The 115,343-nt window shown below is 40.8% G+C and carries 102 protein-coding genes and 4 pseudogenes (2 of these 106 cut by a window edge); 33 read left to right on the top strand and 73 right to left on the bottom strand.

The window, feature by feature from the left end:
- On the top strand, positions 1-759 hold the 3' portion of the coding sequence (gene dapE, locus FTU29_RS04020; protein ID WP_111884925.1) for a succinyl-diaminopimelate desuccinylase. It extends 375 nt beyond the left edge of the window; 759 of the gene's 1,134 nt are visible here — the last part of the coding sequence; the start codon falls outside the window, past its left edge; the stop codon is at positions 757-759.
- 68 nt (positions 760-827) lie between these two features.
- Here the strand turns inward: dapE and FTU29_RS04015 are convergent, their stop codons facing one another.
- The 7 genes and pseudogenes from FTU29_RS04015 to pilG form a co-directional block, all read right to left on the bottom strand.
- Entirely contained in the window at positions 828-1,295 is a 468-nt protein-coding gene (locus FTU29_RS04015; protein ID WP_180078162.1) for a hypothetical protein, read from the bottom strand.
- Positions 1,296-1,298: 3 nt separating this feature from the next.
- Positions 1,299-3,638: pseudogene (locus FTU29_RS17640) on the bottom strand (response regulator); the annotation flags it as partial.
- A 218-nt stretch (positions 3,639-3,856) separates the two neighbouring features.
- Positions 3,857-5,813 (bottom strand): annotated as a pseudogene (locus tag FTU29_RS17635) (Hpt domain-containing protein); the annotation flags it as partial.
- Between the two features lie 162 nt (positions 5,814-5,975).
- Positions 5,976-8,051: a methyl-accepting chemotaxis protein gene (locus FTU29_RS04005; protein WP_078192256.1), complete on the bottom strand. Its 2,076-nt coding sequence runs from the start codon at positions 8,049-8,051 to the stop codon at positions 5,976-5,978.
- A 44-nt stretch (positions 8,052-8,095) separates the two neighbouring features.
- Positions 8,096-8,632, bottom strand: a complete 537-nt coding sequence (locus FTU29_RS04000) for a chemotaxis protein CheW (RefSeq protein WP_078191058.1) — start codon at positions 8,630-8,632, stop codon at positions 8,096-8,098.
- Between the two features lie 6 nt (positions 8,633-8,638).
- Positions 8,639-9,007 carry a response regulator gene (locus FTU29_RS03995; protein WP_078191059.1) on the bottom strand — a complete coding sequence of 123 codons (369 nt, stop codon included), beginning with the start codon at positions 9,005-9,007 and terminating at the stop codon, positions 8,639-8,641.
- A gap of 29 nt (positions 9,008-9,036) precedes the next feature.
- Positions 9,037-9,420: a twitching motility response regulator PilG gene (pilG, locus tag FTU29_RS03990; protein ID WP_078191060.1), complete on the bottom strand. Its 384-nt coding sequence runs from the start codon at positions 9,418-9,420 to the stop codon at positions 9,037-9,039.
- 361 nt (positions 9,421-9,781) lie between these two features.
- Here pilG and FTU29_RS03985 point away from each other — a divergent pair, with 361 nt between their 5' ends.
- The 4 genes from FTU29_RS03985 (at position 9,782) to FTU29_RS03970 (ending at position 16,447) form a co-directional block, all read left to right on the top strand.
- Positions 9,782-10,357 carry a hypothetical protein gene (locus tag FTU29_RS03985; protein ID WP_228144750.1) on the top strand — a complete coding sequence of 192 codons (576 nt, stop codon included), beginning with the start codon at positions 9,782-9,784 and terminating at the stop codon, positions 10,355-10,357.
- 46 nt (positions 10,358-10,403) lie between these two features.
- Positions 10,404-11,507 carry an efflux RND transporter periplasmic adaptor subunit gene (locus tag FTU29_RS03980; RefSeq protein WP_180120539.1) on the top strand — a complete coding sequence of 368 codons (1,104 nt, stop codon included), beginning with the start codon at positions 10,404-10,406 and terminating at the stop codon, positions 11,505-11,507.
- A gap of 23 nt (positions 11,508-11,530) precedes the next feature.
- Entirely contained in the window at positions 11,531-14,635 is a 3,105-nt protein-coding gene (locus FTU29_RS03975; protein ID WP_180120537.1) for an efflux RND transporter permease subunit, read from the top strand.
- 96 nt (positions 14,636-14,731) lie between these two features.
- Positions 14,732-16,447, top strand: a complete 1,716-nt coding sequence (locus tag FTU29_RS03970; RefSeq protein WP_180120535.1) for a proline--tRNA ligase — start codon at positions 14,732-14,734, stop codon at positions 16,445-16,447.
- 62 nt (positions 16,448-16,509) lie between these two features.
- Here FTU29_RS03970 and FTU29_RS03965 read toward each other — a convergent pair whose 3' ends face one another.
- The 8 genes from FTU29_RS03965 to apbC all read right to left on the bottom strand — a co-directional run bounded on the left by FTU29_RS03965 (position 16,510) and on the right by apbC (position 26,389).
- Positions 16,510-17,811, bottom strand: a complete 1,302-nt coding sequence (locus FTU29_RS03965; RefSeq protein ID WP_180078176.1) for a hypothetical protein — start codon at positions 17,809-17,811, stop codon at positions 16,510-16,512.
- A 50-nt stretch (positions 17,812-17,861) separates the two neighbouring features.
- On the bottom strand, positions 17,862-20,042 hold the full coding sequence (locus FTU29_RS03960; RefSeq protein WP_180120533.1) for a DUF6160 family protein: 2,181 nt from the start codon (positions 20,040-20,042) through the stop codon (positions 17,862-17,864).
- Between the two features lie 30 nt (positions 20,043-20,072).
- Positions 20,073-20,762, bottom strand: a complete 690-nt coding sequence (locus tag FTU29_RS03955; RefSeq protein WP_180120531.1) for a hypothetical protein — start codon at positions 20,760-20,762, stop codon at positions 20,073-20,075.
- Positions 20,763-20,772: 10 nt separating this feature from the next.
- Entirely contained in the window at positions 20,773-22,833 is a 2,061-nt protein-coding gene (locus FTU29_RS03950) for a hypothetical protein (protein WP_180120529.1), read from the bottom strand.
- Between the two features lie 244 nt (positions 22,834-23,077).
- Positions 23,078-23,647, bottom strand: a complete 570-nt coding sequence (gene dcd / locus FTU29_RS03945) for a dCTP deaminase (protein WP_005008040.1) — start codon at positions 23,645-23,647, stop codon at positions 23,078-23,080.
- Between the two features lie 112 nt (positions 23,648-23,759).
- A complete protein-coding gene (locus FTU29_RS03940; protein WP_180078183.1) occupies positions 23,760-24,353 on the bottom strand; it encodes a LysE family translocator in 594 nt (197 codons plus the stop codon).
- Between the two features lie 264 nt (positions 24,354-24,617).
- A complete protein-coding gene (locus FTU29_RS03935) occupies positions 24,618-24,920 on the bottom strand; it encodes a hypothetical protein (RefSeq protein ID WP_180120528.1) in 303 nt (100 codons plus the stop codon).
- A gap of 200 nt (positions 24,921-25,120) precedes the next feature.
- A complete protein-coding gene (apbC, locus tag FTU29_RS03930; RefSeq protein ID WP_180120526.1) occupies positions 25,121-26,389 on the bottom strand; it encodes an iron-sulfur cluster carrier protein ApbC in 1,269 nt (422 codons plus the stop codon).
- Positions 26,390-26,736: 347 nt separating this feature from the next.
- Between apbC and FTU29_RS03925 the strand changes: the two genes are divergently transcribed.
- Positions 26,737-27,075, top strand: coding sequence for a hypothetical protein (locus FTU29_RS03925; protein ID WP_180120524.1), 339 nt, complete (start codon positions 26,737-26,739; stop codon positions 27,073-27,075).
- Positions 27,076-27,124: 49 nt separating this feature from the next.
- Here the strand turns inward: FTU29_RS03925 and FTU29_RS03920 are convergent, their stop codons facing one another.
- Together FTU29_RS03920 and FTU29_RS03915 are read right to left on the bottom strand one after the other, a co-directional pair.
- On the bottom strand, positions 27,125-27,523 hold the full coding sequence (locus FTU29_RS03920) for a hypothetical protein (protein ID WP_078192269.1): 399 nt from the start codon (positions 27,521-27,523) through the stop codon (positions 27,125-27,127).
- Between the two features lie 278 nt (positions 27,524-27,801).
- Positions 27,802-28,596, bottom strand: a complete 795-nt coding sequence (locus FTU29_RS03915) for a hypothetical protein (RefSeq protein ID WP_180120651.1) — start codon at positions 28,594-28,596, stop codon at positions 27,802-27,804.
- A gap of 171 nt (positions 28,597-28,767) precedes the next feature.
- Between FTU29_RS03915 and metG the strand changes: the two genes are divergently transcribed.
- On the top strand, positions 28,768-30,825 hold the full coding sequence (gene metG / locus FTU29_RS03910) for a methionine--tRNA ligase (protein ID WP_180120522.1): 2,058 nt from the start codon (positions 28,768-28,770) through the stop codon (positions 30,823-30,825).
- A gap of 79 nt (positions 30,826-30,904) precedes the next feature.
- Here the strand turns inward: metG and FTU29_RS03905 are convergent, their stop codons facing one another.
- The 3 genes from FTU29_RS03905 to FTU29_RS03895 form a co-directional block, all read right to left on the bottom strand.
- On the bottom strand, positions 30,905-31,402 hold the full coding sequence (locus FTU29_RS03905; protein WP_180120515.1) for a hypothetical protein: 498 nt from the start codon (positions 31,400-31,402) through the stop codon (positions 30,905-30,907).
- 149 nt (positions 31,403-31,551) lie between these two features.
- Entirely contained in the window at positions 31,552-32,112 is a 561-nt protein-coding gene (locus FTU29_RS03900; protein WP_180120513.1) for a hypothetical protein, read from the bottom strand.
- A gap of 217 nt (positions 32,113-32,329) precedes the next feature.
- Positions 32,330-32,953 (bottom strand): LysE family translocator, encoded by a 624-nt coding sequence (locus FTU29_RS03895; protein WP_078192408.1) that lies wholly within the window; start codon positions 32,951-32,953, stop codon positions 32,330-32,332.
- A 171-nt stretch (positions 32,954-33,124) separates the two neighbouring features.
- Between FTU29_RS03895 and FTU29_RS03890 the strand changes: the two genes are divergently transcribed.
- Complete coding sequence (locus FTU29_RS03890; protein WP_180120511.1) at positions 33,125-33,583, top strand: DIP1984 family protein; 459 nt, start codon at positions 33,125-33,127, stop codon at positions 33,581-33,583.
- Between the two features lie 237 nt (positions 33,584-33,820).
- Here the strand turns inward: FTU29_RS03890 and FTU29_RS03885 are convergent, their stop codons facing one another.
- On the bottom strand, positions 33,821-34,024 hold the full coding sequence (locus FTU29_RS03885) for an NF038215 family lipoprotein (protein ID WP_180064033.1): 204 nt from the start codon (positions 34,022-34,024) through the stop codon (positions 33,821-33,823).
- Between the two features lie 306 nt (positions 34,025-34,330).
- On the opposite strand from FTU29_RS03885, the gene FTU29_RS03880 reads away from it, so the two are divergent.
- From FTU29_RS03880 to FTU29_RS03860, 5 genes and pseudogenes are all read left to right on the top strand, one after another.
- Positions 34,331-34,879, top strand: a complete 549-nt coding sequence (locus tag FTU29_RS03880; RefSeq protein ID WP_111884906.1) for a TetR/AcrR family transcriptional regulator — start codon at positions 34,331-34,333, stop codon at positions 34,877-34,879.
- A gap of 6 nt (positions 34,880-34,885) precedes the next feature.
- Positions 34,886-36,536: pseudogene (locus tag FTU29_RS03875) on the top strand (MFS transporter).
- A gap of 61 nt (positions 36,537-36,597) precedes the next feature.
- Positions 36,598-37,716 (top strand): HlyD family secretion protein, encoded by a 1,119-nt coding sequence (locus FTU29_RS03870; RefSeq protein ID WP_180120509.1) that lies wholly within the window; start codon positions 36,598-36,600, stop codon positions 37,714-37,716.
- Between the two features lie 130 nt (positions 37,717-37,846).
- On the top strand, positions 37,847-38,737 hold the full coding sequence (locus tag FTU29_RS03865; RefSeq protein WP_180120507.1) for a 1-aminocyclopropane-1-carboxylate deaminase/D-cysteine desulfhydrase: 891 nt from the start codon (positions 37,847-37,849) through the stop codon (positions 38,735-38,737).
- A 33-nt stretch (positions 38,738-38,770) separates the two neighbouring features.
- A complete protein-coding gene (locus FTU29_RS03860) occupies positions 38,771-39,970 on the top strand; it encodes an NAD(P)/FAD-dependent oxidoreductase (protein ID WP_180120505.1) in 1,200 nt (399 codons plus the stop codon).
- Between the two features lie 91 nt (positions 39,971-40,061).
- Here FTU29_RS03860 and FTU29_RS03855 read toward each other — a convergent pair whose 3' ends face one another.
- The 4 genes from FTU29_RS03855 to FTU29_RS03840 all read right to left on the bottom strand — a co-directional run bounded on the left by FTU29_RS03855 (position 40,062) and on the right by FTU29_RS03840 (position 42,940).
- Positions 40,062-40,223, bottom strand: a complete 162-nt coding sequence (locus tag FTU29_RS03855; protein WP_162689753.1) for a hypothetical protein — start codon at positions 40,221-40,223, stop codon at positions 40,062-40,064.
- 124 nt (positions 40,224-40,347) lie between these two features.
- A complete protein-coding gene (locus FTU29_RS03850) occupies positions 40,348-40,530 on the bottom strand; it encodes a hypothetical protein (RefSeq protein ID WP_180120503.1) in 183 nt (60 codons plus the stop codon).
- A gap of 70 nt (positions 40,531-40,600) precedes the next feature.
- Positions 40,601-42,379, bottom strand: coding sequence for a mechanosensitive ion channel (locus FTU29_RS03845; protein WP_180120501.1), 1,779 nt, complete (start codon positions 42,377-42,379; stop codon positions 40,601-40,603).
- A 282-nt stretch (positions 42,380-42,661) separates the two neighbouring features.
- Entirely contained in the window at positions 42,662-42,940 is a 279-nt protein-coding gene (locus tag FTU29_RS03840) for a hypothetical protein (RefSeq protein ID WP_180120499.1), read from the bottom strand.
- 345 nt (positions 42,941-43,285) lie between these two features.
- Here FTU29_RS03840 and FTU29_RS03835 point away from each other — a divergent pair, with 345 nt between their 5' ends.
- The 5 genes from FTU29_RS03835 to FTU29_RS03815 all read left to right on the top strand — a co-directional run bounded on the left by FTU29_RS03835 (position 43,286) and on the right by FTU29_RS03815 (position 47,230).
- Positions 43,286-43,708: a hypothetical protein gene (locus FTU29_RS03835; protein ID WP_078192409.1), complete on the top strand. Its 423-nt coding sequence runs from the start codon at positions 43,286-43,288 to the stop codon at positions 43,706-43,708.
- Between the two features lie 337 nt (positions 43,709-44,045).
- Entirely contained in the window at positions 44,046-44,993 is a 948-nt protein-coding gene (locus tag FTU29_RS03830; RefSeq protein ID WP_180120498.1) for a transporter substrate-binding domain-containing protein, read from the top strand.
- 70 nt (positions 44,994-45,063) lie between these two features.
- Complete coding sequence (locus FTU29_RS03825; protein WP_180120496.1) at positions 45,064-45,807, top strand: amino acid ABC transporter permease; 744 nt, start codon at positions 45,064-45,066, stop codon at positions 45,805-45,807.
- Entirely contained in the window at positions 45,807-46,490 is a 684-nt protein-coding gene (locus tag FTU29_RS03820; protein WP_180083550.1) for an ABC transporter permease subunit, read from the top strand. The genes FTU29_RS03825 and FTU29_RS03820 overlap by 1 nt, the downstream gene beginning before the upstream one ends.
- The gene (locus FTU29_RS03815; protein ID WP_078191089.1) at positions 46,487-47,230 is read left to right on the top strand and encodes an amino acid ABC transporter ATP-binding protein; all 744 of its coding nucleotides are present in this window, start codon (positions 46,487-46,489) and stop codon (positions 47,228-47,230) included. The genes FTU29_RS03820 and FTU29_RS03815 overlap by 4 nt, the downstream gene beginning before the upstream one ends.
- Positions 47,231-47,660: 430 nt before the next feature.
- Here the strand turns inward: FTU29_RS03815 and FTU29_RS03810 are convergent, their stop codons facing one another.
- Complete coding sequence (locus tag FTU29_RS03810) at positions 47,661-48,422, bottom strand: ferredoxin--NADP reductase (protein ID WP_180120494.1); 762 nt, start codon at positions 48,420-48,422, stop codon at positions 47,661-47,663.
- Positions 48,423-48,507: 85 nt separating this feature from the next.
- On the opposite strand from FTU29_RS03810, the gene gigC reads away from it, so the two are divergent.
- Positions 48,508-49,392, top strand: a complete 885-nt coding sequence (gigC, locus tag FTU29_RS03805; RefSeq protein ID WP_180120493.1) for a LysR family transcriptional regulator GigC — start codon at positions 48,508-48,510, stop codon at positions 49,390-49,392.
- A gap of 28 nt (positions 49,393-49,420) precedes the next feature.
- Here gigC and FTU29_RS03800 read toward each other — a convergent pair whose 3' ends face one another.
- The 16 genes from FTU29_RS03800 to ndhC all read right to left on the bottom strand — a co-directional run bounded on the left by FTU29_RS03800 (position 49,421) and on the right by ndhC (position 66,528).
- Positions 49,421-50,173: a cold shock domain-containing protein gene (locus FTU29_RS03800; RefSeq protein WP_180120491.1), complete on the bottom strand. Its 753-nt coding sequence runs from the start codon at positions 50,171-50,173 to the stop codon at positions 49,421-49,423.
- Between the two features lie 108 nt (positions 50,174-50,281).
- Positions 50,282-50,575, bottom strand: coding sequence for a cold shock domain-containing protein (locus tag FTU29_RS03795; protein WP_078192288.1), 294 nt, complete (start codon positions 50,573-50,575; stop codon positions 50,282-50,284).
- A gap of 85 nt (positions 50,576-50,660) precedes the next feature.
- The gene (gene upp, locus FTU29_RS03790; protein WP_078192289.1) at positions 50,661-51,296 is read right to left on the bottom strand and encodes a uracil phosphoribosyltransferase; all 636 of its coding nucleotides are present in this window, start codon (positions 51,294-51,296) and stop codon (positions 50,661-50,663) included.
- A gap of 126 nt (positions 51,297-51,422) precedes the next feature.
- The gene (gene nuoN, locus FTU29_RS03785) at positions 51,423-52,967 is read right to left on the bottom strand and encodes an NADH-quinone oxidoreductase subunit NuoN (RefSeq protein WP_078191095.1); all 1,545 of its coding nucleotides are present in this window, start codon (positions 52,965-52,967) and stop codon (positions 51,423-51,425) included.
- A 3-nt stretch (positions 52,968-52,970) separates the two neighbouring features.
- Positions 52,971-54,584: an NADH-quinone oxidoreductase subunit M gene (nuoM, locus tag FTU29_RS03780; protein ID WP_078192291.1), complete on the bottom strand. Its 1,614-nt coding sequence runs from the start codon at positions 54,582-54,584 to the stop codon at positions 52,971-52,973.
- A gap of 1 nt (position 54,585) precedes the next feature.
- Positions 54,586-56,475 (bottom strand): NADH-quinone oxidoreductase subunit L, encoded by a 1,890-nt coding sequence (gene nuoL / locus FTU29_RS03775; protein ID WP_180120489.1) that lies wholly within the window; start codon positions 56,473-56,475, stop codon positions 54,586-54,588.
- Positions 56,472-56,780: an NADH-quinone oxidoreductase subunit NuoK gene (gene nuoK, locus FTU29_RS03770; RefSeq protein ID WP_067665227.1), complete on the bottom strand. Its 309-nt coding sequence runs from the start codon at positions 56,778-56,780 to the stop codon at positions 56,472-56,474. The genes nuoL and nuoK overlap by 4 nt, the downstream gene beginning before the upstream one ends.
- A complete protein-coding gene (gene nuoJ / locus FTU29_RS03765; RefSeq protein WP_171262661.1) occupies positions 56,780-57,298 on the bottom strand; it encodes an NADH-quinone oxidoreductase subunit J in 519 nt (172 codons plus the stop codon). The genes nuoK and nuoJ overlap by 1 nt, the downstream gene beginning before the upstream one ends.
- On the bottom strand, positions 57,298-57,840 hold the full coding sequence (nuoI, locus tag FTU29_RS03760; protein ID WP_078191099.1) for an NADH-quinone oxidoreductase subunit NuoI: 543 nt from the start codon (positions 57,838-57,840) through the stop codon (positions 57,298-57,300). The genes nuoJ and nuoI overlap by 1 nt, the downstream gene beginning before the upstream one ends.
- 18 nt (positions 57,841-57,858) lie before the next feature.
- The gene (gene nuoH / locus FTU29_RS03755) at positions 57,859-58,875 is read right to left on the bottom strand and encodes an NADH-quinone oxidoreductase subunit NuoH (RefSeq protein ID WP_078191100.1); all 1,017 of its coding nucleotides are present in this window, start codon (positions 58,873-58,875) and stop codon (positions 57,859-57,861) included.
- A 3-nt stretch (positions 58,876-58,878) separates the two neighbouring features.
- Positions 58,879-61,557, bottom strand: a complete 2,679-nt coding sequence (gene nuoG, locus FTU29_RS03750; protein ID WP_111884891.1) for an NADH-quinone oxidoreductase subunit NuoG — start codon at positions 61,555-61,557, stop codon at positions 58,879-58,881.
- Between the two features lie 11 nt (positions 61,558-61,568).
- Positions 61,569-62,900 carry an NADH-quinone oxidoreductase subunit NuoF gene (nuoF, locus tag FTU29_RS03745; protein WP_111884890.1) on the bottom strand — a complete coding sequence of 444 codons (1,332 nt, stop codon included), beginning with the start codon at positions 62,898-62,900 and terminating at the stop codon, positions 61,569-61,571.
- On the bottom strand, positions 62,897-63,406 hold the full coding sequence (nuoE, locus tag FTU29_RS03740; RefSeq protein ID WP_078191103.1) for an NADH-quinone oxidoreductase subunit NuoE: 510 nt from the start codon (positions 63,404-63,406) through the stop codon (positions 62,897-62,899). The genes nuoF and nuoE overlap by 4 nt, the downstream gene beginning before the upstream one ends.
- A 14-nt stretch (positions 63,407-63,420) precedes the next feature.
- Positions 63,421-65,208, bottom strand: a complete 1,788-nt coding sequence (gene nuoC / locus FTU29_RS03735) for an NADH-quinone oxidoreductase subunit C/D (protein WP_078192294.1) — start codon at positions 65,206-65,208, stop codon at positions 63,421-63,423.
- 87 nt (positions 65,209-65,295) lie between these two features.
- On the bottom strand, positions 65,296-65,973 hold the full coding sequence (locus FTU29_RS03730) for an NADH-quinone oxidoreductase subunit B family protein (protein ID WP_078191105.1): 678 nt from the start codon (positions 65,971-65,973) through the stop codon (positions 65,296-65,298).
- Positions 65,974-65,979: 6 nt separating this feature from the next.
- Entirely contained in the window at positions 65,980-66,528 is a 549-nt protein-coding gene (gene ndhC / locus FTU29_RS03725; protein ID WP_078192295.1) for an NADH-quinone oxidoreductase subunit A, read from the bottom strand.
- A 557-nt stretch (positions 66,529-67,085) separates the two neighbouring features.
- On the opposite strand from ndhC, the gene FTU29_RS03720 reads away from it, so the two are divergent.
- Positions 67,086-67,442, top strand: a complete 357-nt coding sequence (locus FTU29_RS03720) for a hypothetical protein (protein WP_078192296.1) — start codon at positions 67,086-67,088, stop codon at positions 67,440-67,442.
- Positions 67,443-67,534: 92 nt separating this feature from the next.
- On the opposite strand, the gene bfmS is transcribed toward FTU29_RS03720, so the two are convergent.
- Together bfmS and bfmR are read right to left on the bottom strand one after the other, a co-directional pair.
- Positions 67,535-69,196: a sensor histidine kinase BfmS gene (gene bfmS / locus FTU29_RS03715; RefSeq protein WP_180034533.1), complete on the bottom strand. Its 1,662-nt coding sequence runs from the start codon at positions 69,194-69,196 to the stop codon at positions 67,535-67,537.
- Between the two features lie 44 nt (positions 69,197-69,240).
- Positions 69,241-69,957 (bottom strand): response regulator transcription factor BfmR, encoded by a 717-nt coding sequence (gene bfmR, locus FTU29_RS03710; protein WP_067764711.1) that lies wholly within the window; start codon positions 69,955-69,957, stop codon positions 69,241-69,243.
- A gap of 588 nt (positions 69,958-70,545) precedes the next feature.
- On the opposite strand from bfmR, the gene FTU29_RS03705 reads away from it, so the two are divergent.
- The 4 genes from FTU29_RS03705 (at position 70,546) to FTU29_RS03690 (ending at position 76,542) form a co-directional block, all read left to right on the top strand.
- On the top strand, positions 70,546-73,377 hold the full coding sequence (locus FTU29_RS03705) for a ribonucleoside-diphosphate reductase subunit alpha (RefSeq protein ID WP_180101836.1): 2,832 nt from the start codon (positions 70,546-70,548) through the stop codon (positions 73,375-73,377).
- A 439-nt stretch (positions 73,378-73,816) separates the two neighbouring features.
- Positions 73,817-75,100, top strand: a complete 1,284-nt coding sequence (locus FTU29_RS03700) for a ribonucleotide-diphosphate reductase subunit beta (protein WP_078191110.1) — start codon at positions 73,817-73,819, stop codon at positions 75,098-75,100.
- A gap of 169 nt (positions 75,101-75,269) precedes the next feature.
- The gene (locus FTU29_RS03695; RefSeq protein WP_078192309.1) at positions 75,270-75,878 is read left to right on the top strand and encodes a DUF805 domain-containing protein; all 609 of its coding nucleotides are present in this window, start codon (positions 75,270-75,272) and stop codon (positions 75,876-75,878) included.
- Between the two features lie 64 nt (positions 75,879-75,942).
- The gene (locus FTU29_RS03690; RefSeq protein WP_078192310.1) at positions 75,943-76,542 is read left to right on the top strand and encodes a DUF805 domain-containing protein; all 600 of its coding nucleotides are present in this window, start codon (positions 75,943-75,945) and stop codon (positions 76,540-76,542) included.
- 40 nt (positions 76,543-76,582) lie between these two features.
- Here the strand turns inward: FTU29_RS03690 and FTU29_RS17320 are convergent, their stop codons facing one another.
- Complete coding sequence (locus tag FTU29_RS17320) at positions 76,583-76,996, bottom strand: TM2 domain-containing protein (protein ID WP_218954854.1); 414 nt, start codon at positions 76,994-76,996, stop codon at positions 76,583-76,585.
- 93 nt (positions 76,997-77,089) lie between these two features.
- On the bottom strand, positions 77,090-78,259 hold the full coding sequence (locus FTU29_RS03680) for a low temperature requirement protein A (RefSeq protein ID WP_180064948.1): 1,170 nt from the start codon (positions 78,257-78,259) through the stop codon (positions 77,090-77,092).
- Positions 78,260-78,555: 296 nt separating this feature from the next.
- On the opposite strand from FTU29_RS03680, the gene FTU29_RS03675 reads away from it, so the two are divergent.
- On the top strand, positions 78,556-79,008 hold the full coding sequence (locus tag FTU29_RS03675) for a hypothetical protein (protein WP_180120487.1): 453 nt from the start codon (positions 78,556-78,558) through the stop codon (positions 79,006-79,008).
- Positions 79,009-79,036: 28 nt separating this feature from the next.
- On the opposite strand, the gene FTU29_RS03670 is transcribed toward FTU29_RS03675, so the two are convergent.
- Positions 79,037-79,708, bottom strand: coding sequence for an HAD-IA family hydrolase (locus FTU29_RS03670; RefSeq protein WP_180120649.1), 672 nt, complete (start codon positions 79,706-79,708; stop codon positions 79,037-79,039).
- A 98-nt stretch (positions 79,709-79,806) separates the two neighbouring features.
- Here FTU29_RS03670 and FTU29_RS03665 point away from each other — a divergent pair, with 98 nt between their 5' ends.
- Entirely contained in the window at positions 79,807-80,574 is a 768-nt protein-coding gene (locus FTU29_RS03665) for a hydroxymethylpyrimidine/phosphomethylpyrimidine kinase (protein WP_078192312.1), read from the top strand.
- A 79-nt stretch (positions 80,575-80,653) separates the two neighbouring features.
- Here FTU29_RS03665 and FTU29_RS03660 read toward each other — a convergent pair whose 3' ends face one another.
- From FTU29_RS03660 to acnD, 20 genes and pseudogenes are all read right to left on the bottom strand, one after another.
- Positions 80,654-81,706, bottom strand: coding sequence for a DUF1176 domain-containing protein (locus FTU29_RS03660; protein WP_180078223.1), 1,053 nt, complete (start codon positions 81,704-81,706; stop codon positions 80,654-80,656).
- An 89-nt stretch (positions 81,707-81,795) separates the two neighbouring features.
- Positions 81,796-84,231, bottom strand: coding sequence for an AI-2E family transporter (locus tag FTU29_RS03655; RefSeq protein WP_257226893.1), 2,436 nt, complete (start codon positions 84,229-84,231; stop codon positions 81,796-81,798).
- A 137-nt stretch (positions 84,232-84,368) separates the two neighbouring features.
- Positions 84,369-84,815, bottom strand: a complete 447-nt coding sequence (locus FTU29_RS03650; RefSeq protein ID WP_218954852.1) for a nuclear transport factor 2 family protein — start codon at positions 84,813-84,815, stop codon at positions 84,369-84,371.
- A gap of 25 nt (positions 84,816-84,840) precedes the next feature.
- Positions 84,841-85,524, bottom strand: coding sequence for a DUF2939 domain-containing protein (locus tag FTU29_RS03645; RefSeq protein ID WP_180120485.1), 684 nt, complete (start codon positions 85,522-85,524; stop codon positions 84,841-84,843).
- Between the two features lie 238 nt (positions 85,525-85,762).
- Positions 85,763-86,029 (bottom strand): annotated as a pseudogene (locus tag FTU29_RS03640) (YegP family protein).
- Positions 86,030-86,319: 290 nt separating this feature from the next.
- The gene (locus tag FTU29_RS03635; protein WP_180120483.1) at positions 86,320-86,682 is read right to left on the bottom strand and encodes a 5-carboxymethyl-2-hydroxymuconate Delta-isomerase; all 363 of its coding nucleotides are present in this window, start codon (positions 86,680-86,682) and stop codon (positions 86,320-86,322) included.
- Between the two features lie 162 nt (positions 86,683-86,844).
- A complete protein-coding gene (locus FTU29_RS03630; RefSeq protein ID WP_111884823.1) occupies positions 86,845-87,186 on the bottom strand; it encodes a zinc ribbon domain-containing protein YjdM in 342 nt (113 codons plus the stop codon).
- Positions 87,187-87,343: 157 nt separating this feature from the next.
- Positions 87,344-87,712, bottom strand: a complete 369-nt coding sequence (locus FTU29_RS03625; protein WP_180055549.1) for a DUF488 domain-containing protein — start codon at positions 87,710-87,712, stop codon at positions 87,344-87,346.
- 45 nt (positions 87,713-87,757) lie between these two features.
- Positions 87,758-88,204, bottom strand: a complete 447-nt coding sequence (locus FTU29_RS03620; protein ID WP_078191122.1) for an SRPBCC family protein — start codon at positions 88,202-88,204, stop codon at positions 87,758-87,760.
- Between the two features lie 331 nt (positions 88,205-88,535).
- On the bottom strand, positions 88,536-88,922 hold the full coding sequence (locus tag FTU29_RS03615; protein WP_111884820.1) for a ribonuclease E inhibitor RraB: 387 nt from the start codon (positions 88,920-88,922) through the stop codon (positions 88,536-88,538).
- A 133-nt stretch (positions 88,923-89,055) separates the two neighbouring features.
- Entirely contained in the window at positions 89,056-89,991 is a 936-nt protein-coding gene (locus FTU29_RS03610) for a hypothetical protein (protein ID WP_180101842.1), read from the bottom strand.
- A gap of 496 nt (positions 89,992-90,487) precedes the next feature.
- Positions 90,488-91,153: a pseudouridine synthase gene (locus FTU29_RS03605; RefSeq protein ID WP_180101843.1), complete on the bottom strand. Its 666-nt coding sequence runs from the start codon at positions 91,151-91,153 to the stop codon at positions 90,488-90,490.
- 85 nt (positions 91,154-91,238) lie between these two features.
- A complete protein-coding gene (locus tag FTU29_RS03600; RefSeq protein WP_180034547.1) occupies positions 91,239-91,697 on the bottom strand; it encodes a GIY-YIG nuclease family protein in 459 nt (152 codons plus the stop codon).
- Positions 91,698-93,120: 1,423 nt separating this feature from the next.
- On the bottom strand, positions 93,121-93,378 hold the full coding sequence (locus tag FTU29_RS03595; RefSeq protein WP_180021364.1) for a hypothetical protein: 258 nt from the start codon (positions 93,376-93,378) through the stop codon (positions 93,121-93,123).
- Between the two features lie 105 nt (positions 93,379-93,483).
- Entirely contained in the window at positions 93,484-93,693 is a 210-nt protein-coding gene (locus FTU29_RS03590) for a hypothetical protein (RefSeq protein ID WP_180107296.1), read from the bottom strand.
- Between the two features lie 216 nt (positions 93,694-93,909).
- Positions 93,910-94,401 (bottom strand): DUF2569 domain-containing protein, encoded by a 492-nt coding sequence (locus FTU29_RS03585; RefSeq protein WP_078192325.1) that lies wholly within the window; start codon positions 94,399-94,401, stop codon positions 93,910-93,912.
- A 148-nt stretch (positions 94,402-94,549) separates the two neighbouring features.
- Positions 94,550-95,125 (bottom strand): DUF4126 domain-containing protein, encoded by a 576-nt coding sequence (locus tag FTU29_RS03580; protein ID WP_111884815.1) that lies wholly within the window; start codon positions 95,123-95,125, stop codon positions 94,550-94,552.
- Positions 95,126-95,252: 127 nt separating this feature from the next.
- The gene (locus FTU29_RS03575; protein ID WP_111884814.1) at positions 95,253-95,468 is read right to left on the bottom strand and encodes a hypothetical protein; all 216 of its coding nucleotides are present in this window, start codon (positions 95,466-95,468) and stop codon (positions 95,253-95,255) included.
- A gap of 118 nt (positions 95,469-95,586) precedes the next feature.
- The gene (locus tag FTU29_RS03570) at positions 95,587-97,383 is read right to left on the bottom strand and encodes a hypothetical protein (protein ID WP_180120481.1); all 1,797 of its coding nucleotides are present in this window, start codon (positions 97,381-97,383) and stop codon (positions 95,587-95,589) included.
- Positions 97,384-97,467: 84 nt separating this feature from the next.
- Positions 97,468-100,086, bottom strand: coding sequence for a Fe/S-dependent 2-methylisocitrate dehydratase AcnD (acnD, locus tag FTU29_RS03565; RefSeq protein ID WP_180120479.1), 2,619 nt, complete (start codon positions 100,084-100,086; stop codon positions 97,468-97,470).
- A 591-nt stretch (positions 100,087-100,677) separates the two neighbouring features.
- Here acnD and FTU29_RS03560 point away from each other — a divergent pair.
- The 3 genes from FTU29_RS03560 to FTU29_RS03550 all read left to right on the top strand — a co-directional run bounded on the left by FTU29_RS03560 (position 100,678) and on the right by FTU29_RS03550 (position 105,021).
- Entirely contained in the window at positions 100,678-102,777 is a 2,100-nt protein-coding gene (locus tag FTU29_RS03560) for a multicopper oxidase family protein (RefSeq protein ID WP_180120477.1), read from the top strand.
- A gap of 117 nt (positions 102,778-102,894) precedes the next feature.
- Positions 102,895-103,620 (top strand): folate-binding protein YgfZ, encoded by a 726-nt coding sequence (locus FTU29_RS03555; RefSeq protein WP_257226892.1) that lies wholly within the window; start codon positions 102,895-102,897, stop codon positions 103,618-103,620.
- A 201-nt stretch (positions 103,621-103,821) separates the two neighbouring features.
- On the top strand, positions 103,822-105,021 hold the full coding sequence (locus tag FTU29_RS03550) for a YgcG family protein (RefSeq protein WP_180120469.1): 1,200 nt from the start codon (positions 103,822-103,824) through the stop codon (positions 105,019-105,021).
- Between the two features lie 79 nt (positions 105,022-105,100).
- On the opposite strand, the gene FTU29_RS03545 is transcribed toward FTU29_RS03550, so the two are convergent.
- Positions 105,101-106,285, bottom strand: a complete 1,185-nt coding sequence (locus tag FTU29_RS03545; protein WP_180120467.1) for a sorbosone dehydrogenase family protein — start codon at positions 106,283-106,285, stop codon at positions 105,101-105,103.
- Between the two features lie 206 nt (positions 106,286-106,491).
- A complete protein-coding gene (locus FTU29_RS03540) occupies positions 106,492-106,737 on the bottom strand; it encodes a hypothetical protein (protein WP_078191141.1) in 246 nt (81 codons plus the stop codon).
- Positions 106,738-106,986: 249 nt separating this feature from the next.
- On the opposite strand from FTU29_RS03540, the gene FTU29_RS03535 reads away from it, so the two are divergent.
- Positions 106,987-107,793 carry a tetratricopeptide repeat protein gene (locus FTU29_RS03535; protein WP_180120465.1) on the top strand — a complete coding sequence of 269 codons (807 nt, stop codon included), beginning with the start codon at positions 106,987-106,989 and terminating at the stop codon, positions 107,791-107,793.
- A 72-nt stretch (positions 107,794-107,865) separates the two neighbouring features.
- On the opposite strand, the gene FTU29_RS03530 is transcribed toward FTU29_RS03535, so the two are convergent.
- From FTU29_RS03530 to FTU29_RS03515, 4 genes are all read right to left on the bottom strand, one after another.
- Positions 107,866-108,795 carry an AEC family transporter gene (locus tag FTU29_RS03530; RefSeq protein WP_180027265.1) on the bottom strand — a complete coding sequence of 310 codons (930 nt, stop codon included), beginning with the start codon at positions 108,793-108,795 and terminating at the stop codon, positions 107,866-107,868.
- Positions 108,796-108,872: 77 nt separating this feature from the next.
- Complete coding sequence (locus FTU29_RS03525; RefSeq protein WP_180120464.1) at positions 108,873-109,988, bottom strand: NADH:flavin oxidoreductase/NADH oxidase; 1,116 nt, start codon at positions 109,986-109,988, stop codon at positions 108,873-108,875.
- Between the two features lie 12 nt (positions 109,989-110,000).
- Complete coding sequence (locus FTU29_RS03520) at positions 110,001-112,106, bottom strand: TonB-dependent receptor (RefSeq protein ID WP_180120462.1); 2,106 nt, start codon at positions 112,104-112,106, stop codon at positions 110,001-110,003.
- Positions 112,107-112,124: 18 nt separating this feature from the next.
- Positions 112,125-113,387, bottom strand: coding sequence for a carbohydrate porin (locus FTU29_RS03515; RefSeq protein WP_180120460.1), 1,263 nt, complete (start codon positions 113,385-113,387; stop codon positions 112,125-112,127).
- 389 nt (positions 113,388-113,776) lie between these two features.
- Here FTU29_RS03515 and mutM point away from each other — a divergent pair, with 389 nt between their 5' ends.
- The 3 genes from mutM to FTU29_RS03500 form a co-directional block, all read left to right on the top strand.
- Positions 113,777-114,631, top strand: a complete 855-nt coding sequence (gene mutM, locus FTU29_RS03510; RefSeq protein WP_180078257.1) for a bifunctional DNA-formamidopyrimidine glycosylase/DNA-(apurinic or apyrimidinic site) lyase — start codon at positions 113,777-113,779, stop codon at positions 114,629-114,631.
- Positions 114,628-114,906: a peptidylprolyl isomerase gene (locus FTU29_RS03505; protein WP_180120458.1), complete on the top strand. Its 279-nt coding sequence runs from the start codon at positions 114,628-114,630 to the stop codon at positions 114,904-114,906. Before mutM ends, FTU29_RS03505 begins: the two co-directional genes overlap by 4 nt.
- A gap of 197 nt (positions 114,907-115,103) precedes the next feature.
- Positions 115,104-115,343 carry the 5' portion of a hypothetical protein gene (locus FTU29_RS03500; protein WP_005007840.1) on the top strand. The gene runs 135 nt beyond the window's last position, so the window shows 240 of its 375 coding nt (coding positions 1-240); it begins with the start codon at positions 115,104-115,106; the stop codon falls past the right edge of the window.

Below are 115,343 nucleotides of genomic sequence, written 5' to 3'. Positions count from 1 at the left end.
TCGATTGCCTTTCTCATTACTTCTGACGAAGAAGGCCCTTCGATCAACGGGACAGTCAAAGTTGTTGAAACTTTAGAAGCGCGTAATGAAAAAATGACGTGGTGTTTGGTGGGTGAGCCATCTAGCACCAACACACTCGGCGATATTGTTAAAAATGGTCGTCGTGGTTCGCTAAATGCCAATTTAACGGTTAAAGGTAAACAAGGGCATGTTGCTTACCCACATCTAGCAATAAACCCAATCCATACTGCGTCAAAAGCACTGGCTGAACTTTGCGATACCGTGTGGGACAATGGTAACGAATACTTCCCTGCAACGTCGTTCCAAATTTCCAATATCAATGCCGGTACAGGTGCAACCAACGTTGTTCCGGGCACGATGAATCTACTGTTTAACTTCCGTTATTCAACTGAAGTAACGGCAGATGAACTCAAAGCACGTACCTTGGAAATTCTAGATCGTCATGGCGTTGAATATGACATCTCATGGACGTTATCTGGTTTGCCATTCCTAACCCCTGTAGGTGAGTTAGTGAATGCCGCACGTGATGCCATTCGAGAAGTTACTGGGACTGAAACTGAACTTTCGACCAGTGGTGGTACTTCTGATGGTCGATTCATTGCGCCTACAGGTGCGCAGGTGCTTGAACTGGGTGTTTTAAATGCCACGATTCACCAAATCAATGAACACGTCAATGTGGCAGAGCTAGAACCACTTTCTGAAATTTACGAAAAGATTTTAGAAAACCTGTTGGCTTAAGTATTCCCTGCATAGTCAAAAAAGGAACTCCATTGAGTTCCTTTTTTTATATCTCGTTTTTGCAAATATTAAGCCGATTGAAGCCCAATGCTGTTTTGAATATTGGCTAAATTTGGAATATGAAATACCTGATCGGCCATGCGTACATATTGGAAAATATTGGCATCTTTCACGACTTTTTCTTCATCAACCACTTCAGAAATACGCAGACGAATGGTTTTCGGCATTTCATTACACATCAGTGCAAAACGCTGTCCAACATCATCGCCTTCAATCACCAAAGCCACGCCCTGATTTTTTGCAGGATCATTGACCGAGAAAACAGGCAATTTCAATTCATGCCATTCAACAAAAGGAACCTTGGTTGCACTATCGAGCGCTGATAGCACAATATTTTGTGGCAACAACATTGGCTCTTTACCATGACAATCAATGATATATGCATCGATAAACCCGGTAGATACCGTAATGAGATGTTGCAGTTCCTGTTGATCAATTTTATCGCTGACAATCTGAGAAACAGTATTTTGGCTCATAGATTACCCCTGCTTTTCTGCAATTAAAGCTTCAATATTGGCAAGCAATTCAGCTTCTTGGAATGGTTTACCCATATAGTGAGTCACACCTAAGCTAAATGCACGCTCACGATGTTTTTCACCTGTACGTGATGTAATCATAATGATTGGCAGCTCACGGTGAATGTCATGGTGACGGACTAAGTTAGTCACTTCGAAACCATCCATACGTGGCATTTCAATATCGAGTAGCATCAAGTCTGGACGGACATTTTCAAGCTGTTCAATTGCATCCACACCATCTTTCGCTGTCACAATGTCATAACCTTGACGTTCAAGTAAGCGTGAAGTCACTTTACGTACAGTTACCGAGTCATCGACAATCATCACTAAACGACGCGCATTGGCTTGACGGCCCAAATCACGCTGCTCAGCTGAATGTTTAACACGCTGCGTAGTTTGAATCTGACGTGCAATATTTTGTCCATCCAAAATCAAACATACATGACCATCACCAAGAATTGTGGCACCTGCAATCGCGGCCACACTGGTAAATTGTTGACCAATTGGTTTCACCACGATTTGAGAACGCGAACCCACCAGCTGATCGACCAATAAAGCAATGGTTTGACCACTGTTGCCTTTAATTAGTAGTACAGGCAATGAATGGCCGACATTATTTAAACGTGGAATTGGCTGATTACCCACAAACTCTGATAGATAACGTAGTTTGTAATTGGTATTGTCAATTTTAAACACGTCATCGTTACTATTGAAGTAAGTTTCAAGTGCCGTAGGTGCAATACGGACAATACGCTCAATTTGCGCTAATGAAATCGCATATTGCTGATCGCCAGCTTTCACCATCAAGGCATCGCTGACCGCTACCGTCGTTGGTACACGAATGGTAAAGGTTGTCCCTTTACCTAACTCAGACTCTACGGAAACATGACCACCCAAGGCTTTAATTTCACTTTGCACCACATCCAGACCAACACCACGACCCGAAATTTGCGTTACCGCTTGTGCCGTTGAGAAACCTGGATGGAAGATCAATTGCAAGATTTCTTGTTTATCGAGGAACTGATCCGCTTTGATTAAACCAAGTTTTAAGGCTTTGTCTTTAATCTTGGCTTCATCAATCCCTTTACCATCATCACTGAAAGACACCAGTACATCGGTACCCTGACGACTGATGTTCAAGACGATGCTACCCACTTCTGGCTTTTTCAAAGCCAAACGGTCAGCAGTATCTTCTAAACCATGGTCGACCGCATTACGCAGCATATGTTCAAATGGTGTCACCAAACGCTCTAAGATCGTACGGTCCAGTTCACCTTCTGTATTTTGAACAATCAATTCTGCAGGACGGTTCAAGGTCGAAGAGGTTTGACGCACAATACGTTGTAAACGTGGTAACAAACGATCAAATGGCACCAAACGGGTACGCATCAGACTCTCTTGAATTTCTGACTGAATACGTGATTGTTGTAATAACAAACCTTCCGCATCACGGATTTTTTCTGCCAAAGTACTCTTGAAGTCAACCAAATCCGACGCAGATTCGGCTAGAGATTTTGACAATTGGTTAATCGATGAATATTGGTCCATCTCCAATGGGTCGAAATCCGCATAGCGTGAATTTTCAGAACCATGTTTGGCAATAATTTGTGACTCAAGCTCACCATCCATTCGACGTAACTGGTCAGCAAGTCGCTTAATTGCTAACTCCATTTCATTCAAGGTATTGCCTAGCTGACCTAAGTCCATCTCAATACGTGAACGGTTAATCGAATTCTCGCCTGATAAGTCAATCATCTTCTCGACGAGATCAGCCGAGATACGAATCATCTCATTGCTGTTATCAGAAGAATTGGCTTCAGTCCACTCACCCAACATCGATGGCGGTTCAACACCATCACCCTGAATAAATTCAAAGCCTTTGCTGACGATACCTTGTTCCAATTCTGCAACACGGTTTGGCAGTTGAACCGTAACATCCACATATTGAATGGACTCTAAGCTCAATTTGATGCTGTCAAAATTACTATAGTCGTGGTTGAAGATCGCTTCTTTTAACCATGCCAACGTCGTTTTGAGTAAGCCGTCATATGCATTTGAGTTGAAATGATGAACTGCGAAATGCTCAAACGTCGTCTCAAGTTGATACGCAATTGCGGCAACAGGTTCATTTTCAACCATACGCGCACCACCCTTAATACTGTGGGCAGCACGTTGTAATTGAAGCAATACGTTACGGTCACTACGTTGTTCAGTCCATTGATTTAATAATTGAACGGCTTGTTCAAGAATTTCCTCAGACTCTTCAAGGAAGGTTTCTTCCATGACAGAACGTAGATCGTCATCTGGATGCTCAACATGTTCAGCAACCGCATGTTCAAGATGTTCAACAGCAGACTCAGTTTGAGCAGTCGTTTGAGCTTCAACCACTGCTTCTGCTGTGTCTACAGCAACATCCATCGGCTCTGACACCGACACATCTGGCTCTACTGTAGCTTGTAGAGTTTCAGCTGAAATAGGAGCCGAAGCCAATGCAACAGGTTCTGAACGCTCTCCTGCCACAATTGACTGAATATTCCTTAGAATATCGATCACATTATTCGCTGGGTAGTCGATCCCTTGGTCACGAATGGTTTGAATACGATCTGAAATATCATCCTGCACCAAGCGAATAATTTGAATTAACGCAGGAGTAATCGAAATTTGCTGACGAATAATACGCTCATAAATCGATTCCAATTCATGCGAAATTAAACCCACATGAGACGCGGCAATCATATTTGCACCACCTTTTAGGGTATGCAAATAGCGCATTAAATTATTCAAAGCTGAAGTATTGGTCTGATCACGTGTCCAAGTACTAAGGTCTTGGTCAATCCCCACCAATAACTCTTCTGCCTCTTCAATAAAGATCCCTAAAAGATCTTCATCAAAGTCATTATTCGCATCCACCGCTTGCATCTGTTGATGATCAAGTTGAATACGCTGACTTAATTGTGCAAAGTCTACTGCTGTTGTATTTGCAACAGCGGCTTTATCTTCTACTGTGGCAACAGGTTCAGCAACTACATGGGCTTCTGGTGTTGTCGTCGCTGCAACTGCTTCAATATCTTGTTGTACAAATGCAGTCAGCTCATTTAAGAAACGCTGAACATCTTCACTTAACACCACACGCTGACCCGCAGCTAAGGTGTCAAATAAGTGAATAAACTCTTGATGTGCTTGTGCAAATAACTCATAGCCATAATCAGCATGGAGTAATTCAGGCTTTTCAATTAAAGACTGATATGCTGCACGCAGTTGAGTTGTGAAATCATGGATTCCAACAGACGCACGATTATCCGTATGTTTGATCAACTCTAAAGCTTGTTGACTGAGCTGTTGAATATAGTCTGGGAATTCAGCAAGGGCACGTTTATCAAACTCAAATTCAGCATCCAATAACTGATCAATATTTAATTCGATTAGTTTAGAAACCAAACCTTGTGGATTATCTTCAGGCGCCAATTGATCTTGGCTAGCAAAACCATAATCATCCCAAGCAGCTTTGAAAGTTTCATAAATAGATGCAAGATTTTCCTTATCTCCTGAACGCAGCACGTGTAAATAATCACGAACAAATTCAGCATATTGAATCAATAAAGCAGTTTCTTTCGAGCTCGATACGATTTCGTCTTGTAATAAGGTTTTGAATAAGTTTTCAACTTTTGAACTGGCTTCAAAAATCTCTTCGATTTGCGCCATCGACGAACTACCACGCAAGGTGTGTAGCGCGCGAATCAAACCATTATAATCTTGTGATTTGCTGTCATCTGATTGGAGGAACTGATCAATCGTTTGTAGATGTTCTTCAGCTTCTTCAATAAAAATGCTCACTGTCTCTTCGACCAGTGATGCATCTGCATCCACTTGTTCAGGAGCAGGTTCTGATTCAACAACCGCATCAATTGTGCTTTCAAGCACTTCTACAGACGCTGTAGCTTCAACATCAGTCAGTTCTAAACCAGTGACACCATCTTCAGATTTTAATTGATCTGCCAGTTTTAATAATTCTTCGAGTGCAGGCTCAAGGCTAATATTTTGTTGTAATTGTTGCCCCATTAAAACCAATGGACGTAAGTCAACATCCAATTCGGCAACATTTTTAAACCGTGGATAGAGCTTATATTGATAAACATTTAAAACTGTTTGTGCAAACTTTTGAACGGTCGGCGTTAACTGTACTGAACCCGCAATGACACGGTTCAGCGTATCTTCAACTGCCCATGCAGTTTCACCCGCCGATTTTGCCCCAACCATACGACCTGAACCTTTCAGTGTATGGAAATGACGACGAATCGTCGTTAAAGTGTCTTTATCTTGTGGATTTTCCAACCAAGTTGTAAATAAACCCGCCAGTTCTTCAAAGATTTCTTCTATTTCTTCAACAAAAATCTCTAAAATTTCTGCATCTTGATCAAGATAACTATCTTCAGGAAGCGTAGTTGTTTCAACTAAATTTTTTAATATTTCTTTCATAGCTAAGGCTTCTTATGTTTTGCCACCAAGAAGGTTGCTCAAACTTAATTGTAACCATCACCTAAGACTTAACTGTGACGTTAAGTTCACCTTATCGATGTGTTATCTGTAATCGGTGCAGTACCCTAGCCGTAGCTAAGGTACTGCAGGTTTGCGCCTGACTTACTCTGGGAGTTTAAAGTCAGATACAGATTCACGTAATGATTCAGCCATGTTCGCCAATTCAGATACCGAACGTGCAGTATCAAATGTTGCACTGGTGGTTTGCGAGGTAATTTCTTGTACAACGTTCATCGTTGTCGCAATATGACCAGCTGAAGCAGACTGAAGTTTTGCGGCATCCGAAATGTTTGCAATCAGTTTCGCCAAGTTACCCGATACAGACTGAATTTCATCTAGTGCTACGCCGGCATCCTTAGACAAGTTCGCACCACGTACAACTTCCGAAGTCGTTTGTTCCATTGAAATTACGGCTTCGTTAGTATCCGTTTGAATGGTTTTTACCAAGCCTTCAATCTGTTTGGTTGCAGACGCTGAACGTTCCGCAAGACGCTGTACCTCATCCGCTACCACGGCGAAACCACGACCTGCTTCACCCGCCATCGACGCCTGAATTGCTGCGTTTAATGCCAAGATGTTTGTTTGGTCGGCAATATCGTTAATCAGTGCGACAATATTACCAATCTCTTGAGAAGACTCACCCAAACGTTTAATACGTTTAGACGTTTCTTGAATCTGCTCACGAATCGTGTCCATACCTTCAATTGAACGGTTTACGACATCTGCACCGTTTGCAGCAATTTGTACTGAACGTTCTGCTACGACAGCTGATTCTTCAGCGTTCGACGATACTTGGTCAATCGACATTGCCATTTCGTTAATCGCGGCAGATGCACCAGCAATCTCTTGCGCCTGATGTTCAGATGCTTCTGCAAGCTGGTTGGTAATACCCTGCGTATTGGCGGTATATTGCGCAACTTCTTGAGAAGTTTCTGTAATACGCGATACAAGGTCACGTAATTGGTCGATTGCGAAGTTAATCGAGTCGGCAATCGCACCAGTAAAGTCTTCAGATACCGTCGCATACGAACGTAAGTCACCGTCTGCAAGATCGGCAATTTCATCGAGTAAACGTAAAATCGCGTTCTGGTTACGGTCATATTCTTCTTGAAGACGGGTTACACGGAATTTATCCGATTGACCACGTAAAGAAAGAAGTTTGAACACACAGATCAAGAAGGCTGTTAAAGCAAGAATCAACAGTACCGCAGGTAAAATGGTTTTCAAGCCTGTGCTAGAAGACAATTGATTTAAGTTGTCCAACAATTTGTCTGACTCAGCAAAAATTTGTGAAGATGCTTTACGTACGTTCACAATTTGCGTTGAGTTTTTCAAAATTGTCGCAGCCGCTGATTTTAATACATCGTCATATTCAGCTTTAATGCCTTCAAGTGACTCACGTAATTCAGGGCTTTCAATACGTTGTACACCAAGCTCTGTACTACCATCCAATTGGGCATTTAAGTACAAACCGAAGGTTTCAGTATCGGCACTAAAGTCATCTGCAGACTCACGTGAGCTATCAGAACCTGAAAGCACCGAACTGATCGAACGTAAAATACGTTCTGCAATGAATACTTGGTTTTTCGCAATCACCACCTGGTTCGAAGGCATGTCTTGACGTGCCATTTGGTCGACCATCAAGTTATATTCCGCCTGAATCCCCGGAATGGTTTCACCAATCGCGATGTTCGTGTCATATAATTTATTAATGATTTTTTGTTGCGAAGTAATCAAGTCAATACTTTTTGAAACCTCAGCCCACTGCGTATCTACAGATTTCAGCGCATCTGTATTTGCATGAATGTCTTTTACAGTTTCTAAGTTTTCTTTGAACGAATCTTGAGAGGCAATTAATTTTTTCATTGCATCTTCAGTACCTGATGCAGTTGCCTCAGTTGCTTGACGCGAAATTGTTTGCGAAAGAAGACGGAGCTCACCCAAACTTTGCGTTAATTGGTTACCGCGAGGAACGCTATAGAATAGGTATAATAAAATAATCGTTGCCAGTACTAATGAACCAATCGCACCATAAATAAATGGTTTGGATTTTTCACTATCACCAAAAACTCGAGATAATTGATCTGTCTGTGATTGCAGTTTTGCCAGAAAAGCATTACCGCCTTTACGACCACTGGTGCTTTCACCCGTATTTTTCTTTTTAAGTTTAAAGCCCATTCAGCTTCTCCCCGATTACGCCTTCTTTCGTTCGTGCGCGACAATTAATTTATAAATTTTATAGATGCGTTCATGTATTTTGGATTTTGCAGTAAACGACTGAAGAGAAATACATTCCACTGCTGGTTATGCTGGTGGAAATACCCCTGACAATATTCCTGCAAATTTCGATCCAACTCATTATGTTTAGAAAAATAACTTTTCTTATTAAAGTGTTGAATACCCAAAACTTGATCGACTACCAAACCGACATAATGGTCATTATGACTAATACATAAAACTTTTTGAGTGGGTGAAAAACTACTTCGATGACCGGTTATATATTGTGCTAGGTCAGACAAAGAAAGTAAGCGTCCCCGAATATTGGCTAATCCCATCACCCAAGGTTGGGTATTGGGAACTGGCGTATATTTTGGTGGGTAGATCACTTCAGCTACTTCACCTAAAGGAGCAACGTAATATTGCCCCATCATCTCAAAAGCAATGCCTGACCATCGGTTTACTTCATTTTCAGTGGAAACGTAGTTTTTGTTTCCTCGTTTTGCGATTCGAAGTAATTCGATAAATCCATTTGCTGCCATAGAGCTTTATCCTGCATTGAGGTGTTGCTTAATCACATCAATTAATTGTTTTTCGTCTACAGGTTTAGTCAGATAATCAGAAGCACCTTGGCGTTTACCCCAAACACGGTCAGTTGCCTGATCTTTGGTACTTACAATGACAATTGGGATATGTTTGGTGGTCGCACCACGTGCAATTTGACGTGTTGCTTGGAATCCATTCACACCCGGCATTACCACATCCATTAAGACCAAATCAGGTAACTCAGCTTGAGCCATTGTCACACCATCTGCCCCATTTGAAGCTTCAATCACTTCAAAACCGTGTTTACCTAAAATTTCTTTAAAACGGAATGTTTCTGTTGGTGAATCATCAACGATTAGGATACGTGCCATGCTTTTTCCCCAAAAAATAAAAAATCTAATTAAGCTGTAACGTGATTACGGATTGCATTCAGCAATTCATCTTTACTGAATGGCTTAGTTAAGTATTCATCCGAACCTACAACACGACCCTTCGCCTGATCAAACAAACCATCTTTACTTGAAAGCATAATCACAGGAATATTTTGATAATTTTGAGAGTTTTTAATCAGGGCACAAGTTTGATAGCCATCTAGACGTGGCATCATAATATCGACAAATACGATATCTGGATTCGCATCTGCAATTTTTGAAAGTGCTTCAAAACCATCTACAGCAGTGACTACTTCACATCCTTCACGCTGAAGCAGCGTTTCGGCCGTACGACGAATGGTTTTTGAATCATCAATTACCATGACTTTTAGATTTTGGAATTTATCGTCCATTTATTGACCCTACCCATTGAGGATGTACAAACAATTAAGTTAGCAGCATTATTATTTACAAGTTATGAACATTTTTAACATATCTTTACTTGCGTTTTCAATGAACATTTTCTGCGCAAACACACAAGATTTCTTGTTTTTATTAACTGCTTCACACTTTCCGATGACCAACGATTTTTTTTTAACTTGGAATAGTATTTAATTGTCTTAATTAAGCATATTATAGCAAGATTATTACTTTAAAATAAGTAATTTAGTCAACTTTAAACTGGGGAGTACAAGGTTGAGTCCGCTTACAAAAAAAATTCACTTGATTGGCCTTAAACATTTCTCAAAAAAAATCATTCTGACGACTTGTTTACTGGCTTATACCCCGCTTTTATTTGCTGCACCAAACAATATGCAGCAACCACAAAAGGCGACTTGGTATCGCTACTATGACAGTAAAGGCGTAGCAAACATCAGTACCAATGTGACACCAAATCACATCCGCTATGGTTATGAAGCACTTGATCAAAATATGCAAGTGATTAAACGTAACCGCCCCTACAATGCTGAAGCTGACATTAGACAAGCTCCTCAGCGTGCTGCCCAAGCACGTCAGCAAGCATCAGATATCAAACTTAAAAAAGCCTATACCAATAGCCGAACTGCAGCCATTAAAAAGCGTGATGCACTGACTGGTATACGTAAACAGATCGTGTTTGAACAAGAACAATTAAAACAATTACAAAATGATCGTGTATTATTTGTTCGCCAAGAACGTGAACATTTTCGAAAAGGTGAAACCGTTCCGGCAAAATTAAAAACAATGTTGGATAATAATCAAAAAAATATGGTAGCGAAAAAAGAATACATTCAATCGTTACAAACTCGCTATCGAAATACAGAAGCTGAATACGACAGAATTATTACGCGTTTAAAAGCGATGGAATAAACTTGTTATTCAATTGCTTTTGTAGACCGCTGATATAAGGACCATTATGCACTCTGCACAGCAATCATCCCCATTTTTAAAGCTTAGCCTGCTTTGCATAAGCCTGACTTTGGCTGCATGTCAAAAAGAAGATCCGCAGCAAAGTGTTAAACCAGAAAATAAGATTGAATTAATTCAACAAGATCTGGTGACGATCGAACAAGGCAACGCCATTTCAAAAACGGCCTTTACTGGTACCATTCGGGCGGTCAATCAGAGCAATATTCAAGCCCAAGTCACTGCGACTGCAACCAATGTTAATGCAGAGGTCGGACAACGTGTCAGCAAAGGCCAAGTGTTGGTGCGTTTAAATAATCAAGACAATGCCGCACGTCTTGCTCAATCACAAGCAAACCTTGCATCCACACAAGCTCAAGCCAATCAAGCTAAACTGATGATGGACCGTAAACAGCGTTTGCTGAATCAAGGCTTTATTTCCAAAGTAGAGTTTGAACAAAGTCGTGTCGATTACCAAGCTCAAATGGAAAATGTTCGCGCTCAACAAGCCAATGTCGATATTGCACGTAAAGCCAATCAAGACGGCACCATTTATAGCCCTATCCAAGGCGTGATTACCAAACGTGATGTTGAACCGGGACAAACGGTTGCTGCCGGACAAACCCTTTTTGAAATCGTCAATCCAGACCAATTAGAAATTCAAGCCAAATTACCAAGTGATCAGCAAGCTGCACTGAAAATTGGACAAAAGATTGAATATAGCATCCAAGGTAATAGCAATTTACTCACAGCACAAATCAGCCGGATTTCACCGATTGCCGATCAAGCCAGTCGTCAAATTGCATTTTTTGCAGCCCCAAATGAAACTATTACTTCATTAAGTATTGGTGCTTTTGTCGAAGGTCACATCTTAGGCACGGATAATATTTCAGGCCAAAAAATTCCACTCGATACCATTCAAAGTTTAAAAGACCAACCTTATGTCTGGGTCATTCGTCAAAATAAAATTGCCAAAGTGCCTGTACAAATTTTGAATCAGAGTTATAGCAATAACACCGCGATTGTTCAGGGCTTACAAAATAGTGATCTGATCAGCCGAATTAAATTTAATGATTCAGATATCAAACAAGATGTAAGTATCAGCCAAAATTAAAAGAATAAGGCAGGACAGTTGTTATGTGGTTAACCCGAATTAGTGTGAAATATCCTGTTTTCACCATCATGATGATGTTCTGTCTGATGGTACTAGGACTCGCATCTTGGCAACGTATGGGCGTTGAAGAGTTTCCTGATGTCGACTTCCCTTTTGTAGTTGTCTACACCAACTATCCGGGTGCTTCTCCTGAGTCTGTCGAATCTGAAATCACCAAGAAACTTGAAGATCAGATCAATACCATTTCAGGCCTCAAGCAAGTCATTTCTCAATCCAGTGAAGGTTTATCCACGGTTATTGTCGAATTTAATCTAGATGTCTCGTCTTCTGTAGCTGCACAGGATATTCGAGATAAAATTGCACCAGTAACCGCACAATTTCGTGATGAAATTGATGACCCCATCGTAGAACGTTATGACCCTACTGCCAGTGCAATTATGTCGATTGTTTTTGAATCGAAGGACATGTCTTTACGTGATTTGAGTTCCTATCTGAATCAACGGATTGTGCCCCAGCTTAGAACGGTTCCCGGTGTCGGTACGGTCAATTTATTGGGTGATGCACAGCGTCAAATTCGTATTCAAGTAAATCCGCAAAAATTACAAAGTTTCGGGATTGGGATAGACCAAGTTATAAACACCCTAAAATCTGAAAATATTGAAGTTCCGGGGGGGACTTTAAAACAAAAGAACTCAGAATTGGTGGTCGAAATTAAATCTCGGGTTATTCACCCAAACTCATTCGGTGATTTAGTGGTTGCCAATAAAAATGGCGCGCCGATTTATCTCAAACAAATTGCCGAAATAGAAGATAGCCAAGCTGAAATGGAGTCGAGTGCCTATCTGAATGGTAAAACTGCTGTTGCTGTCGACATTCTAAGAAGTTCAGACTCTAATGTGATTGAGGTGGTTGATAATACCCGTAAAACCTTAAGTAAAATTCAACAGCAATTGCCGCAAGGCACGACCGCAGAAATTGTGGTTGATTCTTCAAAAGGTATTCGTGGCAGCATTAAAGACGTGGTACGTACGATTATTGAAGGTGCAGTACTTGCGGTACTCATTGTATTGTTATTTCTCGGCTCATTTCGTTCGACAGCCATTACAGGTTTAACCCTACCGATTTCGCTACTAGGTACCCTCACCTTTGTTTGGATTTTTGGTTTTACCATCAATATGATGACCCTATTGGCTCTCTCACTGAGTATCGGTCTACTCATTGATGATGCCATTGTGGTTCGTGAAAACATTGTCCGCCATGCCGATATGGGCAAGGACCACGTCACCGCTGCACTCGACGGCACGAAAGAAATTGGTTTAGCCGTATTGGCCACAACATTGACCATTGTCGCGGTATTTTTACCTGTGGCATTTATGGGCGGCATTATTGGGCGTTTCTTCTATCAATTTGGTGTAACCGTCAGTACCGCTGTACTGATTTCAATGTTTGTGAGTTTCACCCTTGACCCCATGTTGTCTGCTCACTGGGCAGAGCGCCAAGATCCAAATAAAAAGCCGGGTAAAATCAAACGTTTTTTTAACTGGATTTCGCGCAAGCTCGACAACCTAAGCCATCATTATGAAAAATTACTCAAGCTTGCTTTAAAATTTAGGCTCATTACCCTTTTAATCGCCGTCGCGTCTTTATTTGGTGCATTAGGTTTATCCAAAATGATCGGAACTGAATTTGTACCCGTACCAGACAAAGGTGAAATTCGGATCAAATTTGAAACACCAGTTGATGCAACCCTTGAATATTCGCAGGCTAAGCTTAAGCAAGTAGATCGTATCATTCGCCAACATCCAGAAGTCAAAGCCACTTATGGTGCAATTAATAGTGCCACTGATCGGGGTAAAAACCATGCCAGCATTCGTGTCACTGTTTCACCACGTACGGAGCGTAGTCAAACATTAACGGATCTCAACAATGAATTCCGTACCCGCTTAAAACATATAGCAGGTATTACTATTACCTCGATTGCCTCAGCTGATGAAACAGTATCGGGCGGCCAAAAGCCGGTTATGATTTCGATTAAAGGACCAGACTTAGATGAGTTACAACGCATTTCTGACCGCTTCATGAAAGAAATTTCGAAAGTCGACGGTATTGTCGACTTAGAAAGCTCACTCAAAGAACCTAAACCGACCTTAGGTGTACATATCAATCGCGTTTTAGCCAGTGATTTAGGTTTATCCGTCAATCAAATCGCCAATGTATTACGCCCTCTTCTTGCGGGTGATAATGTAACAACGTGGAAGGATGATAAAGGCGAAACCTATGATGTAAATTTAAGACTCACTGAAGATCAGCGTCGACTGCCAACTGACATTCAAAGCATGTACATCACATCACAAAAAACCGATGCTGCAGGCTTACCTATTTTAGTTCCATTGGCAAGTGTGGCAAGCTTTGAAGAAACACTTGGTGCTTCACAAATTAACCGTCGTGATCTGGCACGTGAAGTGATGGTTGAAGCCAACACAGCAGGACGTCCTGCGGGTGATATTGGTGCCGAAATCAATGAGATAGAGAAAAACTTCGACTTGCCACCAGGTTATAGTTTTGTCACGCAAGGTGCCAATAAAGATATGGCTGAGTCTGCGGGTTATGCAATGACAGCGATTACCCTCTCTATTGTATTTATTTATATTGTTTTGGGTTCACAATTTAATAGCTTCATTCACCCTGCAGCCATTATGGCTTCATTACCCTTATCATTGATTGGGGTTTTCTTAGCCCTATTCTTATTTAATTCAACCATGAACCTCTTTTCCATTATCGGGATTATTATGCTCATGGGCTTGGTGACAAAGAACGCAATTCTACTCATCGACTTTATTAAAAAAGCCATGGATCATGGTGTAGATCGTTATGAAGCGATTATTGAAGCAGGTAAAACCCGTTTACGTCCCATTTTAATGACCACTAGTGCAATGGTGATGGGTATGGTTCCGCTTGCACTTGGTTTAGGTGAAGGCGGTGAACAAAGCGCGCCAATGGCACATGCCGTGATTGGCGGGGTGATTACCTCTACCCTACTAACACTTGTGGTTGTGCCGGTGATTTTTACCTATTTGGATGATTTCCGAAACTTCCTTGCACGTCAGGCCAAAAAAATCATGTCATAATGACAAAATCTAAAATGAGGTGACTTTGGAAAATGTTCACCTCATTTTTTATTGTATACTCTCCACTTTAACGCTTAATTTTTTAGGACAGTTTCCATGCGCGCGAGTCGCTTTTTATTTGCAACGTTAAGAGAAACCCCAAACGATGCTGAAGTTATTTCACATCAGCTTATGCTTCGTGCCGGGATGATTCGTAAATTGGCTTCAGGTTTATACACTTGGCTGCCGATGGGCGTTCGCGTATTAAATAAAGTTGAAGCGATTATCCGCGAAGAGATGGATCGTGCTGGTTCACTTCAAGTCCTGATGCCTGTCACTCAACCCGCATCTTTATGGGAAGAATCAGGTCGTTTCGTACAATATGGTCCAGAACTTTTACGTTTTAAAGACCGTCATAACAATGACTTTGTACTTGGCCCTACACATGAAGAAGTGATTACTGATCTTGCTCGCAATGAGTTGAAAAGCTATAAGCAATTGCCTGCAAACTTCTACCAAATACAAACCAAATTCCGTGACGAAATCCGCCCTCGTTTCGGTGTGATGCGTTCACGTGAATTCATCATGAAAGATGCCTATTCTTTCCATATTGACCAAGCTTCTTTACAAGAAACCTATGACAAGATGTATGCAGCTTATTGCAAAATTTTCACTCGTTTAGGTTTAAATTTCCGTCCAGTTCAAGCGGATACAGGTTCAATTGGTGGTTCGGGTTCACACGAATTCCACGTCCTTGCGTCTAGCGGCGAAGATGACATCGCATTCTCTACAGAGTCAGATTATGCTGCTAACGTAGAAATGGCGGAAGCAGTATTAGTAGGTGAACGTGCTGCTCCGACTAAAGCACTTGAGATTGTTGATACACCAAATCAGAAAACCATTGCTGAGGTTTCTGAATTCCTTAAATCAGACCCTACTCAATCTGTCAAAGCATTATTGGTTCAAGGTGTTGCTGAAGAAGGTAAAGCTGCACCAGTGGTTGCCTTATTCCTACGTGGTGACCATGAACTGAATGAAATTAAAGCAGAAAAACACCCATTAATTGCTGCTCCTTTAACTTTTGCAACTGAAGCACAATTAGCTGACTTAGGCTTAACTGCTGGTTTCTGTGGCCCTCAAGGCTTAACCGAAAAAGGCATTACCGTTATTGTTGACCGTGCAGCGTCTGTACTTTCAGACTTTGTTGCTGGTGCAAACCAAGTCGATAAACATGCTGTAGGTGTAAACTGGGAACGTGATGCACAATACACCGAAGTTTATGACCTTCGTAATGTTGTTGAAGGTGACCCTTCTCCAGACGGTCAAGGTACAATCTTGATTAAACGTGGTATCGAAGTTGGTCATATCTTCCAGTTGGGTCAAAAATACTCTGAAGCGCTTGGCTGCAAAGTTTTAGGTGAAGATGGCAAACCTCTCGTTGTGACTATGGGTTGCTACGGTATTGGTGTAACTCGTGTTGTTGCTTCTGCGATTGAACAAAACTTCGATGACAAAGGTATTATTTGGCCGTCTGCAATTGCTCCTTTCGAAGTTGCTATTGTGCCAATGAATGCGCATAAGTCACCACGTACAATGGAAGCAGCTGAAGCACTGTATGCAGAATTAACTGCTGCTGGTTATGATGTTCTTCTTGATGATCGTAATGAGCGTCCTGGTGTTAAATTCTCTGATATCGAGTTAACAGGTATTCCACACCGTATTGTCATTGGCGAGAAAGGTTTGGATGCTGGTACATTTGAGTACAAAGGTCGCCGTGATGAAGAATCAAGCAACCTCAGTAAAGAAGACCTTTTAGCGAAAATTGCAAAATAATTTGCGCTAAACATAAAAAATCCCGCTACGTGCGGGATTTTTTATGTCAAATATTTTAAGCCTTAACAGAATTTCAGCCCCCCGAAGCAGTTAGAACGAAACTCCTGTCCAGAAAGTTTCAAATTGGTTAATGGGAAATCAATTAATGACGGGTTTTTAATCTCTTTAACATCTAAAGCCGAACCTGCAACACAACCAAAGAGTAAATCTCCACAGTTACGAACATTGGTACTTAGGTCATGGTTAATTCCGGCGATCGTTTGTTTCAATACTTCATCTGTAATCGCCACTTTATCTGATGGTGTAATACTGCCCAAATCAACTTCATCTTCCATCGCCAACCACCACCCTCTTTCTGCTGCGACTGCAGCACCAGGCCAGAGTATTTTTTGAGCTTGCAAAGAAAGCGAAGCAGGGTTATTTAAATATAGTGCGTGAATCAAACCTAAACTTTGATTTACCGTAATATCGGTTTTTAGCCCAGTAAGATACCCCGTCACATCTTTATCCAAATTAATGTTTAAACCGAGTAGAGAGATTTGAGCTACTAATGGACCACTAAAATCTAGACGATCAACAGTTCCTGTACCCTTTAACTGTACATCTGTCATTCGATTCCCACTTACAACAGTGGCTGGAATCGTAAAAGGAGCTGTGGTTGATTTTAAATTAAAGGAATAATTATCTGATTTGTAGTGAAGCGGTAGATCAACTTCAGCACCAAATAATGTCCCCTTAACTGCTCCTTCAATATATTGCTGCGTAGAAGCATAGTCCATCACACGCTCGGCAGTTGTTGCAACACCCGCAGACGCTTTTGTTTTCATATAACCACTAAAGGTATTGATACCATTGGGTGTATTGCTATTTTCTGTACCTAACGTCATTAATCCAGAAATTTTTTCAGCGCTCAAACGAAAGCCCATCACTTCACGTGTTGCAGCTGATTTCGGATCTTTAATTGCAATTTCGATAAAAGGATTGGTCAGCAAAGCAGAAGTTGCCGCACGTTCATCCGACGTATAATTGCTATTTGCAGGCAATCCACTCAGTGAAATATGATCAATATCAATATCACAAGCACCTGAGCCATTTGCACCACCACAACCCAATTGGAGCTTTTTAATATTGGCATTGAGCTCCATTTCAGCTTCCAAACCAAGTTTATAAAAGCCAACTTTGGATTGGTCAACGGCTTGTCCACTCTCATCCACAGAATTATACCCCTGCGTATATTCCATGGAGAGTAAAGCTTGACCATCAACTTTTGATAAGCTTTCATCATCTAAAGCCATCATTGCATGAGATAAGCTACTCATCGCAAATGTCGAGAATATCAAACCTCTGATTAACTTCTTTTTCATAACAAATTCCCTGTTCGTTATTTTATTTATTTGTTATTGATTTAATTTTACTAGCGTGGAGTAATCCCCATCGTACTTCGCATTGTTCCACCGGTTAGGGCAATATCCGCCATCTTTTGCATATTGCCATTTGTTAACATCGAAACTTCTGCACGAAACGCTTTAGACATATTATTGGTTGGATTGAATTTTACCTGATTATCAAACTCTACCGAATCTTGTTTCATTTTAATTCGAGCATCAAAGCCTAGATCGCCCTGCATTTTATTAATATTGATACTTGAAGCTGAAACGACACCGCTGGCATTTACATCTTCATTCATCAAACTTAAATAGCTTCCCATAACTTTTTGATCTTTCTTTTCAGCATCAGTTAATGCTTTAAATTCAAAGCTTCCACGGAAAGATAAATAATTATTTTCTGCACTGTCATTTAGACCCGGTACTATAAATAGCTCACCTTTACCATCAAGTTTAAACGCAATATTCGTCAACACATCATCACGTTTAGAGAAATTATCTAAAGGTACTGTAGTCCCACATTTGGCAGAAGCTGTAGTCGCACAGTTATAGGTTGAACCCGGAAGTTGACCAATCGCTAACTCGGCATTAGCTGCAATCAATAAATTATCTGCACGTACATAGATGCCATCATTTTCATAACCAATCACACCATCAGATTGAATAAGTGCATTGATGTTTCTTAAGCCTGCATAATAATTGACTTCTTGACCATTAATACCTTTTTTACCATCAATCAAAATAATGGATGTTGTACTTGGCGTTCCTGTTTTTTTATCAACACCATAACCATCTGTGCTCATCACAAGGTTATAGCCAATACCTGATTTTTCAGCCGCATTTTTATAACTGTATTTTTTCTCTGATAATGCAACGTTGGCATTCATATTATAAATCGGGATACCAATCCCCCAACTGTTGTCATTACTTGCAATTGCAGCAATTGAGTTATCCGAAATAAATCGTGCGGTACGCGCGATGGACTGAAAATCCATACCACGAATCGCCACAAGTGCAAAATTTCCACCCGCCGTTTGATTTGACAGATTCTGGGTTAAAACATTATTGGTTAAACCTAATGTCGCTTTTAATTTATCATTTACCAGAAAATCAAGGCTTTTTGCTTGAATGGTATTGATATAAATATCGCCAAAATCAATATAGGCATTTTTATCAGCAACTAAAGACGTTAAATTAGAAAATTCAATGGCATAACTACCAATACCCGTATGGCCAATTTCTAAGGTTGTCGGTGCTTGACCTGCAACAAGACTCGGATCATCTTTTGAAGTGAAATCCGCGCGCACACCTAAATGTAAACCACCTGAACCAACGGACTCATATCCTGAAGCTTTCGTTGCTAGACCAAAATCTTTAATTCCTTCTTGATTGGCATTTAAGGCAACTCGTGCATTAGTGACAGCACCCGATGCTCCCATACGAATTAAATTGCGCTGTGCACCACCATCGGTACCGTATCGTAAATCGATATTAACGCCGGGGTTTGTAGCATCGCTACGTGAGCTATGTACATCTGAAGTGTCCTTGACCCGCCCCAAATTGACCGTATGGTCTTTGCTCCCTGTGGATTTTGTGGTGAGAACAATGCCTTCATCAGCTGCAACATACATGTAACCTGAACCCGCAAAGTTAAAGTTAAAGTCCTTTAAGGTTACACTATGTCCATTCATACCATGACTAATGCTGGCATTTTGCAATTGAAATTCCATATACGCCGTATCATTACGGTTAAATAGACCATTACTGGTTTCAAGTAATACTTTTAAAGGTGAAGATGTTGCAATCGTAAGTGAACCTAAATTTTGCGTAGGCGTTTGGCACGTTGTGCCTTGACACAGCAGCATAATATTTTGCGCAACAGCCGTAAATGGACTGACACTTGCAGCTATACGCATGCCTACACCAGCATCCGTAGTCCCAACATCAAAATCTAATTTTGATGTAATGGTGCTTTGCCCAACGCCATCTATTTGTACATTATGCAAACCCATTTTCATCTTATTTTGGTCAGTTGGGTCAACCCAATTTAACTGATCAACTTTGACTCTAGAAACTTCATGGGTAATCGAAATACCATCTTGGCCAGTAACTGCACCCAAGCTTTCATCGGTCATCGCTTCAAAAGCATATGCATGTTGAGCAAGTAAAATACTGGTTGCGAGTGCCGTTAAAGTTGTTATTTTTTTCATCACAATATCCTTATATTCAGTCACAGCTGATTAACAGCGACCTGCACCATTTCCAGTGCAGTTAAAACTGAAGATGTTTAACTTTCCACTCATGTGCATGTTGCCATGCACATTAACACCCATAAATCCTTGTTCTGAACCACGATCAAAATCAGGCACTGCTAAAGTTGAAGTTGTTCCATCAGCTTTCTTTTCGGTATAGGTCGTATAAGTACTGGTATTTTCATAACCTTCCTTACCTGTCGTCCCTGTTTCTACTGCCAACGTACCAAAACCTAAATTTCTAATTTTTAATGGCTTATCATCATAAAATGTCAACTGCATAGCCGTTTGTGGATTACCTTCACGATTGATAATCGTCACACCATCTAGTGAAAATTGATCGATCTGTAACGTTCCTTGAAACTGTTTAAACACCAACCATTTCTTATTACCATTTGCATCCACATGATTATTGGGCGCAAGTGCTAAGCGACAAAACTCATTGGATGAACATTGATATCCATAAAAAGCTTGAGTCGTTTTTCCATTCGCATCCATGATAGAAATGTTGTTTTTCGACATATCATTGGCGTATTGATGGTTTAATGAAAGTGTCCAACTGAGATCAGCACCGCCTTGACCGGTTGCAGCAGTGAGTTCGGTATTATCCATAGACACTAAGCCTGCATGAGTTTGTGTCAGTGCAGCACAAACAACAGCGCATAAAATTTTATACATTTAATTTCTCCTACAGCCCTGTTGTTCTTATTTTTAAGTGCTGAATCAATACGCCATCTATGGCAACAGATCCTAAATTCGTGCTTTGTCCATTGACACCTTTAAAGACCACACCTGTCGCCGTATCCGTACTTTTTGCATTCAGCAGATTACCAGGCAAGCGCTCTACTGTACCGATTGCAATACTACTATGTGTTGCATTACGCCCTTGATATAGTGTTGTCGCATCTGAAGAGTTTGCTTTTAACTCCGTACCACAACTATAGACGTTACAGGTTGAACCTTTAAAGTCAGCAGCGGTTAAACCCGATGTACCTGTGGTATTACCCGGGATATCCGTATAGTAGGTATAAATTTTACTGTAAATAGAAGGCACATTTGGAATACGAGTTACTTCCAGAATAATATTTCGACCTTCTGAACCCACAATAAAGGGCTGATACATATTTCCTAAAACTAAATTGATATTTGGGCTATATAAATATAGACCTTCAGTTTCATGAAAGATTGGAGCTGCAGATCGATCCATCGCTGGTGTCGCTGCAGTACCATCATCCAGTTCGGAGCGTGCAGCTGTACTGATACGCATACCGCGAGCATCCAAATCACCGTCATTGATACTCAGTGACTCAGCACGATCATTGGTATTAATACGAATTAAACTGGCTAAACCTAAAGTTTGGTTATAGTTGGTATTTGTTGATTTTAGGGTTTGAAAAATTCGAACTTGTGAACCATTAAAACTCAAACCATTCGCAACAATTTGAGTACGTAAACGATAGTCTTTATCTAAGCCACTGGTCGGCGCACCGGTAATCGGATCGACGACATTACTTGAATTTAAAGACCGTGAAAATACATCCATCCACAAACCAAGCTTGATGTTGTTAGATGCATCATCTGCCGCAATTTTCTTTAATGGTGCCTCAATCGCTAAGTAACCAACATTCCCCTTATTATCTTTCGCAAATTGTTCAACATCTTGATTCCCCGCATGGAAAAGCCATGGGTTTTCTGCTGTACCCCAATTAAATCCTTGGTCTGTATAGCGCGTTGCTAATGAACTTTTGCCATTTTTATCTTTGCTATTGGACAGGGCTAAGCCATATATAAATACATCTGCTTTCGATCTGAGACTCGATACGGTCGCAGTCGAAGCAATTTGTTTTGCTGTAATCTCAGCATTTTTCTTCACGGTTGCTAATGCTGCATCGCTTGCCTTTTGAGCTTCAAGCTTGGCATAGTCCGTTGCCAACTGATTGAGGGTTTCTGCAGCTTTGGCATTTAACTGAGCATCTTTTGTTGTATCTATAATATTTGAACGTGTTATTTTTCCTGAGACATAATTTTTATAAAAAGTCGAAGTGGTTGGCAAGTTACCCGTACTATTGTTACCATATAGTAACTCAATCATCTCATAGGTATTTTTTAAAGCGGCAGCTTGAGACTTTTCTTTTAAGAGCGGTGTAATTGATTCTTTCGTTGTGCCATCGTTTTCAAAAGATAAGCCAGCCGATGAACCATTATAATAATCTGCATAACGCTGATCGTAATATGCCTTCATCGTTGGTGATTCAAGATAAGACTGTACTAATCGGCCACGATATTCTGTTGAATATGTTGCGATGGTTTCATTGGTTACTCGTGTAGCATTATTGGTCTCATAAGTGCTTTTAGAACTTATAAAAGTTGAGTCATAAATACCGTTATAGCCCGTAACTCGGCCTTGCTGATAGGCATCAACATAAGCTGCTTTGTAGATTTTATCGTAAGCACGCTGGCCTAATTGTTCATAGTTTTCACCTGTAGGAATAATCCGAATAAAACCTGTATCGCTTTTCCCTGGATCAACCATACCTGACGCATAACTAGAAGCTGTAGAACGGTCATTTGGGCCTTGAAAGACCATTTTGAAATTTTCTAAAGTGAGTGCAACACCTTCACCCGTTGTGGCTGAAAGTGCTTCATCTGATAAATCTTGAAGCGCATAAACAGATGGTGCAGCAAACATGCTGACTGCGGCTGCTAAGCAACTCTGGCGGAATAACTTAGCCTGGGTGAATTGAGTCATCTCGACCTTCCTTTTATCAGATGCTCTGCATCTCTCTTATATTTATTCCTGAGAACTGGCTTTGATGTTATTGTCCATTTATTCCTTAAATGGAGACTTGTGATAGACCAGTCACTTAACTTTTTATTATGCTGAATAATTACTCAATTGCAAAAACTTCCCCACCGAATGGTCTATTTTCCGATGAATGACCCAACAAAAAAGCGGGCTAATTCGCCCGCTTTATTTAACTAAATCCGAAGGATTAAGCTTTCGGTAATGTCACACCAGTTTGACCTTGGTATTTACCGCCACGGTCTTTATAAGAGGTTTCACACACTTCGTCTGATTCGAAGAACAACATTTGTGCGACACCTTCACCCGCGTAAATACGTGCAGGTAAGTTGGTTGTATTCGAAAATTCTAAAGTCACGTGACCTTCCCACTCTGGTTCAAGAGGCGTCACATTGACAATAATACCGCAGCGCGCATAGGTTGATTTACCTAAACAAACGGTTAACACATTACGTGGAATACGGAAATATTCGACTGTCCGTGCTAGTGCAAACGAGTTCGGCGGAATGATACAAACGTCTGATTCGATATCAATAAAGCTTTTATCGTCAAAGTTTTTAGGGTCAACAATTGCTGAATGAACATTGGTAAAGACTTTAAATTCACGAGCACAACGCACGTCATAACCATAGCTAGACACGCCATACGAAATAAGCTTTTCGCCATTTTCATCATAACGGACTTGGTTTTCTGCATACGGTTCAATCATGCCGTGTTTTTCGCTCATTTCGCGAATCCAACGATCAGACTTAATAGCCATTTATCTCTATCCAAAAACTTAAATCAATTATTGCGTGGTACTTTAACTGAAATCCGACTTAATGAAAATAAGCTTTACCGAACTAAGCGGATTTAGTCATTTTCAAATCAATTTAGAGTTTTAAAATCGCAGAATAACTCAGTGGAATCGAAAAACTGACCAAGACCAATGACGCTGTTCGTTGTAAATTGGCTTGATTGAGCCAACTAATTTTATTCGACGCCAAAACTGAACCGAGGAAAGTCCAAAAGAATGCTATTGGAACGATCAACAGCAAGAAAATCAGCATGTGTGCTACGTAATACTGCACATTTTGCCAAGCCAATGCAGGAAAAATCGCAGATGCAAATAATAGTGCTTTAGGATTTAATAAAGTTGCAACAAACAATTCGCGTGCACGAATACCCTTTTGATTAAAATTTTCAGCAACAGTTGCTGTACGCCATAATCGCATAGCCAAAAATAGAATATAGCCGGCACTAAACAATTTCAGAATGGTCGGCAGTAAAGGGAGATGTACGGAAATTTTACCAATGAGAAAACCCCATAGGCTAATCGAAATAAGATAACCAAAAGCTTCCGCTGGAATGAGTCGGAATGATTTACGTAGCCCAACTTGAATACCCGAAGATGCGAGTAACGTATTGGTTGGTCCCGGCGTTAACAAAATACTGATAACTAGACCAATAAAAAACCATGAAATCATACTTTGACCTCAAACTTAATCCGCGAAGATTAATTCAGTTTGCTGGACTTAGCAAAAACTTATTTTACGATGATTAATGAATTTTAGTGATGACTAATTTTTATGTTTAAATATCAAAATATTAAGCAAATATTTCAGCGTATAATTTAAAAAACTACGCAGTCAAAATTCTCTAAAAATCTTATCTTTAACGCTGCTGTTTTTCATAAGGATAAAAAAAAGCCTGACCAAGGTCAGGCGCACTGTAAAATCAATGGTCAGTGATTAACCCACAATCGCTTTTTTAAAGTCTTTTGCAGTTTGTGCTTTAGCTTCAGCTGCTTTTTTCGCTTTAAGTTCTTTTGCAGTCAATTTTGATTTTTGATCACTGACTTTTTTTGCCGCTTCCGCTTCAGCTTCAGACTTTGCTTTTACCGCTTTTTGTACATCTGAATTTGCAGCGATTTTTTGTTGCGCAATTTGACCCGCAACCTGTTTCGCCGTAGGAGCCGTTGTATTTGCCATTGCAGAAGCAGCGAACACAGTTGTACTCACAGCAAGAACGATAGATTTAACTAAAGTTTTCATTTGGTTAACTCATTATTTATCAAGATAATTTAATGAGTGTGATTAAGCGCTAAAATATAGCGTTACATATGTATACAATGTAATATTGTGTAATTACAGCAACCAACTGCCTATAAAAAAATCAAAATGGGTCTTTTTAAGAAAAAAAAATCTGGCACGAGGCCAGATTTAATGCGAGCAACTTAAATTTCAGTTAACCCTTAGAAAATACGGTTTTTATCTTTTTCAGCTTGAGGCAATGCATCTGCAATTTTTTGCGCAATTGCCATATAGCTTTCAGCAGCATCATCACCAGCAATCACAGACGGTTTCCCTGCATCTGCATTTTCACGAATTTGTACGTTCAACGGTAAACGACCTAAGAGTGGAATGTCATATTGAGCTGAAAGTTGGTCACCACCACCTGTGCCAAAGATTTGCTCTTCATGCCCACAGTTTGAACAGATATGGGTCGACATATTTTCAACCACGCCCATCACGGGGATGTGTACACGGTTAAACAACTCAATACCTTTGGTTGCATCCATTAATGCAATGTTTTGTGGTGTCGTCACAATCACAGCACCTGTCACCGGTATACGTTGTGCAAGTGTCAACTGAATATCACCTGTGCCTGGTGGCATATCAATGACCAATACATCCAGATCAGGCCATAAAGTTTGGTTAAAGAGCTGCATTAACGCCCCTGTCGCTTTCGGCCCACGCCAAGCCACTGGCGTATTGTTATCCCCAGTTAAGTGACCAATTGAAAGTACAGCCATACCATATGCTTCGATAGGAACAAATTGCTCAGCTTCAATCATCGGCGTGCGGCCTGCATTGCCGAGCATCGTTGGAATACTTGGACCATAGATGTCTGCATCTAATACACCAACTTTTAAACCCAGTTGTTGTAATGCAAGCGCCAAATTCACTGTGGTGGTCGATTTACCCACACCACCTTTACCAGATGACACCAAAATGACATTTTTAATGCGTGGATGTTTCGGTACATCACGCTGTTGTGGAGCCGCTTTTTGAATCGGTGGATTATTCGGATCAACTTCGGCAGGTGCTTCAGGTGTTTTCGCAGACGCATCCACAACTGGAGGTAACTGGCTTTTTGCTGCTGAACTGTCTGCTTTTTCTTGGCTAGAACAGCTTTCACCTTCTGCATGGTGATGACCGCAACCACCCGATGTATGTCCAGTCTTTTGCTGAATCACGTGCATATTTAATTCTGTGATGCCACATTTTTCCAATGCATCGGCCAAATCATCATGGATTTTTTGTAAGTCATCGGCTTCTGAAGGAAAGGTATTAATCGTGATCTGCAAGATCTGACCTTGCACATTTACCTGTGTAATACGGTCTTTTAAAGCATTATTTGAATTGGGAAGTACATAGTTTTGTAAAACCTGTTGGATTTCCTCTTCTTTCACCTCTTGGGAGGGTGAAAACACAGATTTTAGAGAAGAAAGCCACGACATTATGTTGTCTCCAAACAGGAACATCAAAAGATAATAGCGATAGTTTACCTGTTCATCTGCCCCAGAGTAAGAGGGAGATGAATGACTTATCCCTATAAGCTTATAAAGTTGAGTAATTTAGTCAGCTTTCAAACAAGTTTTCAAGCGTGCGCCACTTAAAATGCCCGTGTAGTTGATCTATGCGGCTAAACCAAAGCCATAAAATTTTAAATTGATTACATATCAACCATACTTTTACAGCGTAATTTCAGTTTATATTTCAATCGTTTCAACAGAATAATCATAGCGATGGATGTGCAATCTAAAGGCACATTTTGTGCTTTTTAGTTTTTAAAATGGGGATGACGATGTATCAGAAGACTGTGTATAAGAAGAATATGTATAAAACGGCTTTATGTGCCTTGATGCTCCTGACTTCAGCAGCCTATGCAGAAATTGCGACTGAAGCCATTCAAACACCTGACCGACAAACTGTAGCGATTGGTGATAGCATCGATCTCATGCGCTCGCGTATGCAAGCTTCTCCGATGAAAATGGTGTCCTATCCGCTGCAAGAGAAAAATCAGCCTGCAAAATTGGCGGTAGATTACACCTATAAAATTGCCAATATGCGCTACGTAATTACCGTAGTCGATGATCAAGTCAAAAATATTAAGACTGAAAATTTGGATGGATTAAAACAATAAAACCTAAAAAAGCCGCTCTTTATAGAACGGCTTTTTTCATCAAACCTAATTAAGCTTGGTCATCTTTTTTAAACTTATGCAGTGTGTCAGTGGCTTTCTTTTTTAACTCGTCAAATTTCACTGTCGCCTGCACTTTGAGTTCATCAAATTTTTCCACAGCCTCATGTTTAAGTTCGGAAGCTTTGACTTTGGCTTCATCAAATTTATGACTCGCTTCTGCTTTTAACTGCTCTAGACGGTCTTTGGTTTCAGCATGCTGTTCTGCATGTTCATGTTTGGCGTCATTTAAGGTTTTTTCACCCTCAAGCTTGAGTTCTTCAACTTTATGCTTTGTACCATCGAGTGCTTTTTCACCTTCAAGTTGAGCCTCTTTGGCTTTGAGCTTTAGATCATCACCCAACTCTGACGCCTTATCTTTCAATTGATCAATTTTATTTTCAGTTGTCATCGTTCTCGCCTCTTCTCTGTTATTGTCTAACAATAGTTATAACGTGCTTTGACGGGATGACCTTAAAAATATGCATTTAGAAACAATTGAGCTACATGACGTTGCATTTATGCTTTTTGGCATAAGGTTAGGAGTTAAAATTGATCCGAGTTTAAATGTATTAAATCATTGAAAAATATAAAGGCTATTTTTATTGTATTGATATTCATCAATCTAAATTAAGCAAAAGGAATAACGGTAAAGCCCCTAATGACGCACTTTACCGCTACATAAAAAGATTATTTGCTGACCGTGCTCATAAAGCTTACTGCGGAAAACAGCCAAATAAATAGGATGAAACTCCGTCCCTGATTAAAATGCGCGACGTCGGTCCCATGCAAAATATTATGGCGGGTCATGGCTACAGTAGAGCTGCTATCCATTTGATAGGCTGCCAATTCGGCAAAATACGGATTCAACTCATTGGCAATTTTAGATTTGTGCCACAGGCTTTTAATTTCACTGCCTTTTAGACCGGGTACAATTTTGTAGACATCGACAAACTTGGTACCGCTCTGCTTTAAAAAGCCCGTTTGAAGCAGTACATCCGTTAAAATGCCTTCTAACTGTGCATACAAGACAGGGATACAACCGGCATGGAAATTCAGTTTATACAGTTTAAAAGCTTCAAGTAGAACCAAACGACGTTGCGCTTTATTTTCACCAATCTCTAAGGCATCAAAGGCTTTCAACATTTCAGTTTGGAAAAACTCGCTATTGATGACATTCAGAAAATCAAAGTCTGCATCATTTTCATGTTGTTGAACCAGTTGCCAAAAATACAATAAATTTAAAGCATCATTCGCTACTTTCATTTCTAGAGGCTGATCTAATTCATCGGCCAAAATATCGAAATAAGGCTCATCTTGTGCCAAATGACGCAGGGTTTTAATCAGTAAGGCATGCTCATCTGCAGAAATCTGTTCTAAATATTGCTGCGCATCTTTAATAATGTGATGCCCCAATTTATGACGCTGTTCATTTTGAGGAATACGAGTGATTGGCTGATCGTCTTCATAGTCATCTTCATACATGGGCTTCTTACTCTTAAGCATCACAGTTATGCGCTATTATCACTGTAATTGTGTCAGCAATATAGATTTTTTTACTTTTGCAAAGATTTCACCTATTCCCTTGTGCAAGTACTGGCTATCTCATGTAAAATTACAGCCCATTGCATAAATACGAATGAGAGAGTCATATCCGTGCGTAATATTTTAGTTACTAACGCCCTTCCATACGCGAATGGCCCAATTCATATGGGTCATTTACTCGGTTATATCCAAGCTGATATTTGGGTTCGTGCCATGCGTGCAATGGGTCATAACGTGACTTATGTATGTGCGGATGATGCTCACGGTACAGCGATTATGCTACGTGCGGAAGCCAATGGTATTTCGCCTGAACAGCAAATTGCCAATGTGCAAAAAGAACATGAACGTGACTTTGCTGGCTTTAGAGTTGACTTTGACCATTACGACTCAACTAATAGCCCTGAAAACCAAGCACGCGCTTCAGAGATTTACATTAAGAACCGTGAAGCGGACAACATTGCTGTACGCCCTGTGACGCAATTGTTTGACCCTGAAAAAGCAATGTTCTTGTCGGATCGTTTCATTAAAGGTACATGCCCGAAATGTAAAGCGGAAGACCAATACGGCGACTCATGTGAAGTGTGTGGTACAACATACAACGCAACTGAATTACTCAATCCAAAATCGACTTTGAGCGGTGCGACACCTGTAGAAAAATCTTCAGATCACTACTTCTTTAAACTGCCAAACTTTGGTGAATACCTGCAAAAATGGACACGAGACGAAGGCCGTCTACCTGTGTCAATTGCCAACAAACTCGATGAATGGTTTGAAGCAGGTCTGTCTGATTGGGACATCTCACGTGATGCGCCTTACTTCGGTTTTGAAATTCCAGATGCGCCAAACAAATACTTCTACGTTTGGGTTGATGCGCCAATCGGCTATATGTCGAGCTTTGAAAACTACATCAAGACCAAACGTCCTGACCTAAGCTTTGACGATTACTGGAAAAAAGATTCGAAAAATGAAGTCTATCACTTCATTGGTAAAGACATCGTTTACTTCCACGCGTTGTTCTGGCCTGCAATGCTTGAAGGTGCAAACTACCGTACCCCAACAAGCTTATTCGTAAATGGTTTCTTGACTGTAAATGGTCAAAAAATGTCTAAATCTCGCGGTACGTTCATTAAAGCGGAAACATATTTAGAGCATTTAAACCCTGAATATTTACGTTACTACTTTGCATCTAAGCTTTCTGACAAAGTTGAAGATTCTGACTTGAACCTTGATGATTTCGTTCAGAAAGTAAACTCTGACTTAGTGGGTAAAGTGGTCAACATCGCAAGTCGTTGTGCGAAATTCATCAATACTAAATTTGATAACAAACTTTCTGCAACGTGTGCAGAGCCTGAATTGGTACAAAGCTTTATTGATGCAGGCGCTTCAATCGCTGCTCAATATGAAGCACGTGAGTTCTCTGCAGCCATCCGTGAAATCATGGCGCTTGCTGACAAAGCCAACCAATATATCGACGAGAAAAAGCCTTGGGCTTTAGCGAAAATTGAAGGTGAAGAACAACAAGTACATGACGTGTGTTCTGTCGGCATCAACTTGTTCCGTCAATTGGCTGTTTACCTTGCACCAGTACTTCCTACCTTGGCAGCTGAAGTTCAAAGCTTCTTAAAATTAGAATCTTTCGACTTTGCGTCTGGTAAAACGATTTTGGTGGATCATGAAATTGCTCAATTCCAACCATTGATGCAACGTGTGGACCCGAAAGCGGTTGCTGCTATGGTTGATGCGTCTAAAGACTCTTTAGCTGCCCCTGCGGAAGCACCTAAAGCTGAGAAGAAAAAAGAGAAGAAAGCTGAAAAGAAACCTGAGCTTAAAGTTGGCGAAGCTGAAATCATCGGTATCGAAGACTTTATGAAAGTTGACTTGCGTGTGGCTGAAGTTTTAGAAGCAGCTCATGTTGAAGGTTCAGACAAACTGCTTCAATTGACTTTAAATGTCGGCGAAGCTGAGCCACGTAACGTGTTTAGCGGTATTCGTGAGTTCTACCAACCTGAAGACTTAAAAGGTAAACTGGTGGTGATGGTGGCTAACCTTGCACCACGTAAGATGCGTTTTGGTATTTCTAACGGTATGGTATTAGCTGCAGGTAATGGCGATGGTGTGTGGGTGATTTCACCTGAATCTGGTGCTAAACCGGGTGATAAAGTGTCTTGAGATTTAAATCTTAGATAAGAAAAAGCCTCTACGTTGTAGGGGCTTTTTCTTATTAAACTTAAATATAATCTATATTATTTTAGCGTATTATTTTTCCATTTTCTTTAAGTACTTGACCGTCATAAATATAGGTAATTTTATGCTTTGCACCTGCAATTTGTTGAGCTTCATTGTCAGGTACACCCATAAAATCAGGCATTTTCACTACAATTTTACTGGCCGAAGCATTGACTTTAATTAAATCAGAACATGATCCAAAGGCAGGTGAAACTGTCAATTTCTTAGTTGAAGAAATTTTTACGAAATACAATGTAACAGGGCAACCGCTTCCACCAATCTCCTCAACAAGTAGGATATCATCACTATTTAACTGGTATATCCCTCTAACATCTAAACTAGTATTTCCTTCTACCATAGGGTTAACCAGTTTGTTATTAAAATACAACGCACCACGTGGATAATCATCTGATTCTTTTATTTGAAACTTACCATAACGTGTTTTATGAAAATGCTCATGTGCGTATGCTTGACATGCAAATCCACTTAGTAAACTTAAGAATAAAGCTTTATAAATCATTATTAGTACTCTTGAACTTCTACGATACAATATTATTTTACTGACATTTCTTGAATATTAATGCTAAATATTAAAAAAAGGATCATGTCATTACTATTCTCTTTTAAACTTAGAATTAAAATATAATCAGGTTAGCCCTTATTATCCCCCTATGTCACTAAAGTTACCTTTGGTTTCTCACTACACGGATTCATAATTTTAATTTCTTTATAGTAACTCTCATCATCTTCGATTAATTCATAATTAAAATGAAAAGAACCATCTTCCTCAAATCTATAATGTGTTGCAAGCCTAGTAAAATCTTCTAAACCTTTTGTTTTATGACTTATAACAAAATACGTTTTTAAACTCGGTATTCGGTAAAATTTAATCTCGTACTGGCCTTTTTTAACTTTTTCATGGGTAATGAAACATTTGTTTTTATTATCTACCATTAAAGCTTCAAAAAAATCTTGCTTATGATTTGATTCATTATAGACCATAAGTAAGTGTGGAATATTTGTCGCACCAATTTTAAACCCAATCAGATCAGGACTAAACTGATAAGCAATTGCAGTTTTACTCCATTCGCTTATCAATTTCTCAGTTTTATTCTGATAGGTTTTAATATAGTCACATTGATAAGTTTTATCATTACAATTTGTTTGAATAATTTTAACATCTCCGGCCTGTGCCAATACTGTTGGCTTTGAATAGACAATACAGCTCAAAAATATAATTCCCATAAATATTATTGATTTTATTATCATTTTAAACTTTACCTATATTTTAATAAGATTTATTTTTTGTTTTAACAAATGAAATTTACATAAAGACCTATTTAATTTGCTCAAATAAAAACCATCTTAAACAGTGAGCAACTTTTAAGAATTCTACATGAGTCCTAAACTATATAGGATTTTTAAAAAACATACTTGCTTATTATAATTACTTCATCCCAAAAATCAGCTTTAACCCAAGCACTGTCATCACTGCCCCAGCTGCCCGATCAAAACCCGCTTTAAACTTCAAATAGACTTTACGTGGTTTTTCTGCCGATAAAGCCACAGCGACCAATGAGCACCACCCTGCATCGATAAAGAAACACAAAACTGGCAGTACAAAGTAAAAATACGTCGGAATGTCTTTCGGTAAAAGTGCCGTAAAAATACTGGCTAACACAATTGCAATTTTCGGATTCGACAACTGGGTAATTAAACCAGTCGTAAAGGCACGACGGAGTGACATCTGCGAGCTGCTGGCATCACCAGCTTCAATCGGTTCTTTGGCATGTTTTATAATTTTAAATGCCATCCAAAGCAGGTATAAACCACCACAAATTTTTAAAGCCAAATATGCAGAAGGTACAGCCAATAAAAATGCCTGCAAACCCAATACCGCTAAAAGCCCAAATATTGCAGCGCCCAAACCTGTACCAAGTGCGGTAAATAAACCGTGTTTACGTGAAATTGCAATGGAATTCTTCGCCACATAAATTGACGTTGGCCCTGGGCTCATTGCACCAAGTAATAGTGCTGCCGCAATCGAGCCTAATATCCAAAATGATTCCACTATCACACCGTTTTCACTTAAATTCGTGGCAATTTTACAGATAGAATCTCTGAATTTCTCCCTATAATTTGCAGTGTTTATTTTAATTGACCAAATTTTTCACTATAAATAACTTGAATACTGCATTAATCCATCGCATGATCGCTAAAAGTACAAATTAATATCAAGACAATGAAATTAGCCGAAGCCCTACTTTTACGCAGTGACTTACAAACAAAATTGGCTTCACTGCAACAACGAATCAATAACAACGTGCTCATTCAAGAAGGTGATGCACCTAGCGAAGAACCGAATGCTTTAATTCAAGAAGCATTTGCCGTAAATACAGAACTTTATGGTTTAATTGAAAAGATTCACGCCACCAATGCACGGGCTAAAACCAGTTCTGGACGCTCCATGCTTTCAGTGCTCAATGAACGTGATTTATTGACCCAGCAGCATCGAATCTTGCAACAAGCAATTGACAGCTCACGCCGTGAAAATGGTCGTTATAGCTCAAGTGAAATCCGTTGGATTAAAACCATTGCCGTGGCAGATTTACAGAAACAGGCCGATAGCATTAGTCAGCAACTTAGACAAAATAACTTAGAAATTCAGGCATCCAATTGGCAAATAGACCTGATAGATTGACCTGATTTAAGCATTTGAACCACGGTTCATTCCAGTTCGGGCATACTGGGCGAGTACAGAGCCTTTTTAAATGTTTGTAAGGCTTTAATCCAACAAACTAAACTGCAGAAGTAAGACGTCTACTTCAAAATGTTCACACATCTGACGTAGCACACTGCATCTGTGACTCTTTACATGTCACGTCTCACTACCGTGTACTGACAGTATGTCCACCTAATTTTTTTACAGATCCATCTGCTAATCGTCATCTGCAGCGGCTTCATTGAATGCAACATCTTCACGGGGCAATTTATAGTCATGGTCATTTACAGGGACACCACCAATAATCATGGTGCGATGTTCATTTTGAGGACGATGCAATTCGTCAGTCGTATCACAACCAACCATCCAAAAACTGCACAGGCACAGCATAGGCAACACAGCCCGACTTAATTTGCTCATTGGATGCCCTCCATTTTTATAATTATCTTGTTTATAAATTCAGCATAGCATTTTTGTGCAGATATTCACCTTATTTATCTGCCGATTTAGGGTCAATTGTCAGGAATTATGTCTCGACTGTCTTACGAATGCGGATGTAGATTGATGATGATAAGAAAATATTTCTTTTAACAATAAATAATTTATTCATTTTATTAAAACTACATAGACGACAAGTTACAAAAATGCTATCGAATACGATTTTACTTCGGACACTTTTGTCCGTTTAATATCTAGATAAATTTAAAATGATGCTTTCAAAGAATAATGTCCACACGTCAACAACTCGCTGCACAAAATCGTGAAATCCTTTTAGAAGCTGCGATTGAGGTATTCCGTATTCACGGAATCAATGCGCCTCTACAACTCATCATGGATCAAGCTCAAGTTGGACGTGCGACGTTTTATCGTAATTTTAATGACCGTCGTGAGTTAGTACTCGCCTTAATGCAAGCTGCCTTGAACCGACTTGAACAGCGTGCGCTTAATTATGCACAGTTCGATGATGGATTTATTCGCCTCATTCAAGACCATATTTATAATATTCCCTATCTCACAGCCCTAATGGAATATTGGCGTGTGATTGATCGGGATGATCCTGCCATGGTTGAAATATACCAACGACGTGATGCAATTTTGCAACCGATGATTAATCAGGCCATTCAAAATGGTCGCTGCCGAGCAGACTTTAAACCGGCGGACTATGCCATGGTCACCTCCATTTTGCGTGCAGCTTTGCAAGGCCATACCGAAGCAGATCAGGAAAAACTCGCCAAACGTGCCGTGGAATTTTTACTACATGGTATTTGCGGGTAACACGTCATGTCCAAATCACCGCGTTTATTAGAACCTGCTCCGGATTGGACACCCGAAGAAAAACCGACTTTGCCCGGATCTCCCGCTGCCATTGCACATCCCACCTATAAGCGTTTTTTATACTTCTTTATCGGTTTATTTGTTGCGATCTCGGGGGAGTTTAAGTAATGGATTTATCACGGCAAATCTTCCCCTTCTACAAGGTGAATATGGCTTAACGCCTTCAGAAGCGGCATGGATTCCTGCGGCATTTGTTATGGCAAATGTCAGCTCTAACCTGATCTTATTTAAAGCCCGTCAACAATATGGACTTAGGCTATTTTCAGAAATTGGTTTGGTTTTATTTATCGCGGTGATGCTGCTGCATTTATTCGTCCATACCTATGAAATGGCAATTTTTGCACGGGTGATTAGCGGCTTACTTGCAGCTCCACTCAGTTCGCTTGGGATGTATTACATCATGCAAGCGTTTAAACGTGCTCATTTTGGTCGTGGACTTTATCTAGCTTTGGGCTTTCAGCAGTTGGGGATTCCACTGGCATGGATCATGTCGCCCTATCTGGTCGATGTAAATGATTGGTCTATTTTCTATACCTTTGAATTAGGTTTAGCCTTATGTTGTTTGGCGATGGTGGTCTCTCTAAAACTGCCACGAAGCCTACGTATCGAAGTGTTTGAAAAGCAAGATTTATTCACCTTTGCATTATTGGCACCCGGCTTTGCGTTGCTATGTATCGTGTTGACTCAAGGCCCGATTCTTTGGTGGTTTGAAGCTGAATGGTTGGCTTATTTACTCATCGCCGCTTTGATTCTTTTAGTCGTCGGCCTGACCTATGAACATTTTCGGGTCAACCCCCTGATTGTCACACGCTGGCTCGGAACATCGTCTACCGTAAGTTTTATTATCGGTGCCTTTGCCATTCGCTTCCTCATGTCAGAACAAAGCTATGCGGCCGTGAATTTTTTGAAAACCATGGGCATGGGACCCGACCAATTCGTTTCTTTTTATACCGTTGTGCTGATCGGAATTGTCTTAGGCACAGTGTTTAGTGCCCTGACCTTTTCCAAAGAAAAAATCGTACTTCATCTACTTGGTGCAGCAGGTCTCGTGCTCTTCGCCTGTGCACTGGATTACCACCTGACCAGTGATGTACGACCACATGATTTTTATTGGAGTCAGTTTTTGGTGGGCTTTGCCAGTGGCATGTTTATTGGCCCACTTTTGCTTACAGGCATTGTCAGTGCTTTGCAAAAAGGCCCATCTCACATGGTGACGTTTATCGTGCTGTTTTCTGCAACGCAAACCTTTGGGGGATTGGTCGGATCCTCGTTCTTTTCGACCTACCAGCAAATGCGTACCCAAACCTATCAGGCACAGATTTATAATGATTTATCGCAAACCTCACCTGTAGTGGAACAGCGCCTACAACAATTGGCTCAAATTGCGCATCAATATTCTTTAGACCCCAATTTAGACCAACAACAAGCCATACGTAGCCTTAATCAAACCATCACTCGAGAAGCCCAAGTTCGAGCCTATAACGATGTGATTTTTTTAAATGGCATATTCGCCGTTTTATTGTTGCTTTGGGGTTTATTGCTGATGGGCAAAAATAAATATCAATTACGCCAACAGCAACGCACGGATAGTAGTTAGATTTCTTCGATTTACACAACATAAGCCACAGCCAAATGACCTAATTGATATTGAGAACAACATGACAGAAGACCATAAACCCACTGAGCAAGCAGCACCGCAGCAACCACAAACAGAAGCTACTATGCCTACACCATCGAGCAAGCTTATTTCTACGCCGCAGCGTACCCTGATTTTCATGTTGATTATCCTCTTGTTGGGGATTGCGCTGATCTTATGGGCGTGGCGAATTGGTCCATTTCATAACAGTATCGAGTCGACTGAAAATAGCTATGTCAAAGGCAAAACCACGGTGCTTTCATCACAAATTAATGGTTATGTGAAAGATGTTTTGGTGACGGATTTCGATCATGTGAAAAAAGGTCAAGTGCTTATGCATATCGATGCAACGACCTATGATCAAAAAGTCACACAGGCTGAATCTGGGGTGGAACAAGCACAGAACTCACTTGCCAATCAAAGCCAGGCCATTGAACAACGCAGAGCAGATATTACGGCAGCCGAAGCGAAAGTGGACCAATCACGTGCGGCCTATGAATTAGCTCTTGCACAAATGACGCGCTACCAACAACTCGGCAATACTGGCGCTGCATCGAAATCAGAACAAGATAAAGCCACTGCAGACGCTAAAAATAGTTTGGCTCAACTTCATCAAGCAGAAGCCAATTTACTAGTTGCCAAAGAATCATTCAAAACTGCACAAGTTGCAGCGACAGGGCTTAAAGCGCAAGTGAATAGTGCCAAAGCACAATTTGATCAGGCAGTGACCACTAAAGACTACAGCACGATTGTGGCACCTATGGATGGCCAACTTGGCGAAGTCAGCCCGCGTATTGGTCAATATGTTGCGGCAGGCTCTCAACTGATGTATTTAATTCCACAGCAGCGCTGGGTGACAGCTAACTTTAAAGAAACGCAAATTGCAGATATGCATATTGGTCAAAAAGCTTGGTTCAGCGTCGATGGTATGAAACATCAAAAATTTTACGGCAAAGTTGAGCAAATCTCCCCTGCGGCTGGTTCTGAATTTAGTGTATTGAAACCTGACAATGCCACAGGAAATTTCACTAAAGTCGTGCAACGCATTGCCGTGAAAATTGCGATTGATCCCAATCAACAAGGTTTGGAAAACTTAAGACCCGGTATGTCTGTCGTCACCTCTGTTGATGTTGCTAGTTAGCGGATGCTGGTAGTGAAGTGCATTAAGTAAAGTTGAGCTGAACAAGATGTAAAGGATTTCATCTTCCGCACCTACCGTTTTACAATGCCTACCTATTTGACCTCTAACCACCAAGATAACGATTACCAACATGTTTGAATCTATCGCCCACGCCATTCCTGAGCAGACTATTCAATATCAAGGGGTTGATTTGTGTATTAAGCGTTTGGACTTGGTTCACCCACAAATATCGGGCAATAAATTTTATAAACTTAAATATAATTTTATTGAGGCGCAGAAATTAGGCTTTAAACAGGTGCTTAGCTTTGGCGGCGCTTATTCAAATCACATTGCAGCCACTGCATATGCTGCATATTTATTTGGTTTCGGCAGTCTAGGCATCATCCGTGGGGAAGAATTACAACATCAAGCCCGAAATCCGACTTTAGCCACCGCCGAACAGTTTGGTATGCAGCTCAGTTTTGTCACACGCCAACAGTATCGAGAACAGAAACAAGCAGACGCTTTAGCGCAATTACGACAGCAATATCCCGAACATTATGTCATTCCTGAAGGTGGAACCAATGCATTGGCTATCCGTGGCTGTACGGAAATCTTAAGCCATGAAAATCAACAAAATTTTGATCTCATCTGCTGTGCCGTCGGTACAGGTGGAACCATAACGGGCTTGATCGAAGCCAGTGCGGAACATCAACATGTTCTTGGTTTTTCTGCGCTCAAAGGCAATTTTCTTTGCGACGATGTTGCTCAGTTGACACAGAAAACCAATTGGAGCATCAGTGATGAATTTTGCTGTGGTGGCTATGCCAAAACAACGCCGGAACTTTTACAGTTTATGCAGGACTTTGAACAACGCTATGCGATCCCATTAGAACAGGTTTATACGGCTAAAATGCTGCGAGGTATTTTCAGCATGATTGAGCGGGGTCAGATTAAAAACCATCAGCGTGTTTTAGTGATCCATACTGGTGGCCTACAAGGTCGCTTGAAAGGTTCAACCAAAGCGCTAAAAAGCGTATAATCCTGCGTCCTTTCTTCCACGCGGAAACTTACCATGTCGCAAAATCAATATGATGTCCTTGTTTTAGGTGCTGGTGCATCAGGCTTAATGACGGCATATAAAGCGGCGCAGCGTGGACGCAAAGTTTTGGTGATTGAAAAAGCTAATAAAGTTGGCAAAAAGATCCTAATGTCTGGCGGCGGTAAATGTAATTTCACCAATTTGTATGTCGAACCAGAAAATTATATTTCACATAATCCACACTTTGTTATTTCGGCATTAACTCGCTATACCAACTGGGACTTCATTGGTATGGTCTGCGAATATGGCATTGAGTACGAAGAGCGCAAACATGGGCAGTTATTTACCCAAAATGGTGCAAAAGAAATTCTCGCCATGCTATTGGCAGAATGTGACAAAACGGGCTTGGTGGATATTAAAACCAACTGTGAAGTAAAAGCAGTCAATGCCTTGCCTGAACAAGGCTTTCAAGTGGCAACCAATCTAGGCTTTTTTGAAGCAGAATCCGTGGTTATTGCCAGTGGCGGTCTTTCTATTCCTACTTTAGGTGGTTCAGGAATTGGCTATGAGATTGCCAAACAATTTGGTCATTCTGTCTACCCAACTCGCGCTGGCCTAGTACCCTTCACTTTCTCCGATAGTTTTAAAGAAGTCACCACACGCTTGAGCGGCAATGCTGTTGAAGCGACGTTATCGAATGAGTTAAATAGTTTTACTGAGGCTTTACTCTTTACTCACCGTGGTTTAAGTGGCCCAAGCTCATTGCAGCTTTCAAACTACTGGGATGTCGGTCAACGTTTTAATATCAATTTCCTTCCAGCTTTAGATGTTTTAGATTTCCTCAAATCTAAAAAATCCAGTCAACCAAAAGTGTTACTGCGCACATTGTTCAATGAACACTTACCGAAAAGCGTGGTTGTGGAATTACAAAATCTGATTTGGCCTGAACAAGCTGAATTAGCCATTGGCAATATCAGTGATGAAAAACTAGAACTCATTGCAAGCCGTTTAGAAAGCTTTGAAGTAAAACCATCAGGCACTGAAGGTTACCGTACTGCTGAGGTTACACTCGGTGGTGTGGATACCACTGAAGTCTCATCAAAAACCATGGAAAGTAAAAAACAGAAAGGTTTGTACTTTATTGGCGAAGTACTTGATGTAACAGGTCATTTAGGTGGATACAACTTCCAATGGGCATGGGCTTCTGCGCATGCAGCTTCCGAATACGTCTGATCTCGACAAGAATTAATTAAACATAACCTGCAGATGATCTCTGCATAAAAAAGGGCTGATTCATTCAGCCCTTTTTCTTATCCGATCTGATTTATTCAAGATAGTCGGTTTTAAATAATGATACTGACGACGTCGAAGTTCGTTGAATTGTCAGATCCATTTTTTCAACGGCAACTGAAATATGTTGTGGTTGCACGCTTGCGGTTTGTTTGAGTGTCGATACTAAAGTATTGAGCATTGAAATTACCCCCATTTTGCCATTCCTTTGCACAGATCATAAGTGTCATTCATGACAGCAATATGAATCCTAAGTTTTTATATTTTAAGTAATATTCCATATATCACTATTACTTAAAATACCAATTTTCGGGTAAATTTCAATCATTATTTTTGGACTGATTGGTATCTTTATTTTCACTGTTTAGCGGTGATTGTTCTGTCTGCTCAAAATCAGTGCGTTTTGATTTTGCAAAAATAAAGCGTCGTGCACTCGCCAAAAAACCAACTGTGATCCCTGCAATAATCACTGGGGCTAAAAATTTATTCGGTGCTTTTGCCATACAAATATTCCTTATAAATCATTAAAATCGACCACATAAACGTGGCCGATTTTTTTAAAGACAGAATAGTTTAATTTGGATCATCTGGTTTTGGCGGGGTTAAAGGTGCCGAAGGTGCATCGACCTCTTTTTCAGCCTCACCAGTTGAACCAAATGGATTATTTTGTGGTTGATCACTTGGGTTTACATCCAACTGATCTGGCGTGGCCGTTTCTTTTTCACTGACACCGGGAGCAGCCTGTTGAATGTTTGGATAGCCATCATCGGTTTTCACTTCAGAAGTCATCACAGATGTTGATGGCGTTGGACTCGCTACAGACGATGTAGGTGTATTAAAGGTGGTTTTCGCCTTTGCCTGCTCCTGTACTGGATTCGGTTCATTGGCTTCGCGTTTCGCTTTATCGATAAGATCTGATAACAATCGTTCCGCCGGATTGCGACCACCTAAACCAAAGGCCAAAGCGAAAGCAACTGCAACCGCACCGAGGGTTAAACCAAAGGCCAAATTCACGATCGAGTCAGCAATACCCATGGCACGCAAGCCCATGGCTACAACCAAGCCCATAATCAGCACACGGACCAAATTACCTAACCAACGTGAACTGTTATATTCCCCTCGTTGCACCACATTTGCCACAATATTGGCAAGCCAGAAACCCACCACCAAGATTACAGCACCAAGTAAAATACTTGCACCGAACTGGATAAACATAGCAATAAGGGCACTGATTTGCTCAAAGCCTAAACGGTTAGCAGCTTCAGATACCGCAAATAACATGGTGAAAAATACAATGAGGCAACCGACAACATCCGACACTTTGGTTTTGCCCAAAAAGCGTTGAATGTCTAATTTTTCTGGCACAGTATCAACACCTGTACCCGAGATCACATCCACCACTAGACGCGCTACAAAGCGTGACACCACATAGGCCAAGATTAAGATTAAACCTGCGGCAATGATGTTCGGTATCGCATACATGATCTCATGTAACATGGCTGTTGCAGGCTGAGAAATCGCCTCGATACCAAGTGCTTCGAAAGCCACAATTAATGCAGTGATAATGACTATAGCAAAGACAAAATTACCCAAAACTTGAGCAAGTTTTGCGTTTTTAAACATGCCCACTTTTTCGACTTGCTGCTGCAGACTTAAACTGTTCACCAAGCCTTCCACGATGCCTCGTACAATCTTCGCTAAGATAAAACCCACAAAGACGATGACACCAGCAATAAAGATATTGGGAAGATAAGAAACAACTTCAGTGACCATATTTTGGATTGGGAACAAGAGACCGTTCAAACCCAATATCGATAAAACAATCGGTAGGAAAAGTAACAAAATCAGCCAATATACAATTTCACTAATATTTTGACTGATTGGACTGACGCCAACCTCAGAACTAAGTTTTTCATCGAGTTGGGTTTTATCAAGCAGTTTCTTTGAACCGACTTTGACCAAACTCGCCACGATCCAACCAATAAAACCTACAGCTACCGCAGCCAAGAGCTGTGGAATAAATAACAAGAACTGCTGAATCATGTTACTGAATGGGCCACTGACACTGGTCAAATTCAGCACATTGAGCGCACCAATGACGGCAATGATCAAAATAATCCAGAACACAACTCTGGAGACTATATTTTCAACATTGGAACGGTGCCCAGTTGCATTTGAAAGTTTTTGATTTGTACCTAATTTTTGCAGAACTTTTTTGACGCCAGCAGCAACCAATAAAGCAATGACCCAACCTATCAGTAGAATTGCTACTGCACTTAAAATGGGGTGAAACTGTTCCCAATAATACATGGCATCAAAACGGCCACGCGGACCACCCAGATAATCATTCATACGTTCGCCCTCATTGTTATACATGATCTGTTGTTATGTGGATTTTTACGTATGCCGCGATATCACACAGCATTAGTGCTTTGAACTTAAGCTTTCTTTTCCACCTTAGTTTTTGCGTATTTTTTAATCAACCAAAGTATGCATAACTCCAACAAAAGCTCACAATTGAATGTAAAAAAGCCTTGGGACAACCAAGGCTTTATTTATGTCACTCTGATGAGAAACTTAAGGTTCAGATCTTGCACTCATGTAACTCTGACTCATGTTTATCATCAATTATTATCAACGATCTGTCGCAGTTGCAGTATTTGAATCATTAGCAACAGCTTCATCCCCCGGTGTACCGCTAGTCGTATCATTGGCTGTTGCAGTTTGTGCATTGGGTGCAGGATGATCAGGCGGTGCATCCAAAGCAGAAGGTTTCATATCTGCAAACATATAAAATAATAATGCGATTAAAAAGATACCCACTAAGATCAGTATGTACACAGGGATACGTTTTTTTTGTGTTGTTTCTTCCGTACTGGTGGTATGGGGTGGTTTATTAAAATCGTGTGTCATATTCCCCTCGCAATTTTGTTGTTCATAGTTGAATTTTTATACTAGCAATACAATATCCTGTATTGTGTGAAGAACAATTACAATCAGTGAAAACGTGTAACTTGAATTATAAGTTTAATAAATATACTTTCCTTTGGAGCTAGGTCAGTTATTTTTGAAGATAAATCAATATATAAGGGTGAAAATATTGGGCAAAGATTTAAGTGCTATATTTAAATTTAAAGCATTTTTATAGGATTATATCTTAAAGAATAAATGCTTTTTTGAGCCCGGTGGAATTATCTGCTTTTGATGAATGAAATGAGCTATAATCATGCACCTTATTTTTCACCTGTTATCAAATCTATGGCGTACCATCAACAAGGTGTAACGCTTGATCTTGACACTGACGTCACTCATCAATGTTCCCTTCATTACACTCGTGATCAGCATCTTATTGGCATTATTGAATTTAGTAAGCCGAGTTATGTGTTGAAATGGGGTGATTTGGAATATTTCCGCCGACGTACTGAAGAGTTTTCAGTGATGCCATTCCCTGAATGCATCAATGCGATGGTGATTGATATTCGAAATATTGCGGCTTTTTTAGATAATGAAGTGCCTATTATTCCTTGGCGCTTGCTCGAAGAAGAATGTCCGATTCGCTTAGTTGTTCCCCAAGATCGACTGGAGCATTATGCTGGCTTTTTTGAACCGACTTGGTTGACTGCTGACGTAGACACAGCGATTCAAGAAATTCGTGAATTTATGGATATGTTTGTGCATTAATACGGAGATTAAACTAAAGTTTAATCCCTAAAACCTCCATTTGGAGGTTTTTTTATGCCCTTTTATTTTAATTATTTATTTCACAATAAAATTAAATTATTTTATATTTAATGACTTATAGCAAACCTTCTTATAAAAAATGTTCATAACTTATCCCATTTCTTAGTAACAATTCGGCAATAAATTTTGCTTGAGCCTTGCTCGATTTATCACCTAAGATGTAGAAAATGATCTCTTTTTTATTGTTGAAACATTCTTAATAACAAAGCAATAAAATCTAACGAGAAACAAGATCATAAAAAGTGGATATTAAATCAGGGTAAAAGGAGTTTTAACGATGACGTCAAAAAAACATTTAGCAACTTTGTTCTGTGCAAGTGCGCTCACTTTAGGGCTTAGCGCATGTAGTGACAATAAAGCACCTACAACGGATAAAGCTGCAGGAAGTGAAGCTGCTGTTTCTGACTCAGGGACTTTAGATAAGATCAAAAAATCCGGCACGATTGTATTAGGCTATCGCGATTCATCGATTCCATTTTCATATATCGCAGATAATCCAAACCAACCTGTAGGTTATGCACACGATCTTCAATTAAAAGTCGTTGAGGCGGTTAAAAAGCAATTAAATCTTCCCGACTTAAAAGTCCGTTATAACTTAGTGACCAGCCAAAACCGTATTCCATTGGTTTCTAATGGCACAGTCGACTTAGAGTGTGGTTCAACCACAAACAATAAAGAACGCCAACAACAAGTAGATTTCTCAACAGGTTTCTTTGAAGTGGGTTCACGCTTACTTACTGCAAAAGACTCTGGGGTTAAAGATTTTGCTGACCTCAAAGGCAAAAAGTTAGTGACCACAGCAGGAACGACATCTGAGCGTTATATTCGTCAACATGAAAAAGAGTTAGGTATTGGTGAAGTCATTTCTGCCAAAGACCATGCTGAGTCTTTCCTCATGCTACAAAATGGTCGTGCAGCGGCATTTATGATGGATGATATTTTGCTGGCAGGTGAAAAATCGAAAGCCAAAGATCCTAATAAATGGGAAATCGTGGGTACAGCACCGATTCATGAAATCTATGGTTGTATGATGCGTAAAGGTGATACTGGCTTTAAACAAGTGGTTGATGATGCAATCAAAGCAACTTATAGCTCTGGTGAAATCAATGACATGTATAAAAAATGGTTCCAAACGCCAATTCCACCAAAAAATATCAATTTGAATTTCCCGATGTCTGATCAATTAAAAGCATTGATTAGCAATCCACATGATCGTGACGAATAACTTTCCCTAAACATTCTAAAGATGCTTAAGCCAAACGGATTTTGGCTTAAGCTCATTATAGGGAGTTCCTATGAATTATAGCTGGAATTGGGGTGTGCTGTTCCAATCTACAGGTGTAGGTGATTCGACCTACCTGAATTGGATTTTAATTGGGATCGGCTGGCTGTTTGTCATCGCTTTGGTGGCATGGAGCATTGCGATGGTACTCGGCAGCATCTTGGGTATTATGCGTACCCTACCGAGTCCTGTAGCACGAGGTATTGGTACGGCCTACGTGACTATTTTCCGGAATGTACCCTTATTGATTCAACTGTTTATATGGTTCTATGTTGTACCCAACTTCCTCCCTGCTGCGATTAAAAGCTGGTGGATGAATGACCTTGGGGCAAATACGACCGCCTTAATTTCTGCAAGTGTCGGCTTGGGTCTTTTTACAGCTGCACGGGTCTGTGAGCAAGTCAGGACTGGTATTGAAGCGCTTCCTTTGGGGCAAACCAATGCAGGTTATGCTATGGGATTTAGCACGGCTCAACTTTATCGCTATGTGATCTTACCGCAGTCGTTCCGCACGATTTTGCCACCACTCAGCTCTGAGTTGACCAACTGTGTCAAAAACACCTCAGTCGCCTCTTTGGTCGGAGTTGCAGAAATCATTTCACAGATGAAAACCATCAGTGAATACACGCAAAACACCATCGAAATTTATACCTACGTCACCATTATTTTCATCGTGATCAACATCTGTTTAATTGGTTTCATAAATTTTCTGGAAAAACACCTACGCGTTCCTGGCTTAATTGCAGGAGATAAATAATGGAATGGCTCAGTTCTTTTATTCAAGACCTCCAAGCGTCTGGCCCTGCGCTATGGCATGGTTTCAGCATCACACTCAAAGTGGTGATCACGGCAACCATTGGTGGTGTCTTTATTGGGACTTTATTGGCGTTGATGCGCCTGTCCTCGATTAAGGCTTTAAATATTTTTGCTAAAGGCTATGTGAACCTCTTTCGTTCTATTCCTTTGCTCTTGGTGTTGATGTGGTTCTACTTTGCCGTACCCTTTATTTACACAGGGATCACCGGTAACTATCTAACGATTGATACTGCCCTTGTGTCGAGTATCGTGGCCTTCATGTTATTTGAAGCGGCTTACTTTTCAGAGATTGTCCGTGCAGGGATTCAATCAATTCCTAAAGGTCAAACTTCTGCAGCTTATGCTCTCGGTATGAGTTATAGCCAAGCAATGCGCTTAATTATTTTGCCGCAATCTTTTCGCAAAATGACGCCATTACTTTTACAGCAAACCATCATTCTGTTCCAAGATTCAACCATGGTTTATGCCATCGGACTCTTAGACTTTTTCCGCACCAACTATGTTCGAGGCGACCTCATGTCATTGTTAACTCAATACATTCTGTTTGCCGGTCTGGTGTATTTCACTATTAGTATGATCGCCACCTATGCAGTTAAAAAATTACAACGGAGGTTAAGTGTATGACCGATCAAAAAACGATGATTGACCTCCAAAATGTCAGTAAATGGTATAAAGATTTTCAAGTGCTCACCGATTGCACGACTCAAATTAAACAAGGTGAAGTGGTTGTGGTGTGTGGGCCTTCAGGTTCAGGGAAATCAACGCTCATTAAAACCGTTAATGGACTTGAGCCTTTTCAGGCCGGTACGATTTTAGTCGACGGAATTTCCATTAATGACCCAAAAACCGATTTAAATAAATTGCGTAGTCGTGTCGGTATGGTGTTCCAGCACTTTGAACTGTTTCCGCATTTATCCATTACCGAAAACCTGACCATTGCACAGGTCAAAGTCTTAGGTCGATCAGAAGCCGAAGCCAAGAAAAAAGGTTTGGCTTATTTAGATCGTGTGGGTTTGAGTGCGCATGCCGCTAAATTCCCTGCACAGTTATCAGGTGGACAGCAGCAACGTGTTGCGATTGCACGTGCGCTCAGTATGGACCCGATTGCCATGCTGTTTGATGAACCAACTTCGGCACTTGATCCAGAGATGATTAACGAAGTGCTTGATGTGATGGTAGGTCTTGCAAAAGAAGGTATGACCATGATGTGTGTAACCCATGAGATGGGCTTTGCGCGTCAGGTTGCGGACCGTGTGATCTTTATGGATCAAGGAAAAATTGTGGAAGACTGCAGTAAAGATGATTTCTTTAATGCCCCTCGTGGTGAACGAGCGCAGCAGTTCTTAAATAAAATTCTGCATTAACATCAAAACGTTTATTTAACTGATGTTACGCAGTAACATCAGAAGCGTAATTTGATTCAAATAAAAGTACGATACGCGGTAACGTCATCCGCAAGTGTTTGAGATAGAACTTCTTCTAATCAAAAATATTTTTGCGATACTTTAGATAATTAGGCGCTAGTGAACGAGTTTTGCGGTGAGGAGCACTGCTCCGCAAGATGGTTTCCTTGCGAAGCTTCGCTTCTCATTTTGCCTAATGAGAAGCATGCTTCGTAAGAGTACCTCCAGCCGAAGGCTAATCCCTTTATTCATTCTCTTGATGTAAGACTCCGTCGAATTGGCTTAACAATCATTTTAAAAATGCAAAATTACTTTTGCATGCATAACATCAGTTATTTAATTTCCGAAAATAAAAAAGCTCATCCTTCGATGAGATTTTTTTCATGACAGATTACCAATAATTTTCTACAGCAATATTGCCTTCACCACGACGGTTCATGGTCAAACCACGCGCCTTTAAAGCCGCCTTTGTGTCGTCAACCATTTGTGGATTACCACACAGCATGACATGCGTCGTTTCCACATTAAATGCTAAGCCTGCCGCCTGTTCTAACTCGCCATTTTCAATTAAAACTGGTAAACGGTCATGCAGCGGTGCATTTGGATTACGTGTCACAATAGGAATAAATTTGAAGCCCGTATGCCCTTCACCAAAGGTCTCAGCGATTTCTTGAATCCGCTCTACATAAGCCAGTTCTGATACGGTGCGCACACTGTAGACTAGATTAATTTTTTCGTATTTAGACCACGTTTCAAAGTCTTGTAACATCGATAAAAATGGTGCCAAACCCGTTCCTGTTCCCAACAGCCATAAGTCCTTCGGCAATGGCAACTGATAACGTGCCAAAGTGAGGAAGCCATAAGGCACTTTTTCTAAATACAGCTCATCGCCCACTTGTAGATGCTGCAAATTTGAAGTAAACGCACCATCTGGAACGACGATAGAGAAAAATTCTAAAGTTTCATCAAAGGGTGACGACACCACAGAATAGGCACGAACCACCAATTCATCGCCCACTTTCAAACCAATTCGAGCGAACTGACCAGCAGTGAATTTAAAATGTGCAGGGCGTGTCATGGTAAAACTGAACAAAGTATTGGTCCAACGGTGTACAGATAAAACCTTTTCTAAGCTAAATTTTTCAATTGACATGATTTGAACGTGGCGTGACAGACTGTGCTCATGTTAGCATGACAGCATAATTTATTAATATTTTTTAAATGTTAAGGCCTGATTCATGCGCATGACTTTACGCCAGTTGGCTGTTTTTGTAGCAGTCGCTCAAGAAGGTACCGTTACCAAAGCCAGTGATGCTGTCAAACTTACTCAAAGTGCAGCAAGTATGGCATTGGCAGACCTCGAAGATGGTCTCGGTGCTCCACTGTTTGACCGACTAGGTAAACGCTTGCAATTGAATGACTTGGGTCGTTTTTTATTGCCACAAGCTTTGGAAATTTTAGGGCGCTGCGAAGCTTTTGAACAAGCAGCCAAAGGCGAACTACAAAGTATTGATCTGCGTTTAGGTGCGACCCTAACCATCAGTGACTACTTGATGCCAGACCTCATGGCAGATTTCTTACAAATTCAGCCTCAAGCACATTTACAACTTCAAGTCGGCAATACCCGCCAAATGATTGAAGCGGTAAACCAATTTCAGTTGGATTTGGCCTTAATTGAAGGTTCATGCCATCTGCCACAGCTACAATGTATTCACTGGCGTGACGATGAACTTGCCGTGTGCTGTTCACCAGAGCACCCTTTAGCGAAGTTGGATCGTGCACTCACTGCAGTTGACTTTGATAACGTGGAATGGATCTTACGTGAAGAAGGTTCAGGCACACGTGAAGTATTTGACAACGCAATTTTAAAAGACCTGCCAGATGCCAATATACGTTTAACCTTGGGTCATAACGAAGCCATTCTAAAAATCGTGGCAGGTGGTCTTGGTATGTCATGTATTTCTAAACTTGCGATTGAGCCTTTACGTGAAAAAGGTCAATTGGTGGTTTTAGATACGCCGTTTTGGCAACTTGCCCGTCCATTATTTATGTTGGTACATCGTCAGAAATACCAAGGACCGGGTCTCAAAGCCTTTATGCAATTTTGTGAAAAATCTGTTTAAACTAAAAAGCGCCTAATGGCGCTTTTTTTTATTTATTAAATTGTCGTTCGCAAGGTATTCCGTCGTTGTTTCCGTCCATTTTCGTACCTGGACAATGTTGTAGAAAATACACCGCTTCTTCATAAGATTTCATCTGACTACAATGCGTACGCCCATCACAACTAAACTGGGCTTTCTCTACTGCTCTTGGCATATCACTTGAAGAAGGTGCCTGCGCAGTGTATTGAACAACAGACTGAGCTTGCGTTGAAGCTGTGCCGTATAGATTTTTTTCACCTTGCTCAGTCAGCACCCGATCGGGTAAATCCCCCAGTGATTTTCGCTGTTCTTTTACAATATTTTCATTTTCTTGCATGAGCTGTTGTAAATGTAGCTGCTTCTGTTCTTGGTACTGCTGATATTTCCCATAAACAGCCACAGCTAATACTAAAATTACAATGAGTCCAATCATGCTGAAGATTTTACTGTTCCAAACTGTGCCTTTGGCTGTATCGTGAGGAGTAGCTTGATCGTTCACTCGATCCGACCTTGATTCAAATGACGGATTTATCTGTTCATGAGTGGACTGCTCTTTTTTCAAATCTAAACGGATGATATTTACCGCTTTAAATTTACCCTGATCTGCTTCAATCCTGTATTTGAGATTTTCTCCAACACGTGGTTCGATGTGTCGGCTAGGAAAATCACGAATATGAAAAAATAAATCCTGTGCTTGATCTTGTTGTATAAATCCAAAGCCGCGCTCAACGTTATAGCTTTTGATTTTCCCCTCTTTAAACATAAAAATTGTCTCTCATCTTTTCTTTTAATACTCTTATGATAATAAAAAAAGAGGCCCTATAGACCTCTTTTTCAATTTCAAAGATTTCCATGAAATCTTAAAATCACATTATTTACGCAAATTCGAAAGCAAAGCTGAAGTAATTGACTGGTTATTTGCCACTACTTTAGATTTTTTAGCTTTTGCAGATTTGTCTTCTTCACGCTCAATGTTTATGGCTTTATAACGATCACCATTTTTCACCACATTAAATTTCACACGATCATTACGTTTTGGCTCGACACCATCTGCGGGAAAGTCAGAGATATGGAAAAATACATCACCTTCTTCACATGAAAGAAAGCCAAAGCCCTTTTCAGGATTGTACTGCTTCACTTTACCTTTATATTGTTCGGACTTCATAAAGTACCCTATTCCATTTATTCCAATGTCTTTAGTATATAAAAAAGAGGCTATAAAAGCCCCTTTTCTGTTCATGATGCAAAAATTAGTCTTTTTGAACTGAACCGAAAATTTTATCGCCTGCATCGCCAAGACCAGGAACGATATAACCGTTTTCATTTAAACCTTGGTCTACAGATGCTGTGTAAATGATCACATCTGGGTGAGCTTCATTCACACGTTTAATGCCTTCTGGAGCGGCAACAAGCACCATGACACGAATATCTTTACAACCACTGGCTTTTAGAACGTCAATAGCAGCAACGAGCGATGAACCTGTTGCAAGCATTGGGTCAATAATCATCGCTAAACGGTTTTGTACGTCTGGTACTAATTTTTTGTAGTAAGTACGCGCTTCTAAAGTTTCTTCATCACGCTCTAAACCCAATACAGATACTTTCGCACTTGGAATCAGGTTTAAGAAACCATCCAACATACCAATACCTGCACGTAAAATCGGTACGACTGTTATTTTTTTACCGGCAATACGATCTACAGTTACTTTACCATTCCAACCATCAATTTCATGATCGACCATTGGTAAATCTTTCGTTGCTTCATAAGTCAGAAGCATAGTCACTTCTTGAGCAAGCTCACGGAAGTTTTTAGTACTAATATCTGCACGACGAAGTAAGCCGAGTTTATGTCGGATTAAAGGATGACGGATTTCATGGATAGCCACGGGAGAACACCTAAAAGGTTAAGATAAAATTTCAACCATTATAAAGCTATTTAACAAATGATAAAAATAAAAAAGCCCCCTTTACAGGAGGCTTTTTTGTAATAAGCAAATTAATTGCTTAATTCATTAGTTAAATCCACTTTGAATTAAGCTAAAAATGAACTGTTGTAATTCAGGTGAGATCGCAAAGTATGCCACTTGAGATACTGCAATGATTGGATCTGGATATACACCGATCAACAACACAAGTGCAGCTGCGCCAAGCACCATAATACCACCCACTTTTTGACCCCAATGATCGACAGCGTCGATACGTGGGTTTTCTGGTGGAGTCATGTACATCACAATCATCACACGTAGGTAGTAGTACAAACCGATACCTGAACCAAGGATCACCATCGCAGCTAAGAACCATGAACCACCAGCAACCGCTGTTTTGATCACAAGGAACTTACCAATAAAGCCAGCTGTTAATGGGATACCTGCAAGAGATAACATCATGACAGTCAGTGTTGCAGTCAACACTGGACGACGCCAGAACAAACCACGGTACTCAGCAAGGCTACCTGCTTCGTCTTTGTTGTTGTAAGGGCTAGACATCAGTGTCACAACACCGAACGCACCAATCGTTGTTAATACATAAGTAATCACATACACGTTGACGCTGCTGAATGTTGCAAAGCCTTGTACTTGAACAAAGTCAGTATTACGTGCACTCACAATCGCAACAAGTAAGTAACCAAAGTGAGCGATTGAAGAGTATGCAAGGATACGTTTCAAGTTCACTTGACGTACTGCTAGCAAGTTACCCGCAAGGATAGACAATACTGCAATGATGGTCACGATCGTGATGAAGCTATCAGAAAGGATTAAACCAGAAGCCAAGAAGTAACGAACGAATAGACCGATCATTGCCACTTTAGCCACAGTCGCTAAGAATGTCGCGATTGGCGCTGGCGCACCTGCATACACGTCCGGTGTCCATTTATGGAATGGCGCAAGAGACAATTTAAATGCAACAGCAAAGACAATCAGTGCAAGACCAAGGACTACACCCGGTTGGCTGAATGTTGTGAACATTTTGCCTGGTTCAGCAACGAATGCCATTGTACCTGTGTACGCATATACATAAGCCATACCCATCAACAACATCGCAGAAGCAGTTGCTGAAAGTACCAAGTATTTCACACCCGCTTCAAGGGACTGTGAACGTTGGTGTGTATAAGCCAATAGGCCGTATACAGGAATCGACATTAGTTCAAGGCTGATAAAGAAAGACGCATAGTGCGAACTTGCAACCATTAACAATGCACCTGTTACAGAGCACAGCATCAAGATATAAAGTTCTTCACGGTTATCTTTATAGGTTTCGATATACGCATGTGACAATGTGCAGCAAGCAAGTGCTGCAATCAAAATCACGAATTGGTACAACATCGTAAATGGATCTACGATGAACAAATTCATTACGTTTGCAGGTGCATACTGCCCTGCAACGAAAACAAAAATAATATAAAAGGCTGCAAGGTTCAGACCGATAACGGAAGTCGTTGCAACTAAATTGTGGTTACGCTTGATTGCAATTAGCAACATCACGACGATCGCAGTTAAAGCCACGATCATCACAGGAGCTAATGGCATAAGCTCAGAAAATGACATTGTGAAGTCCATGGCTTATTGCATCTCCACATTTTCAGGTTGTACAGCAATCTGCTGCACAACATCAACGACTTCTTGAACTGGGATATAGCTATTTGCAATCCACGCCATGCTTGAATTTGAAATATCAAGGAAGCTTTGTGGGAATAGACCAAGCCATACTAGACCAAGAGCACAGATTAAAAGAATCACAACTTCACGCGCATTTAAGTCTTTCAACGGATTTGCGTAATGCTGTTTTTGTTCTTCGTTTGGTGTACCAAACAACGCTTTGTGGATCAGGATTAAACCGTAAAGACCGGCAAATACTAAGCTTACTGCAGCAAGAATTGTGTACACAGGGAACTTGTCATAAGAACCCATCAAGATCAGGAATTCACCGATGAAGTTACCTAGACCTGGAATACCTACAAGTGCCGCAACAAAGAACATTAAGAAGAATGAAAGGTATTGGAACTGACCACGAATACCGCCCATCAAACGCATGTCACGTGTATGCAGACGTTCGTAAACCTGACCACACATAATGAACAATGCAGCAGAAGATAGACCGTGAGCCAGCATCATAATCATCAAGCCTTGGAATGTCAGGATGTTACCTGCATACAAAGCAAGAAGTACGAAGCCCATGTGCGAAATAGATGTGTACGCAAGCAGACGTTTCATGTCTGTTTGTTGGAATGCACACCATGCACCGTAGAAAATACCGATTAGACCAAGAATGATCGCGATGTCAGCAAACTGAGCAGATGCTACTGGGAAGAATGGAATAACGAAACGTAAAAGACCATAAGCCGCAGTTTTAATCAAGATACCTGCAAGGTCGACAGAACCCGCTGTAGGTGCTTGCGCATGTGCATCTGGTAACCAGCCGTGTAATGGGAAAACTGGAAGTTTTACCGCAAAACCAATGAACATACAGATCATGAATGCATACGCAAGTGCTGGAGCTTTTGCCTCAACAGTGTGTGCAACACTCATCAAGAAGTCGTAGTTAAAGCTGATTTGACCGTGAAGTTGGAAGCCAACAACCACTAGACCCAAGATACCGATCAACATGATCAGACCCGCAACCTGAGTATAGATAAAGAATTTAGTTGCAGCGTAAACGCGTGACTTACCTTCTGCCCCTTTATGACCCCAAAGTGCGATCAAGAAGTAGATTGGTACCAGCATCATCTCCCAGAAGAAGAAGAATAGGAACATGTCAATCGCTAAGAATACACCGATCACACCACCTAAAGACCAAAGTAGGTTTAAGTGGAAGAAACCAACGTTCTTTTGAATCTCACCCCATGAACAGCCGACCGCAAGTACACCCAGTAATGCAGTTAAACCTACCATAAGCAGTGAAAGACCATCCACCGCAAGGTGAATGTTAATCCCTAAAGTGGTAATCCACGGTAGGTTAAATTGAGCAGCCCACTGTGGAGCTTGTGTACCCAACTCGTAGTTATAAGTACCGCTTTGCCATAAAACGACGGTTAACACCAACGTTAATAGCATACCAATTAAGGCAATATAGCGTGGTAAGTGCTTGTCGAGTTTATCGACAAGCCAGCATACAAAACCTGCAATGAACGGAATAAGGATCAGAGCGGGTAGAATTAAATTGTTTGGAGTTTCCATTTTATTTCCCCACGACCTGAATCACGACCAGGATCAATAGTAATGCAAACGTACCGAATGCCATACTAGATGCGTATTCACGCAATGAACCTGTTTGACGTGAACTTGTAAAGCTATTACCGCCTTTAACAAGTGCAGGCAATACAAGCCATAAGCCGTCAATTGGATCACGACCAAAGATTTTAGCCAGTAGCAAATAAGGCTTAACGAAAACAATGTTGTACAAAGCATCGAAACCAAGTGCATTACGACAGATATTTGCAAGACCCGCGCCCAGTGAAGTTTTCGCGAACGATTTCACTGCACCATAAGCAAATGCAAATAACACCACACCGACTACAAGACCTGCAAGTGCAATACCAACAGCTGTGTATTCAGCGCTATGCATACCATGTTCTAGCGCTTCTGGAATATTAAACGCTGGGATTCGTGCAGCATTTAAAATATTCGTTACTGGTGCTTTTAATACATAAGCTAAACCAGTTGAAAGCACTGCAAGAATCGCCAATGGACCCCAGTAAGTAACACCTTTGATTTCATGGTAAGGCGTGTTTTCTTTACCAAAGAATACAACCCAAATAAGACGGAATGTATAAATTGAAGTTAAGAACGCACCTGCTACACCAGTCCAGTACAAGCAGTCATAAACTGCAATCGCTTGACCTTTCACCCATACCGCACCAAGAATCGCATCTTTCGAGAAGAAGCCGATCGTGATGAATGGAATCGCTGCCAATGCACCGCCACCAATCGCGAAACAAGCAAACAAGAATTTGTTTTTGTGGAATAGACCACCCATCTTGAAGATGTTTTGCTCGTGATGGTAAGCCAAAATCACTGCACCAGAAGACAAGAATAATAATGCCTTGAAGAATGCGTGAGTCAGCATGTGGAATAGACCAGCTTGGTAAGCTTCAGCACCTACAGCCATAAACATATAACCCAACTGACTCATAGTTGAGTAAGCAAGAATACGTTTGATGTCTGTTTGTACCAATGCAGCAAAGCCTGCAACTAACAATGTCACCGCACCTGTGATTGAGATGAACATCATCACTTCTGGCGCTTGTTCAAACACGCTGAACATACGGCTACATAGGTAAACACCCGCTGTTACCATTGTTGCTGCGTGGATCAATGCAGATACTGGTGTAGGACCAGCCATCGCATCTGCCAACCATGTTTGTAATGGGATCTGAGCAGATTTACCTGCAGCACCCAAGAACAACATCAATGCAGTCCAAATCGCAATCGAAGAACTCTGAGCCAAAACTGTTGGCGCAGCAGCTACAACTTCTGCAATGTTTAAAGTGCCGAATTGTTGGTAGATCAAGAACAATGCGATCAGTAAGAATACGTCACCCACACGTGTCACGGTGAATGCTTTAATTGCAGCAAAACCGTTTGCAGGTGTTTGGTAGTAGTAACCAATCAATAGGTATGAACATAGACCTACACCTTCCCAACCCAAGAATAACAACGCTAAGTTGTCACCCAACACTAAAAGCAGCATGCTTGCTACGAATAGGTTGAAGTATGAGAAGAAACGTGCAAAGTCTTCTTCGCCACGCATGTACCATGTTGCAAAGATGTGAATTAAGAAACCCACACCTGTGATCATGCCCATCATCAATAATGATAAGCCATCTAAATGAAGCGTGAAGCCCGGTGCTAAGTTACCTGCACTGAACCAAGTCCAAAGATGCTGAGTTGTTGCAACTGAACCATTATTAACAAAGTCGATACCGGCAATTAATGCAAATAAAGCTGAAAGACCAACTGAACCTGCACCAATAATTGCAGCAACTGATTCAGGAAGGTTTTTACGACCTGCCGCCAACAGGATAAAACCAATTAGCGGGAAAAGTACTGTTAAATATAAATAACTCATCCGCGCATCTCACTAGCAGCATCCACATCCAGATGATGGAAGCGATGATAGAACTGAAGGACGATCGCAAGACCGATACACGCCTCTGCTGCAGCAAGCGTTAAGATCAAGATAAACATCACTTGACCATCTGGCTGTGCCCATGCGCTTCCTGCCAAAACGAACGCTAAAGCAGCAGCGTTCATCATGATTTCAAGGCTCATTAAAATAAATAGTAGGTTGCGTCGAACCATCACACCGTAAAAACCCAGTGCAAAAAGAATGGTTGCAACGATCAAACCATGTTCTAAAGGGATGTTGCCCATTATTCTTTGTCCTCTTCTGCACCTGGCTCACGTTTGCCAAGATGGAATGCAGCGACAAGTGCGCCAAGCAATAACATCGCAGCAACTTCAACCAGTAATAAGTACTGAGTAAAGAGTGAAGTACCCACTTCTTTCGGACCGACAACTTGAGCACCCATGACAGTGCCAGCAGTTGTGTAGTCTGACTTCAACATCCAAACAAGGATTAGACCCATTAGGAAGCTCATCAACGCAGGATATGCCCACGCTGAAGAAGTCAGCCATTTGCTTTCTTGTTCAACTGTATTTTGCCCAAGATTCAGCATCATCACGACGAATACGAATAGCACCATGATTGCGCCAGCGTAAACGATAATTTCGAGGGCACCGGCAAACGGCGCACCCACGATCATGAAGATACCTGCAACTGCAAGTAAAGAGATAATCAAGCTTAATAAAGCGTGTACTGGGTTCGTGTTAGTTACAACACGAACGGTAGAGACGATGGCCACAAGCGCCATCAAATAAAATGGCCACATCATGGTAATAGACTCCGTACATCAACTGGTGTGCTTTCGCGTTGAGCCTGACCTTTATCTTTACCGGCAACAGCCATACCTGTTACGCGGTAGAAGTTATAGTCTGGGTATTTACCAGGACCTGAGATAAGAAGGTTTTCTTTCTCATATACTAAGTCCTGACGAACATACTCACCTAACTCAAAGTCAGGTGTCATTTGAATCGCAGTCGTAGGACATGCTTCTTCACACATACCGCAGAAAATACAACGTGAGAAGTTGATACGGAAAAATTCCGGATACCAACGACCATCTTCTTTTTCAGCTTTTTGTAGTGAAATACAGCCGACTGGACATGCAACCGCACAAAGGTTACATGCAACGCAGCGCTCTTCACCATCAGGGTCACGCGTTAACACGATACGACCACGGAAACGTGGTGGTACGATGTCTTCCGCTTTAACCTCTGGATATAAAATGGTGTCACGTTTACGTGTCGCGTGTGAGAATACCATCCACAACGAACGTACAATTGACCCAAATCCAGCTAGAAATTTAAACATTTTATTCTCCCTGCTGTCTTAGGCCTGATTCATCAGAATCACAGCACCAGTTACCAGAAGGTTAACCAACGCCAATGGCAAGCAAATTTTCCAACCAAAGTTCATGACTTGGTCATAACGTGGACGCATTAAAGAACCACGAGCCAAGACAAACATCATTACAAAGAATGCTGTTTTAATAATGAACCAGAACGCAGCTGGAATGAATGGAATATCTAGGTTGAAAGGCGCTAACCAACCACCGAAGAATAAAGTCACGATTAATGCAGAGATCAGTACGACGTTGACGTATTCCGCAACGAAGAACATACCCCATTTCATACCGCCGTATTCGACATGGTAACCTTCCGCCAATTCTTGTTCTGCTTCTGGTTGGTCAAATGGATGACGGTGAGTTACCGCAACACCCGCAACCACAAAGATTAAGAAACCTAAGAACTGAGGAATAACAAACCAAACATCACGTTGAGCTTCAACAATTTCACGCATGTTGAATGAGCCTGCAATCGCAACCACACCCATCAGTGAAATACCCAAGAACACTTCATAAGAAATGGTTTGAGCGGCAGAACGTAAACCACCAAGTAATGCGTATTTGTTATTTGATGACCAACCACCGAACAATACTGCGTATACAGCAATACCTGCCATTGCCATAAAGAACAATAGACCGATGCTCATGTCTGAAACACCTAGATAAGGTGAAACAGGAATAACCATGAACGATAGCACCGCAGTTGCCATCGCAACTGCTGGAGCCATACGGAAAGTCAATTTGTCAGCAAATTTTGGTGTCCAGTCTTCCTTAAACATGATTTTCAGCATATCGGCAACGATCTGGAACATACCGCCCGGACCGACACGGTTCGGACCGTAACGGTCTTGCCACAAGCCGAGTAAACGACGTTCAATAAAAGACATCAACGCAGCGATCAATACCACTACCAGTAAGATCACAATTGCTTGAAGAACTGAATAGGCGATTGGCCAGTTTTCAGCCCACAGCGGCGTTTGACGGATTAATTCTTGTTCCATGAATTACACTCCTACCGCGACTGAAACAGGTTCTGCAAGCGATACTGTAGGTGCTAGACCCACTGGGTAACCGATATAACCTGTAGGTAAGTATTCAATCACTTGAACTGGAAGGACGATTTCAGCATCCCCTGCTTTCACAGCGATACGTTGACCATCTTGAACATTTAAGCGTGCTGCATCTTGTTCACCCACAGCAAACATTGCTTCAGGAATACGCGATTCCATCGCAGGTGTTTTCACTGTAAATTCACCAGAAGCGAAGATGTGATGCATCGGTACAAGACGGAAGCTTTCACCATTAACCGCAACAGGTGCAGGTGCAACGAATGTACGTGCTGGACGTTTCGCTAAACGATCGAATAAACGAACGCCTGCATCGCCACCTTTTAAGTGACCACCCACGTTGTCTTGGAATTTGTTCCAAGCTTGTGGAGAGTTCCAACCTGCAGACCAAGCAAATGGTACAAGTGAAGCTGGAGTTTGGTTACCTACATAACCTTCCATAGAGAACGTCAACGCAGAGTCTTTATCGACTGGTTGTTTTGGTTCATGAATAGAAAGTGGTGCGCGCATCGCAGTACGACCTGAGTAACGACGTGGTTCACGTGCCACTTTCAGACCATGTACACGGAAGCCAGCATCTGGTGCTACGTCTTGAATTGCTTCAAGCGCAGGAACGTTTTTCGCTACTGACTCGATAACATCATCAAGAACTGTCCAAGAAATCGCTTTGCCTTTCACGCCAGTTTCAATGGCATGTAACCAGCGCCAAGATTCTTTGATCGCAAGTTCTGGTTTGTAGTAGCTTGGGTCATACACTTGGTAGAAACGTTGTGCACGGCCTTCTTGAGAGACCACAGTACCGTCACCTTCAGCAAATGAAGCAGCAGAAAGTACGATGTTGGCTTTTTTCACAGTTTCAGTTTCAGAATGATCAAGTACGATCACTTCTTTACCAGAAAGTGCAGCATTCACCTGAGCGGCTGGTAAGCGACGATAAAGGTCATTTTCCACCACGATCACAGTATCGTAATCTTGTGCAAATGCTTGTTCTAAGCTTTGACCACCAAAGATCGCTAAGCCCATTGAGTTCACTTCAGGAACAGTCAATGTTAAGCCCGCATTACCAAGGTTCTGTGCAACTTGTGCAGCAGCTTCCATGATTGATGCGTCTTGCAAGCTTGTACCAGAGATGATTAATGGTTTTTTCGCAGCTTTTAAAGTGTCAGCAATCGTTTGTGCAAATGCTTTGGCATCGTCATCCAAACCTAAAATCACTTCACCTTTCACAGCAGCAGCGACCGCAAAACCTAAACGTGCAATGTCGTTAGGTGATGCAACAACTTCACCTGTTGCAACATCAGCTAAACGTGTTTGAGTTGCAGCAAGGATGTAAATCGGAGATTTCGCATCTTGAGCAATACGTTGTACAGGTTCAGCCAACCACTCTTGCGTACGGCGCTCTGCAGCCATTTCTTTAGCTTTATTTTTCGCAGCTTGGCGAACAGATAGAGCCATACGAGGCGCAGTTTGAGTCAGATCTTCACCCAAAATCAACACAGCATCGTAGCTTTCGATTTCACGCATACCAGGGTTATAAACACCTTCGGTTTGCATAATAGAAGCTGCAAGTTCAACAAGTTTTTGCTCTTTTTGAGACATACCCGTTGAGAAGTTGTCTTGACCTACAAGTTCGCGAAGCGCGAAGTTTGATTCAAGTGATGCACGTGGTGAACCGATACCCAATACTTTTTTGCCTTGGATATTTTCAATTACGGTATCCAATGCTTGGTCTACAGAAACTGTAGTTACATTTGCACCAGAACGGAATTGTGGTTGACGTGGACGATCTTCACGGTTCACATAACCTGTACCGAAACGACCTTTATCGCAAAGGAAGTATTGGTTCACGTCACCGTTAAAGCGGTTTTCTACACGACGTAGTTCGCCATAACGTTCACCCGGAGAGATGTTACAACCTGAAGAACAGCCTTGGCATACGCTTGGCGCATACTGCATGTCCCATTTACGGTTATAACGTTCAGAGTGAGTTTTATCTGTGAATACACCTGTTGGGCACACTTCAGTCAAGTTACCAGAGAATTCAGATTCTAAAGTACCTGATTCTGGACGACCAAAGTAAACACGCGAAGCGTTTGCATACACACCAAAGTCTGTACCACCTGCATAATCTTTGTAGTAACGCACACACCGGTAGCACGCAATACAACGGTTCATTTCATGAGAAATGAAAGACCCTAGCTCTTGGTTGTAATGCGTACGCTTTGTGAAGCGGTAACGACGACGGTCATGCTGAGTCATTACAGTCATATCTTGTAAATGACAATGACCACCCTCTTCACAGACTGGGCAGTCGTGTGGGTGGTTGGTCATCAAGAATTCAACAACAGAAGCACGGAAATTTTTTGCTTCGTCATCTTCAATCGAGATGTAGGTATTGTCAGATGCAGGCGTCATACATGACATAACTAAACGACCGCGAGTATCTTCAGGATTCGCGTATTGAGTCACAGCACATTGACGGCAAGAACCGACAGAACCTAAGGATGGATGCCAACAAAAGTATGGGATGTCGATGCCAAGGCTAAGACATGCTTGTAGCAAGTTCTCTGAGCCGTTGACTTCATACGATTTTCCATCGACATGAATTGTAGCCATAGTCGAATTCCTTAAGCTTGTTCTACGTTGCTAGTTTGAGCTGCCGCATTTACGACTTTAGCTTCAAACTCGCCACGGAAATGTTTGAGTGCGCCCATTAACGGTTCCATCGCACCTGGAGCATGCGCACAGAAAGTTTTACCAATCCAAAGCTTACGAGTAAGTTCTTGTAAGTGATCGATATCTTCTTTCTTACCTGTGCCATCTTCCAAGGCTTTAAGCGCTTTAACCGCCCAAGGTAAGCCATCACGGCATGGTGTACACCAACCGCAAGATTCACGCGCAAAGAATTCTTCTAAGTTACGTGTCGCAGAAACCATACACTGAGTTTCATCGACTACCATGAGCAAACACGTACCTAAACGTGAACCTGCTTTCATGATGCTTTCAGCATCCATAGGAAGGTCAATATGTTCAGCAGCAAGGAAGTCTGTAGAAGCACCACCCGGTAACCATGCTTTGAGTTTTAAACCATCACGCATACCACCCGCATGATCTTCAATCACTTCACGCGCAGTTGTACCAAATGGAAGTTCCCAAAGACCTGGGAATTTTACTTTGCCTGAAGCGCCATAAATTTTAGTACCTGGATCTTTCGACTTACCTTCAGATAAACCGATATACCATTCAGGACCACGAAGCATAATTGCGGGTAAGTTGTTGTAAGTCTCTACGTTGTTAACAATCGTAGGACGACCCCAAGCACCTGCAACTTGTGGGAATGGCGGTTTAGTACGAGGGTTCGCACGGCGACCTTCAAGCGAGTTAATCAATGCAGTTTCTTCACCACAGATATAACGACCCGCACCAGTATGCACGTGTAACTCGAAGTTCCAACCTGTACCTAAGATGTTTTCACCCAAGTAACCTTTGGCACGAATTTGGTCCAATGCTTCATTTAAGTATTGAGCCGCTTCGATGTATTCACCACGGATGAAGATATAACCCTGTGTTGCTTCTAATGTATAAGCAGCAATCAACATACCTTCGATCAACTGATGAGGAAGTTTTTCCATCAACAGACGGTCTTTAAAGGTACCTGGTTCCATTTCATCGGCATTACAGATGAGGTAACGAGGGCCTGAGTTATCATTTGGCGCCATAAGCGACCATTTGATCCCTGCAGGGAAGCCCGCACCACCACGACCTTTTACAGTCGCAGCTTTGATTACTTCAAGCACTTCTTTCGGTTGCATGCCAACAGCTTTCTTAAAGCCTGCATAACCTTCAAGTGCTTCGTAATCATCTGCACTGCGAACGTGTTCCTGTTTGCTCAAACGCCAAGTTAATGGGTGAGTTTCTGGGTTACCGTCGCCATAAATTGGTTTTGGTTCAGTATTCATACATACTTCTCCAATAACTGTTTAATTGAAGTCACTTCAACTAGACCGTGAGTGTCTTCGTCAATCATTAACGTCGGACCTTTGTCACAGTTACCTAGGCAGCAAATTGGCAATAAAGTAAAGCGACCATCTGCAGTCGTTTGACCAAATGAAATGCCTAATTCACGCTGGAATGCTTCAGCAAGTGTTTCCGCACCCATCAAGAAGCAAGCAATCGAGTCACATAATAAAATTACGTGGCGACCAACTGGTTGACGGTAAATACGGTTATAGAAAGTTGCAACACCTTCAAGGTCTGCAAGGCTCATGCTAAGCAATTGCGCAATAGCATTCATCTGTGCATCATCTACCCAGCCATTACGGCGTTGTACACACTTCAAAGCATCAAGACATGCTGCGCGTGGGTACGGATAGTGACCAATGTGATGTTCGATATCGTGGATTTCTTCCGCAGTTAAAATCCCTTCAACATTCACACGTGGTTTTTTGTCAGTCAAAATCATCATAATGCGATTACCCCTTAGCGATCCACGTCAGCCATTACGACGTCAATTGTCGCTAAATAAATGATTAAGTCAGACATTAAGCTGCCGTTAATCACAGAAGGCATTTGCTGTAAGTGCGTGAAGGTTGGTGTACGGATACGTGTACGGTAACTCATCGTTGACTTGTCTGAAGTCAAGTAGTAGTTCGACGCACCTTTTACCACTTCCGCCATTACAGAGCTTTCGCCTGCTGGCATTACAGGACCCCATGACACGCTCAAGAAGTGCGTAATCAATGTTTCGATGTCTTGTAAAGTTTTATCTTTTGGTGGTGGAACAGCCAGTGGATGGTCTGCTTTGTATGCACCAGAAGGCATGTTGTCTAAACATTGCTTGATGATTTTCAGCGATTCTTCAATTTCACGGAAGTGAACAAGAACACGTGCATAAGCATCGCCTTCGTACTCTAAAGGCACATCAAAGTCGTAGTTTTCGTAGCCGCTATAAGGACGGTATTTACGAACGTCGAAATCAATACCTGTAGCACGTAGACCAGTACCCGTTACACCCCAAGCCAATGCAGATTTAGCATCATACTGAGCAACATTACGGGTACGACCGATAAACACTGAGTTTTTAAGTGCTGCAGTGTAGTACTCGTTCATACGCTTCGGCATCCAATCTAGGATTTCGCGAATGAGGTGCTGCCAGTTGTTTGGCAAGTCGTGCGCTGTACCACCGATACGGAACCATGCTGGGTGCATACGGTAACCCGTGATCGCTTCGATCGCGTCATAGATTTTTTGACGGTCAGCGAACATATAGAATACTGGGGTCATACCGCCGGCATCCTGAATCGCAGTACCAATGAACAATAAGTGGTTATTGATACGGAATAATTCAGACATCATGACACGGATACATTGTGCACGATCAGGAACGGTAATCCCTGCCATTTGCTCTACGCCAAGAACGTAAGGCATGTTTTGCGCACAACCACCTAAGTAGTCAACACGGTCTGTATACGGGATGAATGAGTGCCATGTTTGACGCTCAGCCATTTTTTCCACACCACGGTGGTGATAGCCGATGTCAGGAACACAGTCTTTCACCTCTTCGCCGTCCAACTGCAAGATCACACGGAAGGCACCGTGCGCAGATGGATGGTTAGGACCCAAGTTTAGGAACATGAAGTCTTCATCATCGTTCCCACGCTTCATACCCCAATCTTCAGGTACGAAACGAAGATGTTCTTGTTCGTAATCCTGTTTCGCTTGGTTTTGGCGATAAGGCGTGTATTCAGTCGCACGTGCAGAATATTCTTTACGTAACGGGTGACCTTCCCAATATGTTGGCAACAAGATACGACGGAGCATTGGATGCCCTTCGAAGTTGATACCAAACATGTCGTAAGCTTCACGTTCGTACCAGTTGGCATTTGGCCAAATGTTGGTTGCCGTTGGAATGTTCAAATCTGACTCATTCAATGCAACTTTAATACGAATATCACTGTTACGCTCTAACGATAACAAGTGATAGAACACAGTGAAGTCAGATGCAGGCAGACCATCGCGGTGTGTACGTAAACGCTCATCAACCGCAGACAAGTCAAACAGCATCACGTATGGACGTGACACCGTACGCAAGAACATTAAAACTTCTTGTACACGTGCGCGCTCAACCCAGACTGTTGGAAAGTCTTCAAAAGTCGTTTGCACGTAGAAGTTCTCACCAAATTTGGTTTTGAGCTCTTCTACAATTGCAAATGCAGGGCGGGAATCAACTGGAGTTGATTCTGGCATAGCAATGTCAGTTTCAGCCATTGGCTTGGCTTCCTATTTAATACAAATTCAGTCAATCAAAACGACAATTACACCCAGTCCGGGTGTATCAATATTTCGTCGCAGTGATTATTTAATTTCATCCATTGAGCGTAAGTTTTTCACTGCAATACGCTGTGCGTTCTTACGGTCACGTTCTGGCATCATCTTTGGCTTATACACTGGCTTAAGATCATCACCAATCACGGCCGATAAAGGACGGCGCTCAAGTTGAATCTGGTCTTGCAATAACATCAATGCCTGAATTAAAGCTTCAGGACGTGGTGGGCAACCTGGGATATACACATCGACAGGGATGATTTTATCCACACCTTGTACAACTGAATAAATGTCGTACATACCACCAGAGTTTGCACATGCGCCCATTGAGATTACCCATTTAGGCTCAAGCATTTGCTCGTACAAACGTTGAATTACAGGCGCCATTTTCATGAAGCATGTACCTGCAACAATCATCAAGTCAGCCTGACGTGGTGAAGCACGAATAACCTCGGCACCGAAACGTGACAAGTCATGCACGCCTGTTAAAGTCGTTGCATACTCTACGTAGCAGCAAGATGTACCAAAGTTGAACGGCCAAACTGAGTTTTTGCGACCCCAGTTTACTGCTGTATGTGCAACATCCTCTAAACGAGTCATGAACACATTTTTATTCACTTCTTCTTCAAGCGGATCGGTAACGATTTGACGCTCTTGAAGTGGATATTGATCAGCATCCGGATTCGCACGGGTTAATGTATATTTCATCCCGTCTTACTCCTTGTCAGATGATGCAGTCGGTGACTTAGATTTCACACGACCAGATGATTGCGCTGGAATTTGACCTGTAGGGTCCATAACCAACTCTTCAATAGAGTTAAAGCGTGTGATTTCTGCGATATCCATATTTGGCGAACCAATTTTAGGTTTAATTCCCGCCGCTTTACGCTTGTCAGAAGGTGACCAATTCAAACCACCAGAAGACAATTCATAAACCAAACCAGCAAGTAAAACTAAAATAAAGACTGCTGCAGCTGCAAAACCAACCCACCCAGTTTCACGAACAGAAGATGCCCATGCATAAAGGTAAAGTGCTTCGATATCGAACACCACGAAGAAGATCGCAACTAAATAGAATTTCGCAGACAAGCGAATACGTGCACCACCAGCACCTACTACACCTGACTCAAACTGCTCTTGCTTAGCACGACCCCATGATTTACCCCCAAGGAGTAAAGGGACGGTCAGCATAAAGACGCAAAGGAATGTAACGCCGATCACGAAGGCAATAATTGCCCAATCGTATGGAGTAATGGCACTCATGCGGGGATAACTCCTGGCAGGCCTATTTATTAACAAAGAATGTATGTATTGGCCTTCAAATACACCAAACACAAAATTAATCCCGCCAATTGTACCTGATTGAGGAGGCTTCTTGCTAGCTTATCGATATTCGTCTTTAGGATGATTTTTTAATCATTTCAGCATTTAAATTGGGTTTACTCCCTTAAATTTAGGATTAATCGTTTAATTAGATTAGATCTTATTTTTTTATTAATTATTACATTTATGCGATTTTAACAGAAAACTATGACTGTTCAGTTTCATGAACAAATCCTTCAACTTTTAGCTCATGTATTAAATTTTCATGGCCGTATCATTTATTAAATAAATTCCATCTTGTTTCAAATTGGTTGCCTGTTTGATTCCATCTATTAGCTTTGATCTTACCCCTAAAATGAAAAACAAGTTGAATTAGCACAAAGAAAAAAGGCTTTTTTTAGCTTCTTGTGACTTTTTTGCAATTCTTTGACACGACCCACAAAGAGTGTGATATTTGTAGTTAAAACACAAAAAGCAATCACAACGGAGAGACAATAATGACTTTAGAATTTACGCATAAACCCGATTATTTTCTATCTGCACAATTGGTGATTCACCATATTAAAAGCTACTTAGATAAGCATCCTGATGCTCAAAATGCCATTTTTGATTTACGTGATATTTATGAGTTGTTACGACAAGATTTAGCTTCTGCAACAACCAACCTTAACGGGATTATGAATATTGCAGATGAATATAAACTTGAAACTTTAAACGGTGATCAAAAACTTATTAGCAATTATTCTATCGATGCTAAAAACAACTCCTTACTCATCGATTTTAATGCAGATGCTCTTGCCGCATTAAAAAATGGCAAACCTATTATTGAACCCGATGCAACAATTACGGAATAAGTAGAAAACTGATATCAAAAAGCCATTCAAATTGAATGGCTTTTTATACTTATCATTCACTAAAATCAGCTTAGCTACATATCTAAGCTTACTTAATTTTCATTGGTACTCGGTTCTTTAACATCTAACTTCGGTTTATTTTTCTTAAAACGAGTTGCAGGCCATGTCATGGTGAAACGCGCCCCGCCTAATATTGGACTTTCATCAATATCAATAGTCCCGCCAAACCAATATGCAATACGACTAACAATCGATAAGCCTAAACCATAGCCCCCTGAAGCACGTGTGCGACTATCATCTAAACGTGCAAAAGCATCAAAGATACGTTTACGATCTTCTTCTGGAATGCCGGGGCCATCATCTTCAACACAGATATAAGCCATACCTTCATCATTCACACCACCACTAATCAGCACTTTATCATCACAATATCGCACTGCATTCCCCACCAAGTTTTGTACAACACGGTGTAAATAGCGACGCTCGGTTTCCACAACCACTCCAATTGGTGGTGCTTGCAATTCCAAGGTTTTCCCAGTCTTTAAGGCTTCAGTTTCAATCAGAACCTGATCTAAAACTTCAAACAAGCTAACATCTTCAAACTCCAAAGATGGCATACCCTGTTCGAGCTTAGCATAGGTCATGATTTCATCAATCAAGGTGTTGAGCGCTTCGATATCTTTGTCGATTTGTTCAACTTGTTGCTGACGGTAATCGTAGTCGTCTTCATCCGCCATCATTTCTACACCAAAGCGAATACGTGCCACAGGTGTCCGCAGTTCATGCGATACCGCGCGCATTAACTCACGCTGCGCTTCAATTAAACGCTCAATATGATCCGACATCGAGTTATAGCTCGATGCCAAGGTACCAAACTCATCCGTGCTTTCGACAGGCAGACGCACAGATAAGTCCCCGCCCTTCATTTTATTTAACGCATAATTTACAGCACGTAACTTACGTTGCATCGGCACCAATAGGCCATAAACACCCAAGCTCAACACAAATAAGCTCAGTAGCGTAATACCTGCTGCCAACTGGAAAGGCATCCAATTGAATAGCGGTACCGGCCCCATGACCAAGACTTCTGAAGTTGAGCTTGGAATTGGCGATACGATCGAAATGGTCGTGCCGCGCTCAGTCGCACTATCACGATACAAAATAATGCTGTGATCTAAGCGTAATCGGCCGATTTGCTCAGAATCTAAAGGCAAACTCTGAACATTTTGAATTGAAATTGGGTAAGAAAAATGATGCTGGATTTTTTCAAGATATTGTTTTTCTTGACCTGGGTAATAAACCAAATAATCCAGTATAAAGACAGGCAACGCCTTCATTTGGCGTTCTGAAATATTATCGGCTTTAATATACAGCAGATGTGCAGGGTCATCTTTTAAGCCAATAATAATGTAGGCTGCCGTCGTTTGTGCGTCCCAACGCACTACAGCTTTACGCTCTTCTATACGTTTTGTTTCCGCTCGGGTTAAATCAACCTGATTAGCTTTTACATAATAAATAGGCAACTCAAGTAGATCAGATGCATCTGACACCCAATCTGACTTTTGTTGTTCATTTGGCTGACGTGCAATACCTTCACTTATAATGAAAGCCAAACCGTCAGTAAGCGATTCACGATATTCTTGCGCGCGCTGGTAGTTAATGATTTGCACCAGCAAATAGCCAAATGTAGCGACTAAAAAGACTAAAATCAGTAGCCCCGCATAAACGCGCAAAAATATACTGTGTTTAAACACGTAAAAGTGTCCTACTTTGCCAAACTAAGGGACGGTATTTTACATTAAATGCCGTTGGTTTCTTTTACGAATAAATAACCTTTACTACGTACGGTTTTAATACGTTTCGGATTTTCTGGATCATCGCCAATTTTTGGACGAATACGCGAGATACGCACGTCAATTGAACGGTCTTGACCATCGTATTCAATACCACGCAGACGCTCAAAAATATCTTCACGAGAAAGAATGCGACCCGCATTAGATGCCAACAACCATAAAAGGTCATATTCTGCACTGGTAAAGTCAACCAACTCATTATTGAGTGTGACAGAACGACCACCATTATCAATTACAAGATCATCAAATTCTATGCGCTGTGCAACCTCATCTTCTGGTGCTTTGTCTGTACGACGTAATAATGCACGAATACGCGCAAGTAAAACGCGAGGTTGAACAGGTTTTGCAACATAATCATCTGCACCCATTTCTAGACCCAACACTTGGTCCATGTCTTCGGTACGTGCAGTCAACATTAAAATTGGTTGATGGTAGTGTGGACGAACTTCACGACAAATGGTTAAACCATCGGCACCCGGAAGCATCACGTCGAGTAATACCATATCTGGTTGTTCAGCGATAATACGGCGAATCGCACGATTACCGTCTGGTTCTACCCCAACTTCAAGTCCGTTACGGATTAAGTATTCTTGAGTTAAACGAGCAAGACGCTCATCGTCTTCAACAATTAAAATTTTAGGTAACTTTTCTTCTTGGCTCATTGATTGCCCCTTATTTGATTGGGCGTATCCTATTTGAAATCCGATAGATACGCTTAAACATAGTTTGCAATATACACACGTTTACATTGTAAACAAGATGGCATTCACCAAACTGATACATCAATATCGTATTTTGTAATAAATTTTAACCTGCTACATTTTTGCAGCCGTATTTACCAATCATTTCCATGCCCTATTGCTCACAATACCAACAATTATAAATTTGGATACATTTTCATCGAATAAAAACTGACTGATTAATTCACAACTTTTTAGGCTTTCTGAAGTTATCCACAATGTTATCTATAAGCACTCTTTTTCGACTTTGCTATGCTATGCCCTTGTCGGATAAGGCATATATAACAAAGATAAAAAATAGGGATTTTTTGAGATGGATTTCTGCCAGAAAAGTTCAAAGCATTTAGTAAAATGTCAATATTGATATACCCTGAATTTTCCCGTATCTTGTGTTCAATAAATTTTTAAACCACTAGGTCTTGTGTTTAAACCTCAAACACTGTGGCATAAAAATTGCCCAGTTCAAACGGTCCTAACATAAAAATAGATGACAAATGGAGCTATGCTAGCATGAGCGTAACGAATTCAACCCCTGGTCAAATTCAGGTGATTAAACGCACCGGTGACGTTGCACCTTTTGATGCAGAAAAAATCTCTGTGGCGATTGGTAAAGCGTTCTTGGCCGTTGAAGGCCAGCAAAGCGCTGACTCCAGCCGTATTCATGACCGTATCTCTCAATTAACTGAGATGGTATTGAATACCTTTAACCGTCGTTTACCTTCTGGCGGTACCATTCATATTGAAGAAATTCAGGATCAGGTTGAACTTGCGCTTATGCGTACAGGTGAGCAAAAAGTTGCTCGCTCTTACGTGATTTACCGCGAACAACGTGCCGAAGCTCGTAAACAAACTGGTGCTCACCACCACCCTACTTTACAAGTGACAGGTTCAAACGGTCAGCTTAAACCGCTTGATCTTGGCGCACTTGAGGCAAATATTGTTAAAGCAGCTGAAGGTTTAGAAGGCATCGATGTTCGAGCGATTATCGATGAGACTGTAAAAAACCTTTATAACGGCGTAAAAGAGTCAGACATCTCAACGACCATGATGATGGCTACTCGTACACGTATCGAACAAGAACCAAACTATACATATGTGACTGCGCGTTTATTGCGTAACGACCTTGTTGCTACAGGGTTAGAGTTCTTAGGTTTAGATAGTGACACGAATGAAGGCGACGCTTTAGAAACTTTCTTGAAGAAAGGTATCGAGCTTGATCTTCTTTCTCCAGAACTACTTAACTTTGACCTTGCAAAATTGGCTGCTGCGATTCAACCAGAACGCTCAAACCAATTTACTTATTTAGGTCTACAAACCTTATTTGACCGTTACTTCATCCACTCAGATGGTGTACGTTTCGAATTACCACAATTATTCTTCATGCGTGTTTCAATGGGTCTTTCATTGAACGAAGCAAACCGTGAAGAACGTGCAATCGAATTCTATAACTTATTGTCTAGCTTCGATTACATGGCGTCTACGCCTACTCTATTTAACTCTGGTACTTTACGTCCACAGTTATCTAGCTGTTACTTAACAACGATTTCAGATGACCTTTACAACATTTATGGCGCAATGCGTGATAACGCAATGTTGTCTAAATGGGCGGGTGGTTTAGGTAATGACTGGACACCAGTTCGTGCGCTTAACTCGTACATCAAAGGTACAAATGGTAAGTCACAAGGTGTTGTACCGTTCCTTAAAGTTGCCAACGATACTGCTGTTGCAGTCAACCAAGGTGGTAAACGTAAAGGTGCAGTATGTGCATACCTTGAAACTTGGCACTTGGACATCGAAGAATTCCTAGAACTTCGTAAGAACACAGGTGATGACCGTCGTCGTACACACGACATGAACACAGCGAACTGGGTTCCTGACTTGTTTATGCAACGTGTATTCGAAGATGCTGAATGGACTCTGTTCACACCATCTGAAACACCTGATTTGCATGACCTAACAGGTGCAGAATTTGCTGAACGCTATGCTTACTATGAAGGCATTGCGAAAGAAACCAACATGCTACATAAGAAAGTCCGTGCGAAAGACTTATGGCGCAAAATGTTGTCTATGTTGTTTGAAACTGGTCACCCTTGGATCACATTCAAAGACGTATGTAACTTACGTTCACCACAACAACACGTGGGTGTAGTTCACTCTTCTAACTTGTGTACAGAAATTACGCTGAACACGAACGAAGATGAAATCGCAGTATGTAACTTAGGCTCAATCAACCTTGTACAACACGTTCAAGGCGGTGTGTTAGATCGTGAAAAGCTTGCTCGTACAGTTAAAACTGCTGTTCGTATGCTCGACAACGTGATTGACATCAACTACTACGCTGTTCCTCAAGCACGCAACTCGAACTTGAAACACCGTCCAGTGGGTATGGGTATCATGGGCTTCCAAGATGCTTTATACGAAATGAAATTGGCTTATGGTTCTGATGCTGCGGTTGAGTTCGCTGACGAATCTATGGAAGTGATTTCTTACTACGCAATCCAAACGTCTAGCGACTTGGCAGTTGAACGTGGTACTTACGAGACATTTAAAGGTTCACTTTGGGATCAAGGTATCTTGCCAATTGACTCTTTAGATATCGTACAAAAAGCTCGTCCTGACCGTATGTTCGAAGTTGACCGTACAACACGTTTGGACTGGGATACTTTACGTACTAAAGTTCAAAAAGACGGTATGCGTAACTCAAACGTGATGGCGATTGCACCGACTGCAACCATTTCGAACATTTGTGGCGTATCGCAATCAATCGAACCAACATTCCAAAACTTGTATGTGAAATCTAACCTTTCTGGTGAATTCACTGTGATCAACCCGTACCTAGTACGTGCGTTAAAAGATCGCGGTCTTTGGGATTCTGTAATGGTGAACGACCTGAAACACTTCGAAGGTTCGGTTCAAAAAATTGCACGTATTCCTGAAGAGCTTAAAGCAATCTTCGCGACTGCGTTCGAAGTTGAGCCACGTTGGATTGTTGATGCTGCATCACGTCGTCAAAAATGGATCGACCAAGCTCAGTCTCTTAACCTTTACATCTCTGGTGCAAACGGTAAGAAACTTGATATGACGTACAAAATGGCATGGTTACGTGGTCTAAAAACTACTTATTACCTACGTGCATTGGGTGCGACTTCTGCTGAGAAATCAACCATTAACACTGGTGCATTGAACGCGGTTAAGCCTGCTACTGTTGCAGCACCTGTAACTGCAGTTGCAAAAGAAGAACCTAAAGCTGAAGTTGCTGCTGAAGAAGAAGGTTTTGGTCAAGCGGCTCCAGTGCCAATGGCATGTTCAATTGACAACCCTGATTGTGAAGCTTGTCAATAAGGAGAGCTTTACAAATGGCAGACTTATCTAACTTTATTTACGCGTTAGCAGCATTAGTAGCTTCAACAGGCTTCTTAGTATTAACCCTAAAAATTGTTGTTTAATTCAGTTATGCCCCACTTGGGGCATAACTTCTGCCATTAAATTAGGAAAAAAGGAAAACCCCCATGCCACATATGACGCATAACTATCAGTTAGGGCTTATTGCTTTGGTGGTTTCTTTTATTTTGACTTTTTATGTCCCGATCGCCTATTTCTGGTTCAAGGCATATAAATCGCGTAATCAAAATAAGTAGTGGGGATATTTGCTCTACCGAACACTTTTAGAGCAGTGATCGACAAAACTTAATTTTGCTTACACAAATTGAGCGTATAGTAGGACATCTCAGCGACGCTGGATGTCTATAAAAGATATAAAGCAACGAAGAGAGAACTGTTTATGTCTATCCTAAGTTGGGACGATTTCGAAGATGATGAACCGAAACAAGCTGCACAAGCTCACCAGCCTGCGCCCGTCGAACCGCAAAAAACGACTGATTCGCAAGTGGTATCTAATGCACAGCACTCATCGCCGAATTTGGCAGCTGCACAACCCGCTCGAACCAGTACAAATCGACCAACAGATCCAACCGATCCGTTGGCAAGAGCATCTAACGCTCTAGAAAATCTAGACGTTGCACCTGGCTTAGAAGAGCTAGAAATGGGTGCTCAGCGTGTTCAAGTTGACGATAAAGCGATGATCAACTGCCGCGCTGACTTAAACCAACTTGTACCGTTCAAATACGAATGGGCTTGGCAAAAATATCTAGACGGTTGTGCAAACCACTGGATGCCGCAAGAAGTGAACATGAACCATGACATCGCACTTTGGAAGTCTGAAAATGGCTTAACCGAAGATGAGCGTACCATTGTTATGCGTTCTTTAGGTTTCTTCTCGACTGCGGATTCATTGGTTGCAAACAACTTGGTTCTTGCAATCTACCGTCACATTACCAACCCTGAATGCCGTCAGTACATCTTACGTCAATCATTTGAAGAAGCGATTCACACGCACGCTTACCAATACTGTATCGAATCTTTAGGTATGGACGAAGGCGAAGTCTTCAACATGTACCGTGAAATTCCTTCAGTGGCTCGTAAAGCAGCTTGGGGTCTGAAATATACACAATCTTTAAGTGATCCTACGTTCAAAACAGGTACACCTGAAAACGACCAAATCTTGCTTCGCAACTTGATCGCGTTCTACTGCGTACTTGAAGGTATCTTCTTCTACTGTGGTTTCAGCCAAATCTTGTCTATGGGTCGTCGTAACAAGATGAATGGTGTTGCTGAGCAATTCCAATACATCTTACGTGATGAATCTATGCACTTGAACTTTGGTATCGACATGATCAACCAAATCAAGATCGAGAACCCTCACCTATGGACTGCTGAGTTCCAAGAAGAAATCATTCAAATGATTCTTGAAGGTACAATGCTTGAAATCGAATATGCACGTGACACGATGCCACGCGGTGTATTGGGTATGAATGCAGGCATGATGGAAGAATACTTGAAGTTCATCTGTAACCGTCGTTTGAGCCAATTGGGCTTGCCTGAACAATTTGCTGGTGTGAATAACCCATTCCAGTGGATGTCAGAAATGATGGACTTACGTAAAGAGAAGAACTTCTTTGAAACTCGCGTAACGGATTACCAAACTGGTGGTGCGTTAAGCTGGTAATAAATTTTTCAGCGAAATATCAAAAGCGGAACCAAGTGTTCCGCTTTTTTTATGAAGAATTTCATTCACCCAAGCAAATCTATGCATTTAATTTAATTCATATTCTGCTAATATAAAACGGTATAAAAATACATCAATTAATAAAAATCACATAATAAAAGAGGACAGAATGAAAGGTCAGATTTTAGATTATTCAGTACAAACCAATTCAGGCATTATCAGTGGAGATGATCAAAACCGTTATGAGTTTACAGGTGCAGAATGGCGTGGCCAAAACTCACCTAAACGCGGCGATCATGTAGATTTCGATATCAGTCCAGAAGGTCAAGCTGTTCAAGTATTCAATGCTCTTGGCAGCAGTAATCCTATTCAACAAATTTCACAGCAACTCGATAAAATTTCAAACCAAGACCAAGCTGAATCAAAATTCAACATGATTGATTGGTTTGTCAAATGTCTAAAAAATTATGCCAACTTTACTGGACGTGCACGCCGTAAAGAATATTGGTTTTTTGTATTGGTCTATCTTATCGCAATGATTATTACTCTAATTGTAGATTCCGTGCTTAGAACCAGAGGAATATTCACAGGTATTTTCATCTTAGCAATGGTTATTCCTTCCCTTTCTGTTGCAGTACGCCGTTTGCATGATATTAATAAATCTGGTTGGTATTGGTTAATACAAATGATTCCGCTCGTTGGACCAATTCTGGTTCTAATTTGGCTTGCAACGGAAACCAAACCTGAAGTAAACCAATGGGGACAACCTGCAAAATAAATAAAAAATCGTGGCTACTGTTCATCTAGCCACACTATCAACAGCACATTAACTCAGGAAAAATATGAAAGGACAAATACTAGATTTTTCGATTCAAACTAATACTGGGGTGATTAGTGCTGAAGATGGAAAACACTATCAATTTGCTGGTCATGAATGGCGAGGTCAAAGACCACCTACACGTGGAGAACAGGTTGATTTTGCTTTGGATGAAAGTGGGCAAGCGATTCAAGTCTATATTGCATTACGCCAACAAAGTTTTTCCACCAATACGCGAACAAACTACAGTGAAGAAGAGGAAAACTATGACTTTTTCGCGTGGTCATTCAAACCACTGAAAAAGTTTGCTGAATTTGAAGGACGTGCTCGACGTAAAGAGTTCTGGTTCTTTTGGCTATTTTGTATATTGGTCACTATACTTGCCTCTGTTTGCGATTTCGTAATTGGCAGTGAACCTTGGCTAGAAAATATTACCAATATCGTTTTACTCATTCCTAGCTTAGCTGTTGGCGCACGTCGACTACATGACACGGGACGTTCGGGTTGGTGGCAACTTTTAATGCTCACAATCATTGGGATCATCCCACTGATTATATGGTGGGCTACAGACACCAAAGCCGAGAACAACCAATGGGGTCAACCCGCTAGAGATCTGCAACAATAAAATAAGGCGCACAATGCGCCTTATCTTTTAACACAAAAATTTAGCCATATTTACGTGCAAAATCTTCATCTGAAGTGCATAGATAAATAATAAATTCAATAAAAGCAACAATGGGTGGAATAAAGGTCCAACAGAATAGTAGATACACAATCCCCCATCCAATACGACCCAAATAGAATTTATGGATACCAAATCCACCAAGGAAGAATGCTAAGAGTGCAGCAACAATTCGACTCTTTTGACCGTATTGCGTGCCTAAAGCATTCGGCACAGCGACTAAGTAAATATCGGTTGCGTAACCCATTCCACTTGTCTCAAAATCAACAAATTGTCCACGAGCAGGAACAGTTTGTCCTTTCCAATCGCTTCCAGAAAATTGATAACGATTCTGATCATCTCCGCTGATGATGCCTGTATTATTTTGAACAGAAAAATCGAGTATTTGCCCTTTCATATAATCCTCTATGTTTTATCTTTATTTGATGATTCTTGGACGTTATTTTCATCAGCAATATAACGAATTATTGATCAATGTCATATCATTAACTTATCTTGCCAAATAGCATTTTGTAAACATCAATCGCAGTGCGTATACCACTGCCATCGCAAATATCGCATAACCTGCAGGAGTGATAAACAACGGAATACACAAAACAATCACCACGGTTAAAGGATATAAAAGTTTTCTAAAGCCACTTTGATGATGCAATTCATGGAGTAAATATAAACTTGTCGTATAAATCACGAGGCTGATCGCCACAAAGTAGCTTTCTTTTTCAGAACTAATCAGTGCCTCATGCGAAACCACATCGACTGCGGCAGCTAAACTAGCACCAATCGCTGCAATACTAATAAAGACAAAGAAATGTCCATACCCCCAAGTAAATGCCATTTTTCGGCTATTTAAACGCTCTGCAATACTGGTATCAAAATAAGACCACCACATGGTGAACATCATCATGAGGCCGCCTACCATCAAAAAGATCAGTTCAGTACTAAAACGCTGATTTGTTAATGCATCGGTTATGGCAATCGAACATCCGACAATAGATTCGCCTAAAACGATAATGGTGAGCAGTGAATATCGCTCAGCAATATGATGCGCATGCCACGGTGTACGGCTTGCAGCTTCTGCAAAAACTGGCACAGACAGTTCAGCAATTGCGAGCAAAATGAAAAGATAAACGGTGAAATGCAGCGGTGAAAAATGAAAGAACAGCCACCCGACTTGTACCAGTATGATGCCAAAAGCATAGCGTAATGCAGTTTTCCGACGGGACAGATCATGCTTTGCAACGCGAAACCACTGCGTAACTAAGCCTAGACGCATAATGGCATAGCCAATCACAATCACATCAAAATCTTGCTTTTGAAAAGCGCTTGGAATACCAGCAGCAATGACCAAAGAGCCAATAATCTGAACAAAAGTTAAGATTCGATAGAGCGCATCATCATTATCATACGCCGAAGCAAACCAACTAAAGTTCATCCACGCCCACCACAAAGCAAAAAACACCATGCCATACAGCGTTAAACCCTGAGCCAAATGATTTTCAACAATGGCATGATGCAGTTGCTGCCCTGCTGTTGCGATCGCGACAACAAAGATCAAGTCAAAAAGCAATTCTAAAGAGGTCGCAACACGATGATGCTCATGTGGATCACGTGGGTGCAATGGTTTGAGCCACTGACTAGGGAATAAAAATGATTTGGACATAGCATTCAGCTTTATTATTTTCTGTCTGAATTTTTTCAAAAGCCTGAAATAGTTACAAGGTCGATTACATATATCAGATGAGAAACAGTTTTCTAGAAAAAGGATAATGGCTTTAAAAACCTACTTAAGCGTTTGATATTTCAATCATGGAAGTAAAAATTCAAAGTGACAAAACTACGAAAGATGTTTTAAACAAAAACTCGATAGATCGATGTGTTTTTTATATCTCAACTATATTTTTCTCTAAATTTTAATGACATACTGCTAGCCACTAAAAACAATAATGAAACCTAAAAGTGATGTTAAAAGAAAAATTAACGTCTTTTCCTGACGCAGTTTGGGTACAGATCCATTATGATCAAATGCAAGTTTTAACGCGTGATCATCAAATTGTAGCTGAACAAAACTGCCCTCTGGCGTTTATAGAACGCGGAAGTTTTGTCCGAAACTATCATGTTGCAGAACAGTGCTTCAACCAACTCATACAACAGATCCACTTCAAGTGGTATGAGTTTGGACAGCCGGTTATTTTTATTCAGTTAAAAGAACGCTTAAGTGAAGAAGTCAGCGCGCTCGAGCTACGAGCCATTCAAGAAATGGCACTAAGCGCAAATGCACATTTTGTATTTGTTTACGACAAACATGGTATCGCACTCGAAGCAGAAACCATCAAAAATGATGAGTCACCTTTGCTCAAATGGTTTTTCTGTGGGCTGATTTTTCTGATTTTGCTGATTATCTTTAAATAATCAGCATCATTCATTAGGTTCGGTGCAACTACGACACTTTCTGCTGCTGCAATTGCTCAATACTCGAAATCAAATCGCTAAAACGATCAATCACCAAAGCCGGTGCAGCCGTTTGAATTTCTTCTGCGCTACCATAACCATAGTTCACAGCAATACTCTGCACTGCATTACGGCGTGCGCCTAAAATATCGTACTCACGGTCTCCCACCATCACACATTCTTTTGCATCTAACTGTTCTTTCTGCAAAATGTATTCAATTAAATCGCCTTTGTTGGTGCGCTCGCCATTTAGTTCACTGCCATAGATCACAGTAAAATATTGTGCCAAATCAAAATGTTCTAAAATTTGGCGGGCATAGACCGTCGGCTTTGCTGTAGCGACGTACAAGTGAAAGCCTTGCTGTTGTAAAGTTGCTAGAGTGTCGGCAACCGCAGGATACACTTTATTTTCAAATAAGCCGGTAACGGCAAAGCGCTCGCGATAACCAAGTAAAGCCTGATCTGCAAGTACATTATGTACATCGACATTGAGGATTTTGGCCAAAGAGGCTTTCAAAGGTGGTCCAATGATCCAATCGATATTGGTCTCATCCGAAATGGGATGTCCAATTTTCGCCAGTCCATAGCGTGCTGAAGTGGTAATGCCAACTTTTGGATCTGTTAATGTTCCATCGAGATCGATCAATATATTCTTAATCACAGCTTTTACCTTATCCATTCACTTCTGCAAAAATACTATCGAGTGTTCGCTCAAAGTTGCCTATACTATCGCAAATTTTGTGTAATAAGGACATCATTGTGCGCCCTACTGTACTGTGCTTTTCAGGTCTTGACCCTTCAGGTGGTGCAGGACTGCAAGCGGACATTGAAGCCATTGGTCAAAGTGGCGCACATGCTGCCATTGCGTGTACAGCGTTAACCGTTCAAAACTCACAACAAGTGTATTCGTTTGAAGCGACCTCTCGTGAGTTATTGCTGGCCCAAGCACATGCTGTCGTCGGTGACCTCCCTATTCGTTGTGTAAAATCAGGAATGTTAGGAACGACTGAAAATATCGCGGCTCTCGCTGAGTTTTTACGTGAACATCCCGAATATCATTATGTTCTCGACCCCGTTTTAGTTGCCAATAGTGGTGGTTCTTTGGGCGATCAAGCAACGTTGGTCAAAGCCTTTGCGGAATTGATTCCGCTTGCCACTGTGCTTACACCTAATACCGTAGAATTACGCGCACTCACAGGTGAAGACGACATATCTAAAGCTACAGCAAAACTTTTTGCGATGGGCGCTCAAGCGGTATTAGTAAAAGGTGGCCATGAAAATACGCCAGACTATATCCAAAACTCGTTGTACATTCAGGGTGAATTAGTTTCTGAAACCCGTTGTCCACGACTAGATGGGGAATATCACGGCTCAGGCTGCTCATTGGCGAGTTTTATAGCTGGGCGTTTAGCCTTAGGTGATGAGCTCAAAGCGGCTGTTCATCATGCCGAAACATGGCTATTTGGTGTGTTGAAAATCGCTGAATCACCTGTTGTAGGCGGACAAAAAATTCCAAAACGTTTTTAGTATTGTTGGTTATTCATGTTAAGCCGATAAAAACTACTTTATATGATTTAAAAGCCCTGTATATCAGGGCTTTTTGTAATTAAGAGTCGAGTTGAACCCAATATACTAAGGTTGGAATTTCCCATGCACCGCCAGCAAATCCTTTGCACTGTGTAGTTTTTGCCATATAAGTTTGGATAAAGCGCTGACCGTTCCACGACCATTCCCCTTTACTTTGACAATCGCCAATCCCTCTTCCACGTTGGTTGGAGAAAATTTGTCCTTCGCTAAACCCACTTCCAGAAAAGGTCACGGATTGTTTGATTTGCTTTAAATTTCGATCCATTAACCAATAGCCATTGCCACTATTATATGCCCCGCGCCAACATGGCACTTCGACCAAGGCATTTTTTCCATTGATTGGAAACACCACGACTCGATCATCCTCTAAGAAATTTGCATCAAAGAGTTGAGGACAATCTTCCACTATGGTTTTTTTCTTAATCAATCCAAATAATTGTTTGGCTGTGGGCGCATTGACGGCATACCGTGTTTGTAAGCCCTTACTATAATTTTGAATATACACTTTCGGAATACTTTTCGGTTTGAGTACATTGGCCGAACTGCTATTGGCTTTACGCAATAATGCCGAATTTGTCCCTATGCGCTTTTGAAAATCATCCATACGGAGCAAAACCGCACTAGCGCCCTGCACAGACAATAACCATGTTTTGTTGTTGCCTTTCCACACAATCGGTTGATTGGCTTGTAAGGCTTGAATCAGTTTTTGAGTTTGAGCTGCACTTAACTGACCTTCCGCAGTTTTGGCATCAAGCTGCACAGTTCCCTGATTTTTACCTAAAGTGTAAAGTTGAAGTGGTTTATTTGCCGCACTTAACGTTTCAGGATCGAGTTTCACTCGTGCGCTGACTTGCGCTTGAGCGCCCGCAGCACGTTGTAATAATACAGAAATAGCGGGCTGATTGCCCTCCGCCTGATAACCTGCAACGCGACAAGTCCCCGTATTATCACAAGCGATTTCCCAATCCTTATGTGAAAAATAATTTCCTTGAATTTGAGCAAAACTCACACTACAACCCAATGCAGCAACGTAGCCCAATAAAAGTTGCCAGATGACATTATTTTTGTTCATGTCTTTGGCTCGAATAATTATATTAGAGCCATCTTAGAATGCTTTTCACTGAAACTCCAGTTTAAATGGATCTGCTACATGATTTAAATTTATAGAGATGAATCATTCAGTTGCTGTATCTCTTCACATTTTTTTCGTTTCGCATTTTCATCACTGAGCGTATTCATCAAATCTGCAGCTAGGCCTTTTAAAAGACTCATATCATCATCGGTCATTTGATTCGGCTGCCGATCTAAAACACAGAAACTTCCCAATGCCACCCCATTACGGTCTCTAAGTGCAACGCCTGCATAAAAGCGAATGCGGTTATGCATCAATTCAGGTAAATGCGCAAAGCGTGGGTCACGTTGTAAGTCTTCAATAATCAAGCGTTCATTTTGATATACCAAATGGCTGCAGATTGAGTCTTGTTTCGACTGGCGCACCTGCATCGGTTGCTCGGTAGCCTTAGCCAAAGGGCTACCTGGTGTATAGACCCAGTCTTGCTTGACCCAAGAAATTTGTGCATATTTCACATCGAAGGCTTGTCGGGCTTCTTCAATATATTGTTCATAAATCGGTAAATTCCGATCATCCAAAACATTCAGTTCTTCTAATGCTTTTAAGCGCTGCGCTTCAACGCTAGGATCAGGCTCATCCAACCAAGACTCACCATGCGTCAATTGAAAAGCTTCAATGGTTAATATCAAATCATTCATATTATTGACTACAGCATCGACGGTAAAATTTTCTTTGATCGCATCTAATTGCTTTACTTCATCACAGCTCCACAGTGCAAAAATCAGTTTTTTATCTGGAAACTGCGCCTTAAAAACATGGCTTAAAAGGCGAATTTGAGCTTCTGGTGCTGTATGAAAAATCGAAATACATATGATCTGAATATCCTCTTGGATATCACCCATACTTTGATGCTGATTTTGAATTAAGACGTCGCTAAAAGCCTGAGCCTGAATACCGCTTAAGCTTAGGCCATGCGCCAACATAGCCGATACTTGAACATCAATTTCCCAACGTGCGCCGATACACAAAACCTCAGTTTTCTGATCCTGCTGTGCCACTGGATATGCCCGTTGAAAACTATGATTAAACAGTTTTAATCCCTGATGTAAACGTAGTCGATGTTCAGCACTGGCCTCGGTGTTGTGGCCTCTCGAAAAAATCCGTATGGCTGGAATCGCGACTTTGGCATAAAACGCATTAACCCGACGTGCCTTGATTTCATCCTTCGCCTCCTTCGGTAACTTTTCAGCAATAAAATTTTGTGCGACATCCACGGCATCTTGCACATCATCAGCGACTAATCTTTGATAGAAGCGCTCATGCGGTGCCAATGCAGGCGTACTACCGATCAGGGTTTTAATAAAACCTAAGGATGGTACATAGCTCGAAAGCACCAATAAACATGCGGTTAAAGGCGTCGATAAAATTAAACCAATTGGCCCCCACACAGCCGTCCAAAACATGGCGGCAATAATAATGGCTAAGGTTGAAAGTCCGGTACTTTCCCCATATAACCAAGGCTCAATAATATTATTACTGACCAATTCCAAGAGCAAAATTAAACCCACTGTCCATAGCACCATATTCCATGTGGGATCTACCGCAAAAGCCAATGCAATGGGGAAAATCGCAGAAATCATTGGGCCGACATAGGGAACAAAGCGCATCACTATCGCCACCATTCCCCACATAATTGCTGCCGGCACCCCAATAAACCAAAGTCCCAAGGCCATCGGAATACCGTAGGTCACATTGACCATCAGCTGCATACGTAAATATTTACCGATACGATTGGCGGCTTCATCTAGTGCGTCTGTTCCGATATTTAAATTGCCGCCCAGCAGCTTAAGGAAACGGTCATGCAAATCTTTCCGATTGACCAAAATCAGAATCACAAATAAAAATACAATACCTGCGGTTGCCAAGGGATTGAGCACCCGCTCACTCCAAGCCATGACCGCTTCAGCCGTGGTTTGTTGTTGTCCCACCACTTCCACTTGCTGCACTTTAGGATTTTTCTCTTCAGGCACCACATCATCTATCGAGTTTTCAACAGTATCTATGGTGGTTTTTGCGCCATCCCAAACACTCGGGCCGCGTGCAAATTGACGAATAGAATCCATTTTCTTTTGAATCGTACCGTGATATTGCGGTAACTCTTGGCTTAATTGCCCCAGTTGATAACCCAAATAAGAGGCCGCGCCGGACAAAATCGCCAAAGCCAAACCGACCACAATAAATATCGATGGCATCTGTGGTAGTCCCCAACCTCGGAGTTTCATCACCAAAGGGTCAACTAAAAAAGCCAATAAGATTGCGAGTGCCAATGGAATAAAAATATCTTTACCAAGATATAAGGCCGCAATCAGCAAACTGCCGATGATGAATCCTGCCGTGATTCGAATCACTTTATGTAAATCTGCAGGGGGCATTTGCTTCGAGGCGTTCAGGTCTTGTAAGCCTTGCTTTTGACCTGATGGTGATGATTCAAAATCTTGCGCTAATTTATTATTTTTATGATCCATTTTCTTATCCTGAACGATGGTCATTATTTTTTAATTTAGGCTGAAGTTTTAGAACTGCATACGCATTTCATGTAATGATTTGCAAAGAAAAAAACAGAGCTTTATAGCTCTGTTTTCATACTGTGTTTTGAGATGAATTAAAAGATAATTACTTTACTTTGATGAGTCACAATATCCACTGGAACAGAAATATGTTGATGAACGATCTTCCATTGAGTCTGTGTTTTTTTCATCCCAATGGTGTTACGACACCATGAGATCCCTGGCGTTGGTATTCCACTCTTATCATCAATTTTGGAATAACAGTGCAGAAAGGCAATATCAGGTTCTGCATGGATGACCAGTTCCCGCCTAAACACCTTTAAACCTTCACGAAAATACTCCCGATAAAATTCCCACATTTTTTGATATGCCATTAAGCCGCGCATTTCACAACTGGCATCAAAAAAGTTCACATCTGCTGCGCAGGATTCAGCAATATTTTCAATTTTCAATTGGCAGATAACCTCATCCCAATTGGCTAAAAATTGCAGAATTTCGTCAGCGGCCTGTTGGTCACCGACTATTTTGATTTTATCTTGCATCTCTGGCACCTATTTCTTTTATTTTTTATGAAGCATTATTCTGTGAGGCGTTTGGAAGTTGAATTTCAACGATCTTCCAGCTCCAACCGCGGCGTTGCATTCTAAATACGGTATATGTTGCTTCGCTTAGGCCTTGGAGCGGCACATACAGATCAAATCGATTCCAAGCACTATAGCTTGCTTTGGGTTCAAGGGACTGGCTTTGTTTTAAAGCGACAGTAGTTGGAGTTGCATCCTTTTTGGATGATGTTGATGTATGAGGTTGTTCTGCGACCTTATTTTCAGCATGAGTGAATAATTCAATCCCTGAGCTAATCATGCTCGGATCGGTTAGTTGGGTTATTTCTGGTAATTGGATCGACTCTTTTAATGCTTTGCCTTGTAAAAGCAGCATGATACTGTTTGGATTGACCAGACTGTCGACCAGCGTTGCACTGAGGACTGTGCTGAGCTGCCCACCCCACGACTGAGCGAATTCGGGTAAATGCTGTAGCCCAGTTTTCTGTTGAATGAGGTCTTTAACTTGTGGTTTTAGACTCGATTTGACTGTCGCAAAATCGATATATTGAGCAATTTTTTCAGGTTGATTGTGCTCATAGGCTTGACGTATTTGGTACAGCACCCAATACGGAGACGCAATCATCCAACCCAAGACGATGATCAAGATCGCAATGAGCCCATAATACAAAATATGATTCTGCTTATTCATCGTTCACCACTCTAGCCAGTGAAGTTGTGGTACTTCCTTGTACCGTTAAATAAGCCTGATCTAGATTGAATAGCATCCAACCTAACAGCGCTTATCTGAGAACCATATAGCTTTTGATCTTGTGATTTTGACGAGCCTTCTGGTTTGTTCATCTCGCTTTGGCTGTCTTAATCAGGTTGTTTCAAATTTAAGCTGTTAATTCTCTAATTTGGGTATTCGCACCATGGGTTTTAACTGACTAAATGCGTTTATCGCGCGATTGCTCACTGGCATAAAATTGGCTGATCCCAATAATATGATGGTTTGCCGCTTTCAGATTGAAATATGGTTTACCATTATTAACATTCAGTCGTTCAAAGCGACTATCATCTGCACTGTTGTTTTGTACAGACTCAATCCCGTTTTGTGATGATGCTTACACTTTATATAATTCACTCGTTAAAATGATTTCACCGTTCCATGCTTTTAATAGAAAACGAAACTGCTGATCATTAGAATGAGTGATCTGGTACTATTCCGACATATGTTACCCCGTCATTTTCATTTTTTAAGTATTATTCGATCAGAATTTATTATTGGAAATTCAACCTGATCTACAGAATATAAATGAACCCAGTCACATTTTTCAATGTCTTTTTTGATCAGGGTAAAAGGTTGTAATTTAATCATTAGAAAAAAGATTTTTAATAAATAATTCCAATAAAAAATAATCCGACCGAAGTCGGATTTCATCATTCTTTCATCATGATGTATTTGTGAATAGAGGCGCATTACTCAACGCATTGAATAAAGGCCTTAAGGACTGAGGATCTGCTTTGAATACGTCGCTTTATTCATTTCTAAAATTTCTACACAAAGTTGCACCTCTACTGCTGAAGCTGTGACATGTTGTTTCATCACGTCCAATAACAACAATGAAATTTGCTTTTGAACTTCAACCGTTCTACCCGTCAATAATGAAACTTTGGCATGCATATACGCATGTTGAGCGTGTTCATCCAAACCCACAACAAACTCTTCCTGAGCGACAGCGCGGCTTTTAATATCATTGATAGCACTAACATGACCCGATTCAAATAAGGCAGTGTTTAGCGCTTTAAGTAAAGGACGAGCCTCAAGCTCAAGGTTATTGGAATATTCCAAATGAATATGCGGCATAGTAAAGACATTTCAAACCTGTAATGCGTCTATTATGCAGGCTGAAAAATAAAATCTATAGCGGATTAGTTATCTATTTCATCTTTAAGTAGACATCCCAATCCAAGTGTGGCCTTCGCTTAGGATAATTGAAAGTTGCTTTAAAGCGAACAATAACGAAACTTAAACTTTTTTCACGTATTCAGATTTGAGTTTCATTGCTCCGATACCATCAATTTTACAGTCAATGTCATGGCCATCTGTTGCATCAGCTAAAAGACGGATATTTTTAACTTTGGTGCCAACTTTCACCACTGAAGATGAACCTTTAATTTTAAGGTCTTTCACCACAGTAACCGTGTCACCATCGATCAATACATTGCCATTGGCATCTTTAATCACTAACTGTTCATCTGCAGCGCTTTCGCCCTCACGCCATTCGTGTGAGCATTCAGGACAAATCAGTAAATCGCCATCATTATAGGTATATTCAGAATTACATTGGGGACAATTGGGTAAAGACATACAAGACCTCAAAAAAAGATGGATGTAAAAATCCACAGAAACTTAATATAACATTTTTATGTATTTCATAAACTTAAAAACCATAAATTTCGTATGGTTTAATCACCTTGTGAAGGTCGTAAATTTCACAACGCTACAGCACTTGAAGGTTTAAATTTTAGATCTCTAATGAGGTATTTAATATTAAAGCTTTTAAGATATGCGCATGATTTTTATCCATATGTTTGGCCGCTGTGAGTAAGGTCAGGGGCTCCTCTTTTTCCCATGCCCGCAGTTGTTCTAACTCGGCTTGATTGGGTTGTATTTCTTGCAAATAGCGCTGTTTAAATTCGTCCCAACGAGAAGCCATTGCCTCATCTTGATGATACCAACGACGTAAATCTGTCGATGGCGTCAATGCCTTCGGCCACAAATCTAGCTCTGCGCTCACTTTACTGATACCTCGCGGCCACAAGCGATCGACCAATATGCGTTTACCGTCATCTGGGCTTATCTCATCATAAATACGTTTAATGTGTACAGTCATTAAGCCCTCCTTCGCCTATTTATAGTTTTTCGATCATTCTTCAGATTATTCATCGGGGATCGCTGGATTCACTAAAAAAGCCAGCAACTGTAAAGACTCCTGCCAACCCAAATAACAGGCATCAGGTGGAATAACGCTCGGCAATCCTGCCTGTACAATCGTCACTTCGGTTCCTACTGAGACCGCTTTAAACTCAACAGTAACTTCGATTTCACCGGCTAACTCTGGCATATCAAATTGGTCTGTATAGCGCAGTAAATGATTCGGCACGACTTCATGATAATCACCATGAAAAGCGTGTGTGGTTCCCGTTGAAAAATTTTGAAACGACATGCGGTACGAGCCACCTACACGCACATCCGAATGCTCCACATGGGCAGTAAATCCATGCGGTGCCATCCATTTAACCAAAGCATCTGGCTCCACAAAGGCACGATAAACGCGCTCTACAGGCGCACTAAAAACACGATGTAATCGAACAGTATTGCTCATGATGATGTCCTTTTGTCATTGTTTTCACTGAATCATCCACATGCATTCACCCTCGCTTTATCGTCAATTTTTATCACACTGAAACGTTCTAAATGAGACAGCTTTGAGACGTGCGAGAAAGGTTATTGCTGTTCAATACTATAGCGAATCCTACAGATTGATCCCATCACTTTAACGCAATTCCGTGTTATGTTTTGTGAGCTGCATTCATATCGAATTGGATAGAAAATTCTAAAAAAATCAAAACTTAATCCAATTTTTCTAAAATTTAAATAATAAAAAACCCAGTTGAATCACTGGGTTCTTGTTGCTAAAGATGCAATAGTGAGACTTAGCTCAATTGTGCTTCATCTTCATCCAGATCATCATCTTCATAGATATAAGCCATACAACCCCAGCCGTCATATTCGCCCGAATGTTGTTCCGCAATTTTAATAAACCACTGCTCTAAATCAACGATATCTTCATAATCAGGCTCCATATAAACATAGACCGTGATAATCCATTCCACGCGATCTGATTCTTCATCTTGGAACAACGAAATTTTTTGCTCTTCTTTCAATAAATACAATGCACACTGTTCAGCCTGCGCTTCGTTCGAAAAGGCAATTGAATATTCGATTTCGTGCGGCACAGATAAATCATCACCATCTTGCTGCATCTGCCACAGCACATTGCCATTATCATCATCTGGAAATTGTTTAAAATCACGAGTCATTGTACTTTCCCTTATCGTTTATGAATTTTATTCTGTTGACTTAGATTAACGGATAATTGTTGCAATTTGCATTAGCTAAATCTCTTTAATCAGAAATAGACCGCCGAAGTGATCTTTCTGATAACAATTCAAATTAAACCACAACATCCATGTGGGCCTGAGTTTCTTTAAGATGTAAAACCAAAGCTGCCATTTTCAATTCTTCTAAGCGTAATTGTAGATAACTGTCGAGTACCCGTGCCTGACTAAAATGTACACCATGCGCATTGAGCAAGGTGAAATCATCCGCCAAAGCCTGCAATAACTCACCTAAGTTTTTGGTATTTAATTGGGCTAAATACAAATCAGCACGACTATTAAACACCAATGTAAATAATTGCATCGCAGCCAAACGACGTTCTTCATCAACATAATTACATTTTGCAGTCGATTGCTGCTCCATTGCATCAATCATTTTGCAACGTACCGCAGTCAAATTTTGCTTTGCCGCAGATTCATTCATGCCATCCATCAGCTGATCTAAAATACTCTGTAAAGGTAAAAAGAATGCTGACTGATAGCCCCGTATTTTGTTGTCCAAAGCACGGTTGATGTTTTCCAAATGCTGCTGATCCAGCGCTTGGCTATACAAACCCTTTAACTCGGCACGGGCTTGTTCCTGTATTTGTGATTTAGCTCTTTCTTGATATTTGCTCAAATACTGACGCACTTGTTCGATCTGTGCGCGAATATCATTCAACATGATATCGGCATTGGCTTTGGTGACTTCCACCAAACCATCAGCCTGTAAAGTTCGATACTCAACATATTGTTCAATCTCTACAATATGTTGATATTTTGCTACTTTATCGACTTGGATTTTGAGCCCACAGTTTTGAATACGTAATTGACTGATTTCATAATTCAATTCATCTTGCTGAGACTCTGTTTCAGCCAGTTTTAGCCGCGTACGGTCGAAGTTTTCCTGCAGTGAACGTAGGGTTTTATCATTTTTCAATTTGCGGTTATAAACAAAAAGGAGAGCCACAATTAATAGGATGATAAGGACGATTAAAGCAATATTGATCATTTGCCAATCCTCAAAATAAGCTTCAATAATTTAAGTTTATTCCCCAAAACAAACCTAAGTTACAAAAGTTAAAATCTATAATTCATTTCATATTAGCAGAACAAATGCAAAAAACCGTATTTATCTGACCAAATACACACTTGCACACAATTCAACTAAAATACTGTTTTAAATCAATTTAATAAAAAATTTTCATATTAAAAAATAATCAATCAATATTCTTTAGAAAATATAATAAAACTTTAGAAATGGTATTTATTTACTAAAAGATACAAAGAAACTTAATATTAATCTTTGTAAATATTTCACACACTTTATAGAGATATTTAAATTATTTATATATCCCCAGAATTAGGGATATGTTGTACATCATTATTCATTTTTAAGCAGAAAAATCTATTTAAGGCTGTAATTATTCTTAGCTTGCTAAGCTGCACAAAATTTTCAATGCAACATAGCAGATTTTATGAACAATGAGCATTCACATGAATATGCTTTAAAATTCTGCTGCGCAATGAATATGAACAGCTTGTTGGGTTAAGGGCTGGGTAAATGCCAGATCGCAAGCATGTAACGCCATCCGTCCGAGTGAGCTTTGCTTTGCATTCGGGTGATACAGTTGATCCCCTGTAATGGGGTGCCCAATATGCATCATGTGTACACGTAACTGATGTGAACGCCCTGTCACTGGTGTTAATAATACTCGGCTAATGTCTTTGCTTGCGTCATAGCTAATGGCTTGATACAAGGTTTTTGAATGTTTGCCTAATTCAAAATGCACCATCTGACGTGGGCGATTTTCCCAGTCCGTAATGAGGGGCACTTCAACACTGCCCTCACCTTCTAGCTTACCCTGAACCAAAGCTACATATTGCTTCTGAACCGTTCGCGCTTGGAACATTTTACTCACCGCCACTTCTGCATCGCGGTGTTTCGCAAACATCAAAATGCCTGATGTTGCCATGTCTAAACGATGGGTAATCTTTGCTGCTGGATACTGTTGCAAAACTCGAAGATAGGCACTGTCATGATGCTCAGGCAAACGTCCCGGAACCGACAGCAATTCCGCTGGTTTTTCGATGACAACCAAGTCTGCATCTTCATACAAAATACGTAGAGGACCTTGAGGCGGCGCATAGACAAAGTTGGGATCTAAAGGCATGGACAGACTGTGTACTGGGAGAATGTCGGCAAAATAACAACTGACTAATTCGCTGTCAATCGACTTTAACCGATCAGGTCTAACCCTAACGATTATTGGTCCCCAATTTACCAAAGGCTGGTGCTAATGAATGAGACAAATCATCCTCCAGTAACTGTAAGATGCTTGCACTCGTGGTTAAAGGATACTGATGTAGTGTGATGCGATATTTGCCCTGAAACCACTGCGATAAATGCAAGGCATAGGTTCGTTTAGGCCCAAAACCTAAATGTTGTTTTAAACGATTCTTTATACCTGTCCGTGATGATCCAACATACAGAATGTGATTGGGTTGATTTAACTTGGCACAGGCATGGGTTTTCAATGCCTTAAATGCAGCATAGTCCTGATATGTCTGCTGTATATCGCCACCAACCTGCTCTATCACATAAATATAATGTGCGTGTAGAGCAAGATCATCAAAACTTGAAAACTCAAATATACGCTCAGCTTTAGTCTGCTGTGCCTGCAGACAATCCTGTATCAATTGATTCAGATAACCCATATCAAAATTATTTAAAATTTAGATAGTTAAGCATAACAACTTTGTGAAAAAGGACAATCCGAAGCTTAGATTAAGTTTGAGTTGTTCTGCGTGATATTCATTACATCAGCAGTGATCAAAATTTGTTGGGAATGAATGCGAAGTTTGGAATTTTGAAAAAGATGGAAGGATTTATTATTCGATTTAATTCTTAAAAATTTTTTAGGGTGTAAGAGAAAACAGTATTGTTTACTTCAACTATCATCACTTTGTAAGTCATGATCTTATAGCCTATAAACTTCTGGTTTATAGCGTCCTAAGCTGAATCGAGACCTTTTGGGTGAGTACTGTACACGTGTTTTGCACCACTGACAGCATGCTACTCTTTTCAATCTCTATCACACCCTTGAGATATATAGTAGTGGTATCGATGAGGGATTGTTTCCCTGAAAATTACTATTTTTGACTTATTTTAAAAATATTTTTCACATTTAAAGATATATTGAAAATATTTTCTTCTTGTATCATGTTTTAGCATTTTTTCCATCTGATAAATGACTTTTCCCGAGAATTTTCGCCATAGTTTATCACTCAAACCATCGGGATCTTTTGAATTCTAGACAGGACTTTTAACCAATGAGAACTTGTATTGAAATGAGTTCTCCAACTGGATTAAGAGTCAATAATGCATACCACAGCGAGATTTGAAAATTGAGGTGTGCTTGAAAAAAGTAGCAAAAAGCACAGAAGCTATTCAATGCGATGAAAATGAAATTCGTTCAGATTTAACACTTGGCTTAGGACTATTTTTACGGGAGATGCCTGATGATCTTTAAGCTTATGGTGATTAAACTGGTGTGGTTTGTTTTATGCGGATTAAAGGAGTAATGATTCATTATTCTTTTTTATTTTGGCTTAAATTTTTGGGGTGGTATAAGAGAAAACAATATTGTTTACTTCAACTATCATCACTTTGTAAGTCATGATCTTATAGCCTATAAACTTCTGGTTTATAGCGTCCTAAGCTGAATCGAGACCTTTTGGGTGAGTACTGTACACGTGTTTTGCACCACTGACAGCATGCTACTCTTTTCAATCTCTATCACACCCTTGAGATATACTTTAACCAAAGAGGATCGGGATTAATTTCCTAAGTTTTTCTAATTTTCTGCAAATTCAGCAAATTTTTTCAGCCATTTTAGGTTTAGCAGGATATTTTATCTTTTCAGCTCATTTCAGCGTTTTTTATCTGCAGATTTGCCCAATTATAAGAAAATTTTCTTTTACAACAGACAAAACGTCCAAACACAGCGTCAAATTTAAAAATATATCGCCGCTGAACATTCATCCCTTAACTTCATACAAAACTCCGCCCTTTGAGTAGAGATCTAAGCCTATCCATGTTCTGCAGATATTAGGGTTGATCTTTTCAACGTGGTGTTGGTCAATGAACTAAATAGCTTTGTACCCACTGTGCGCTAAACCACCAACCACTACATGCCGCCATACCACAGAGTAAATTGGCCAAAATTTTATTCATTCGGCTGAGGTCTGATGTATATATTTTGAGATTGATCAGATAAGCAATCACTGCATATACCAGTCCAATCGCCCCACCAATGATGATCAGGATCAAAGGCCATGCTGCATAGGCATGCGCCTCTGCTGGATATTTTGTAGAACGGATGGTTTCTGTGGTCATGCCGTATATCCTATTCATAACGCGATTACCTGTTTTAGTTAGCAATTTCTGCGCCATTTTTCTTGGGTATACAGCTTTATTTCAAGGTTAATGCATGTTGAATTTCTAGCTTTGACTACAGCATTTATCGCAACCGACCACTTTTTCTGTTGGCCAACTCATACGTGCACGCTTATAAGCGAGTTCGAAATTGGCAAAATAACCAATCAATATTTGCTGCTCAAACTGCGGCATGTCTACACATCCTTGCGTACCATTGTGAATTAAATGTGAGCCATTCATTAAGGCATTTTCATCGACTATAAATTTAATCATCTACCATTCCCCTCATTATTTTTTATAAAATTCAAAGATTAATAAATCCATATAAAAATTATGTGATTTATAATCACATACTAAAATTATGCCTTTATTGTTCAAAAATCAATCGGTATTTAAAGATTTTTTTAGCCGTCTCGTGGATAACTTAAACGCAGAATGATGTGCTCTTTTAGGACAGATAGTGAAATTGCTCGATAGTATTTTTTTCGCTTAAGCCGAGTGCTTGGAATGTTGAGTAAAGGTATTTTTCACTCGAACTGACATCAACAAATACGGCGTCCAAATCAGACAACCCATAGTACTCGTCGCTAACTGCATGATGGTCTCTGTATCAAATGCATTTTTATCGGTGAATAGCACACTCAAAATGGCACTATCACATAACTGTACCAATAAAAAACTTGCCATAAACGCAATATAGAATGTTGGAAAGTAAAGATGCTTACTAAAAAATAAGTAGACAGCACAAACTGAAAGTAAGAAAAATACAATATTTAAGATGCTTTCTATATAGAGTAAATACATCAGAGTTGGATAATAAAGTTCCGATTTTTGATCACTTATTTGACTTAACGCCTCATTTTGAAAAAGTTGATATAGGCTATAAATATCAAATGAAAGCAATAGTAGTGATAGGACAATTTTTATCCCCAACACAATAAGCCACCCGCCCAAACCTTTTAAATTCCTCTGATTGTTCATTTTTTTGTATCACTTCTTATAATTTTAATAATCTTTATCAAACGCTGAAAAACTCGGTTTCGGATTTTTATTTCTATATTTATTAAGCAAACACGCAGATCACTCACTCTAAAAGATGGATTCATTTTAGAGTGAAATGTTGATTGGTTTATAAAGGGGTGTCGACCTGTACAGTTCGTTTCTGACGAATGCGGCGAACCAGCCAGATCACGATTGCAATCACTAAGATCACAACAAAAAATGGAACTAAAAAGGCCAATACTGACAAGACTGCAGCACCAATCCACTCTCCAGTAGATAAGATGGGGTTTGCAACGCCACCTGTGGTTGCGGTAGATACACCACGCGCAGCGACAGTACTCATTTGCACTGCTGTTGCTGTACCACCACCGACAATAATTGCTGCCGCCCAACTGGCAAACTGTGACATTTCACCTGAGCTTACTGCCATTGTGGCAATCGTCCCTGCAATCATGGCTGCAGGTGTTGAAATGGTGTCGAGCGCATTATCTACCCAAGGAATATAGTACGCGGCAATTTCACAAACCGTCGCAATTGCTAAGCCAATACAAACCGCAGGCATAGACAACCATTCGAATCCTTTCATCGGTTCGAATAGTCCTAAAATGGAAGCAACACTCATCACCAATAAAGGTACAAAGACACGGAAGCCACAGGCAGCACTTAAGCCAATACCAATACACAGTCCTAATATTGTTTCCATGTGCTTCTCCGAACAGTTAAATGTGCAATTTGTTTTTATATATGCAGTGTTATACGTTAGCAAAAAGCCCTATCGAGTGATAGGGCTTTTCTTTCTAAACAGCGGATAACTGTTAGTGTTTTGCAGCTTAGGCATTCTTATTGTTAAATTGATTGCCTTGGCATTTGGTACACGGTGGTAAACGATCAGTACCAATTTCTAAGTAGACGCGGTGTCCGCATTGAACACAAAAATAGAAGCCTGTTCCGGGTTTTTGACCAGCAGTAACCATTTTTGTTCTCCATGTGTTTTTAGAAATGGTAGATTCAGTATAACCTTCTTGTGATGAATGTCTATTGGTCATTTCGACAATTGATAATGGCATTTAGGCAAAGCATTATTTCCATAGTAAATTTAAACGCCTTACATCGTGGTAATCCATTTTAACTTTCTAACGATAAACTATATAAATTGATTAACATTTACGCTGCACAATAAATTATTGGAATCACATTAGCTTCTTTTGTCGCATGTGAAAAAGACGATAAAATCCATAATAATTGAACAATATGTCCTCGAACAGGCAGTTTATTTTTTAATTTATTAAACTCTATTTGTATTGCTTGTTTTGATATAAAGTTACAACTTAAAATACATTTTCGATATAACTTATGATTTTTTAACAAAAAATCAATATCAGTACTAAAATTAGTTGTAGTTTTTCTAATTCTATCTATTTGAGTTTGAGTACCTTTTCCGCTCTTGTATTGTTTAAGCAAAGATGTTGTAACTTTATGATCAATTTGATTTTTTGAAAAAAACATGTTTCCTAAATTTTTTATACCTTGACCTACTACATCATGTAAGTTACTTGCTGATGTTGATTCATCTCCATGTTTAGAGTGAATAAAGCTGATACTTAAGTCAGTTAAATTTAAAGTTATGTGGTCTGCCCATTCATCACCTAAGTCATCGCAAAAAATATAGTCCTCATCAATACAAATATTTTCTACAAAACCAAACATAGAGTCAGCATCAAAAACTTTATGGGTATTTGTAAATGTTCCCTTTTCTGATACAACTTTTTCAATATCTTTCTGTGGTTGAAGCATTTCAAGAATACTATCTACTTCTGAAATACCAGATCTATCCTCAAAACAATTACCCATAAAATACATATACTTAGGATTATCAAACGTCACACTAAATAGTCCTTTCCTATTAATATAGGTTAGAAAATTTTCTAATTTACTATTCTCCTCAATTTTAATATTTTTTAATAAACTTTTACTTAAAATAGTTAATGTATTTTTATTAATTCTTAATTCTGAATTATCTTCAAAATTAATAACTTGCAAATCAGAGTTAATCTCATAAACTTTTTCAAGGTTACTAAATAGGTTAGCCTGAAATCTATCTGATAAGTTTACATATTTTTTTGATCGCTTTTTCTTATTCCCTATCACCTCTATTTTTATTAACTCGTACTTAAGTTTTAAAGTACCATCTAAAATATTATCAACAATTTGATATATATCAATTAGTAGTGCAGATGGTTTTGAACTTACAAGCACTTCTTTTAATTGAATTTTTTTAGCAAATAAACTTAAAAAATCATTTTGATCAGCTGTTTTAAGCAGTTGAATTTGAAGATTAGCCCAATTAACAATATCGTCAATAGATTGTCTAGCTGATGATTCAACTACACGTCCTGTACCTGAAATAGACTTTATACTACTTCCATCTCTTACTTTTATATGCGATGGAATAGAGCGCCCTGCTGCATGTGTTGATAATGTTCCTCTAAGATTTGATGCTTCATATGAACACCTACGTACAGCTTTATCAGATATAGTCATATTTCTGAGAGACATTTTCTGGAATTCAACATTGCTTCCAAACAATTTACTTAAATCTTGTGTTTGAATTAATTCAAACTTATCTTTTAAAATTTGTGAGAAGTTTGCGCAACTTTTACTTAACACAACTAAATAATCATCTATTTCAACTAAAATAATAAAAGCAAAGATTCTATCTTCAATATTATCATCATTAAGAAAATAGACTGGTTTGGTTGTTGGAAAAACCTTGGCTGTTAGCTTATATTCAACATTTCCCGTTGTAACTTTTATATCTTGAAAAACCTCAAGTATAAAATCTGAATCTTGCTCTTTATTTAAAGTAGCTTCATTCAGGACATCAGAAAGAATATTTTCATCTAAGCAATTATTCGTCTTATAAAACTGTACATTCTTTGTTAATTCCAATCTTTCAGGCATGAATTCCCCAATTCAAAATGAATAAAAAACACCCTAAAATATAGGGTGTTTTTTAAACAATTTCAATTATTTCAGCTTAAACTATCAAGCCACATTCCCTTCTAAAAAGTCCTGTGCAAAGCGTTGCAATACACCACCCGCTTCATACACATGTACTTCTTCTTCGGTATCCAAACGGCACGTTACAGGCACTTTAATGATTTCATTTTTGCCATCAGTCGTAGAACGTTCAATCACTAAAGTTAAATCAGAACGCGGTGCAATATTACCAATCACACTATACAACTCAGTACCATCAAGCTTTAACGTCTTACGGTCAGTTCCAGCTTTAAACTCAAGCGGTAACACGCCCATACCCACCAAGTTAGTACGGTGAATACGCTCAAAACCTTCCGCAACAATCACTTCAACACCAGCAAGACGCACACCTTTCGCAGCCCAGTCACGGCTAGAACCTTGGCCATAGTCCTTACCTGCAACAATGATGAGCGGTTGCTTACGATTCATATAGGTTTCAATCGCTTCCCACATACGCATTACTTCGCCTTCAGGCTCAACACGCGCCTTAGAACCCTGCTTGATCGTACCGTCAGAACGAACCACCATCTCATTGAACAATTTAGGATTGGCAAATGTTGCACGTTGAGCAGTCAAGTGATCCCCACGGTGCGTTGCGTATGAGTTAAAGTCTTCCTCAGGCACGCCCATTTTATGTAGGTATTCACCTGCTGCCGAATCCATCATGATCGCATTCGATGGTGATAAATGATCCGTGGTAATGTTGTCACCCAAAATCGCAAGAGGACGCATATTTGCCAAAGTACGTGGCGCAGCCAAAGCCCCTTCCCAATACGGCGGACGGCGAATATAGGTACTTTGCGGACGCCAGTCATATAACGGACTTGCTGCCTGAACACGCTCACCCAAATCAAACATTGGGATATACACTTTTTTGAATTGTTCAGGTTTCACTGCTTCTTTCACCAATGCATCAATTTCAGCATCAGACGGCCAAATGTCTTTTAAGTAAATTGGGTTGCCGTCTTTGTCATTACCCAACGCATCTGTTTCGATGTCAAAACGGATCGTACCTGCAATGGCATACGCCACAACGAGTGGAGGCGAAGCCAAGAACGCTTGTTTTGCATAAGGATGGATACGGCCGTCAAAGTTACGGTTACCTGAAAGTACCGCAGTTGCGTACAAATCACGATCAATAATTTCTTGTTGAATTTTTGGATCTAAAGCACCTGACATACCATTACACGTGGTACATGCATACGCCACGATACCAAAGCCGAGCTTTTCTAAATCACCGAGTACACCAGCTTCTTCGAGGTATAAAGCCGCAGCCTTAGAACCCGGTGCAAAAGATGATTTCACCCAAGGTTTACGCACAAGTCCTAACTCATTAGCTTTACGTGCAAGTAAGCCTGCTGCCACGGTATTACGTGGGTTAGAAGTGTTTGTACATGAGGTGATTGCTGCAATGATGATTGCGCCATCAGGCATTAAACCTTCAGCTTCTTGCGTACGTGCTGCTTCTAAGTTACCTGCAATGCCTTTCGCTTTTAAATCAGCGGTTGATACACGTGCATGTGGATTCGATGGACCTGCAATATTACGAGTGACTTGTGATAAATCAAAACGTAGTACACGCGGGTATTCTGCCGCTGTCATATCCGACGCCCAAAGACCAATTTCTTTGGCATAGCTTTCAACCAATTTCACTTGATCCGCTTCACGGCCTGTCAAAGTCAGGTAATCAATGGTGTTTTGGTCGATGTAGAACATCGCTGCCGTTGCGCCATATTCAGGGGTCATATTCGAGATCGTTGCACGGTCACCTACAGACATGCTGTCTGCACCTTCACCGAAGAACTCTAAATAAGCACCGACGACACGTTCTTTACGCAAGAATTCTGTAAGCGCTAACACGATATCAGTTGCGGTAATGCCTGCTTGACGCTGACCGACAAGCTCTACACCAATGATGTCGGGCAGACGCATCCAAGATGCACGTCCCAGCATCACGTTTTCAGCTTCTAGACCGCCGACACCGACAGAAATCACACCCAATGCATCAGTATGCGGCGTATGTGAGTCTGTGCCCACGCAAGTATCAGGGAATGCGACACCATCACGGTTTTGAATCACTGGAGACATTTTCTCCAAGTTGATTTGGTGCATGATACCGTTGCCCGCAGGGATCACATCGACATTTTCAAATGCTGTTTTGGTCCATTCAATGAAATGGAAACGGTCTTCGTTACGACGGTCTTCAATCGCGCGGTTTTTCTCAAATGCGTCTGGGTCAAAACCGCCAAACTCTACAGCTAGAGAATGGTCAACAATCAGCTGCGTTGGAACAACAGGATTGACTTTTGACGGGTCACCGCCTTGGTCTGCAATCGCATCACGCAAGCCTGCAAGGTCAACCAAGGCTGTTTGACCTAAGATGTCATGGCACACCACACGTGCAGGGTACCAAGGGAAATCGTGGTCTTGTTTGCGGTTAATCAGTTCTTTTAAAGACTGTTCTAAGATTGCAGGGTCGCATTTACGAACCAACTGCTCTGCAAGGACTTTAGATGTATATGGGAGTTTTGCGTATGCGCCTGGCTGAATATCTTCTACGGCTTGGCGTACATCGAAGTATTCTAGCTGGGTGCCTTGCAGCGGTTTACGGTAGTTGTTGTTCATAGCGTTCCTGCCCTCGGTCTTTCATTTTTTTGCGTTGTCTTTTTCATAGACAATTCATCTTTGTTCGATAGGCATACTACACTGCCGAAAACCCATTTCCCAAATCTCATATATTTCATAGAGTTAAATATAAAAACAGGGGTTTTTGAAATATTTAGTTACACTAACTTTGGAATATTCGCTCTAAATGTGAATTTTTTTGAAAAATAGCTGCAAATCCGCCTCATTCTTTAGTCTAAGGAAAATTGCACTGCATAATATTTAATCTAAACAGCAACCAAATTGATTAAAAATCAGTCTTATCAATTTTAGTATTTAATAATCAAGGCATGAAATTATTTTATTAGCTCATTGCGCCTCAAAGTCATAATGTGAATCAAAACACGGTTTTATTATTTATTTTATCTTAATTCTCAATTTATCCCTATTTGCAGGGATAGCGTCGAATCACCCCACTCTCAGATAATAAAAGCACGACATACAAGCACAGTAATTCGCTGTACTCGCCAAAATAATCACAATATTTACAAAACCTTAGCTAAATAAATCTGCGATTACTGTTCAACCGTCATTATGCTTTGGGGAAAGATCATGACAAAATTTAAAACCATCATTGGGGCTGGCTGCCTCTTAAGCTGTCTCAGCTTCATTGCCTGTGGCGACAACGACCAATCGACAACGGATTCGACGATTCAAGAAGAGGAAGTAGACTCACCGACTGTCATCTCGAATCCACCACGTTTGAAAGCCAATGCACAAGGTGAGCATGAACTGCTGATTGCCTATAAACGCCAAGCCTTATACGACCCTGAAACGGGTGAAAATGACCTATTACAGGTCAGAGGCTATCTGACTAAACCTGAACTCTGGAACTCTAAAAATAGCGATGGCAGTGTTTCTGATGTGTTGGTCGGCCCACAAATTCGTGCGAAACAAGGTGACAATTTAAAAATTCATCTGGTCAATCACCTCCCTGTTGAATCGACGGAGACCTGTCCAAGTCCAGTGACCAATATTAACCAAGGGAACTGTTTTAACACCACAAATTTACATACACATGGTCTTTGGGTTAGCCCGCAAGGAAACAGTGACAACGTATTTTTGAGCTTAAAACCTCAGCAAGATTTTCATTACGAATTTAAGATCGAACCGAATCATCCTGCGGGAACATTTTGGTATCACTCGCATGTGCATGGTTCAACCGCGATTCAGGTCTCAAGTGGCATGGCTGGCCCTTTGATTATTGAGGGAGAGAGGAAACCTGTCATTCGTCAGGGGCAAATTCAGCAGACTGGAGATTTGGACATCTTATGGAAAAATCAAAAAACCCAGCAGTATGACCATGAAAAAATCATGCTATTCCAGCAGATTCAATACAATGAAGATTGCGACAGCAATTTAAGCCAAGTGAATGGTACACCCTGCATCTATAGCTTAGAAGATTATTCAAAACTCGATATACCCACCTCATGGGCGGATGAAAATCGTTTTACCAGTATCAATGGCAAAATGTTTGGTGAAATTAAGGTGGATCAGAACCAATACCACCGCTGGCGCATGATTCACGGCGGTATCCGTGACACCATTGGTTTGACCATCAAAGAACTGCCTGATTCTGCGCTCTTTACCGCAGAGCAAACCCTGAGCGAATGTCAAAAGTATCAAAGCAAGTCGATGTCTTCACAGTTTAAAACGCTAAAAACATTACCGTTATATACCCTTGCACAAGACGGCTTGACCATGGGGAAAATCCAAAAGCAAGGGATTGAAATTTTTCAGCCGGGTTATCGCTTTGATGCCATGCTCTCTTTCCCGACCACCAATAAATACTGTGTATACGATGCCAAGCTGAATCTAGAAGATGAAATTAATGCGCCTGAATCAAGTCCATTACTTCGTCGCGCACCAGAAGAAAAACTCAATACACAGCTCCTCGGTTGGGTCAATGTGCAAGCAACTCAACTACCGCAGCAAACGCCGTTTAACTTCTTAAAAAGTCAGGCCACCCAACTAAAACTGGCACCAGAAGTGATTGCACAGCTCGAACAGGGTGATTTATCAGCCTTTATCTCGCATGCGAGTTTAATAACTGCTGAAGTCGATGAAATGCTCAAAACGATGGCGAAGCAAATCACCAACTTTGACATTCTGTTCAATACAGATGGCAGCTTTAAATTTGGTATTCGTCATGCCGAAGAAGGGACCTTGATCAGCTTTGGCGATGCCTACCATGATGAAGACCATACCCACCATAGCTATGTCCGCAAGCTTCCAATCGGGCAAACTCAAGAGTGGGAGTTAAGCAGTAATGTTGCCAGTCATCCCTTCCATATTCATGTCAATCCATTCCAAGTCGTGAAAATATTGAATGAAAATGGTGTCGATGTCAGTGCGATCGGCAGCTCAGATAAAGATGGTGCAGGAAATATTGACTCGCAATATCATGGAATGAAAGGCGTTTGGAAAGATACGCTCTTCGTCAAACAGGGCTATAAAATCTTTGTACGCAGTAAATACGAAAAATTTGAAGGCGACTTTGTGCTGCACTGCCATATTTTAGACCATGAAGATCAAGGCATGATGGAAACCGTGCGTATTTGTGGCGATCAATATGATTGTAATAGTGAACCGCCTTCACATCATTCCACTATGGATATGACTGCAAGCGATATGCCGACACACAGTCACTAAGACCGATCTCTGCTGTATAAAAGCCCATATCAATATGGGCTTTTTGTTTGCCTAACACTGCGGCTTGCTGCAAAATAACATGATTAATGATATCTAAAATTTATACTGAGGCTGGTCATGACAACGTCTATGGCATTCACATCTTTTTCACTCAACGGTGTCGATGCACAAAAATTTCTCCAAGGGCAAGTGACTTTGCATGTTGAACGCCTTGAAGAAAATGCAACACGTTATACCGCAATCTGCGACCTCAAAGGCCGTATTCATTTTGGTTTATGGCTCACCAAACACAGTGCTGAAAGTTTTTCTATTGTCACTACAGCAGATCAAGCCGAAGAATTTGCCAAACATATTAAAAAATATGGTGCATTTTCTAAGATGAAACTTGAAGAAACTGGTGCAGTTTTTCCTAGTTTAGTCGGTGATGAAACGACATTTGCTTCGGAACCGACGGATGTTGCAGCATGGGAAGTTCAAGCGATTCAAGCGGGTCAGGCCTATATTGACCAAGCCATTGAACATGTGTTCCAACCGCAAGAGTTACGTCTACATCAGCGTGAAGGCGTCCACTATGACAAAGGTTGTTATTTGGGTCAGGAAGTGATTGCACGTTTATGGTTTAAAGCCAAACCAAAAGCTTGGTTGCATGCAATTCAAGGCACGGGTACTGCTCCTGCACAAGGCGAACAGCTGAATAAAGGCGTACAAGTCGTCAATAGCGCGGCTGTAGATAATGGTTATGTAGCATTGGTTGTTGCTCGTCCAGAAGCTTTAGAAGAGTTAGATGTAACTGTTTTAGCATTGCCTGAAGCATTGAATGGTGATGTGGCACGTCCTGCTTAAGCATCTTAATTTTGAAAATAAGAGCCAAATTACAAAAGTTGTTTGGCTCTTATTCTGATTACTATTTAAAATTACAACAAAATATAAAGATTTATAAAAATGCTCATCCCTTTCCCATTTCGCTTTTTCTTATTGAATTGCCTCATTCTCTTCAGTTGTTTTATATCACCAAATATTTATGCCGAGATAGATTCAGCAGTATTGGAAGAGCTAAAAAATAGCAATGTGGTCGATCAAACCAACTCGCTTTCCCGCGATGAAATTGTCCAGTTAAAAAAGCAAAACGAGCAGCTTTATCAACAAAAGCATGTCGACTTTAAAATTTTAATTGTTCCTACTTTAGGTCAGATCAGTATTGAAGAATATGCTGAGCAAAGTTTTAACCGAATAAAAATTGGCGATAAAAACCTTGATAATGGCCTGCTGTTGGTCATTGCAAAAAATGAACGCCAAACACGTTTTGAAGTGGGTTATGGATTGGAAGGCGATATGCCAGATATTCTGGCTGGACGGATTCTCCGTAATAGCTTAGTGCCGCATTTAAAACATTCACAATATTACCTCGGCATTGCCCAAACGCAAATTCAAGTTGCCAAACTCTTCGGGCTTGATTTGCCCTTGGTGTCATTTGATCCTAAGCCCATTGAGCAACCTGCTTCCGAGGCAGTTTTGAGCATAGCAGAAACATATGATATGTCTGAGGATCTTTATCAATATGACTCAGCACCCAGCAATCATATTGATTTAGCTGAACCGTCTAAGCATCCAGTCAATTACATCATATTTGTGATTTGGAATGCGGTCATGAGTAGCTTGATCTTAATCTATATCATGCCACTTTATGGCTGCCTGAAAGCAGAGAATATTTTTGATAATGGGCTGAGGATGAAATTGGCGACTTATGGCACATTCCATCTGCTCTTTTGCTGGGTCATTACGGGGCAGCCTTTAGGTCTGATTATTCTCTGCAGTATGCTGATTTTTTTCTTCGTGCTCGTGCTGAATTATTATTGTCATTTTTACCTTCATTTTAAGAAATATGTACTGCAGCGTTTAAAATTAAATTGGATTTGGGTCTCAATCATTTACGTAGCTTCGGTCATTTCGCTGAGTTTTTTCACGCCAAATTCACTGGTGCCTTTAATGATGTTTTTGGCTTTTCTCCCCCTACTGGCTCGAACGCTTTGGGTTGCCATTCACAATAGTTTATATATACATAAGACACGTTATCCTGACGATCTTCAAAGCTTGTTTATATGGCCCTTACCGTGGTACTTCACCTCTATAGAGGATAGTGATAGCTCTGGCGGTAGTTCCAGCGGGTCTTCATCCAATGGCAGTTCTTCAAGCCGCAGTACCGGCGGCAGCTCAGGAGGTGGTGGTGCATCGAGTTCATGGTAATAGCTGAAAGGAAGTGACGATTAAAGATTAATTTTTAAAATCCAATCATTCACAGCCAAAGCCTAAAAACTTTGGCTTTTTAATCACTCATTTTTTCCCTCACATAATAAATCACCCCTGCCCGATCATCTGAAAAATAAAAAGATTTTTCATCGACCTTATAAATATCAGCAGGTCGCCCATGCACCGTTTTACCGACTAAAAAGCCATCCATAAAGGTTTCAAGTTTTTGTCCTTTACGCATCATTGCAATTTGATAGCCATGACCAATCGCCTCGTCGGTAGAGCCATGCAAAGCCACTAAAAAAGCATTTTTAATGGCGGTATCAGTATGGGGGTCATCAAAATAATCAAAACCCAATGCAGAGGAATGTGAAGGGAAATAAGTATAGGGCGATGGAACATTTTTACAGCCAGATGCACGTTTAAATTTAGGATCCGCTAATACTTTGCCCTGCCATGAATAACATGCGGGCCAGCCATAATCGGCATCCCGCTTTAACGCATAAAAAGTTTCATCAGGCTTTTTACTTCCCAAATGATCAGAACCTTGATTGGTCGCAAATAGAAATCTACCGATCCATTTTAATCCAACTGCATTACGCAAACCTGTCGCATAAATCCGTTGCTCTGAACCATCAGGATTCATCTCGATGACGGATGCTCGCACTTTTTCTTTTTCTACACAGGCGTTACAACTCGAGCCAACCGACACATAGATTTTTCCATTTCCACCGATAGCAATCGTCCGTGTCAGGTGCCAACCGCCGTATTTATAACTCAAACCATAATCTGGAAATGTCGCTAAAACTTCAGCCTTACTCGAAGGCTGAGTGTCTCCTTTACTAAATTTTTGCCGTGTCAGTTGATGCGTTTCCGCCAAATAGAGCCAATCCTGTCCTTGAGCATCGATATAAAACTGAACTGAATTTGGATTTCTCAAACCGGTCAGATAAGGAATGATTTTACCAAATTTACCTGTGTCAGCATTCCAATCATCCAATATATACACAGTACCTTTTTTATTATCTGTTAGATCATACATATCCGTGACAAACATTCTGCGATCAGGTGCTTGCGCAAAAAAGCGTACCCGTTTGAGACCTTCAGCAGCAGGAATGATCTCGAAATTTGCAGGCAAATTTAAAGAAAACTGCTTGCCATTTTTTAAATGGATTGGATGCGGAACAAGCTTGGGTTGTTGAGCCCAACTGGTTATTGAACAGACGAAACTAAGGATCAAGATGGCACTTATTTTTATCATATTTAAATACATCTCAATGAATCATGTATATCTGTATTCATCATAGATGCCTTGTATCTATTTTATTCAATTTATATTTTTAGAAAATATTATACTTTTGAAAATTAAGGTTTTTTAAATCATATACGCTGGTGCAGTACACAACAGTCAAAATAAGGAGGAACTTTATTCCCCCTCACGTCTTCGTTTTTAAATCATGATTTTAATCAAAATCCATGAAACAACTTATTCATATCTTTGCAGACATATTCTTTAAAATGATAGGCGCGCGCATGTTTGGCATCAAATTTAGCTTCCAAATCGCCTTTTTTGAAGATATAAACACGATCCTCTTTACTAACTAAAAACTCTGCGCCCAGTTTCATCAAAAGCGCATCAATTTTATCTTCATCTGCAATCGATTCATCTGCATTAATTTTATCGTAATTGCGTTTAATGCCTTTAATAAACATCGCGCTGCCTCTGAGAAAATAACAATGCGCGATTAAATCAGAGTCCTGCTTTTTTGCAAAGGCTTTTGATGCAATAAAGTCATGGCATTTAAAGTGCTAACGGCAATCAACATTATTTTATAAAAACGCTTTAAATCACAATTCCTCACTTTACATTTACGTAAATCTACCTATGATGTAAAAACCGACAAAAATAACCACCAAAACACATAAATGGAATTATGTGTATGATTTAAAAAAGGTTTCAAGATGAAAAAAATCCTACTTGCAAGCATTTTGGCAATGAGCACTCAATTCGCTTTTGCTGAAACTAAAACAGATGCCGTCGATCCTGAATTTGCTAAAGTGGAAGCTATGGTCAAGGCCAAAGATATGAATGGCGCCTACCAAACACTGAGCAAGCTTGCAGCAAAAGGTAATGCTCAGGCTATTTATAATTTGGGCTATCTTACTCAAACAGGTCAAGGCGTAGCGAAGGATGAGAAAAAAGCCATCCAACTCTATGAACAGGCTGCAGCCAAAGGCTACCCTGTTGCAAACTATGTTTTAGGTAAAAATTATGCAACGGGCACACTGGGCTTAAAACAAGACACCAACAAGGCCAAACAATATTTAGAACGCGCATCTTCGGCAGGTTTTGAAGATGCCTCCATCGACTATGCCATTTTACTTTTTGCAGAAAATAAACCTGAGTCAGATAAATTGGCACTCAGTAAACTTGATCCGCTGATTAAAAAAGGCAACTACCCTGCGATTCATGCCAAAGCACTTTATGACATCAGTGCAGGCTTTAAAGCTAAAAATGAAAAGCCTATTCAGCAAGGTCTAAATAGCATTCAAGAATTAGCAAAAAAAGGCTATGTCCCTGCATTGATGGCGGTGGGCAATATGTTTGTAAATGGCAATATCATCCCGCAAAATTTGCCTGAAGCTAAAAAAATATTTAGCGCATTAGCCAAAGAAAATATTCCGCAAGCCAAAGAATCTTTGGCAACCGTGGATAAAATGATTGCTGAACAAGCCAAAGCACCTAAAGCCAATGCGAAAAAGAGTTAATTAAGCATTAAAAAAAGCCCTGCACATGCAGGGCTTTTTCATGGGTTTAAGCAAATCTTGAGCTGATCAAAATCACGCCCACCACAGACTAATTAATACACCTGTTACGACAAAGCCCAAGATAGTACTCATCAACAAAGGCGTTAAGGTCTTTTCATTTAAGCCATAAACTTGTCCAAGCATGGCAAAAATCGTCGGCATCGGTAATGCGGCAATAATCGTCCCTGCATATAACATCTCTTGGCTGACATCGGTCAAATAGCGTAAGCCCAAATAAGTCAGTAAAGGCATCACCAAGTTGCTTGAAATCACCAAATAGAAGCTCTGAGCATTCACATACTTTAAGCTCATACCGACAATCCCTCCACCAATTGCAAACAGCGCCAGTGGTGAAGCCGTTTGACCTAACATCGCTAGTACATCATTGATTTGATGTGGCAAACGAATTTGGAAAATTGCAAACCCAATCCCTAGCATTACCCCTGCAAAGAGTGGATTTTTTAACAGGGTCATTAAGGTATTTTTGATGATGTCGCCAATATTGGCTTTTTGCTGTGAACTTCCTAATTGCGCAAGGACCAGCACCGTTGGAATCAGTAGCACACTTTCAATGATGACGATTAGTGAGGTATAGGTCATCGCATTTTGACCGACCAATAAGCTTAGGACAGCAGTGCCAATTAAGCCTGTATTTGACATGCCAGCACCTAGTGACAGTACCGCTGTTTGCGACATATTATTTTTAAAATGTGTCGACAATAGCCAATAGGCCATACCATACAATAAAAATGTGACTCCGGTATAAACAAAGAAATAGCCGGGATACCAAATTTGATGCAAATCTTTAGAAGCTAATGACTGAAAAAACAAAGCCGGCAGTGCAATCTTAATCACAAATGCACCAATGGTTCCGACCTGTTCTTTGCTCAATAAACTGCATTTTACAGATAGATATCCCAAGGCCAAAAGAAAAAAGATTGGACCAATCACCTCAAAGACCATACGAAATATCCTGTGTAATAGACTCTTCCATCCACACCCTCAACCTGAGAGTGTGGATCGGACCTCTATTTTGAAAATTAGAAAGCCGTAAATTGACTTCTTTGTGCATGCGGCTGACAGCGTAAGTACTGCGGAGAAATTTTTAAATTTTCACCGAGTTCAGCAGCAGCATGCCATGGCCAACGCGGGTCATATTGAATTGCACGAGCAAGACCAATCGCATCTGCCATACCATATTGCAAGATGCCTTCGGCTTGCATTGCTTCGGTAATTAAACCCACAGCAATTACGGGAACCTGAACGGCTTGCTTAATGGCTTCTGCAAAAGGCACTTGATAACTGGCTTGTAATTGAATTTTTTGTGCAACATCTAAGCCGCCACTAGAAACATGAATATAGGCTGTGCCTAGTTGTGCAAGCGCTTTTGACAAGCCAACAGCCGAGTCTAGATCCCAACTCGGTGCTTCAGCATATTCCATCCAGTCAGTTGCAGAAATACGTACCCCAATTGGATAATCTTCAGGAACGGCATTTTTCATGGCTTGGAACACTTCAAGCGTCAGCCGAATGCGATTTTCCAGACTGCCACCATATTCATCGCTACGCTGATTCGACAATGGTGACATAAATTGATGCAGCAAATAACCATGTGCGGCATGTAGCTCAATTAAGTCAAAGCCTGCATCTACCGCTCGTTTTGCTGAATCGGCAAAGTCTTGAATGATCTGCTGGATTTCTTCTCGGCTTAAAGCATGGGGTGCATGATCTGTGGCATTAAAGGGCAACTCACTTGCTGAAACAGTTTGCCATCCTTGAGGGTGATCTGGGGGTAATTGTCCACGTCCTGCCCAAGGTTTATCTGTCGATGCCTTACGACCCGCATGTGCCAGTTGGATAGCAAATGGCATAGGTGAAAGTGATTTCACCTTGGCCAATAGTGCCTTCATCTGTGCGCGTTGCATATCATTCCAAAGGCCGAGGTCTGCATAGCTAATGCGCCCCTCTGCCTGTACAGCCGTTGCTTCGACGATACAAAGTCCGGCACCTGACAAGGCATAATTCGCCCATTGTTGCTCATGCCAATAGCTTAACTCCCCTTGCTCATTGGCTGAATACTGACACATGGGTGCAATCACGATTCGATTACTCAGCCCCAATGTTCCAAACTGAATTGGTTGAAATAACAACGCCACATCACTCTCCTTTTAGAAGGCTTTGGTCACACTCAATCCTGCACTCCAATTCACCCCATCCGCGGGTTCAAAGAAGCGTCCGTTTCCATCATTGACGATCACTGAACCGACATAGTTCTCATCAAACAAATTATCTGCACGTACATAGGTTTTGACTTTCCAATCTGCTTGTTTCCACACATAACCTGCGTTGGCAGAAACCACGGTATAGCTCGACGCGGCATCACTGTTGGCATCATCGACATAGACTTTATCCATATAGCGAACATCTAGGCCGGCATTAAAGCCAATATCTGGCTGCCAATTCAGTGCGGCAAACGCTTGGTTTTTGGCGATACCCGGTATAAAGGTGCCTTTGACGACATCGCTGTCAGGAATTGCAGCATCAAAAGTGGCATCGATATAACTGTAGCTTGCTTGCGCACTTAAATCTCGCCATAGCTGTTTATTCCACGAAAGCTCAACACCTTCACGTAAGGTTTTATCGGCATTTTTATAGGTTGCACGACCATTGATACTTCCTGCAGAGACGATGTCATCTTGGGTTTTACTTTGGAATACTGCTGCAGTGAAATTCCCCCATGCATTTTGTGATTTAAGCCCAAGCTCGTAGTTATCGCTACTGGCTGGTTTTAAATCAAAATTCATGCCGTCATCTTTGGAATAGGCCATTTCTGTAAAGGTTGGTGTTTCAAAACCTTTGGCATAACTGGCATAGGCATTCAGTTGAGGCGCAATATTCCAGCTGACTGCTGCTGAAGGTAAAACTTTGTCATAGTCAGTTTTACCGCTGTCATCCTTATTTAAACCCACGACATATTTATCGTCAGATTCATAATGAACATTGCTATATCGTAGCCCTGTATCTAAAGTCCAATTGGGTAAAAAATTCCACGAAGCTTGTACATAGGGGTCTAAATTCCACAAGGTGTTATTTTCATTTCGACGAATATTGCCTTTCTTGCCAAAATTTCCATTGGCATCAAAATTTTCGTAGCCCTTACGGTCTTCATCCATATAATCAAAGGCAAGGCCTGCAGTAAAACGCGTATTCGGTAAGAGGTCTTTGCCTGTCCAGCGAATATCTGTTCCATAATAATCACGGCTAAAATCAATCACACCGCCTGCATGGCGCGCATTATTTTGTGGATTTTTGGGGATGGACTGATACTGCACCACATCACGTTGCCCCATATATACCATTGCATTAAGTTCATGCTGATCATTCAATGGTTTTTTCCACGTCAACCCAGTTTGAGTTTGGCTAATTTCCTTACGTACATCATAGGTATTATTGGCATCATTAACTTGTTTTGGATTTTGACGCAATTGCTCCCGATTCAGACCTTGTGGGTCATCGGCATTGATATCCACATGATTCACAATCCAATTGACCTTGGAACCATCATCCAAATCCCAACTCAGTTTTGCATTGCTAAGTACTTTATTTGCGGCACTATGATCACGGTAGCCATCGGTTTCAAAATAAGAAGAACTCACGACATAGCTAGGTTCATTGGCCTGTTCTGAGCCACCTTGCAGCACAATGTCAGCACGACTTTTATGATGACTGCCGCCTGAATAGCCGAGTTCGATAGAGTCTTTTCCTATACCTTGTTTGGTCGTTGTTAAAATCGCCCCACCCGAAGAGTTACCGTATAAAGAGGAAAATGGCCCGCCCAATACCTCGATATGATTTAAGCTACTCATATCGATATTTGATGTCTGTCCCTGACCATCCGGCATGGTCGCAGGGATTCCATCAACATATAAACGGATACCACGCACACCAAATGTTGAACGTGCGCCAAAGCCTCGCATAGACAGTTGCAAGTCTTGTGCATAGTTTTCACGGTTATTCAGTTGTAGTCCGGGCACACCTTTTAAGGTTTCAGACAGATTCACACCCGTATTGTTATTATTTTCAGCCTGCTGTACCCGGTATACCGATGCCGGTGTTTTTAACCATGTGGTATTGGTTCGTGGTGCTTCAATGGTAATCTCAGGAAGTAAAACAGGTTCCGTAGAACCTGTTTCTGCATACAACTGTTGGCTAATACATGCCGTTAGGCAAAGTAAATGTGTCTTAAATGATGTGACGTTAAATTTACTTTGCATAGAGCACCTATTTTGACATTAGAATATTACCTTAGAGCTTAAACCAATTAGGAAAGCATCATCAACCCGATTTGTTGAGCCTGGGTTAATCACATATTGTAAACTTGGACGAATCATCAACCATTTTGTCGGGTTATGGCTATAGTTCAACTCGACATTATATTCTGCACTTGCATCAAATTTCTCAGCAGAAAGTCGATCATTGACATGCACACGGTTCACGCCCAAGCCAACCATATCGTTAGGCAAACGATCGGCCAATCCAATGTATTTCAAACCCAACTGCTGTGAGTTATCAACTTTTGTGGTGACACGATCATGCCAAGTAAAATTGGCAAAGCTATGCAAGCCACGTTTGCCTTCACCTGTAGACGTTAACTGTTGCTCAATCGCAACCCAACCACCAAAGGTACGATCTTCTGCTTCACCCGAAATAATGTCTTTTTGATTTTTGACATTATCTGCGGTGTTGTACATCGCACCAAAGCGGTAGCTCCCCGGTAAGCCATTTACAAATGATTTTGGTGTCCAAACCAATTCTACTGGAATAGTTACGCCATCAGCATGATCTGTATCTAGACTCCAACCTTGACCTTCTGCTTTGGCATTACCATTGTCAGGGTTAAATTCATAAACACCGACTTGTGCCGCAAGTTCTGGCGTTGCTTGGTATTTCACACGTCCACCCCATTGTGAAACTGGAGTATTCATCCACATAGAACCTTGCCATTTACCCATTTGCGCTGCACAAAATGCGGTGCTGGCAAAGTCACATGCCATCACGTTAAAGTCCATACCTAGACCTAAACGACCTGCTTTTACACTAATGCCTTGTTCTTTGAAATTCTTTTCAATCGAAAGTTCGGTTAAGCGGCTGTCTTGGTTACCACGGCCAAAATTGGCTTGTGCATTTGCCAATTGAGGAACATCCCCTTGCAAATCACGAACTGAGGTACTTTGACCTTGACGAGCAGTCATTACAGCACGCACAGTCACGCCATCCCAACCTGCGAGTTTTTCCATATCAAGCTGTGTACCTAACCACAATTGGCTGGCTACCGTTGCTGAATGTCCCGGATTACGACCGCCATCGGCAAGATAGGCAGCATCAGCAGCAATATTGGCCTCAAACTTCACACCTTGTTGTGCAAGTTCGTTACGTTTACCATCCCAATCCCCGAGCATGTACTGACCTTTAGTGTCGAATGCTTCTGTGGCGTGAACATGTGTCATGGCTGCTGCAACAAATGCAGGTAGAAGAGCTAGACTGTATTTTTTCATGGTAAAACCTAAATCTGGAGAGAGTCTCTAGACAAGCCACATGGCTTGAAATCTAATGTCGCAAAAATTACATAATTTTTCACGTTCTATCTCAGCATTATTTTTATCATTCACCAAACTTTAATTTATCAATAAGTGACTTTAAATAAATCTATTGTTATGCAATATTTTTAGTGATTATTTTTCAATATCTTATATATCTATTAATTCAATTGTTTAACTTCTGATCGCTTATTCAAACTCATTATTGTGACTTGTTGGTTTATTATTCTCACAATTAATAATCAATAACCTATTCATACACTCCCTTAGGCCGCGATGAAACTTGCATTCTGTAGGGCTAGACCCAATAGTATGCATAACTTGAATGATCCATTGCTTCGACCTTTATGCCTGAATTACCAGAAGTAGAAACCACTAAAACCAGTTTATTGCCATTATTGAATGAAAAGGTTCTCAAAGTTGAGGTTTTTCAGTCGAGCCTGCGTTGGCCTATTCCTGACGACATTCAAAAACTCGTCGGTCAAAAGCTGCTTCAACTCAGCCGTCGATCAAAATATATTTTGGCTGAATTTGAACAGGACAGCATGTTGTGGCATTTGGGCATGTCTGGAAGTTTTCGGATTTGTGAAGGTGATGAAGCATTACGAAAGCATGATCATCTGGTGATTCATTTTGAAGATATGCAATTACGCTATCACGATCCACGACGTTTTGGCTGTATTTTATGGTTAGATGCATCGTCTCAAAGCAAACTGATTGACACGCTTGGCCCTGAACCGCTGAGTGATGACTTTAATGCTGAATACTTATTCCAAAAATTTAAAAATAAGCAGACCAGTATCAAAGTATCGATCATGGACAATCACATCGTAGTCGGTGTCGGCAATATTTATGCAACGGAAAGCCTGTTTAACCTCGGCATACACCCTGCGCAGCCAGCATCGAGTTTGAGTTTTGAACAAGTTGAAAAAATGGTCATCGAAATCAAACGTATTTTAAAACAGGCAATTGATTTAGGCGGTTCTACTCTACGTGATTACACCAATGCGATGGGCGAAAATGGTTATTTCCAACAAACTCTGCTCGCCTACGGACGTGCCGGTGAAATGTGCATCAACTGTGAAACCATCTTGCAAAATATCAAACTAGGGCAACGTGCATCGGTGTTTTGCCCAGAGTGTCAGCCTTTAAAAAAGGTTAAAATGCTGACTAAGAAAACCGTGAAAGGAAATAACGCATGAAGTCTGCGATTGTTCGCCACATATTAGTCAAAGATAAAGAACTATGTGAGCAACTGAAAAAGAAAATCAAAGGCGGTGCGGACTTTGCCAAAATTGCAAAGCAGCATTCGACATGCCCTTCGGGTAAAAAAGGCGGTGAGCTTGGCGACATTAAAAAAGGCCAACTGGTTGGTCCAATTGATAAGGCGATTTTTACTTTGCCCGAACGTGAACTACATGGCCCAATCAAAAGCCAGTTTGGCTGGCATTTGTTAGAAATTAAGTTTCGGATGTAACATAGCACCCACATTGAACATGCTATAACGAGTATATCGCGAATATGTGCTTTTCATCTTAAAGCACATAATCCCAGTATTTTTTTCAATCGTTCAGAACATTGGCTGGCGGTTTTCAATCATATAATATAAATCATAGCAACCAGATAACATTGCACTAAATCAATTCTACTTAATAATAAATAAAGGACATTCCATTGGGCTATTACAACTATTTTCGTCTTGGCACTGTCGATACAACAGATTTTACAATCATTCGAGGTGAACGAAAGCATGCACTTATCCAAGCATTATATGATGATCAAGATATGAACCCTCATGGTGAAGTCCAGTTGGCACTAGATTTAGATGGGAATCGTAACGATGAATCAAAATGGTATGATGCGATACAGCAAATTAGCAAATTATCCAAAAATCACCCTTTAGTCTTATTTATA

This window comes from Acinetobacter sp. YH12086, assembly GCF_013419345.1.
Lineage (GTDB): Bacteria > Pseudomonadota > Gammaproteobacteria > Pseudomonadales > Moraxellaceae > Acinetobacter > Acinetobacter amyesii.
This window is presented reverse-complemented; position numbering and strand designations above follow the sequence as displayed.

Coding starts and splice junctions, on each gene's coding strand:
- FTU29_RS03600 (WP_180034547.1), bottom strand. CDS start 91,697: ATGGGTTATCTGAATCAATTGATACAGGATTGTCTGCAGGCACAGCAG.
- FTU29_RS03655 (WP_257226893.1), bottom strand. CDS start 84,231: ATGGATCATAAAAATAATAAATTAGCGCAAGATTTTGAATCATCACCA.
- FTU29_RS03970 (WP_180120535.1), top strand. CDS start 14,732: ATGCGCGCGAGTCGCTTTTTATTTGCAACGTTAAGAGAAACCCCAAAC.
- FTU29_RS03680 (WP_180064948.1), bottom strand. CDS start 78,259: ATGTCCAAATCATTTTTATTCCCTAGTCAGTGGCTCAAACCATTGCAC.
- FTU29_RS03840 (WP_180120499.1), bottom strand. CDS start 42,940: ATGACACACGATTTTAATAAACCACCCCATACCACCAGTACGGAAGAA.
- dcd (WP_005008040.1), bottom strand. CDS start 23,647: ATGGCTATTAAGTCTGATCGTTGGATTCGCGAAATGAGCGAAAAACAC.
- FTU29_RS03960 (WP_180120533.1), bottom strand. CDS start 20,042: ATGAAAAAAATAACAACTTTAACGGCACTCGCAACCAGTATTTTACTT.
- FTU29_RS03555 (WP_257226892.1), top strand. CDS start 102,895: ATGACAACGTCTATGGCATTCACATCTTTTTCACTCAACGGTGTCGAT.
- FTU29_RS17320 (WP_218954854.1), bottom strand. CDS start 76,996: ATGAAAGGGCAAATACTCGATTTTTCTGTTCAAAATAATACAGGCATC.
- FTU29_RS03835 (WP_078192409.1), top strand. CDS start 43,286: ATGGCGTACCATCAACAAGGTGTAACGCTTGATCTTGACACTGACGTC.
- FTU29_RS03845 (WP_180120501.1), bottom strand. CDS start 42,379: ATGAATGATTATCTGGGTGGTCCGCGTGGCCGTTTTGATGCCATGTAT.
- FTU29_RS04000 (WP_078191058.1), bottom strand. CDS start 8,632: ATGGCAGCAAATGGATTTATCGAATTACTTCGAATCGCAAAACGAGGA.
- FTU29_RS03645 (WP_180120485.1), bottom strand. CDS start 85,524: ATGAATAAGCAGAATCATATTTTGTATTATGGGCTCATTGCGATCTTG.
- FTU29_RS03885 (WP_180064033.1), bottom strand. CDS start 34,024: ATGAGCAAATTAAGTCGGGCTGTGTTGCCTATGCTGTGCCTGTGCAGT.
- FTU29_RS03800 (WP_180120491.1), bottom strand. CDS start 50,173: ATGTTTAAAGAGGGGAAAATCAAAAGCTATAACGTTGAGCGCGGCTTT.
- FTU29_RS03700 (WP_078191110.1), top strand. CDS start 73,817: ATGTCTATCCTAAGTTGGGACGATTTCGAAGATGATGAACCGAAACAA.
- FTU29_RS03795 (WP_078192288.1), bottom strand. CDS start 50,575: ATGAAGTCCGAACAATATAAAGGTAAAGTGAAGCAGTACAATCCTGAA.
- nuoK (WP_067665227.1), bottom strand. CDS start 56,780: ATGGGCAACATCCCTTTAGAACATGGTTTGATCGTTGCAACCATTCTT.
- FTU29_RS03630 (WP_111884823.1), bottom strand. CDS start 87,186: ATGTCTTTACCCAATTGTCCCCAATGTAATTCTGAATATACCTATAAT.
- FTU29_RS03830 (WP_180120498.1), top strand. CDS start 44,046: ATGACGTCAAAAAAACATTTAGCAACTTTGTTCTGTGCAAGTGCGCTC.
- FTU29_RS03905 (WP_180120515.1), bottom strand. CDS start 31,402: ATGATTTATAAAGCTTTATTCTTAAGTTTACTAAGTGGATTTGCATGT.
- FTU29_RS03935 (WP_180120528.1), bottom strand. CDS start 24,920: ATGAAAACTTTAGTTAAATCTATCGTTCTTGCTGTGAGTACAACTGTG.
- FTU29_RS03650 (WP_218954852.1), bottom strand. CDS start 84,815: ATGCAAGATAAAATCAAAATAGTCGGTGACCAACAGGCCGCTGACGAA.
- nuoJ (WP_171262661.1), bottom strand. CDS start 57,298: ATGTGGCCATTTTATTTGATGGCGCTTGTGGCCATCGTCTCTACCGTT.
- nuoC (WP_078192294.1), bottom strand. CDS start 65,208: ATGGCTGAAACTGACATTGCTATGCCAGAATCAACTCCAGTTGATTCC.
- FTU29_RS03560 (WP_180120477.1), top strand. CDS start 100,678: ATGACAAAATTTAAAACCATCATTGGGGCTGGCTGCCTCTTAAGCTGT.
- FTU29_RS03595 (WP_180021364.1), bottom strand. CDS start 93,378: ATGACCACAGAAACCATCCGTTCTACAAAATATCCAGCAGAGGCGCAT.
- FTU29_RS03660 (WP_180078223.1), bottom strand. CDS start 81,706: ATGAACAAAAATAATGTCATCTGGCAACTTTTATTGGGCTACGTTGCT.
- FTU29_RS03865 (WP_180120507.1), top strand. CDS start 37,847: ATGTTTGAATCTATCGCCCACGCCATTCCTGAGCAGACTATTCAATAT.
- FTU29_RS03940 (WP_180078183.1), bottom strand. CDS start 24,353: ATGATTTCATGGTTTTTTATTGGTCTAGTTATCAGTATTTTGTTAACG.
- FTU29_RS03915 (WP_180120651.1), bottom strand. CDS start 28,596: ATGTATGAAGATGACTATGAAGACGATCAGCCAATCACTCGTATTCCT.
- FTU29_RS03625 (WP_180055549.1), bottom strand. CDS start 87,712: ATGACTGTACACATTAAACGTATTTATGATGAGATAAGCCCAGATGAC.
- FTU29_RS03690 (WP_078192310.1), top strand. CDS start 75,943: ATGAAAGGACAAATACTAGATTTTTCGATTCAAACTAATACTGGGGTG.
- FTU29_RS03575 (WP_111884814.1), bottom strand. CDS start 95,468: ATGACCAATAGACATTCATCACAAGAAGGTTATACTGAATCTACCATT.
- FTU29_RS03620 (WP_078191122.1), bottom strand. CDS start 88,204: ATGAGCAATACTGTTCGATTACATCGTGTTTTTAGTGCGCCTGTAGAG.
- pilG (WP_078191060.1), bottom strand. CDS start 9,420: ATGGACGATAAATTCCAAAATCTAAAAGTCATGGTAATTGATGATTCA.
- FTU29_RS03585 (WP_078192325.1), bottom strand. CDS start 94,401: ATGAACAATCAGAGGAATTTAAAAGGTTTGGGCGGGTGGCTTATTGTG.
- FTU29_RS03950 (WP_180120529.1), bottom strand. CDS start 22,833: ATGACTCAATTCACCCAGGCTAAGTTATTCCGCCAGAGTTGCTTAGCA.
- gigC (WP_180120493.1), top strand. CDS start 48,508: ATGCGCATGACTTTACGCCAGTTGGCTGTTTTTGTAGCAGTCGCTCAA.
- nuoM (WP_078192291.1), bottom strand. CDS start 54,584: ATGGAAACTCCAAACAATTTAATTCTACCCGCTCTGATCCTTATTCCG.
- FTU29_RS03705 (WP_180101836.1), top strand. CDS start 70,546: ATGAGCGTAACGAATTCAACCCCTGGTCAAATTCAGGTGATTAAACGC.
- FTU29_RS03730 (WP_078191105.1), bottom strand. CDS start 65,973: ATGAAATATACATTAACCCGTGCGAATCCGGATGCTGATCAATATCCA.
- acnD (WP_180120479.1), bottom strand. CDS start 100,086: ATGAACAACAACTACCGTAAACCGCTGCAAGGCACCCAGCTAGAATAC.
- FTU29_RS03515 (WP_180120460.1), bottom strand. CDS start 113,387: ATGAAAAAATACAGTCTAGCTCTTCTACCTGCATTTGTTGCAGCAGCC.
- FTU29_RS03810 (WP_180120494.1), bottom strand. CDS start 48,422: ATGTCAATTGAAAAATTTAGCTTAGAAAAGGTTTTATCTGTACACCGT.
- FTU29_RS03890 (WP_180120511.1), top strand. CDS start 33,125: ATGAAATTAGCCGAAGCCCTACTTTTACGCAGTGACTTACAAACAAAA.
- FTU29_RS03540 (WP_078191141.1), bottom strand. CDS start 106,737: ATGTTTATTAAAGGCATTAAACGCAATTACGATAAAATTAATGCAGAT.
- FTU29_RS03635 (WP_180120483.1), bottom strand. CDS start 86,682: ATGCCGCATATTCATTTGGAATATTCCAATAACCTTGAGCTTGAGGCT.
- apbC (WP_180120526.1), bottom strand. CDS start 26,389: ATGTCGTGGCTTTCTTCTCTAAAATCTGTGTTTTCACCCTCCCAAGAG.
- FTU29_RS03965 (WP_180078176.1), bottom strand. CDS start 17,811: ATGAAAAAGAAGTTAATCAGAGGTTTGATATTCTCGACATTTGCGATG.
- FTU29_RS03860 (WP_180120505.1), top strand. CDS start 38,771: ATGTCGCAAAATCAATATGATGTCCTTGTTTTAGGTGCTGGTGCATCA.
- FTU29_RS03850 (WP_180120503.1), bottom strand. CDS start 40,530: ATGGCAAAAGCACCGAATAAATTTTTAGCCCCAGTGATTATTGCAGGG.
- FTU29_RS03610 (WP_180101842.1), bottom strand. CDS start 89,991: ATGATCAATATTGCTTTAATCGTCCTTATCATCCTATTAATTGTGGCT.
- FTU29_RS03880 (WP_111884906.1), top strand. CDS start 34,331: ATGTCCACACGTCAACAACTCGCTGCACAAAATCGTGAAATCCTTTTA.
- FTU29_RS03825 (WP_180120496.1), top strand. CDS start 45,064: ATGAATTATAGCTGGAATTGGGGTGTGCTGTTCCAATCTACAGGTGTA.
- FTU29_RS03580 (WP_111884815.1), bottom strand. CDS start 95,125: ATGGAAACAATATTAGGACTGTGTATTGGTATTGGCTTAAGTGCTGCC.
- ndhC (WP_078192295.1), bottom strand. CDS start 66,528: ATGAGTGCCATTACTCCATACGATTGGGCAATTATTGCCTTCGTGATC.
- FTU29_RS03925 (WP_180120524.1), top strand. CDS start 26,737: ATGTATCAGAAGACTGTGTATAAGAAGAATATGTATAAAACGGCTTTA.
- FTU29_RS03535 (WP_180120465.1), top strand. CDS start 106,987: ATGAAAAAAATCCTACTTGCAAGCATTTTGGCAATGAGCACTCAATTC.
- FTU29_RS03590 (WP_180107296.1), bottom strand. CDS start 93,693: ATGATTAAATTTATAGTCGATGAAAATGCCTTAATGAATGGCTCACAT.
- FTU29_RS03615 (WP_111884820.1), bottom strand. CDS start 88,922: ATGACTCGTGATTTTAAACAATTTCCAGATGATGATAATGGCAATGTG.
- nuoI (WP_078191099.1), bottom strand. CDS start 57,840: ATGTTTAAATTTCTAGCTGGATTTGGGTCAATTGTACGTTCGTTGTGG.
- FTU29_RS03870 (WP_180120509.1), top strand. CDS start 36,598: ATGACAGAAGACCATAAACCCACTGAGCAAGCAGCACCGCAGCAACCA.
- bfmR (WP_067764711.1), bottom strand. CDS start 69,957: ATGAGCCAAGAAGAAAAGTTACCTAAAATTTTAATTGTTGAAGACGAT.
- FTU29_RS03815 (WP_078191089.1), top strand. CDS start 46,487: ATGACCGATCAAAAAACGATGATTGACCTCCAAAATGTCAGTAAATGG.
- FTU29_RS03820 (WP_180083550.1), top strand. CDS start 45,807: ATGGAATGGCTCAGTTCTTTTATTCAAGACCTCCAAGCGTCTGGCCCT.
- FTU29_RS03605 (WP_180101843.1), bottom strand. CDS start 91,153: ATGCCTTTAGATCCCAACTTTGTCTATGCGCCGCCTCAAGGTCCTCTA.
- nuoN (WP_078191095.1), bottom strand. CDS start 52,967: ATGGACTTCACAATGTCATTTTCTGAGCTTATGCCATTAGCTCCTGTG.
- FTU29_RS03570 (WP_180120481.1), bottom strand. CDS start 97,383: ATGCCTGAAAGATTGGAATTAACAAAGAATGTACAGTTTTATAAGACG.
- nuoE (WP_078191103.1), bottom strand. CDS start 63,406: ATGATGATTTTGACTGACAAAAAACCACGTGTGAATGTTGAAGGGATT.
- FTU29_RS03975 (WP_180120537.1), top strand. CDS start 11,531: ATGTGGTTAACCCGAATTAGTGTGAAATATCCTGTTTTCACCATCATG.
- FTU29_RS03855 (WP_162689753.1), bottom strand. CDS start 40,223: ATGGGGGTAATTTCAATGCTCAATACTTTAGTATCGACACTCAAACAA.
- FTU29_RS03995 (WP_078191059.1), bottom strand. CDS start 9,007: ATGGCACGTATCCTAATCGTTGATGATTCACCAACAGAAACATTCCGT.
- FTU29_RS03920 (WP_078192269.1), bottom strand. CDS start 27,523: ATGACAACTGAAAATAAAATTGATCAATTGAAAGATAAGGCGTCAGAG.
- FTU29_RS03720 (WP_078192296.1), top strand. CDS start 67,086: ATGACTTTAGAATTTACGCATAAACCCGATTATTTTCTATCTGCACAA.
- nuoL (WP_180120489.1), bottom strand. CDS start 56,475: ATGAGTTATTTATATTTAACAGTACTTTTCCCGCTAATTGGTTTTATC.
- FTU29_RS04015 (WP_180078162.1), bottom strand. CDS start 1,295: ATGAGCCAAAATACTGTTTCTCAGATTGTCAGCGATAAAATTGATCAA.
- FTU29_RS04005 (WP_078192256.1), bottom strand. CDS start 8,051: ATGGGCTTTAAACTTAAAAAGAAAAATACGGGTGAAAGCACCAGTGGT.
- FTU29_RS03980 (WP_180120539.1), top strand. CDS start 10,404: ATGCACTCTGCACAGCAATCATCCCCATTTTTAAAGCTTAGCCTGCTT.
- FTU29_RS03530 (WP_180027265.1), bottom strand. CDS start 108,795: ATGGTCTTTGAGGTGATTGGTCCAATCTTTTTTCTTTTGGCCTTGGGA.
- nuoG (WP_111884891.1), bottom strand. CDS start 61,557: ATGGCTACAATTCATGTCGATGGAAAATCGTATGAAGTCAACGGCTCA.
- mutM (WP_180078257.1), top strand. CDS start 113,777: ATGCCTGAATTACCAGAAGTAGAAACCACTAAAACCAGTTTATTGCCA.
- nuoF (WP_111884890.1), bottom strand. CDS start 62,900: ATGAATACTGAACCAAAACCAATTTATGGCGACGGTAACCCAGAAACT.
- FTU29_RS03505 (WP_180120458.1), top strand. CDS start 114,628: ATGAAGTCTGCGATTGTTCGCCACATATTAGTCAAAGATAAAGAACTA.
- nuoH (WP_078191100.1), bottom strand. CDS start 58,875: ATGGAACAAGAATTAATCCGTCAAACGCCGCTGTGGGCTGAAAACTGG.
- FTU29_RS03955 (WP_180120531.1), bottom strand. CDS start 20,762: ATGTATAAAATTTTATGCGCTGTTGTTTGTGCTGCACTGACACAAACT.
- FTU29_RS03695 (WP_078192309.1), top strand. CDS start 75,270: ATGAAAGGTCAGATTTTAGATTATTCAGTACAAACCAATTCAGGCATT.
- FTU29_RS03520 (WP_180120462.1), bottom strand. CDS start 112,106: ATGCAAAGTAAATTTAACGTCACATCATTTAAGACACATTTACTTTGC.
- FTU29_RS03545 (WP_180120467.1), bottom strand. CDS start 106,285: ATGATAAAAATAAGTGCCATCTTGATCCTTAGTTTCGTCTGTTCAATA.